The sequence below is a fragment of the Vibrio sp. AND4 genome (genome assembly GCF_000171815.1).
GTDB lineage: Bacteria > Pseudomonadota > Gammaproteobacteria > Enterobacterales > Vibrionaceae > Vibrio.
Genome location: NZ_ABGR01000004.1, coordinates 115,343 through 230,685, shown reverse-complemented (window position 1 = coordinate 230,685; position 115,343 = coordinate 115,343). Strand labels below are relative to the sequence as shown.

Sequence of the window (115,343 nt, the reverse complement as noted above, 5' to 3'; positions counted from 1 at the left end):
CCCTGGTCTGGGTGATCATGCTGGCCGTTTAGAGCCGCCGGCTATCGGCAGTGTAGTAGAGATTGGCTTTATGTTTGGCCAACCCGACAAGCCCTTTATTCGTTGCGTGCTGCCACTCGGTTTTAAACTACCAGGTATCAAAGAAGGCGAAAGCCGTTACCAACAGCGAAAAGGCGTGTATCAACTAATCGACCAGAAAGGCAACTTCGAACGAAAGACCGACCAAGCCGACAGGCTGGAATGCCTCACTCAACAAATCAAAGTGCTAGAAAATCGAATCGCTGAGATTGGTGGTAACCACACCGAAACGGTGAAAGGTAGTAGAACCATCAAAGCGAAAAACATTACCGAGGATGCCGATACCATTAAGTTCAATGGCGGCAAAGGCGTGTGTACCGGCGCGAGTATCTGCCCATTTATGGGGAAGCCCCATGTTGACGTATCAACCACTGTATTTGCAGGAAAAGACTGATGGCCATAAGCAAAGCATCACTGAAACAGAAATTGGAAACCGAACTGAAAGCTAAGGGCTTCGTGCTTGATGGTGATTTCGCCATGGCAGGCATGATGGCTGAAGCCATTGCGAATGCGGTAGTCGACGAGATCACGCAGAACGCTCAAGTGGAAGTCTCGGGTGGCAGTTCAGCGGGGAGCTACAAGGTTACCTAAGCTGAACAAGTACCATATTCCTACCAAGCGCCCACTACGGGCGCTTTTTTATATCAAAATCATCCCATTATTCGAGTGCTGGTAAAGATATATCCCATAACCTGACTAACTTATAATGCTTCCTGTCATTACTGACGGGTAATTATTGAGAAGAAGAATGCATTTCTACTTCTTTAGTTAATATAAAGCCTACATTAGTGAAATTGAAAACGTCGCTTTTTATATGATCAAGGTTTGTTTTATAAGACACGGATATCTTAATCATGAAGCTACGTTCGATTATTTCCGCCTGTGCGCTACTAAGTTGTAGCCAAGCCTTTGCTAGTGAACCAGAAACGGTGACTTGCGAATCAAATAAACCCGGAACCGTCATGGTTCAAGAAGACGAATTGTTTGTGGTCGTCAACGACGCACTCATTCGCAACTCAGACTATTGGCAAAACTTTCTGGATGGAAACATTCAACTCTGCACCACTCACGTAACAGACATGAGTGACCTGTTCGCTAAAGACCAATACTTCAATCATGACATCAGCCGTTGGGACACCTCTCGTGTAACCAACATGGACCGTATGTTCTCTGATGCCAAGCGCTTCGACCAAGACTTAACCTACTGGAACGTCAAGCGCGTCTCTCGTCATACCGATTTCGCTAAAGGCAGCAGCCTGTCTGAAGATAACCTTCCAACTTTTACGCAATAACGTCTATTCAACCCTAGGAAAATACAATGAAAAGAACCATAACTTCTCTTCTAGTAGGCGCCGCTGCGCTCGCTAGCCAAACCGCTTTTGCTATTGATATCTCGGTAAAGTGCCCTGACCAAGCCATTAACTCAGTAATGATTGAAAACGGGAAAATTTATCTCGTAGTGGATGACACTCTAATTAAAAATAAAACGTTATTAGATAACTTAGAACAAGGCTCAATTCGTTTTTGTACCACACAGGTAACGTCCATGGCCTCTGTATTTAGTGGACGTGAATCGTTTAATGCTGATATTAGTGATTGGGATACATCGAATGTTACGCGTATGAGTGGGATGTTTTTCGAAGCTAATGCTTTTAACCAAGATATCGGGCACTGGGACACATCGAATGTCAAAGGAATGCGCCAAATGTTTGATGGTGCTGAAGCTTTTAACCAAGATATAGGCCACTGGGATACATCGAAAGTAAAAGATATGACAGAGGTGTTTTATAACGCCAAAGCCTTTAACCAAAATATAGGCCATTGGGATACGTCGAATGTGACGGATATGGATAGAATGTTTTATGGAGCTCAGGCCTTTAACCAAGATATAGGTTATTGGAATACGTCGAATGTAACATCTATGTGGCGTATGTTTTGGCAAGCTGAAGCTTTTAACCAAGATATCGGACGCTGGGATACATCAAGAGTAAAAAATATGAGTGGCATGTTTAGACTTGCCAAAGCCTTTAACCAAGATATCGGGCATTGGGATACATCGAATGTGACGGATATGCTCCATATGTTTGTGGGTACAGAAGCCTTTAACCAAGATATAGGTAACTGGGATACATCGAATGTGACGGATATGGCTGGAATGTTTAATGAAGCCCAGGCCTTTAACCAAGATATAGGCAATTGGGATACATCGAATGTGACGGGTATGGCTTTTATGTTTACTAGTGCCAGAGCGTTCAATAAAGATATAGGCCGTTGGGATACATCGAATGTGACGGATATGGCTGGAATGTTTTGGGAAGCCCAAGCCTTTAACCAAGATATAGGTAATTGGGATACATCTAATGTCAAGGATATGGGTAGTATGTTTAGTAATGCCAAAACCTTTAACCAAGATATAGGTGATTGGGATACTTCGAATGTGACGGGGATGGGAGGGATGTTTGATACAGCCAAAGCCTTTAACCAAGATATAGGTCATTGGGATACATCGAATGTGACCAATATGAATGAGATGTTTGTAGGCGCTTCTTCGTTTAATCAAGATATTAGCCATTGGGATACGTCGAATGTAACATTTATGTGGCGTATGTTCTCTGGTGCTGCTGAAATGAGCCGTGATTTAACCAGCTGGAATGTAAGCAATGTAACTGAGCATACTGACTTTGCGAAAGATAGCGGTCTGTCTGAAGAACAACTGCCGTATTTTGTAGACTGATTATCTATCGGTCAAGCTAAACAAAAGCCAGTGTTGATGGATTCAACGCTGGCTTTTTTGTTGGGTGAGTCACTCCCAAAAAGTGGCGGCAAAAATGGCGGCATTCATTGTAAAACAGCGTTATTTATGGGGGTAAACTGTCTTTTTTAACTGTTTTTACGTACAGTCTCATGTTTTTAAGTGTATGATTTTGTGGGTTTTTGTCTTGTTTTTATTAAGTTCTACGGCATGTCATCACAGTCGGCGATGGAGAAGCACTCAGGTGGTGTTGCTAAGTACCGCGCAGCTGAAGGAAAAACCGTACTATTGCCATATCGTGGTAGCGTAGATCGCACGATTTCAGACATCCTTGGCGGAGTACGTTCAACGTGCACATACGTAGGCGCAGCAAAGCTTAAAGAGCTAACGAAGCGTACGACTTTTATCCGTGTACAAGAGCAAGAGAACAACGTATTCGGTAAAGAGAACTAATCAAATATTTCGGAAAAACCGAACTGTTAAGGGCCGCTTTTTGCGGCTCTTTTTTTGCCCAAAATTCGCTAAGTGGCGACAAAGTGGCGACAGCCGGGCAAAAATCTTTGTGGCGGCAGGTTACAGATTGGCAAGTGGGTTATAGGAAATGGCATCAGAGAGATGATCAGGTGCGAAGTGGGCATAGCGCATAGTCATGCTGATATCGGCGTGACCGAGAATATCCCTCAGTACCAAAATGTTGCCGCCATTCATCATAAAGTGGCTCGCAAACGTGTGGCGTAAAACATGAGAAGCTTGGCCAGAGGGCAGTGATCAGCACCAGCAGTTTTTAACTCGTGAGTAAGTTCATCAGTTTTTTGGGAGCCCAGCAGGGCTTAAGAATTATCGAGTTCTGTCTAAGGAAACGATCGCCGACAATGCTTATTTGAAACAGATGGGCGTGGCGTTAGATCTCTTGACCAAAGAGGTAGAGAAACTCAAATCAGACGACGAGGTGAGTTCTGAAGCCATGGGGTCGTGTGAGAATTTGGAAATTGAACCAGAACATTCGGCGTTTTTTGATGCTAAACGCTTCGCCGCAAAAGATGAAACATTAGAAGCTTTGTCTGGCCTGTCGATTGCTGAGTTAGCATCATAAGTTAAAGCAAGCTCAATTCTGATAACACCAAACAAGCGAAATTTGAAACCTACGATTTAGACGTTGAAACGGTTTACTGCGGGCCGAACATCAAGTTCCCGATGTTATTGACTCACGCCTTTATAGCGATCGCTTATTGGAAATATTTGAACTACTTATCAATGGTGATGAGCAATCAGTGAAGCAATTTATCGAAACATTATTGTAGGTTCACCACCAGTTTGGCCGTTGGGTTGTGAAATGGGTTGAGCGTGATGATGCGACAGAGGAGCAGCTGGTATTAATTCGTCAGTACCCAAGTGAATCAAAGGGCAAACGCTACATAAACCGCGACCCAAAAAATAAGCGAGCTAGTTTTATTACAGAGGGTTCGTAACTTTACTGGCGAGCGCATCGCTCAGTATTGGTTAACGCCGTTTACTTCAAGCTTTAGTAAGACTCTGAGGTGTTGGAGCTACTAAAAAATCGACAACAAAATGTCACAGTCTGTTGATACTCAAAAGAGGCCAGCTTTGTACTCGCTGAAGGCATAGAGCCAAACTGCCAGAGATGGCAATCTCAATCGACATATTTTGCAAAGTCGTTAGGGACGACTTTCGAGCACTACTGGTTTCATAAGCTTGAATATTTGATTCGGAAACAAATGAAGGCTTCAGAATCTTCGTTGTCTTCTGGGGAGTTGAATAAGTTCAAAAAGTACCGAATTAGGTCCAAAAACTCAGCAGAACATGTTCACCATCAAAATAATGAGTATAAGTGTGAGTTAGCATATGAAACTTTAAGCTAGTTTGGTAATTTAGTATTACTTAGTCTCTGTGATAACTCCTCTTATAGCAATCGAGACGTTGACAAAAAGCGTATTGATTTTGCTTGGAAGTCCCATTTTGATGCACTGAAATTAAGAGAGATATTTGGTGTGAAAGCTCAGGGACTATAGAGTAAAAAGGACATCGATGCCTATCTAGAAGACATGATGGCAGTATTTGGTCAGCACTATAAACGTCAATAAAAACTTCGAGTAATCAAACCAAAGAACGTGGTATTTATGGTTAGTAAAACAAATGAACAGGCGTTAGACGCCTTAATAGAAAAAGGTTTAGCAGGTATTTGTAAAGAGGAGCTAGCGCTGGGTGAAGCGCTTCTTAATTACAATAATGAGCTTTATCTCATTGGCTCTCCAAGTGACTTTGATAAACAGTACGCTCTAGATTCCCGTTTGTTTTGGCAGTTCCTCGAAGATACTCAAGCGAGTGAGTTAGAAAAACTTAAGCGCATCAGCCCCCACGATTGGCAGAGAAAAATCCTGAGCGTTTTGATCGTATGATCAAGTGTCATGGTGTTTTGCGTTTGTTGAAAAAGGGGCTTGATGCTGAGAGCACCCGAAATCCCCCAGACTTCGAAGCTAAATACCAAAACAACGCCGAGCCTCATACGTGAGAGCTAGCGTTTGAGAAGATGTTGAAAGAAATCATGCTTCAACATCGCAAAGACGAATTAGAACGCTATAAGTTTTTTACCCAAGATACTGCGTTTAAAGCATCTTGGAAGCAAAGCATGCAGCGTATGGTTGGGATGTAAAAGTCCCAACACTAAAGAACATTTTTATTAAACAACTAATCTTGGAAACAATTTGAATGACCAATAGCCTTAATCTCTCAAGTTTATGGCCAGACTTGAGCAGTCTAAATGTAATGCCACCTCAAACTCCTGAGCAATTGAGTGCTTTGTTTGTGGTTATTTTATGGGGGGTAGCTCTATTTTTCTTAATTTGCTCGGTGGTTGCATTTATTCGGGCAATACTACGAGTAGTTTGGCTTAACAAGTCCCTGGATTACGCGGAGAAGTCGACTCCGTCAGATGCTCGAAACGATTTGATTTCTAGAGCTGAAAAAAAGAAAAATTCCGTAGGGCATTTATGGCTAGAGTTTGACGAAACACTGCTCGAAGTAAAAGATGCTGATGACGTTGTTCGATTGCATAACACATTTGATGCCGACTATTTCTTTAACAGTTCTAGTTTAGCTGGTGGTAGTACTGAAAACCGAATGATTGCGGCGGTTCCTGGTTTTTTAACGGCTCTGGGTGTTATTGGCACCTTTGTCGGCTTACAGCTCGGACTTTCAGATCTAAATATTGCGGGCAACGTTGATGTCAATGAGATGAAAAACGGCGTTGCTGGAGTTATAAATGGCGCAAAAATCGCATTTATGACATCGGTTTGGGGTGTTTTACTCAGTGTTGCATTCAACTTCATTGAGAAAATTCTCGAGCAAGTAATTAGAAAGAAAATTAAGTCTTTGCAAAACCGTATTGACAGGATGTTCCCTCGATTAAGTGCGGAATATCAGCTGCAATCTATTGCAAATAACAGCCAGCAATCTCGAGAAAGCCTACAAGGGCTTGCTGAGAAAATTGGCGAGAAAATGCAGGAGTCATTAGTTCAAGCAACGCAGGGTATTCAACAAGGTCTCGAGAGTAGTCTTGAAAAAATCATGGCCCCGGCTATCAATAAGCTTGTTGATGAGACGTCAGACGGTAACCAAAAAGCGCTTGAAAGTGTTCTTCAATCTTTCATGGACGGTTTTGGTCAACAAGGCGAGCAACAACGTGTCGCGATGGACTCTGCGTCTCAAAACGTAAATAAGACTTTAGAATCAATGAGTACTTCGATGGCTGCTTTCGTCAATAAGTTAGAAGTTCAGCAAACCACATCTTCAGAAAGAGAAAAAGAACTGATCTCAACGATCTCAGTTCAAGTTTCTGAGCTAGTTACTCAGGGTAATGAGCAGAAGCGTGTTCTAACAGAGTTTGTAGAAAAACAAGTCTCTGAATTAGGTGAGCAGCTTACTAAAAGAGAATCAGCTGCTTCTGAACGTGAGCAGAAATTGGCTTCCTCAATGGAAAGAACGATTAAAGATTTAGTAGAAAATGTTTCAGCACAAAGCCAAGTGTTGACCGATTTTGTTCAGAATCAAGTTGGCCAACTAACCCAAACGTTCTCCGAACGTGATGGGATGGTAAGTCAGATGGAAAAAGAGCGTAATGATATATTTGTGAATCAAACGCAGGCGATGAAAGCTGGAACGGATGAGCTTCTAGCTCAAGTGAAAGCGGCGACTGAATCGCAGCAAACCACATCTAATAATATTATTGAGCAAGGTAAACAATTACAAAGCAGCATTGATTCATCTGTTTCGGCATCTGCTCGAGCCACTGAGAGTATGCAGCTTTCTGCGAATGAGTTACGAGCTGCGGCTGATAGTATGAATGTGTTTGGTTCAAATATTAAAGAAGCGGGCAACAAACTATCTGGAGCTGTTACTGAAGCAGTTAACAGTACGAAGGATTTAGCGGAACAAAACCAGTTAGGCGTTGTGAAAATTCATACGCTAAGAGAGCAATTACTGGAAGATACAAGTAAGTTTAGCGCAATTGCAGAGCAGATAAATAATATGTTGAATAGTGCAGAACAATCGTTTAGCACGCTTCGAACAAACCAAAATGAGTTCCTTGTGGAACAAAAAGATAATCTTAACGAGCTCACTTCAGAAATGAAGCGCAATGTAAAAGAGTTAACGGAACAAATGGCTCAACTGCTTGAAGAATATGCAGAACAGGCTAATGGACAAACTGCCGAGCACCTCAAAGTTTGGGCGAATAGTAGTACACAGTATGCAGAGAGCATGAATACAGCTGTTCGAGCTATTTCTAGTGTTGTCGATGAAATTCAAGATAAAGTGAGCCAACATGCGTAGAGGTATTCGTTCGCATACCCCAAACTCAGTAGATGAAGAAAATCCATACTGGGTTTCATTTTCTGATCTAATGTCTGCTTTGCTCGTTATTTTTATACTTGCAGCTGTTGCTCTGATAATTGAATTAACTCAAAAGACCAATGATGTCGAAGCTGGTATTGAAGAGCTTAAGCAAGCTGAGTTAGCAAGAAAGAATATAATTTATGATGTTCGAGACGAACTTGCTAAAAGAAACGTCATTGTTGAAATTGCTGATAATGATACGGTAATTCGGATCCCCGAAAGTACACTGACTTTTGCATCAGGTAAATCATCAATTCCGAACGATGCAACCATACAGCAAGCACTTAAAGACATAGGTGTTGTTCTTCATTCAGCAATTCAGAAGAAAGACCGATTTCAATATCTCGATACCGTATTTATTGAAGGTCATACTGATAGCGATGGTATCCATTACAGAGGAAAAGGGAACTGGGGCTTATCAACTGATCGAGCAATATCTGTCTGGAATGTCTGGCAAAATGAACTCAGTTTAACGCCTAAACTTGGTGATTTAGAAAACGCATATCATGCAAAGCTATTTTCGGTTAGTGGTTATGCGGCTACAAGACGAGCCAATTTACAAGAGTCTAATCAGCAAGAAAAGAGTCAGAATAGGCGTATTGATATTCGATTTACAGTTAAGAAACCATCGATTGCTGAGCTCGAGAGGATTGTTGGACAGTGAGTTTAAATATAAAAAAGCTCAAGGTTAGTTTGCCAGCTAATCCTTTTGGTCTAGCCATCAAGGATTTTGCACGTCTATCGAATCAACTAGAGGTGCTTTCTAAGAGTGCCGGTATTGAAAACAATAAGTTCCGAACTGCATATGGAGAAGTATGTAATGCGCTTGCCTCTAAGAAAAGAGTTGAGGACGTTATAGATAGCTCTGTACACGTTCGCGCCTTAGCTCTCTCGCTACATACGGATGCGAAGAAAAATGTCAGCATTACGCGTCGATTACTTAATAAGATTACAGAAATTGTAAAAAAACCAAGCTCTTTAGTCATAGAGTCGTTTTATCAGCATTTCTTATCTGAGTATGACCGACTGGCAGACTTGGAAGCTACAGCAGACTGGTTGTTGGAGGCTAAAAGGCTGCGAGGCAATGATGAGCAGTTTGATGAAAATATCTTGTCAACCAATGGCCCCCAGTGGCTTGCGGAAAGAGCTATTCAAAATAATATCGATTTTGATCATTTAATTGTGGAGATGAAGCTGGAACGTTATGCAAATGGCAGATATTTAACGGCGGCTAAAGGCATCTACTATATTAAGCAGTTAAACACCATACCATTAGGCCAAGATCATCCTCTCCTAAATGAGGTTCAAAAAACGGCGGTTTTTGATTCTCGATATGACTCTGAAAGTTTGTTAGGGCATCAAATTCTTAGAATTTTGATTGCCCGTTCGATAGGTGCTCACATCAGTGAGCCTTGGATGAATGTGATCTTAGCGATTGGCGGTGATCCACGAGTACCAAGTTCAAATCCAAGATACATTAAGTGGTGGAAGGGTTTAGAACCAAATCTGATTCAAGCTGTTCGCGGATGGTTATCAAAACTAGATTTGAAGTTGTTTTTGGAAGCGTTGGAGGATTATTCATACTCTTCAGCTAATTACGAGTTACAGAGAATGTACCCATCTAGGAAAAGTTTCTTAGAGGGGATGTTTGATGCAGGGATTATTTCAAATACTCGGCTTTATTTGAGTCAGGATGCTGCAAGGTATTTGAAGAGAAACTATGACCCTAAGCACTTACCCAATTTCTCGACTGTTAAAGATGGTGATAAATCTATAATTTATGTGCAAATGAATGGTGCGCACATGGTAGAGGGAAGCCACAGTTGTTACTTGTGGTTGTACAAGCATTTAGATTCGTCAGTATGCGTATTTAATTATGACATTGTTAGGCCAACGTATTCTCAGCTAACCAGTGGGATCAATAATCAGATGACACGATTATCATCGGGAGCTGTAGCAAAAATAACGCACTCGCCAATTGGCTACTCATGGCAGCGAAAAGCACTTACCGCACTTAAAGGGCTGGGAATTAAATTGACGCCTAAAGATGTGCTTTCAAATGAAGATTATATTGACTTTAAACAACGTTATGGGGTGCGAGAGTGGAGTTAACTTCTTTAATCAGTAAGTTCTTTTCTGGTCTAGATAAGACGTCTCAATTTGAGTTGGTCTGTGATGATAGTCTTGATTTCACTACCTCCAAGAAAACCTTAGAGAAAATTAAAGCTGGTAAAGCTGATGAGTGGATAACAGCACAATATGTTGCTCTTAAAATGCTTGAAGAGCAGGGGGATGTAAGCTCATTTCCAGATGGCTTTATTATGCCACCTGAAACAGCGGTAAGGCTCGACTCTGATTTGAGAATTTTGCTTGGTTTTCCTTCGGTTTGGCAAGGAGCTATTGATGCTGACATTCAAGGAAAAGCTAGTACACCTACCTTTAAAATTGACCTTTCGGTAACAACCAAACAGGGTCGAACAACGTTAAATTACACTGTGGATGGACCTTTCATTCGGTTTAGTCAAAGTGAGCAGTATCTGTTAACGCCCGAGCAGCTTATGGTTTTTAACGCACATAAAGCCCATGGAAAGTCCGCTCAGTCTGAATACGATAACTTACTTTACCTACACTCTTTACAAGAGGCTCAAAAGAGTGGTTGTAAGTTGAATCTAAAGCACTTTGAAAAGCTAAGAATACTAACACCAAATAAAATCACGGTAGAAGCAGAACTGAATTCTCAAGGTGAGCTGATATTGACTCCCAACATGGGGCAAAGTGCGAGCCATGAGGCGATTCAAAAGGTTCTGGGACAGTTGCAAAGCGACAACGCCGTTACGCTGAAAGTGGGTGATGAAATAGTCTTGTTTTCTGAAGAAAAGCTCATGGCTGTAAAAGAAGTTCTTAGCAATAGAGTCATACCTCAAAAACAAGTTAAAGCGTTCTTGGAGAACCCTACTGCATATATTGATGCGAGCTTAGTCGATCTTGATTTAGGCTTTTCTATCAGGGTTCATGGTGCGACAGTCTTTAAACACGCCTATTTTGGAGAAACGGACGAGTCAGGCATTGATTGGTTTGGAGCTTCCTTTTCATCTGACGTGATTAATCCAATATCTAAGCTGGCTGATAGAGTTTGCGATAAAACAACTCTTGAGGACGTAACTAAGAAGATTGAAGATGCCCAACAAACCGGAGCAACTGTTTTAGATTATGAAGGAAAATCATACGATATCAGTGAGCCTGTAGCTGTTGAGAAAGTTCTAAAAGAAATAGGTCACAAGATATCTAACCCTGAAACAGACCTTTCTAGTGAGGTGGAGGCAGAAGATACCGAGACTGAATCAGAAAGATCAGAAATACATGTTGTTGATATTGACCTAAATGATGAAGAGCTGTCTGAAAATTCTCCTAAAATTGAACAACTGATTTCTGATATTTCATGGGATGGTGAGTTAAATTGGGAAAACCACAAGCGTACACCTTTTCCACATCAGGATATTGGTGTTCGTTGGATTTTAGGCGTTGAACAAAAAAGCTCATCAGACTCGAAAATTAGTGGAGCCTTGCTAGCTGATGATATGGGGCTGGGTAAGACTTTTATGGCTCTCTCTGCAATCGAACATATTTATCAACGACAACAAATTAGTGGTGAAACGAAGAAACCTGTGCTGATAGTTGCTCCTTTAAGTTTATTGGAAAACTGGAAGGATGAGGTAGATAAAACCTTTAAACGCTCGCCATTCAACGATGTAGTTATTTTGCAATCAGCTGCTGAGCTAAATGACTATCGCGTGGGTGGTGTAGAGATTCGAAGCCAAAGTGCATCTGATGATAGTTTAGAACCCAAGTATTCTTTGAAAGTAGGGAAACACTTTGGTCCAGGCCGATTAGATCTACCAGAGCGATTGGTTATCACTACTTATCAAACCTTGCGCGATTACCAGTTCTCCATGTGTTTGATTGATTGGGGTATCGTAGTTTTCGATGAAGCCCAAAACATTAAAAACCCAAATGCACTTCAAACTCGTGCAGCTAAGGGGCTAAAAGCTGATTTCAAACTAGTGGCTACGGGTACGCCTGTAGAAAACAGCTTAGCCGATTTTTGGTGTTTGATGGATACAGCTTGCCCTAGCCATCTGGGTAGCTATCAAGAATTTCGTGCTCGGTATATTTCACCAATTCTTAAAGCTGCTGGTGATGAAGTTGAAGAAACAAGAGCTAGGCTTGGCAGAGAACTTCGTATAGCGGTCGGGGCATTGATGTTGAGACGCATTAAAGAGGACAACCTTAAAGGGTTACCTCTAAAACATATGTATGCTGGCGGAGAATTTGAAAACTGGAAATATTTAGAAGAACTTAAGTCGACAATGGTTGGCTACCAGAGAGATGTTTACGAAGGGACTATTAGTAACCAACTTGAGAATGAAGAGAGCCACGCACTTACCACGTTGATGAGGCTAAGAGATAGTTCGCTACATCCTCGCTTAAGTGATGGAGGTCGCCTTGATATTCCAAAAAATGCAAAATCAGCTAGGGTTTTATACGGAGAATCAGGAAAACTAGCTTCCTTGCTTGAGACTTTAGATCGAGTACGAAGTAAACATGAGAAGTGTATTATTTTTGCGGTTAACAAACGACTACAAAGTTTCTTAAGCGTGACTTTGGGACAGATCTATAACCTAGGTCCGCTCTCAGTGATTAATGGTGATGCTAAAGCCGTAGCAAAGCGTAAATCTGTCCCAACTCGAAAATCAATGATTGCAGACTTTGAAGCCAAAGAAGGTTTTAACTTAATTGTAATGTCGCCAGTTGCGGCTGGTGTCGGTTTAACTGTAGTCGGTGCGAATCATGTTGTTCATTTAGAGCGGCACTGGAACCCAGCTAAAGAAGCTCAAGCTACGGATAGGGTTTATCGTATCGGACAGGAAAAAGAGGTTCATATTTACATTCCGCTGTTACATCACCCTGAATTTGAATCATTTGATGTAAATCTACATAGGCTCCTTACTCTAAAAACTTTGCTGAAGGACGCTGTTGTCACACCGGAAGATGTTGTTCCACAACCAGCAGGTGTTGGAGGAGCGGTTTCTGGTGAATTGATTGATAAACGTATTACAGCGGCTGAACTTGATAAGTTAAGTTGGCAGCAGTTTGAAGCGTTATGTGTAGAATTGCTGGCAAAGATTACCGGTAGTCAAAGCACGTGGCTTACGAATAATGGAGCTGACCATGGTGCTGATGGTGTGTTACTCAGTCGTAGCGGTAACATTCTAGTGCAGGCTAAGTTTACGCAAAGACAATATGATGGCTATAAAGGGATACAGGAGATTCATTCTGCTAAACCTATTTATGAATCCGCGATGAGAAGTACTTTTGAGCGCTTGATCTTCGTCACCAACTCACCATCGTTAGCTAAAAGAACTCACGAAATAGCGACCACATGTGGTGTTGAAATTTTGGGGAGAGCGCAGCTGTTAAATTACCTTGAAGACTACGAGGTTACACTTAAAGAGGTACTCACTAGATTGGGTAAAGAGCGACTCAAAGCATAGAGGCTCTAATTGATTATTTGTGGGTGAAGGCTTGTCTAGCACCTTAAAGCAGCTATCCGCTCAATGGAACAACCAAAACTACGGGATCGGATAGCTTGCGTAAAGCATGTGAGATAGCAACATTACACATTTGATTGATCTTAAGCAAAATCTAAGTTGTGTGTATTGGTATGCTGTGTGGTAAAATTACTTTTGCAGTTATCCAAGTTCACTATGAGTATTTTAAGTGTCCTCTTTTATCCAAGCATACCGTAATACGGGCAACTCGATTCTTGCCTATCAACAAATCACCGATTGCACTTCTAAATCATTGAAAGATATTGTTAATGATTCATTTGCTTCACTAGAAAATGTGTTCGAAGAAGTTGATTTTTATGAATCAACTGATAGTAAGCGAGGGATTCTCCGAAATACCAGTAAAATCATAGGCGGTATTGTCTCGCTTGGTGGTTCATATATGCTAGAGATGCATAATAAACATTACACGGATATTTATAGTGCGGTATATGAGCCAGTCCGTAAAAAGATTGAATCAATCGAACGAGATACAAATGAAAGCTTATCCGCAATAGGCGAGCAACTAACAGGCCTTAATAAGCTACTGAAGCCTGTAAGTAGAATCTTGAAAGCAAAAAAGGTTACTAGTAAGTCAGAAATCCGATATTCGCTAAGTCAATTGGACAAGTTTTATTCCGGATTTAATACGAGTTTGAATACCGGGTTTGGTGGTTTAGTTGGAGGCTCCGCAGCGCTGGGCGCTTGGGGTCTCGTTACATTAGTCGGCTCAGCATCAACCGGAACAGCTATTTCTTCTCTATCCGGCGTTGCTGCCACTAACGCAACACTGGCTTGGTTTGGTGGAGGCTCTATTGCAACTGGTGGTGCAGGTATGGCTGGTGGCTTCTGGGTTCTTGGGGGGATTGTCGCTGCTCCAATTGTGTTTTTTTCAACTAAAAACGCTTACAAAAAAGTCGATACCCTAAAAGAAAAAAAACGTGAGTTAACGGAAGAGTGTGAAAAGCTAAATACATTATTGATTCAAGCGACATCTCAATTGTGTGAAGCTAGGAAACAGCAAGCTAACGTTGCCAGCCTGATGTCTGAGTATGTTCCTAAAATTCAAGCAGAGCTTGCGCTATTTAGAAAGCATAGATCTTTCTGGAATGACCTTTTTGGGGGGGCAATGAAAACTCAACAAAAGAAGCACCATGATGCTTTGGCTCAGCTAACAAGTGAATTGTTAATTCGTTTAGGAATCAGATAGTGAATGTATTCATATGTGCTTTAACGTTTAGGGTAGGACAGTAGTGGATGATAACAAGCTTCTTTATGATAAGAATTATGCTAAGCAACTCGATGACAACGACTTATACAAATGCCTATATGACGCTTGGAAGGTCCAAAATGAAACTATCCAAGTATGGGGAAGCTTAGAAGGTAATGCCGCTAGAACTTGGTTTTCTTTAAAGCAAGCAAAACTCATCGATACAGGTGAGCACATCGAATATCCACTACCGAACAACAATGATTTGCAGGCGGGAGTATTCCTCCACCCTGCAACAGCTCAAGCCTTATTGTGAATAGCCACCGACTAATATAAAATGCCCAAAATGTGAGTCTCCGGTTTAAGAAGTCGTCTTTTGAAAGATTAGCCAATATTTGAAAGTAGTTTTCTTTCAGACCTCATTCGACTAAATCTTAACTTTCACAAAAATATCAACTTATAGTTGTTTTTGGTGATATCAACATATGGTTGTTTTTAGGTAAATTATTGAAATTATGGGGAATGAAATTATCAATTTATGGTTGTTTCAACAGGAAAAATCGAACTGTTAAGAGCCGCTTTTTGCGGCTCTTTTTTTGCCCAAAATTTGGTAAGTGGCGACAAAGTGGCGACAGCCGAGCAAAAAATTTTTGTGGCGGCAGGTTACAGATTGGCAAGCGGGTTATAGGAAATGGCGTCAGAGAGATGATCTGGTGCGAAGTGGGCATAGCGCATTGTCATGCTGATATCGGAGTGACCGAGAATATCCCTCAGCACTAAAATGTTGTCGCCATTCATCATAAAGTGACTTGCGAATGAATGACGCAAAACATGGGAAGCTTGGCCAGAGGGCAGGGTGATGCCTAGTTTGTTCTTCAATATGTAGCAGAACGGTGTATAGCACTCTTCAAATAGCTTTTCTGAGGTTGGTTTGTATATCTCGTTGTAAAGCTCCTCAGAGATAGGTACAGAGCGGTTCTTTTTGGTCTTAGTATTGGTGAACGTCACTTTATATTTGCTTAGCTGAGAGCCTTTTAGCTGCGCGGCTTCATTCCAACGCGCCCCTGTAGACAAGCACAGTTTAACTATTTTTATCATATCAGTGCGTTGGTGTTTTTCGACTAGTTCAAGCAAAAGAGTGAGCTGCTCTTTTTGTAAGAAAGCCATGGTTCGCTCGTGGTCTTTAAATGGCTTTACTTCTTCTAGAGGGTTTGGCCCTTTCCACTCACCAAGCTCTTTTAACTTATTGAACATCGCCTTAAAGCGAGCGAGCTCAGAATTAAGCGTCGCAATGCTTGGTGGCCCCTTTTGCCAGCGCTCATCAACAAAGCTAATTCGGCCACTCATTCGGTTACTTCTGAACTCAGAATATGTTTTGGCCACAAAGGCGGTGGATACAGGATCACCCATAGCGTTAGCCATTCTCCGGAACTTACTATGGATAACATGGCCTTTGGCAAGGCTGACGCCGTATTGTGAGTACCAGAGCTCAATAAGGTGAGAAAGCCTGCGGTGGTCAGGTTTTTCCCCCATCCAAGGCTTTTCATCTACTTTTTGCATCGTGAAGCATTCAAAAGCGGCGGCTTCGCCTTTGGTTGTAAACTTCTTGCGAACACGCTTACCGGAGCGACCATTTGGGTAGCATTCGCAAAGCCAAGGTTTGGCAGAACCATCTTTTAAATTGCGGATAGACATAATAAAGACTCAATTTAACTGTATATAAAAACAGTATAATTTGGCGTAAAACGTAGGACAATGTTTTATCTCGCTTGAAGGGCACAAGGCTGGTTGCTTTTCATGCAGTTAATAGGCCTGAAGACTACAGGTAGTGCTGGGTGAATTAATGCCAATAAATGATTGATCACAAATATGCAATTCAATACATTGCAAAAGGTGGCTTGGTTGTTGAATTCAGTTACAATTCTTCGCTCACTCGTAGTCGCAAGGTGTATTAAATGGAGCTTTTCATTAATCTTGTAGGGTTAAGCATTGCCCTTTTCATAATTTGGCTCTTATTTGCTAAGCGTAGAATGAAAAAAACTCTAGAAGACAGAGCTGCTTTTGACGAGTTTGTGAAACTTCGAAAATTTAGCCTTGAAGAACAAAAAGAGCTCTGTTCTCGACTTAGTTTAAATCACCAGATAGGAACACGCTCATACGATTCAGTAGAAGATTGGAAGAGAGAACTTACAGTTTTATGGGTAGGTGAAGCTAAAGACATCGAATTCACATACCGTAAATATGATGAGAAAGAACGACGTAATATATCCCCCACTGAATTTGGGTTTGACGGCAATAAAAAAGCATATATTCGGGGTGTTTGTCACCAAAGCAACGAGGCTCGAACATTTAAAACGGCTAGGATAGAAACAAAAATTAAAGTTGGTTCAAAGCGATTTGACCTAATTGACTGGTTAGAAAACGAATTGGGTATTGATGCTAATGACTTGGTAGGAAATCTTGAGGTAAAGCTTTAAGTGAGACAACTTACTGATAAACAGAGACAACGTGATGTTATCCGCAGTTTGAAGCATAGAACTAAACAATGGATAGTCCCGACATCACCGTTCGTTCATATTGGGCGAGATGTTTACGGACCTGTAAACGAATTGATTGAACGTGAGATGCAAAATGGTTTAATACACCATTACGCACCACCAAAAAAAATGAAAGGACCGGCTCTTCGTAGCAAAAAGAAAAAGAAAAAAAAGTACAAAGGCATCATTATTTGTCTACCTGAACATATGGACTTTAGTGAGAATTACAATGTGACAATGCAGCATCTCACTGTCATCAGCAAACTTGTTGAACTAGTGAAAAAAAATAAAGGTCGCGCACTACCCAAAAGTTCTTTCAACTTAGTATCTGTAAATTTTGATAACCTAAAGTCGATTTCGACGCCAGCAGCGCTTGTACTTACCGCAGAAATATCAAGCTGGGATGATAGCTTGCGTAATGAGCTAACTCCGAAGATCGGACAATGGGACGACGATATTTACAGTCAATTCCATGATCTTGGTTTTTTTGACCTATTTACAAATAAACCAGAATACAAACCCTGTACTGATGGTCACCCGTGTTCTGACAAAAGGCTTGTTAGATTCAAAAAGGGGCAATGTGGAGTTAAAGGCAAACCAAGAGAACTCAAGAAAGACTTAAAACAAATTGTTGGTGATGAAATCGATAAATGGACTTTTCTCCATACAGGTTTAGGAGAAGCCATTACCAATGTAAGTCACCATGCCTACCCTGAGTCATTTGAGGCGAGAAGCCCCAAAAAGCAGTGGTTCCTGACAGGTTCTTACCATGAGCCCTCAAGAATCCTTAAGGTTGCTTTTTATGATCAGGGAATAGGGATTCCTCAAACTCTGCCGACATCAAAGTTTGGAGAAAAGGTAAAAAGCTTTTTCGCTCACTTGCCACTTGATAAATTTAAGCAACTTAAAGACGAGCATTTATTGAGAGCAGCGGTTGAAATTGATAGAACTAGCACAGACGAAAACGATAGAGGAAAGGGGTTGCAAGATCTACTAGAATTTATTAAGCAATTAAAAAATGGTAGATTATCAATCTTAAGTAGCTCAGGGCATTATAGCTACTCAATGGAAGGTGGGATTGAATCAACTGGTTCTTACGCTCTGCAGCGACCTCTGTTAGGCACACTAATAATCTGGAGCGTAGTATTATAATGAAGAGACTTATCATGAGTGTATTTAATATAGGGCAACAATTCAGCAACGATCCACAAGGAAGGTACTATAGTGATGGTAAAGGTAGCGGTGAAGAGTTCCGAGAAAAGCACTTAAAGGCTAAGCTATCAGAGCTAGCAAGCGGTGAGACGTTGACCATAATTTTGGATGATGATGTTGACGGTTATGGCTCTTCATTTTTAACTGAGGGCTTTGCAGGAATGGTCAAATATGGCTACATGAAAGCCGATGTTCTATTGAGTAAAATTCAGTTCAAATACTCAGATAGTGACTTCGCATTTTATGAAAAGAAAGTACGTCAGTACATTTCAGAAGCAAAGTTTGACTCGAAAAAATATGAACCAACCAAACCGTTCGGTGCTGCATGAGTTCTTCTGCTGTATCAAGAGATCAACCTGAGATTGCCTGTGATAATGTCACAGGCAATTTTTCACTAACCCCTCAAGAAAATCTAGATTTACAATACCCTGAACTAATTAATGTTCTAGAGAGTCTCAATAAGACTATTGCAGAGGGCTCGCAATGTAATAGCTTTGATTCTAAAAAAGCTATTGCCGAAGCAATCCACTCACTGAACCAGTCAGCCTCCTTCAACGCCAATAGTGAGAAGCTTCTCCAGGCGCTAAGGGAATTAAACAGCACTCTTTCTTCTACACCTTCAGGTTCGTTGGTTGAGCTTCTTGGTGGTGCTGTTTTCTCTGTAATTGCGGCATTTGTTTTCAACTTCCTTTATTGGAAGTCAAAAGAAAAGAGTGAACGACTACGTGCTGCTATAAACGAGGCCAGAGATGCTCTTCGAGATTTTGAGGAAAACGCAGTAGATTATTGGTCTAACGACTATAGCCCAAAGAACACAAAGACCAACGCTGTCCAGCAAGCCAAAATCAAAGCGAACCATACATTATTACTTTCAACTCATACTAATCGAATTTTACCGCTTCTTAACAAATCACAAAAAAGCATTGAGACAGTCAATCCCAAAAAGAATATCTTAATAGAGATTGAAAAATTGTTTGATATTGCAACTGGTGGTGAGTTCGAATCCAGCAGGCGAAAAGCTAATAAACGAAATGTATCTGACATTATCCGCCGTTGCACCAGAATACGAACTCGGTTAGCAAACTTGAGTTCATAGTGTCGGTTAGTTAACTGAACGACTGAATAAAAAGCCGAATCTACCGCTTAAAGGTTCGGCTTTTCCAACCTCCAAGATCAATTCTCGCTGTAGATATAAGCATACTACCCCAGCAGTATGAATTCGTACTTTTGGCACTTTGATGCACTCCTCTGTTCCTAACCTCTACCTTCCACTGCTGTTCTTGAGCTTATTTTTTATAACCATGTCTCAACGATTCGATGAAAACATAGCCAGACATGAATCAGGCACAAATTAAATATGTAATTAATTTATCTTGTCGAAACGAAAAAAAATTTAGTTGTTCATTTTATTTCTTTTACAGTATGTTGTGTTCTTGGTTGGGAAGTTTACATAAGAAGTACTCTGTGCTTTGCGATGGTAGTAGTTAATGATGGAATTTGAAGTAGATGATAAAAGGTTGGCCGAATTATTAGAACAACAAGAAATTCCTGTATTGTACCGGACAGGGAAAAAAGGGCTTCCATTATATGTAAAACTTCCATTTGATAACATGAATATGTTGTGGCTTAGAAATAATGCAGCTAGAAAGCCTAAATGGAATACGAAATATAAATGGTGGGAAACTCCAAACACTTGGTTCAATGACTTAGTTACCCGCAGTCTACATAAATATGAGAAAGTATATATTATACAACAATATAGGGAGCAACAAAAATGCGCTCCAGCATGTTGGAAGGCGGGAGGGCACAAGTGCCAGTGCTCGTGTATGGGTGTACATCATGGTTCAGATAATCCCGCAAATGGGTGGTATGTCGTATCAGACACTTTTGCAACTAAATGGGACGACACTTCGGTTGCGTGTCGACTAATGACGAAAAAATAAAATATATAATACAGCCCCAGAGTCTTTTTTAACGCGTGGCATTTTTGCTATTGGGTACTTTGAGTGATTAAGATGGTATGGGGTATCACAATTGTGTTGCTGAGAGCGTAAAAAAATGAGTTGAGAAAGCCTACGCTGATTTCTGCCCCTTTTCTGTTTAGAGTTGTTATTCATAACATTTCTGAGCACTCCCATTTAAAAGATATTGCTTAAGCCTGTGCAATGCAACTAACCCCATAGGGGATGGCCACGTACGGATTATGGGTAACAGAAAGACCACTGTATCAATTGACTCAGAAAACACTCCACACCCAAAGCTAAACTTAATGATTAAAGAGCTATCTAGTTTTGGGTAAATCATCATTAATTTTAAGTAAAAACAATGAGTAACGATAATTACTCTATTTTCTGTCTGGTGTGCTCGAAAACTAACAACGAGCTAATAGGAGGCACCTTCAGTGTGGGCTCTAACTATGTCATATTCAATAGGTAAGCTAATAAAATGGATAGCGCGAAACCAATTACACTCGTTTCTGAGGTCGTTGAGCGTAGTTTTACAAACGATTTTCACTGTTTAATCGCATTAATTCAGCATCTAGGTGCTCATGAAAAATGGAACAGCAGAACACCAAGAAACATAGCTGATAGCATTGGCTTGGATTTAGAAGATGTAGAGAATGTTCTTGATGGATACCCCGCCTTTTTTAGAAAATCCTCTAATCTAAGTGCCCAGAAAGAACCTTTGTACTCTCTGCATATCAGGTATGCGAGAAGAGTAAAGAAACATATTGAGGGAGAAAGCAGTCTCAAGGAAAGGTCAGCACCATTGTCCTCTGAAGAAATGCAGACACTCCTTAACCTAGTAACAAATATGATTGGGTTAGAAGCCGAGAATCGACGTCTTGAAGAAGACTCGAGGCACAACAATATGAAGGTTTGGGTTGCGCTGACAGGTGCTTTTGCCACGGCAATCGCGGCGATTTTAGCGCAGATTGTCAGTAGTAGTTCTTAAAAGGAATAATGATGAAACTTACTAAGTTCCGAGTTAGAAATTTTCGTTCAATCAATGATAGTGGTGAGATTACGACAAATGATTTAACAGCCATACTAGGTCGTAACGAAAGTGGCAAGTCTAACATTTTGCTTGCTCTTCAACACTTAAATCCTCCGGGTGGCATAACTGATATTGAAGCCATAAAGAACTTCCCGCGCGATCGCAGACTTGCTGAACAGGATGAAAACACACCATTCCTTAACACCGAATGGAGGCTGTCACAGAAAGATAGAGAATCCCTGTCTTCAATTTTTCCTAGAGCGTCTGAGGTTTCAACTGTCACTATTTCCCGCCGATACGGAAGCACTAGATATATTGGTTTATCCCGCTTAAAAAACCAGAGCTTAGATATAAAAGCAATAAACAGAAACATTGATAAAATAGTTACGCTACTAGATGTTTTAAAAACCGATGAAAATGCTGATAGCGTCGATACTGCTGTGCAGCAGGTAAGCATGCTGAAAGCAACTGTAACACAATCTGCCAATAGTTGGTTGAAAGCAGTTTTAGACCAATATGACCAAGTGTTTAGAGGTGCCGCGCAATACACGTTAGAAAAACAAGACGAATTCCTCGACCTGAAAGATGAGTTCGAGCAGATAGTTAAGGCTTTAGATGATGGCGAACAAGAGAAAAAAGCATTTAACTTTATAATTGAATGCCTCCCTGTTTTTGTATATATCGATGAATACCCACATTTGGATGGACATCAAAACCTCAGCATCCTTAGTCAGCATAGACAAAATCACCAGTTGACTGCGGAGGACGAGGGTTTCATTAAATTGTGTAAGGTTGCGGATATAGACCCATCTGAGCTCCAAGAGTTAGAATCAGATCCTGAGACACGAAACCAGCTCGTTAATAGAGCAGGGGCTGTTGTTACCCGTGAGATTAGACGCTTATGGACAGACCGCGAGTTGAAAGTCCGCTTCAATTTGGATGGCAACTTCTTTGATACTTACGTATCTGACCCAACGTCTACTTATGATGTTGAAGTTAACCTTAACGAAAGGAGCCGAGGTTTTAGGTGGTTCTTTTCATTCTATATTACGTTTTTTGCAGATACACACGGCGGGGATGCAGAAAATGCGATCATTCTTCTAGATGAGCCAGGACTTTATCTGCACGCAAAATCTCAAAGTGACTTGTTAAAACATCTTGATGACGACTTTAGCAATCAGATTATTTATACAACGCATTCACCTTTCTTGGTCCCAACAAAGCAACTTTCTACGGTTAAGACCGTGAATATATGCCAAGAAAAAGGAACAACAGTTACTAATGATCCCACTGGTGATTCAACTACGTTATTCCCTTTACAAGCGGCGCTCGGATATGAAGTTTCTCAGTCGCTATTTATCGGTTCAAACAATTTGGTTGTTGAAGGGGTTACGGATTTTTGGTACCTGTCCTCGATGTCTGAATACCTGAAATCGTTGGGTAGGACAGGTCTAATGGATAAAATAACTATAACTCCAGCCGGAGGGGCCCAAAAAATACCATACTTAGTGAGTTTGTTGTCGTCTCAACACCTCAATCTATTGGTGTTACTCGATCATGAGAAAGATGCAATTGCCACTAAGACCGATTTGATAGCTAATCACAAGCTATCTAAAAGAAACGTCATCTTAGTCTCTGAAGCAATAGATAGCGATGTCGATGAATTGGATATTGAAGACCTTTTTGGTTCAGATTACTTTCTTTCTCTCGCAGAGGAAGCCTACAGGGATGAAATAACTGGTGATCTCAAATACAACGATAATATTCCAAGGGTCTGTAAACGATTCGAAAAAGCGATGAAGGATTTCGGGTTAAAGAAGCAGTTTGTAAAAGCAAAACCAGCAAGAGTATTTATGGGTAAACTCTCCGAAGGAAAAGAAAACTATCTTCCAGAAGAAGTAATCGATAGCTTTGAGTCGCTATTCAAACTTATCAATAAACGAATGAAATAGGTTTATAGGGGGGGGATATGCAACCCCCGCTATCTCTACCCGACATTGGGCACGCATAGAGGATATCTCATCTCAAAGATTCAGGAACTTGGTTGAGGCAAATTTTAACTTGAGAACATCGGCGTTCTAGTGCCCAATACAAATCTTCTTTTACTAAATTCAACTCAGAGAACATGATGGAACTCATTGAAAAGTTAATAAAATACCTACAGGATAATCATGAGTGGTTATTTAGTGGTCTTGGAACGTACGTAATCTCTGGTATTGCCGCAGTTCTGTTGGCTGTGCTCACAATAAAGATACGGAACAAGCGCAGTTTGGCTAATCAAAAGATAAAGTCAGGCAAGAAATCCATAAATATCCAATCTGGCAGAGATACACGTTTCTAGGAGTAACAATGTTCAACAAGCAGAAGATAGACTCTGGTGATGAGTCTATTAACATTCAGGCAGGGAGAGATGTTCATATTAACCCTCAGTTTCAATTTTCTCTTGAGGAACTTAAGGCATTTTTGAACGAGTCACAGACCTCTCTTCCAGAACCGACTATCAAATATCTGGTATCACAGTCCTTTGATGATCTAATTGCTATAGCAAACAGGAACTTAGAAGTTATCCCTGTGATGAATCCGTTGCTTGTTGAAAACAATGTATTCACTTCCCTTCAAGAGCTAACAAGGGGTGATAGCGGAATATATCGAGATTTGGGTAAATATGGGAATAACTTTAATAGTGTTGAAGATTACTTAAAAGAATACCCTGAAGCTGAGGTTGTTGAAGGGAGACAAGGCAGGTTTCCTTACTTTGATACTATTAGATCACCTAAGTTTGAGGAGCTTGAAAAGCTCTCAGAAGATGACCCTCTGACAAGAGCAATGCTTGATCATAAGGTTCACGAGAAGTTTTCGATAGCACTCATCGGAACCTACGAGCATGGCTGTTGGGGGGTACCTTTGATCGAAGAGTATATATTAAGAGGTGTTTGGGGGGTATTCCTCACCATTACAAATAACTCTGATACCAACATTATTTTTGAGCAATTAGAAAGTGAAACACACCTGAGTCAAACCTTCGAGAGCACTTCTAAGGCTGCTCTCAAATCTCTAGCTTATACTTTACCTAGAGCACCTATAAAGCCGAATGAAACGGTTGTTATCCCTGTAAGCATATTGATTACTCCAATCGGAGGCATAACAACAAATGAAATCTCTAGAATCCCGAAATTTGCCGATGGAGAATGGTTTAGGGAACTAAGCCATCAATCAGGGTCGCCTGCCGACTTAGAAGAAATGTTGAGTTTTGGTACGGTCATTGCACCAAAATCTATTGGTTTTCAAAGCCAAAACAAAAATCACTCCGTAGGCATACATGACTTTGATATTACCAACATGTATACAATAAACAGAGCATGGCAATGTGGTTCCTGCCCACATTTGTTCTTCACTTCTGATCAGGAAGTATACATAAGAGAGTTGCTTCCAGATGGTCAAAACACTACCGTCTCAGATTCTTTTACTGTCCCTGAGAATGTAAAACAGTTCACAATTGCCGAGTTGGAAGACGAGACTACTTATATCGATAGCTTATACATCAATGATGTGCTTACTGCCAAAAGCCTAAAATTAGACACGGGTGACTCTGTTAGCTTTTTTGTTAGTTCAGGCGATACAGTCCGGTTACAAGGCCGATATCTCACTCATAGAGACTCAGCAAGTGATGCACCATTTGGTACTTACCGAAACTCGCTGATCAACGACTATCTAAATTCAAATCGTGACTCACGTATAAAATAGTACCTAATATTTCCTCATAAAACGTTAGCCTTGGCAGTTAGTTTATAAACTGGGGCTAACTCATGGAGCGCTATATTTGTGTTGATTCATCTTTCTCTAAATTAGTAAGAATGCTGATTCATTTATGTCCAAAAGTAGCTCAGCACTTCTTAGCGCAATAACAACAAAAAAAGGCTGCCAATCTGGCAGCCTTTGTGGTTTGCAAGCAAAGTTGTTATCGCCCTCTCCCCGTGGGCAGAGTGATAATAATCCAGTTGAATATTCGTTCTACCCTAAACTAGATCGGCTGCGAGTCAGCTCAAAGAACGAATTCACTTAGACCAGAGGCTGAAACTTTAGAATTTCACCAAAGGCCAAAAATCGACGATAAATCTATCCTAGAAATGGAGTGAGATAGGAGTGGTCCCGCACGGGACGCAATATAAGTTGCTGAAATACGGTTTTTGTATGCGTGCTCTCTCATCACATTCTGGGTAAATTATGCTCATATGACACCATGAATCTCCCTAAATGACGGGTCATGGTGCTAAATTATGGTGAGGATTTATACAGTTCTACAATTTTAGAGGCCGTCTTTTTGTCCTTCTGAATGGGCGTGCTTACCTAGATGAGCCACAGTTGGCGAGCTATGCAGAAAAATTCTGTATTTTGTTAAGTAATGAATCATACGCGATAGATAAGTTATTGAATATGTGGCATATTAATGTGTACACTGTCTTGCATAAGATAACTAGATAGATGAATGCTGTATTTAAATGCAGAATTTTTCTATCTAATAAAGCTGTTATGAATAATCTAAATCGGAGATTGTAAATTGAAGAAAGTATTGTTGTTATCATTGTCAATATTATTAACCGCTTGTGCTTCGGGTCCAACCCCAAAACAAATGTCAGAAGCAATAAAGGACTTTAAGCTAGAATCAGAATCTAGTGGCGATATTGTAGATATCTATATTTACTATTTACACGCTAAGGATAAGACTATCTTTGGTGATGTTGCCTATACGCTAGACGGTCAAAAAGAGTATATTGCTAAATTGTTCTACGGTGAGTATGTTCATTTTCAGGTATCGCCAGGTCAGCATACTATTTCCTGGCGAGGTAAGGGTAAGAAAACGGGTACAATGGCCGGTGATAGTCTTACCATGAACTTTGAAAAAGAGAAAACATACATCTTTAGGCAGGTTCACAAGACGATCTTCAATCAGTACGCTGATGATGGTTTAAGTACTATAAGTAGTCTAACTTTAGCAAAAGATATGATCTCTGGTAAGTACTATCTATCCAAAACTAAAAAGACGTCCGTTACAGAAAAATGTGTTAACGTGCGTGAAGTCTTACTTTTGCCGATGCTCTGTGGGTAGCTTCTTCATAACAAGCAATTTAAGAGGGATTCACAACGCTTGGCACTTTTGCTTCTACTTCAAATTTAGTGTTTATGGCACAATGTTTTAGTTTGGTTCTAGAATTCAAAGACTTATTAATGGCTTAGTATCAAGTTTTAAGTGCGACTACCTCCAATAGCCACCCTTCGGTGGCTTTTTTACGCCTGTCACATAACCCCACCGAAAGCACGACCAACCCACGGAAAACGCACTCCTCCTCCCCACCTGAAGCGTTTTCGATCTCATTTTTTCGCAACTTTTGTTCGGGGAAGATTAACTTATTGGTTTTATAAATGTATATTGCTTCGTCTTATCATATTGGAAAATCAATTACTTACTTATTTGAATTCAGAAGTGATTAATTGCAAAGGAGCTAAAATGAAAAAGTTATTAGTTATGATATTGAGTATAGGGCTGGCTTTTCCAGCTTTCAGTCGAATAGATTGTAAAGGAAAAATTACAAATCTCGCCTTGCACATTGATAGCTGAATTTTGTTTGTTGGGTTGGAAGGTGGCCCTACCGCAACTCAACTTTGTTCTGTTAGTTCACAGTACAATGGAGTCCCTCCCGAATCATGTAAGGCCCTGTATAGTAGTCTATTGTCAACAAAAGCAGCAGGTAAAAAATCTTTGATACGTTTTTACAATTTTGATACTTGTGCTGATTCTAATCTGAATTGGAAACCAGCAGGTATTCTTGGCTGGAGCCAACATATGCTCGATTAGTGAACATTGCTTGCTTCACTCCGCTTCCCAACAGCCACCGATTACGGTGGCTTTTTTGTGCCTGCTATACTGCGCCACCGAAAGCACGCCCAACCCACGGAAAACGTAATACTCGTCCCCACCTGAAGCGCTTTCGAACTCATCTCTTCGCAATTCATTTCAGCGAAATTCTGCTGGTGCTAAGAAGGGTTAACCAGCCGTTAGCGCAGTTTGTTGATTGGCAATGGCATTAACATTCTGTGTTTCGCATGGTCTATCATGACAAGCAGTCGTCTCCTGCATAAAAATAGATTTATAAAATGAATATTTTTTATAAAATGAGAGGTAAAATATATGCAATTGCTTGAAATAAAACTATACGTCCATATAGTGATAGCATTCATCGTTTAAGTGTCAGGAAACATATGTCAATTCAAAATCTAAATGCTGACGATACAGTTGTCAGTAACTTTGGTTTCTGTCTGCATTGGTCGTTAACCACACACTGCCTCTGAAGAGGTAGGGCCCTTGCTCAGTTCTGCAAACGAGAAATAGCGTCGTTCAAGCAAAGCGCTAGGATGCATTGTTCCAAGGTGAATATGCCTATCAAAGAGAAGTTACCTGTGACTGTCCGGTATTTGGACTACTTAAACTCGCCTTTTTAAATTGGAAAGCAGTATTGAAGTGAGCACGGGGTTAGTGGTTAAGGTGTTATTTCCAAGATTATGTATTGCAAGCCTCACACCTTAACAAGGAACCAAAAATACAAGGAAACTCAGTTTAACAATGGAATTTCTAGAAATACTTAAGTCAAAAGAAGTGGACATATACATCGCATTAGTTGTGATGATCTTAGGGCTCATTTTAGGCCTGATTGTGGATACCTTCAAAGATAACAAAGTGGTGGGAGCGAGTCATAAAGGTATGCATATCACCCCTGTGAGCGTGACCACTATTATAAAGCTACGAGATAATCAACCTAATGAGTATTCGGGTGATGAAGGAATAATGTTTGTCATTGGGTTTATTCTCTTCATTGCTGGGGCTGTATATGTATTCAATCGATTGGAGGTACTCAACTCTTTGTACTACCTGACCGTTTTTAACATTTCTCTTTGGTCAGGTGGCATGATTCATAACCTTTTAATAGGTAAGTTCGCCGGATGGCGTTGGTTTGCAAATTTAGCATTCTACTGTGTTTTTTTTGTAGCAATGTCGCATATTGTCAATAAAGCAATAACGCCTAATTATGCACCTACGAACTTCGTTTATAGTCAACGACTCGTAAATCAAAATGGCCTTTTGGGGTTAAGTGATTATTTCTCGTATTTAGACTTTAAATGGTTCATGTTCCACATTGCGGGTGTTTTATTACTCTTTTTCTCTATGATTTTGCTCATCTTATCAACAACTTACTTTGCGATTATGGGCAATTATGTAGTATCAGATAATTGCGAGGAGCCTTGGCTTGCAAAGCGAACAAGAAAATACGCACATTTTTGGAGCAATATCATTTCCATATCGATTTTATTGTGTGTCTCTTACTATTTTGTCGCTGGAAACTTCTTTATGTGGTTTGAATACGAGTTTCCTGAAGGAATGAAGTCCTTTATGAGTAGAGCTTTATATGGTGGGTGATGTCTCACTTATCTGGAGAATAAAGGCTTTAAAGCAGGATTCGGGCGGTTCGCGGGGTGTAACTTCGCTTTGCACTATATATACCAAGTAACCGCGGGGGGCCAAGTTCAGCGAGAAAAACTCGGCGATTAGGCTGGGTTATTTTCCTTACTTACGTTTGGTAGACAGGGAATCAATCACTGTGTCTTGAACCCTGCATCTTGAGGTCTTTGAGTATAGTGTTTAAACACGTACTTGTGCTGTTTTGAATTCAGGAGAGTGAACGAAGATAAACTTTCCGTAACAGGCAATTGTTATTGCACTAGATTAGGCACGAACGCTGTCTCGTTGTTGACGCTATTCTTTAATTTACCTTGGATCCATTGGTTGAATAAACTAAAGTCAGAATGCATGGGCCAGAAAAGAGAAGCAGTAACTCGCTTGCCAAACAAATCAGGGTGGTCATTAACCAATTTCAGTTTGAGGTTGTTTTCATTTTCGTTTTTTTCGACGAGAAACTCTGGCAAAAAGGCAATGCCCTTTTGAGCGTTACAAAGGTCTAGAATGGTGCTTAAATCGTCAAGGCGCCATAAGTTATAGGCGGCTAAATTAGACAAATTGAGTAACTCTTCGCTTCCATCCATTAAGAGAACCCGCTGCAAAAGAGTATTGTCGCTGTACGTTAAATTCTCATGGGCTACCCACCAACAGTTCACATAGAATAGTTCTTCAATGTTAAAGTCGTTTCGCGTTTTGTGGTAAGGGTTACCTAATGCTAGATCGATCTTGCCTTCGCTTATGTAGTTACCTAAAACAAAACTTGGTTTGGTTACAACAAGCAAATCTACATTCGGGAAAGCTTCTGAGAAATCTAATAGTGCTTGCTTCACTTCTTTATTAAATACGAGTGGGTCAATTCCTACACGATAAACAATTTGTTCTGATATATTCATCTGCTGCGCAGTGGTAACTAACTCTCGGTATTTTGATACCACAGGGGTAGATAAATGGAATAGTCGCTTCCCTTTTTCAGTCAACCGTACTTTAGAATATTCTCTATTAAATAAACTAAAGCCCAGGTCTGATTCTAGATTCTGAACGGCAGTACTCACGGTAGATTGTGATTTACCAAGCTTACGAGCCGCGGAGCTAAATGAACCTTCCTCAACTACAGCTACAAACGAAACGATATTTTCGAATTGTAGTTTCATGATTAGACCAACCTTTTTAGAGTCAAGTAGATTATAGTTTTAGCTTTGCTACTCGTGTAAATAGCGCGGTAGTTGTCTTATTTCAACAGTTTTTTAAGAGCATGGCAAATTAAATTTATCGAGACTAGTCGCCAACATATTCCCACATGGCATAATAGTTTATCATTGATATCAATTATTTAATGTTTAACTATTCGTTAATTCTTAGGGTAAGAACTTCATTAATGACATGCATTCCAAATTTTAGAAATATTAAATAGCCATAATCACTGTCATGATAGTGTAAGATATAAAGTAAGTTGTTGTATTTTGGTTGATTGCTTGCTTTTAAGCTTTCTTGGCAATTGTAATATTGGTTGTTATTTGCTCATCTTATCGATTTTATCAATAGGTGCTATTTTTTCTTGTGTAACAGTATTAATTAAACTTACGTCGCTTTTATAAATTACTACATAGGAACAATTATGATTACTAAACTATACGTAAAAACAAAACTTTTTCTGTCAGAGTTTAACAAAGATGAGCGCGGTGTAACAGCGATTGAATACGGGTTGATCGCGGTAGCAATGGCGGTTGTACTAGGACTTGCTTTAGGTACCGATGGATTTATTGGTCAGCTAGATGCTGCATTTGATGAAGTAGAATCAACCATCCAAGGCGTACTACCAACAACCTAATATCATTGATAGATGATAGCACCAGACCTTTGCAAGCATTGGTCTGGTTTTATCAATTCTTAATGTGTTATAAATATTAATGTTAGCTAATGTAAATTCAGGAAAGAGTCTAGACGTTTGAGTTATGAATCGTATTTTTTTCTATTGTTCATTGTGTGTTTATATGTATCTGTAGTCGATTTCTTACATCGAAAAATACATAATCTTACTTTGTTTATATTACTAGTGTTTCAGTGCTTCTTGTCACCAATAGATATTCAGATTGCTAGTTTTTTCCTGATACTTGGGATTGGGCTCATTTTATATTCTCAGAACTGGATTGGCGCAGGTGATATTAAATACGCTGCTGTTCTATCCCTAACTATCGTGCCTAACGACTTACTTTGGAGCTTCGTTATGACTGCTTATGCTGGTGGTTTCTTGGCTGTTATGTATTTGCTCGGTCAAAAGTTACCTATTAACGTGTCTAACACACAAGAGGGGATTCCATATGGGATAGCAATTAGTATTGGATTTTACTTAATCATTCTAACTCAAAATACACCACATATTTAAACCTCTAACAATAGGCACAATATGAGATCTCGACTAGTACTACTTGTTGCTATCGTCGCTTTGATAGTTGGCGCGTTAGGTGTCATAGACTTGTTCAAAAGTGAACCTCAAGCGATAACTACGGCTCCGGTAACTTCGAACAAAAAAGAAAAGTACGTTTCTGTTTGGATGACCACGGAAGTTTATGAAAAAGGGAATGCTATCAAGGCCCAAGGAGTGGTTAAACAGCAGCTTCCTCTGAGCAAAGCGCTTAAACTCGGCATTCGAGAAGATACCCAAATCAGCTTTTCCCCTTCTGCTTTATTAAATAGAGGCTTGGCACAAGGTGAAGTCGTGTTGCCTGAATACCAAGTTAATCCGGATCAACCTGGATACATTGACCTTTTGATAAAGGATGGGATGACATTATACCCACTTAAAGTGAGTACACAGAATTTAATCAAAGGTTACATTCGTCCAGGAACATTTATTGATATTCTTACGGTCAGTTCTCCCAACGCTAACCTCGCTACGGGTGCCGAAAAACCAAAGCGCTTTAAGGGCGTTAAAGCGTCAATGTTCCTTAAGCATGTAAAGGTGCTCAATATCGGCAATGATGAAAAAGATAAAAACCCAGTTTCCGCGCGCTCCCCAAGTAAGGAAGAAAGCTTAACGACCGTGATCATTGAAGTGAAACCGGATGATTTAGCAAGGCTCGCCTTGGCACAGCAAACTTTGCACATTGAAGTATATCGAAGCCAAACTTACAACCAACCAGAGTACGCTGAAGTGCGAAATATTATTGATAATTATACAGGCATTGATGAGTTACGCGGTAACGTAACGAGTCGAAGGGAGGAGTTATAATGGTGTTACCACTTCGGATTAGCCAGTCATTGACAAAAGTTGTCACGTCAGCTCTTTTAGTTTTTCTCTTTGTGACAAATACTTACGCAGCAGATCGCTCGATTACGCTCAATGATGGTAAGCATATTTCAGTTAAACAGCCCATCGGCAAAGTATTTATCAGCAACCCGGATATCGCAGACTACAAGGTGATTAACGATACCACATTAGTGGTTTTTGCTAAGGGCGTTGGCCACTCCCGCTTACTTGTCTATGGGGCTAATGAAGATGTTTTGCTTTCGGACCGAATTATCGTTGACCTAGATTTAACCCAAATTAGACGTCAGCTTAAATTTCATTTCCCTGACGCTAAGGTCACGGTTCAGTCCGTGGGTGAGCAAGTCGCTGTTAGCGGTGTTGTTGACTCAGAAGAGACCCGTGATGCTATCTACCGTTTAGTTGCCAACTTACTTGGCCGTGAAAAAACAGAGAAATGGGAATCTTCTAGTAAAAGGTCGTTCAAATCCGATCACGGTACCTTTGAAGAGCCTGAGAGCATGATTTTCGCACGTAATATGACCTGGGAAGGAATTATCGAGCAAATTCAGGTTGCAACGACACAGCAGGTGAACGTCAAGATTTCAGTTGCCCAGGTGACCGAATCCTTTGGGAAAACAGTCGGTGTCGACTGGAACTCTGTGGGCTCTAGTGTTGGTGGGTTTGTGTTCGATCAATTTGATGCGGCCAATCTAAGTACGTTAATCACTGCATTAGGCAATGATCAAGTTGCTGAAGTTTTGGCGGAACCAAATCTTACAGTGCTATCAGGTGAATCGGCCAGTTTTTTGGTTGGTGGGGAAGTGCCAGTTATCATTTCAGACGCCAATGGCACTAATATTTCCTTTAAAGAGTTCGGTATTAAGCTCGACCTAGCAGCGAAAGTTTTAAGCCAAGACAAGATTCGCATGCAACTCGCACCAGAAGTCAGTGAGGTTGAAAGTTACGTCGAAGCTGCTGGTATAAAAGTACCACAATTAGCGTCGCGACGAGCATTGACAACCGTTGAGTTGGCCGATGGTGACAGCTTTATTCTAGGTGGCTTGATGAGTAGCGCGGATCTAGAAAAAATGCAGAAAATTCCTTTCATTGGCGATATCCCTATATTAGGCGCTGCGTTCCGCAGAGCGACGACTGAAAGAAAGCGTACGGAACTGATTATTGTTGCAACGGTAAACCTAGTTGAGCCAATTAAGCCGAAAGACGTGCACTTACCTTACATCAAAAAAACGTCGACATTAGCTCGTTGGTTGAACATAGAGTCCAATAAAGATTCAGTTGCATCATCTGATGCGACGATTCGCCTGCTGTCAGAAGGAGGGTTTATCCAATGAAGAGGCTATTATTGGTTGCTTTATTGACATCATCTCTCCTCGGTTGTGCAAACGAACGGTATTTCGGGGGCAATGGTGCTGAAGCTGTGGTATACAAAGAAAACCACAGTTTCGAGTTTGCCATCAAAAAGCGCACTGAAACCGTTAAGCAAATTGAGCAACTTATTCGCAAAATTGAGTCAATAGATAAAGGCGCCACTTACATTGTTGAGTACAAATCAACACGTACGAAAACGATGTTAGAACCCATTTTTAAGCAGTATCCATCGCACATCATCGCACCGAAGAGAGTGGAATACCGCTCTAAGTCTTCTTTGCCGAGTGATCTCAACATACACGTTACGCTAACACGTTTGAAGACTCAGCAATGCCTTCCAACCAAGTTTAATACTCGGATTGGGCAACCAGATTGTTTTGTTGAATCGATGCGTTTAAAGCAAGTGTCTGACAAGTCTCGATTGATAGGTGAATAATTATGTTTGATCTGACTAAAGCATTATCGACGAAATCAAAACCTGCACCGTCAACAACGACAGGGATTGCGAACTGCACATTATTTTACCAATCGCAAGAATGTTTAGACCTTGTCGAGGAAGTATTTCGATTTGAGGGTTGGAATGAGCCTGAATGCGTCAAAGCCAAAGAAGACTCAACCAAACTGACGGAACAGCAAAGCAGCCATATTGTCATTCTTGAATTGAATGAATCAAAAAGCGTTATAGAGGATGCGAAGGCGTTTGCTAGCAAAGTACCCACTCATAAAGGGGTAGTCGTGATCGGCAAGGAAGATGCGATTTCGACGCTTCGTTCTCTTAAAGAGATGGGTTTTTATTACGTGTTTTGGCCAGTCAACAAACAAGAATTTGCTGACTTTTTGACCCATGTTAACAAAAACCTCAAGACATTTTCTGGTGTAAGCCAAAAGCGTAAAGCAAAACGAGTAGCGGTTCTTGGCTCAAAAGGTGGGGTGGGTGCTTCTTTCATTACTGCTGAACTGAGCTCATTACTTTCCACTCAAGGTAGCGATACGATTCTTGTTGACCATCAATATACCGATACTAATGTCGATGTTTTGCTTGGTTTAAAAGAGTTTTCCGCTCGTTCTATTGACGAGTTCACCACGCCATTGCACGAAATGGACGAAGATGGTGCATTAAGCTACTTGATTCACGCACGAAAAAACCTGCGAGTGTTGGCGATCGGTGGGGAGATAAATCAAAGCGATCTCCTTAACTATAATCAAACACTCTGCGACCTTCTGGCTCGAAATACCAACTTCATCATTGAGGATTTTTCTGGTGGTGTTGATTTTAAAGTTGAACCGCAACTCTTGGTTGATAACTTTGATGTGGTTGTACTGGTGCTTGATGCTTCTGTGTCTGCAACAAGAAATGCCAAGAGGCTGTTCGAAAAAATAGTAAACCTGCAGCTCACATTATCGTCTCGTACCCGTGTTATTACCGTAGTGAACTACCATCGCCCAGAAAACGCTTATGTTTTGCAAAAGCCCGATCTACCTAAGTATCTTGGCGCATCGATTGACCTAGAAATCGATTACTGTAAAGCTTTATCGCACATCATTATTGATGGAAAGCGAGCCCACAAACACGATCGCAATATTAGTCGTTCGATGGAACAACTGGTGAAGCTGATTAATGGTCAGCCCGTCACACAAAAAGGCATGGGATCTTGGTTAAAGAGAGTGGGTGTTAAATGAGTTCTAATAAAGATCTATACCTAACGTTTCGCGGGCAAATATTTGAAGCGCTAGACGCCGAAGCGGTTCAGAAAATGAGCCGTCGCGACCTTGAAACACAGATACAATCTGCGGTTGATCTGTTGGCAAACAGCTACCAGCGTCCGATCACCTCAATGATGAAGTCAGGCTTGGTAAAAAGTTTGATTGATGAGCTATTTGGATTGGGACCGCTCCAGCCACTGGTTGAAGATCAGTCAATCTCAGACATCATGGTTAACGGCCCAGACAATATCTTTTTTGAGCGGCACGGTAAGGTACAAAAGTCAGACATCACATTTGTAAATGAAGAACAATTACTGTCGATCGCGAAACGTATCGCGTCACGTATTGGTCGTCGCGTGGATGAATTGTCCCCGACCGTCGACGCAAGGCTTGAGGATGGCAGTCGTGTTAATATTGTTATTCCGCCGATTGCTTTGGATGGAACCTCTATTTCTATCCGTAAATTCAGAGAGCAAAACATTGGCTTCGAGGATTTGATTGGCTTTGGTGCTATGTCTCAAGATATGGCCAGAGTACTGATGATTGCGTCTCGTTGTCGAATGAACATCCTAATCTCTGGTGGTACAGGCTCTGGTAAAACAACGTTACTTAATGCGTTATCTCAATACATTGCTGAGGATGAGCGTATTCTCACGATTGAGGATGCCGCCGAATTGCGCTTACAAATACCAAACTTGGTCCGATTGGAAACCCGAGCTTCCAGTGTCGAACAAACCGGAGCAGTGAATCAGCGTGATTTGGTCATTAACGCGCTGCGTATGCGCCCAGACCGCATCATTCTGGGTGAGTGTCGTGGCTCTGAAGCATTTGAAATGTTACAAGCGATGAATACCGGGCACGATGGTTCGATGTCTACGCTGCACGCTAATACACCACGTGACGCAATTGCTCGTGTCGAATCTATGGTTATGATGGCGAATTTAGGCCAGCCCCTTGATGCGATTCGGAGAACGATCGTCAGTGCAGTGCACTTAATCGTTCAGGTTAACCGACTGCGCGACGGTTCCCGTAAGATCACCAGTATTTCCGAAATCGTAGGTATGGAAGGGGACAGTGTGGTGATGGAAGAGATCTACCGCTTCCGTTATGACGATGCTCACTTTGGGGAAACCGTTAAGGGCGACTTTGTCACTGACGGTATAATGCAACGATCTGAGCTTGTGAAAAAAGCCCAATTTTTCGGGCTTTATGATGAGTTGATGGCATCATTTAAGGGGGTATAGCATGCTTTGGCTCTCGCTGATCCTTTTTGCCTTGGTTTTGCTTTTGGTCCGAGATTCAAAGGTCAAAAACGTGGATGAGTTTTTCAATATTGAACAAGCTGAAGCGGAAAGTTTCAACGCTATCAACGTGAAATCTCTGGTGCACAAACAAAACTGGCAAAAGCTCAAAGAGGTGATTTCACCAACTCTGAAAGTCTTGGGGCCTCGTTCGTCTTTGTATATCGCTTTGTATATCACAGGTAGCTTCATTGCTTCTTGGTACATTGTTTTTAAGTTGCTGTTGTTCTCCAACATCTTCATTGTTGTCGCTCTGTCAGTGTTATTGACCGTACTTGGCTACCGTTATTTGGTGAAAAAAAGACGCACAAATTTTGAAAACACCTTTCCAGATGCTTTAAACATTCTGATGAGTGCGATAACGGCAGGTGACAGCTTAATGCAAGCTATCAGTTATGTCGGTGATGTGATGAATGATCCGATTGGTGTTGAATTTAAGTTAATGGGCGACCGACTTAAATTAGGCGAGACTCCGGAGGTGGTGCTGCAACGCTCGTGCAAGAACTACCCGTATCCAGAGTTTTTGTTTTTTGCTGTGACACTAAGAGCGAACATTGCCAGAGGTGGTCAACTAAAAGGTGTGTTAGCTCGTTTAATTCGTGTACTCGTCGATGCAAGAACGTTAGATAAAAAGAAAATGGCGATGACGTCGGAAGCGAGAATCTCAGCGAAAATCGTAGCGGCAATTCCCGTGATATTCATGATCATCCTTAATTACATAAACCCGGATAACCTGAACTTTGTTCTGCATGATCCATCAGGGCGAATTGTACTGTTTTATGTGCTTGGCAGCGAATTTCTCGGTTTGCTTATCGTTTGGTTATTGGTGCGAGGCGTGCGTGTATGATGTTATTGACTGCGTTTATTGTACTTTTCGTAGTATTACTTATTTTGTTATTCGATTCATTTCGTACAGAACAACGTCGCAAGAAAATTGCGTTGTATGTAGATGGAAACGTACACCGTGCACCTTCCAGTGTTAATCGATTTTTTGTACGTTTTGGCAAAGAACATCGCAAAGAGTTAGAACAGAAGCTGGTTCAGGCTGGCTATTACAACACTGAGTGGGCAAAGTTTTATTTTCCGGCCAAGTTATTGGTATTAGCGTTGGTGTTTGGGGGCGTATTCTTGTCTGATATGAAGCAGAGCAACCAACTAATCGCTATTATGGTTGGTCTTATCGTAGTCATTCTGGGCCCTGATTCGTTGCTGCAAATGCGGCGCAAAATGCTGATTAGAAAAACGTCTGCTCAATTACCGTATTTGCTGGATATGATGTCTGTTTGTGTCCAAACCGGCATGACGATTGAAGCCGCATTAGTGTATCTAGGTAAAGAACTCGCCGAATTTGATTCAGATCTTTGTTACCAAATTAAACGCACATCGGATTCCGCGAAAATACAAGGGTTAGAAAAGGCATTAACCGACCTAAGTGAGCGAATACCGACACCACCGGTACGGAGCTTTGTGCTGACGATTATTCAGAACCTACAACATGGTACTTCTGTGGCTCAAATTTTGAGTGATCTCGCGGAGGACATGCGGAAAATGCAAATTCTTACCGTGGAAGAAAAGGTCGGCAAACTCTCTGCGAAGATGAGCCTACCTTTGATTATATTCATCATGTTTCCAATTGTTATTCTGATTCTCGCGCCGGGCATCATGCAAATGAATTTCAATAAATAGAGGTATAGCCGGTGATTGGAAAACGTATTTCTATCGTCTTGTTTACGTTGGGTGTATTGGCGGGTTGTCAATCGACATCTTCGCAAAACCAGAAACAAGGCGAAGTCAATAACATGGAAAAAGTGGAAAATTATGATGGCTTAATCAGTCACTATAAGTCCATGCTAGAGCAAGGCTCTCAAGATCCAAAAGTAAAAGAAGAATTGGCATTGGCGTATTTTCACAAAGGAGATATCGAATCGGCCGATTTTTATGTTCAGCATTTACAAAAAGAAGGCGTTAAAACGCCAAGCTTGTATCAGTTAGCGGGGCAGGTTTTTGATGCAAAAGACAATACTTCTGACGCTATCTCTGCCTATTTGGCTTCCATTGAGTCTGGCAATGCATCTGGGCAAGTGCATGTTTTGCTCGCAGTGTCCTATACCAAGCTGGGTCAATATGACGACGCTTACCAAGAACTAAACGAAGCCCGTTTAAAAGGCTACGACGATCTTGTGATTAAAAACAACATCGCGATGATCCAAATGGCAAATGGTGAATTCGAGCAGGCGATAGTAACGCTCACCCCCATCTTAAAAGATCACCCATCTAATAAAGTGGTTAAAGCCAACTTAGCGATCGCCTTAATCAAGGCTCAAAAAGTGGACGCAGCCAGAAAACTACTTAAAGGCGATTTCTCGGACCAAGAGGTGGTCAGTATTGCCAATGAATTAACTCAAACCGGGAGTTATTGATGAGGAGCCTGTACAAACATAAAGGTGTGACGTCGATTGAATTTGTGATGGGCGCGATCGTTTTGTTTTTTGTTACTTTCGCTATTTTTGAGTCGTGTTACAAAATTTACGTTGTCAACATGACGGAATATGCACTTCGAGAAACGATCAGAAATACCAAAATTTATCAAGGCAATAGTGTCCACGAGAGGTATAAAGAGACGTTCCGCTCTTTGATCGAACAAGAAAATAACTTGTGGCATTTTTTAGTTGATCCCTCACGGTTCAATATTACAGGTCGCTATTTTCTAAGCTACAACGATTTTATTGTGGGTAACGGAGTCACTGAAGAGGATTTGGGCTCCAGCTATGACCTCGCGGAGATTACCGTGACTTATAGTTATTCTCCGATGTTTAGACTATCGGGCGCCGGAGATAGCGATATATCAAGAACTATGGTCCTGAACTTAGAGCATGAAGGGTGGCAAAATGATGCACCATAAACGATCAATGTTGTCAATAAAGAGTCAAAAAGGCTCATTTACGATTGAGCTAATCTTTGTAATTACTGCGTTGTGGGGGGTGTATTTGTTTGGTGCTGATTTGAGTCACCAGCTGCTTGTCCGTGCAAAGCTTGATCGAGCCAGCTTCTCTTTGGTAAATGTCCTGAAAGAACGCACTCGTTATTTTAATGCGGATGTTTTGGCAGGGGAAAATCTATCGGTCACCGAAAAAGATTTGTTGGATCTAAAGAAAGCTGCCAGCCGAATGCTTGATACGCCAGTAGACGATGTCGCGATTAAAATAGAGTCTCTCACCAATAAAGCTGACGTGGCCGTATTCTACAGCTCCAAATATAAGAACCTAAATTGTAATAGAGACTCCATTCGGCCTCACGCAAATTTGGCCCCAGTAGACGATGATGTTGTGTACCCATTATATCGAGTTAGCCTCTGTGAGGAGCAGATCTCTTGGTTCAAACCTTTCTTTAACGGTGGTAACAGTACAACAGTCACCATTAGTACCTCTTCAATCATGCCGGGGAGATAACGAAATGAGAACGCATTCTTACCAGAATCGAAGTTTACACAAACAGAAAGGGGTTGCTGCTATATGGATGGCCTTATTGCTGGTACCTATCATGGGCATTACTTTTTGGGCCGTTGAGGGGACACGTTATATTCAAGAAAGCAGTCGATTAAGAGATTCTGCTGAAGCGGCGGCCTTAGCTGTGACGATTGAAGACAAACCTGGAGCTGCTTCAGTAATGGCCGAGAATTACGTTAGAAGCTATGTCCGCGACATTAAATCCATCAACGTTCAAGCTGAGCGACGTGAACCGGGGAATTCTCGAAATGAGGAAGCGGCTGATTTTATTCAATACACAGTGAACGCGACCACGACGCATGATTCATGGTTCGCCAATAGTTTTATCCCTTCGTTTGATGAGACGCAGGATATCGCTGGCCGCTCTTTAGCCAGAAAGTATTTGAGCTCCGTAGGCGGGAAAAATATCGATATTGTTTTTGTGTCCGATTTTTCGGGCTCGATGAACTTCGATTGGATGGATCCTAATGGGAATAAGAAAATTGATGATTTGAAAACCGCGATTCGTGCAATATCGAATAAGTTTATTTGTCAAGATGTGCGAAATGAATTTGTTGAAGGGGAGTTGAAGCCAGTCTGCCATGATCAGGAAGATGGCTATACGGCAGACAAGCTTAAGAATCGAGTCGGGTTTGTACCGTTTAATTCTCGAACAAGAGAAAAGAGAGGCTCTAGCGTATATGCAACTAGCCAACTTAAATACAAAGATAATTATAAAACCGACATATCAAGTGTGTCATACAAAGGTGTTGACTGGGATTATTGGACTCGATTTAGATCGGAAGAGATCAAAAATTGTGCTACCAATTCAAATTTTTGTGAGGCCCCTCGTCAGGAGCGTCACCTAGAAGCTAAGCGTGCTATTGATGTACTTGAATATCATACATTACCATCTTATGGAATTGACTGGGGGTTCATGGATTCAGCTGAATATGTTGATGTTGACGAATCGGTGAACACAATGTTTATTGACAAGTCTAAGGAAAAATCAAACTATTATCGTGTAGCTCCTGATATTAAGCTATTCGGTGTACCTGAAGATTTCGACGAATTACAGTTTAATAATATTAGTTTAACTAATCGTTCTGAAGAGATAAAAGCTATTGATTTGATGTGGGCAAACGGCGCTACTGCAGCGTTCCAAGGCATATTAAGAGGCTCTCAGATTTTATATGATGGTAAACCTGATGGTTCTGATCAACAAGAACTGCAAGCCTATAATGATAAACTGAAAATTATGTTTATTTTGAGCGATGGAGAAGAAACTCCACACGACAACGGCATTCTTAAATCATTGGTTAAAGCAGGTATGTGCGACAAGGCGAGGGATAAGATTCCAGGTTTATATATAGGGTTTATTGGTATCGACTTTCATGCAACTCAGCAAGATGCTTTTAAACAATGCGTGCTTGACTCTGAACAAGACATCATTGATGTACATGACGTTGACGAATTGATCGAGAAGATTGAAGAGCTTATTGGTAAAGGCTCAAAATCAAGCGGAATAACTAAGTTGTACTAGAGGAAAATATGAAGAAGTTAGTCATTGGTGCCGTCGCTATTTCAACGCTGCCATTTAGCCTTTTTGTTAAGGCGGAGGATGGGGTAAGCGTCTATTGCGATAACACGTTCAGCGAGTATCAACATAGTGTGAGTGTAGATAACGTTGTCGGGATTGCTCAACATCGACAGAGTTTTCTACAGATCGAACAACAGTCTGATAGCGGAGAACTAAAACAAGCCTTGGCAGAGAAGTCGAAGCTTGGGCTGGATAAATCTGGGTGTATGACTTGGATCAGCAATCAAGATAAGCATCATACCGGAGAGGGTTTGGTTGCGCGCTTGCACTTTGGTTTTGATCACTCCAGCTTAACGCCGATGGGCAAAAAGGCACTTAAGCAACTTGCGAGTTCTTTAAATAAGCGTGACAGTGCAATTACTGTGGATGGACATACAGACAACAAAGGCTCAGACGGGTACAATCAGGACCTAGGCCTGCGAAGAGCATTGGCCGCATCAAATGGCCTGACCAATGCCGGTGTCGACAACAACAATATTGTTGTGCGCTCCTTTGGTGAGAGTGAGCCTATGGCGTCTAATGCAACGCCTGAGGGAAGAGCGCAAAACAGGCGTGTAGAAATATGGGTTGCTGACAAAGATGCGGTGAAGCCAGCAGATTAGTTTTCAATTATAGAGCTTCACCTTGCCCCATATGCAAGGTGAAGTGTTAAAAGGTGTATCGGTGGGGCAAACTGGAGTGACCGTGCGTAGATCACGAACAATAATAGCGATCATGGTGGGTATGGTATGGAGCGGCGGCGCTTCTGCCTCGGAGTTGATTAACTTTGATGAGCAAGATGAATTAAACCGTATTAATACTGCTTATGAGCAAGACTTCGGTGCTCTTGGTGTTGATGAAAATATTGCCCATTACAATAAACTGAATGCTGAAATTGAATCCACCAAGATCAAATTGATCAATAGTGTCGATAGGATCAAATCGGACTCAAGTCGTTTGAAAGACAAATTAGTGGATGGTGTTTACGACGAGTCGCTGATTCTTACTTTGCGAAATATGTCTGCGAAAGTGAACACCATGAAAAAGCAAATTGAAACGGCAGGCAAGGAACTTATCGAAACCAAACGTGCACTCTCTGATGATCAGCAAGCAGCAAGTCAGGTTGAACGAGCGAAAAATGATGCTCTTCTCGCGCTGTATGAAAATATTAAAGCCCGTCATTTGACTGAGTCAAAACGAGTTATAAATGATACCTTCGAGGGGAATTTGCAGTGTAACGTTGCAGAGAGTTTGTCGACTTGTGTGAACCGAAACCTTCCTTCCATTAAAAACGCGTTTGTGCTGAGCAAAGGTGGCTTGTCACGTACTCAACTTACGAGTTTTAGAGTGGTGGACGCGACCCAAAGATTGAATGGTGACCTCTCGTTTACTGCGGATGCAAGTTACAAACATGCGTACAATGCAAACACAGAGATAGAGCTTAGGCAGGCATTAAATCTTGATAAAGTACGTTTTGTTTTTCGTTCAAACTCGAAAAATACGGTGTTCTACATCAATGATCAAGAAGTCGGAAGTGGTGAAGTTGTTGATGTAACTGGGAATTATATTGGAATTTACAGCGTACGTGCTGTGAACAATGGTAAAATTCAGTCGCTCAAGCTAAACCTCAAAAATGGTGGTGATTACTTCTTTCCATTTTCAAAAAAGGCAAGTCCAAAGCAAGTGACACTCGCTAATCCAGTCGCAGAAGTAGCAATGGACAAAGACAGTACTAACACAACGTTTTCTGAGAGTTTATTGCCTTCCCCAGCAACGGTTAAAGTGAATTCAGCGAAAAAGCAAGTCGTTAAACGTTACGCTAACAAGGTTCTCTTCAAAGACGAAGTGTTCACTTATCTAATGCCTAGGTCCAAAAAAAACCGGAAGTATAGCGATGTTTTCTTGAGCCGCGAGGAGTCGACAGAATATTGTGAGAGTCTATCCTCAAGTTTGCCGAGTAAAGAGGCTTATGAGTATCTGGAACAGTATGCAGACCTTCCATCAGGAAACTATTGGACAGAGAAGGGTACAGTGTATTCATCGGTGAAAAACCAAGAGCAGGGTAAGACGCTTGAGCAGAATAAACTGATTTGTATGGTGAGCATGAGCTAGCCGTCTCCATCGAGCTACACCGAAGATTTGTTTTAGGGCCGCTGTTGCGGCTCTTTTTTATTCCGCCGTAGTAAAGACACACTTCGTAATCAAGGCTTTTTGCTTGCGAAAAGTTGCTGATGATGTCTTAGCAGGCAATTAAACACCCCATTTCTCAATTGGCAACTCTAAAAGTAAGATGCACTTAAATTATTTGCTCTCACCGTATTTATCTTTATGTTCCCTTTTGGAGATTACAGTACTCGCATGACTTAATGGTTCTATAACTTAATCTTTGTAGACCTTTCTTCTTGATTTTTAAAGATTAAGTTCTTTTTGGTTTGTTTTTTTAACATAGGTAAATTTTGTTTTCTCCGATAATTAATCAATAGTTTCGTTGAATCTATTTGGTTAAATCTATCACTCTTACTGGATAATTAGTTTGAGTTCGAATTAAATTTAAGGCATTTTATATTTAACTAATCATTCAATTAAAAATAACAAGGATGAAAAATGCCCAAGGTTGGGATGCCTGAAATCAGAAAACCTCAGCTGGTAAAAGCGACGATGTCGGTCATCGACAGAGTTGGTTTACACGCCGCGAGTATCTCGTTGATCAGCAAAGAAGCAGGGGTATCAACGGGGATCATTAACCACTATTTCGGTGGTAAGCATGGTCTGCTAGAAGATACAATGCGTGAGATCCTGCGCCAGCTTTCTGATACCGTCAAAGAGAACCTGAACAAGTTACCAGCGGATGCGTATTATCAGCGTATTAACGCCATCATCGATAGTAACTTTGTGGGTTTCCAAGCCGAGAACCAAGTGGCAAAAACTTGGCTAGCATTTTGGTCGTACTCCATGCATGACGCGCAGCTCAAACGTCTGCAACGAGTGAATGAACGACGTCTCCTTTCTCACCTAAAAAAAGAATTAAAAGCTTTGCTGGATAACGACCAAGCAGAGCTTGTAGCGCATGGTATTGCGTCACTGATCGATGGCATTTGGCTGCGCGGAACGCTCAACCCGCAAGGCATCGATGCTGAGAAAGCACGCGTCATCATCAACGACTATCTCGATAAACAGCTCACGTTCTACTCAAAACTAAAATAAAGAGTCAAACCTTCAAATGGATATGAAAGCACACTACATCGATGGTGCCATGCACCTAGGATGCTCAGAAGAACACTTCACTACATACAATCCCGCCAATGGTGAACCGCTTGCGAATGTGAAGCAGGCTAACCAGCAAGATATGCAAGCGGCAATTGAATCTGCCAAGCGCGGTTTTGCGATTTGGTCTGCCATGACGGCGACAGAACGCAGTCGCATTTTGCTTAAAGCGGTGGCGCTACTTCGTGAAAGAAACGATGAACTGGCGGCGCTAGAAGTTGTGGATACAGGCAAACCGATCCAAGAAGCGAATTGCGTAGACATTGTAACGGGCGCAGATGTGATCGAATACTACGCAGGTCTTGCGCCTAGCATGCATGGCGAACAGCAACCGCTGAATGAATCCCAGTTTTTCTACACTCGCCGCGAACCTCTGGGTATTTGTGCGGGCATTGGTGCGTGGAACTACCCAATTCAAATCGCGATGTGGAAGTCTGCTCCTGCACTTGCTGCGGGTAATGCGATGATCTTTAAACCATCAGAAGAAACTCCGTTGACCGCACTCAAACTAGCAGAAATCTACAGCGAAGCGGGATTGCCAGATGGCGTGTTCAACGTCATTCAGGGTGATTACCGAGTAGGACAGATGCTCACCGCACATCCAGACATCGCTAAAGTCTCTTTCACGGGTGAATCCGGTACGGGCAAAGTCGTGATGGGTGACAGTGCTACAACGCTAAAGCAAGTCACTATGGAGCTTGGCGGTAAGTCTCCAATGATCATTTTTGACGATGCCAAGCTAGACGATGCGGTTTCTGCTGCAATGGTGGCAAACTTCTACACCCAAGGTGAGGTTTGTACGCACGGTACTCGAGTGTTCGTTCATGAAGGTATTTATGATGAGTTTGTCGCTCAACTAAAAACTCGTACTGAGTTGCTGGTGGTTGGCGATCCGCTTGATGAGCAAACCCAAATTGGCGCGCTAATTTCCAAAGAGCACGAATCAAAAGTGCTTTCCGCAATTGAACAAGCGAAAGCAAGCAAAGCAACGTTGCTGGCTGGTGGCTATAAAGTCACAGAAAACGGTTTGGCGAGCGGTAACTTTGTTGTGCCAACGGTTTTCATTGATTGCGAAGACGACATGCCTCATGTGCAACAAGAGATCTTTGGTCCAGTGATGTCCGTGCTTAAGTTCAGTGAAGAGGACGAAGTGATTGCTCGTGCTAACAACACCGATTACGGACTTGCGGCAGGCGTATTCACACAAAATCTCTCTCGTGCACATCGCGTCATTCATCAAATCCAAGCAGGCATTTGTTGGATTAACACCTGGGGTGATTCCCCAGCTGAAATGCCAGTTGGCGGTTACAAACTCTCTGGCATTGGACGTGAAAACGGCGTTGAAACCCTCAAGCATTACACCCAAACCAAGAGCGTGTTAGTGCATTTGGGTGATTTCGATAGCCCTTACGCGTAATCAGACTGGAGGATTTGTAATGCAACGACACTACGATTACATCATCGTCGGTGCGGGCTCGGCAGGCTGTGTTCTGGCGGATCGTTTGAGCGAAAGCGGTCAGCACCAAGTTTTACTACTTGAAGCGGGTGGCTCAGACAAGAGCATCTTCATTCAAATGCCAACGGCGCTGTCATACCCTATGAACACCGAAAAGTACGCATGGCAGTTCGAAACGGTTGCGGAAGACGGGTTAGACGGACGTCAGTTACATTGCCCGCGTGGCAAAGTCTTGGGCGGTAGCTCGTCGATCAACGGCATGGTTTATGTTCGTGGTCATGCTTGCGACTTTGATGAATGGGAAGCCGAAGGCGCGAAAGGTTGGAACTACCAAGCGTGTCTGCCGTACTTCCGTAAAGCGGAAACGTGGACAGGCGGCGCAGACGAATACCGTGGCGACAGCGGTCCGGTAGGGACGTGTAACGGCAACGATATGAAGCTGAATCCACTTTACCAAGCGTTTATTGAAGCTGGCAAAGATGCAGGCTACCCAGAAACGCAAGATTACAACGGTTACCAGCAAGAGGGCTTTGGTCCAATGCACATGACGGTAGACAAAGGCGTGCGCGCTTCTACCTCTAATGCTTACTTAAGCCGTGCGAGAAAGCGCAGCAACTTTACCTTGGTGAAAGGCGTGACCGCTCATCGAATTTTGCTTGAAGGCAAGAAAGCGGTTGGTATCGAGTTCGAGCAATCTGGCAAAATCAAACAGTGCTTTGCCAACAAAGAAGTCGTGTCGAGTGCTGGTTCTATCGGTTCGGTACAACTGCTGCAACTCTCGGGTATCGGTCCCAAGGCTGTGCTTGATAAAGCGGGTATTGAAGTGAAACACGTACTCGAAGGGGTGGGTAAGAACTTGCAAGACCACCTTGAAGTGTATTTCCAGTATCACTGCAAACAACCAATCACGCTCAACAGCAAGTTAGGTTTGTTCAGCAAAGGTTTGATTGGCGCGGAATGGATTCTTACGCGCAAAGGGCTAGGGGCAACCAACCATTTTGAGTCGTGTGCGTTCATCCGCTCTCGTGAAGGATTGAAATCACCAAACATTCAATATCACTTCCTACCAGCGGCAATGCGTTATGACGGTCGTGCTGCGTTTGATGGTCACGGCTTCCAAGTGCATGTCGGTCCAAACAAGCCTGAGAGTCGCGGCAGTGTTGAAGTGGTTTCTACCAATCCAAATGACAAACCAAAAATCGAGTTCAATTACATCTCGACGGAACAAGATAAGCGGGATTGGCGAGACTGCATTCGTTTAACGCGTGAAATCCTCAATCAACCTGCAATGGATGCATTCCGCGGCGAGGACATTCAGCCCGGTCTTAACGTCACTAGCGATGAATCAATTGATGAGTGGGTGAAGCAAAATGTGGAAAGTGCTTACCACCCATCGTGCAGCTGCAAAATGGGCTCGGACGATGACCCAATGGCAGTTTTGAATGAAGCCTGCCAAGTGCGCGGTATTGAAGGTTTGCGTGTGGTGGATTCATCCATCTTCCCAACCATTCCGAATGGGAACTTAAACGCACCAACCATCATGGTTGCAGAGCGTGCTGCGGACATGATCTTGGGTAATACCCTTGAACAATCTAATAACACACCGGTTTGGATTGCTCCGAATTGGCAAGAGACGCAAAGAATGCGTCCGCCGAAAAGAGTCGTAAGCTCAACCTCTCAATAATGTAAATAAAGTCAGTAATCATTAAAAGGAATTTAAACATGTCTACGATGACAAAAATTTATTCATCTATCGCACTGAGTGTAGTGTCGACAGGTACTTATGCAAACCAATGTGAAACCGTTCGATTTGCCGATGTAGGTTGGACTGACATTACCGCAACCACTGCGGTCACCTCTGAACTGCTCAAAGGTTTGGGTTACAAAACCAAGACCGATCTGTTGTCTGTACCTGTGACGTATTCTTCAATGGCAAACGGCGACATTGATGTATTTTTAGGTAATTGGATGCCGACCATGGAAGGTGATATTGCCAAATATCGTGAAGCTGGCACAGTGGAAACCGTTCGTGCAAACCTTGAGGGCGCGAAATACACACTAGCGGTACCAAAGTACGTGTATGACGCTGGCGTGAAAAGCTTTGCCGATCTAGCGAAAAATGCCGACAAATTTAAAGACCGCATCTACGGTATTGAGCCGGGCAACGATGGCAACCGTTTGATCCAAGATATGATCGACAGCGATGCATTCGGTCTGAAAGACTTCAGTCTAGTGGAATCAAGTGAAGCGGGCATGGTTTCTCAGGTGTCTCGCGCGGCGCGCCGGAATCAATGGATTGTTTACTTGGGTTGGGCACCACACCCGATGAACAGCAACGTTGAGATGGAATACCTATCTGGCGGTGATGATTTCTTTGGTCCAAACTACGGCGGTGCGAATGTGTACACCAATGTGCGCCAAGATTACTTATCTGAATGTCAAAACGTCGGTCAACTACTTAAGAATCTCGAGTTTAATCTAGAGATGGAAAACCAGTTGATGGAAGCCATTCTGAATCAAAAACAGAAGCCAGCGAAAGCGGCACAAGAATGGTTGAATGCTAACCCACAACAATTTGAAGCCTGGCTAGAAGGCGTGAAAACGCTGGACGGTAAAGATGCCAAGCAAGCGATGGCTTCTTACCTAAAAACAAACGCTTAATCGTTCCTATCTTAAGCAGCAGGTGGGCAGTGACGCTCACCTTTTACACAAAGGGTTTATTGTGAATTTTATTACGGACAACAAACTTCCGTTGGGCGAATGGATGGAAATGGGCGTGGATTGGTTGACTATGAACGCGTCGGGTTTCTTTGATGCAATCTCTATTTTTCTCGAAACCATCATTCTATTCGTGGTGGATATTTTCAAATGGATGCCACCGGCTGCACCTATCATCATGACTGCAACGATTGCGTGGCTGTTACACCGCAGCATCCCTCTCGTCGTGTTTATTGTGTTGGCGTTGCTGACCATACTAAACTTGGGCTACTGGCAAGAAATGCTGGAAACCTTTGTTCTCGTCTTCGCTGCGACAACGATTTCCGTATTAATTGGCGTGCCGCTTGGTATCATGGCGGCGCATCGTCCGTGGTTGTATACCTTATTGCGCCCGATACTCGATTTGATGCAGACCGTTCCAACGTTTGTGTATCTGATCCCAACACTGGTTCTGTTTGGTTTAGGTATCGTTCCGGGGCTGATTTCCACCATTATTTTTGCTATTGCTGCGCCGATTCGTCTGACTTACCTTGGTATCACCAAAGTGCCAGAAGAACTGATTGAAGCGGGTAAAGCGTTTGGTGCCAGCCGTATGAAATTGCTATTCAAAGTTGAGCTTCCAGCGGCACTGCCAAGCATTATGGCGGGTGTGACTCAGTGCATTATGTTGTCACTTTCTATGGTGGTGATCGCCGCATTAGTGGGAGCAGATGGTTTAGGCAAACCTGTTGTAAGGGCATTGAATACAGTGAACATTTCTCAAGGTTTTGAAGCCGGTTTAGCGATTGTTTTGGTCGCGATTATTCTCGACCGCTTGTGCAAGGCGCCAAATCAAAAAGAGGCATAACATGGATGCAATTAAGATTGAAAACCTCGACGTTGTGTTTGGTCATCAGCAAGAGCAAGCATTGGCGCAACTTGACCAAGGTAAATCTCGCCAAGAGATCATTGATGAAACCGGACAAGTGGTCGGGGTGGATAACGTCTCGCTAAACATTAAGCAGGGTGAGATTTGCGTATTGATGGGGCTGTCGGGTTCGGGTAAATCCAGCTTACTTCGTGCCGTTAATGGTTTGAATGCGATCTCTCGCGGCTCCCTCAAAATCAAAGATGGCGACGACATGGTCGAGCTTGCCAACTGTGACGAACAGACTCTACGTAACCTGCGTACCCATCGCGTGTCGATGGTGTTCCAAAAGTTTGCGCTTATGCCGTGGTTAACCGTGTTGGATAACGTTGCCTTTGGGCTTGAGATGCAGGGCATCGGCAAAGCTGAGCGTCGTAAAAAAGCGCGTGAACAACTTGAAATGGTTGGGCTGAGCGAGTGGGAGAGTAAGTTCCCGCATGAGCTTTCAGGTGGTATGCAGCAAAGGGTTGGTTTAGCTCGTGCTTTTGCTATGGATACTGACATCTTGTTAATGGATGAACCGTTCTCTGCGCTCGATCCACTGATTCGCGCTCAGCTTCAAGATGAATTGATTCAATTGCAAGAGAAGCTCAACAAGACGATTTTGTTTGTTAGTCACGACCTAGATGAAGCGCTGAAAATCGGCAACAACATTGCGATCATGGAGTCGGGCAAACTGATTCAACACGGCAAGCCTGAGCAAATTATTCTTGCGCCAGAAAACGACTATGTAGCGGACTTCGTCGCTCATACTAATCCGCTTAATGTATTGAAAGGCCGTTCACTGATGCAAGCCAGCACAGAGCTTAAGCAGCTAAATGACCGCGTATTGGTGTGTGCAGATAAGCAGATTTGGGTTGAGCAAGAATCGAAAGGTTTAGCGCTTCTGGACTCTGATAAATCATTAGTGAATTGGGAGAGCGATTCAACCACGCTCGATGACATAGGCGAAAACACCGTTGTGCAAGCCAATCCAGACATTAGCATGCGTATGGCGGTTGAATTGAAGCAGCGCAGCAATCAACCCATTTTGCTTGTAGAAGAGAGCAAGTTGGTGGGGGTGCTGAGTGACAACGAGCTGTATGACGCGTTGCTCGGTAACTTTAAGTCCAATCAAGTCGTGTCGTGACCGATAGTACCTTCTATTGAAAACAAAACAGCCGCTGCTTTTAGGCTGAGAAGCAAAAAGCAGCGGCGAGTATTTTTTAACAATGGCTTAGGCAGAATACCAGCTCATTAAAGCGTGGTAATTACGTCGTCCATGTGTAAACGTGCTTTTGGTCGGCCGTAGTTGTAGTCTTCGCCGTCTTTGTGATAACCGATAGCCAGTGCAATTTCACATACGTGGCCGTCTAATTCTGCTTTAAATTCTTCGCCGATCAGTGTTGGGTCAACACCTTCCATTGGCGTAGAGTCGATACCCAAACGTGCCAGTGTGTGCATTAGGTTACCAAGAGCGATGTAAACTTGCGCTTTTGTCCAACCGTCGTTGTAGCCGTTTTCGTCTGTGTTTGCTTCAGCAAAAGCGTAAGCCCCCATAAAAGTGTCGTACATGTCTGCGGGTAGGTGACCGGAGGTGACTTCAACATCAACACGCTTAGCAAATTTCTCTTTGGTGAATTTTGGGTCATGCGCTAGCAGAATGGTGTGTGATGCTGCTTTAGCGTGCGGTTGATTGAATTGGTGCATGTTAGCGAATGTGTTGTGGAAACGCTGCTTCGCCTCATCACTTTCAATGACAATGAACTTCCAAGGTTGAGAGTTAATCGAAGACGCAGACAGGCGAATGGATTCCTTGATGATTGCCATCTCTTCTTGAGAGATGCGTTTCTCTGCGTCATATTTTTTCGCTGTGTAGCGGTTGTTTAGGTCTGTGATGATTTGATGAGACACGTTTATACCCTCTAATAGTATTTACAAATGAGGATGCGCTTAGCATCGGTAACCATGCGTACCTCGAAAGTGAGCTCATCATATCGATTTTTCTCGAAGTGAGAATACGCCTTTCATTTAAATCACTTTCTACTTTTTATTGAAAATGGAATCCCATGAGTTGAGAAGGACAAGAAAAAGGGTGAGTGTGACTCAGATTAATAGTTGAATAGTAATGTAAAAACTAAAGCAAAAATTAATGCGATAAGCTATCGTGACGCTCGTTACCAACTAATCAGGGCTTTCATCGATTGTGGTTAGTAAGAAAACCAGTAAACTACTAAGAATCAACGACAAGAAGATAAGTTGGAAATTATGATGTTAATTGCGATTCGATTGGTGAAGCTTGCTGTTATTTCTGCGGTGTTCTTTACTATCTACGATTTGATTGCTTTCGGTGAGGTGACTTGGATTCACCGTTTCTTCAATCTTTAAACCGAAGCGACATATACAACGAAACTGCATTTAAAACGAAACGACAGGGGGGAGTACCCTCTTTTGGGCAGTTTACTTCCCCCGTTCTCTATAGCTGTTTTTTACCGACACATGCATGCAGCGATCTTGGGCGAGTAAAAGAAATTTATCGTAATCACTTTGCGCTAGTTCCTCCCTCGTTACTAATTGCCTGACGATGTTATCGCATCGTTTGATCAAGATTTCGACTTCTAACGATGATTTGTTGCTTGGTAAGGCGCGCGTCAATACTTTTATGATGTTGATGCAAACCGTTCGCAATAATGGACAGCGTAAATGAAGCTCGACCAAGGCATCAATCAGAGCTTGATGGTCTTTTTCTGCTGCCCTGATTTTTTTGTATTGCGCCTGCATCCAAGCTTGGCGCTCTGCATTGTCAGCCTCAAGGTAGCGACCAAGGGTAATTTTACTTGAAAGAATCGTGTCGCTTGAATCGGTTTTTAAGTTTTCAAAACACCAGGTGATCGCGTGGGAAAACTCCGATTCGAAGTTCATCTCGTGCAGCAGCCAAGCAAAGTGGAATTGCGCATAAAAGTGAGTGAAGGGTTTACGTCGATATAAATCACTGAGAACTTTAAACGCTGCAAAGAACTGGTTTTCTGCAATAGCAAGGTGTGCGACGATCAGATCAAGCTCGTCCTTAATCGCCTTGTTTTCTGGTCCAACGGAGATCGACGTAAACAAATTCTTTGCTTTTATCAGCAGATCCTGCCGGCCTTCCAATTTATGTGCGCAGTAGAGTAAATGTCGAATCAAGTTTAGCTGTGCATAGATATCATTGCGGTAGGTGTCTTTGTTAATTTCCATATACGCTTGGTAGTGTTGCAGTGCAGAATAGTAGTCATGCACCGCCAAACACAAATTAACGATCACCAACTCACGCTCTGAATTACCCTCAACCAAGCGGTTCGCCAACTCTAAATGCTTAATTGCACTCGGTACTTGGTTATTAAGCATGTTGAAGTTAGCGACACATTCTCGTACTTCGACATTGTTTGGTGACTCTGCTAACAAAGTTTGTATTAAGTGTTGCGCTTCATCGTGCTCAGCCATTGAAAGTAAGGTGTTTGCTAAGCCGATTTTCGCCCAGTTAACGTCCTTACGCTCGATGACATGTTCGTAAACACTTTTGGCTTCGTGGTATAACTCCAAACGCCTAAAAAAGTCAGCGCGAAACTTTTCGATAATGAAAAAGTATTCGGGGTGAAACGGTGTTAGATCCTCACACGCAACTAAACCGGCTTGAGCATCGTTGCTGAGCTCTGCTTGATAGATGGCCTGTAATGTGTTTTTGCGTTTCACTGCTGCTGAAATACGTTCTCGTAGTGTGTTCGAATTAAAAGGCTTTAGCAGGTATTCGTCAGGCTTTAGCTCTATGATGGCGCGGACAATGGTTGCGGAGCTTTCTCCAGTAACAAGGATAAATATGGTGTCATGGTTAAGCAGTTTTAAGTGTTTAAGTTCTTCAAATAGTTGTTTTCCATTCATCCCTCGACCAAAGTTGTAGTCACAGATGATAAGGTCGATACGCTGTTGCTGAGCAATAGAAATTGCCCCTTTTGCTAAGCGAGCGGTGAAGATGCGTTTTTCAGTAAAACCAAGCTTGGTCAACATGTTACGTAGTGTAAGTACCACGATAGGCGCATCGTCGACGATTAATACATTGTACTGTGAGAAAGATGTGGTATTCATTTCAAAATGACTCATAAAATGAACTTTTCAGCTATGTCTAAAAGTCGCAGAGCTCGAATTAGATCAAAGCTTCCAGTTGCTCAAAGGGGATGGGACGAGAGCGAAAAAAACCTTGATAAAGATCCACACCAAGTTCGCTTAGGTAAGTCAAAGTCTCATGATCTTCCACACCTTCTGCCACCGATTTAAGCCCCAAGGATTTAGCGAGATGCAGACTCGATATGGTGATTTGCTGACTTTTGAAGTTGCCTAAGGCATCTTTTATAAATTGACGGTCAATTTTTAATTCAGTGTAAGGTAGCGTTGCTAGTTGGCTCAGTGAAGAGTAGCCAGTACCAAAGTCATCGATGGCTAGACCAACACCTTTTAAGCGTAAGTTAGCGAGGTTAGCAAGTGACGTGACGCAGCAGCCATACACCTCATCCTCAGTCAGTTCAAGGGTGAGGCGTTCAGGCGCAACTTGGTATTGTTCACATAGTGCAAATAGTCGCTCACTCATAGGCTGCTTGAGCGTTTTTTGGTTCATATTTACTGATAAGTTGATATTCATTCTTAGCTTGGATATGTCTTGCAGCGCGTTCTCCAGCACTATCCAGAATAGTTTATCTAACTCATTACGAGTTTGAATCTCAGCAATAAATTGCGCGGGTAAGAGCATCCCGTGTTGCGGATGTTGACAACGAACTAAGGCTTCGACCCCAACCAAGCGGTTATCCTCTGTTGAGTATTGAGGTTGATAGTAGTTGATAAACCAATTTCGAGTGAAAGCGGTATTGATGTCTTCGTTACTCATCAATTCTGGTAAAGCCCCCACTTGATCTTTCAATTTGTATTGTTTTAATTCATTGAAGATCTGGTTTAACTGTTGATGAGAAAACGGTTTAGTTAGCGCTCGAACGAAGGGGTAACCTGCAGACAGGCACATGTTGTAAGTAATCTCGACTACGTCCTGTGTCATTGCGCTTAAAATCACTACGCACTTTGGTCGATGGTTCTCTGCTAGGGTAGACAGTAGGTCGACTCCGTTGATGTCTGGCAAACCAATGTCGCAGAACATGACATCAATGGGCTGGGCTTTGCAAATGGCCTCGACTTCACAGCCTCGGTGGACGATGGTGATTATGCTCTCAAGTAGGCGATTAAGAACAATTTTTAGATTGATGGCTTGTAAGCGATCGTCTTCAACAATCAAAATGTTCATTTAGTTACTCTCACCCATATCCAGCCACTGCTGAGTGCTGTTGACGATAGTTTTCAGTTCATGAATAAGTGCAGTGCGAGCTTGAACCTCCTGCTCACTGCCTGCTAAAGACTCACATTGTATTGCCGCATACCCAAGTTGGGTCAAATTGAGTGCAGCGGCTGATCCTTTGATACGGTGTGCAATGGACTTAAGGTTTTCTTCTCCGTTATGTATCAGTGCGATATCATTGCTTAGTGCCTCACAAATCACCTGTGCCATTTCGACTTTCTCTTCGCCGTTATAGGCTTGGTGCCAGTTTTCTTCAAAGTCAGTGTTGAATTCTCTCAATAGATATTGTTCGCACAATGCTTGTAAGTCACTCAGGTTGTATGGTTTAAACAACACGGTTTCAATACCGTGATGCGCTGCTTTTTCAATGACATTCCGTGAGTTTTCTGCCGTGCAGGCTACAACGGGAATGGACGCAAAATTTGGGTTTTCTTTCAGTCGCTGAGTCAGCTGATATCCATCCATATCGGGCATGTGGCAGTCGGTAATAACAAGGCTAAAGGGGGCGTTAGCCTTGTTATTTTCCGATTGTGTTAATGCTTCAATCGCCTCTATACCTGTCGCTGCGAGTTGACAAGTGATTCCCATTTTTTCAAATTGACGCTTAAACAATAATCGGTTGATTGGATCATCATCGACAACTAAGACACGGCCGCTGCACTGGCATGTTTGATTTTGTTGAGGTTGATTTCGCGTTATTACATCGCCATCCAGTTTGCGCAAAATCAAATCTGGGTACACGTTGGCGGAATGTGGCTCTAACTCGAATTTGTGATGCTGGCTCTCAAATTCATCGAGCGGAACCTGCCAGGCGTTCAACCATTGTTGGACTTGCTTGTTGTCGGTGTAAACTGGAACCAAGGAAGTCAAATCGAGCGGCTGACTAACCATTGGCAGCGTTATCGTGATGGTGGTGCCTCGCGTTTTTTGGCTTTCAACCTCAATGGAACCATCCATAATGTCGACCAAGCTTTTCACAATAGACATGCCTAGCCCAGTTCCTCCGAAGCGGCGACTTATGCTTTTGTCGCCCTGTACGAAGGGTTGGAACAGGGTAGCCAGTTGTGCCGTGTTCATTCCACAACCTGTGTCTTGCACACCGAGTTCCAGCTGGTTTGGGCCTACGTGAACGTTGACAATAATCTTGCCTCGCTCGGTGAACTTTACCGCATTGCTTAATAAATTGTTGATGATCTGGTTGACTCTTAACCAATCTAGCTCCACCATCGCATGAGGTGTCGGAGTCCAACTGAGTTCAAAGCTTAGTGACTTTTGTTCGATGGCTTTCTCAAAGCTGCGCAGTGTGGAGCCTAACTCTTGATAGACATTTCCTTTCTGAACATCCAACTGAAGCTGATTGGCGTTTATTTTAGAGAAATCCAGAATGTCATTGACGTGCAACTGTAATCGCTCTGCTGATTGCATCGCGTTCTTTAACAGTTCTCGGCTTTTTATCTGCTCCAAGTCTTGCTCTAACAATTCCATCAAACCTAACATTGCTGCAATTGGCGTTCGGAGCTCGTGACTAACCACTGCCAAAAAGTGTTCACGAGCTTCGATAGCTTGCATGGCTTTCAAGTTTGATACTTTCAGTGCGGTTTCTTTCTGTTTAAGTTCACTCACGTCATCAAATACCGTCATGCAGTATTGAGTTTCTTCCTCTGGGTGATGCAGTGTTTGCTTGCGCACGCGGTAGTGTTTGTTGCCAAACGAAAACAAAGACGTCTCAGCGAACTCTGAACCTACGCTCGAACATTCTCGTGTTAGATTAAGTATTTTTTCTCTTTCCTCTTCCGTGATGCCGCTATCGGCATTGGAACGTGAAAGCATGTTGATAAAGGGCTTGTTGGCCAGAATCTGTTTGTTATTGCCGTCAGAGATTAGAATTTTATTCGGTAGCTGATCCAGTACGGAAGACAGCCACTTACTCTGCTTTTGTCGAATCTGAGTTTCGTACTCTTTGCGTTTGATTGTGCGAGTAAGTTGGCTCGTTCTGAGTGAATAAATAAGCAATGCAACCAACAAAATACAGACGCCAAACAATGCCCAAATAACGACGATTTCTCTTTCAATACCGTAGTATACGGTAACTTTGTTATGTCGCTCTTTAAGTTGTTGAAGCTCTTCTTTCGTGGTGATCTGAAGCACGGTATTGAGCACACGACGCAGAAAGTCTGAGTCTTTTCTCAGCTCCATACCCAAGGTGACTTCTAACTTTAAGTCATCGGGTGGCGTTACCGTTTTAAAGTAGCCTTCGTGAACATGATGATTGATCAAACTTTGATTGACGAAAGCATGGGAGACATCACCATTAACCAAGGCTTTTTTCAGGCTAGTAAAATCACGGTAAATGGTCGCGGATGCATATTCTGGATAATTGATAAAATGCCTATAGAAATTACCAGAGCGATCCAAAATACCTACCGTTTGCTGTGCATCCTTATTCAATGACTCGATATAGCCGTACTGGAGAGTGCCGAGAGAGCGGGTTTTAATAACCCGCTCTTTGTTTGTCAGTGCGATATTACGTGCTGGTAGGACGTCAACGATGTTTTCTTGCAGCATCCAATCGAGATCCCGACCATTAGGGGGGATGTATTCAAACCTAAGCATGCTTTTTTGTTCGATCAGCTTGAGTAAATCGTGTATGTACCCCTTAATTTCTTTGGTTTTGGGGTCGATATAAGAGAGCGGGTACACGTTATCCTTAATGGTGTAGCGCACTTTTTGATGCCCGTTTTTTTGTTGCAAAATCTCTAGCATGAACTCGTTGTGTAAAACGTTAATATTCTCTTCAATTTGGACAAGGTTGTGCTCAGATTTTTTAGTGTAGTCAATGTATTTGTTGATGATACTCATCAGCTGGCGGGATTTCTTTTCAGTAAAGATCGTAATAGCGCCGGGAGCGAGCGATTTTACATAAAGTACTTTTCCTTTGATCTTGCCTTGAGGATTCTTAAAACCATAAGTACTTAGGGTTGATAGGCCGACGATTGCTGCGTCTGCAACCCCTGTGTTTAACGATGTTGTCATCATGACACTGTTGCGCACGGTATGGACGTGCTCAAATCCGAGCGCTTCTATTTGTTCACAGGCACTTGAGTCTTTAACGCAAACCCACTTAAGTTCTTTTAGAGGTGTATTGCTCAAAGAGGCGTCACGTAACCAAACTAAGCGTAAGGTCTGAAACATAGGGTCCGAGAGCAAAAAGCGCTCTGCTCTTTTTTTGGTTGCAATAAAGCCAACAGTGAGATCTATCTCGCCGTTTTCTAGACTTTCAAAAAGGGTGTTAAGGTTAAAATAAGAAACATACTCAGCTTTAATGTTCAGTGCCTGCGTCATGTTTTCTGCATACTCGATGTTGATGCCTTCTTTTGACCCAAGACTTCCCCAATAAGGCAGCCAATCGCCAGCGAGCACGCCAATCTTTACCGTTTTGTGTTTGCTCAGAAACAATCGCTCCTCTGTCGTAAGAAAATCTTCTGCTACTGCGCTAAGAGAAAAAGTGATGAGCAATAGTGTGATTGAGGCAAACAGTTTCACGATTTTATTGTTCCAAGTGTGGCGCGAATCAAAAGGGAGCCGGATCGTATAGCTTTTCACCGATGGTCGCCAATCAAGGATGTTTGTCTTGTCGACAAGTTCCAATTGAGGTTTCGTAACGTGAAGCAAGACATTTCCTTTTTCATAATGGACAGCACTTGCGTTAAGCAGGGGTTGTGCAAGCTTTAGCGTTGCCGGAAGCAACACATAGCTCGAATAGGATTGATGGTTTTCACACTTCAGTCTGTTGGAAGCGGCTATCTGGGCCAATCTTGTGCAGTAGCGCAAGTTGTTTGATGTTGAGTTAATGTTAAAGTTGTGTGATGTGCCATTGATTGATAACGAGCATAGATGTGTAAATGCCTTTGAGCCCTTTTATCCAAACTAGCGGGTTACCTCAATTTGGTCACCTAGCCTCGATACCGGAGTCGCTGCAGTTGGATGCGTTTCGTTATCTCGATGAGATGGATCAACCTGTGTCTAGTTGGCGTAAGCGATTCGATTATAAGCAGTTCCAATTTGTCTCACTCACGACACAGGACTATATTATTGGTGTTGCAATAGCCGATATTCGCTATCTAGCGTCGGGATTTTGCTATGTGTTCGACATTGAAACCCATGAGCTGGTGGAACAGCAGTGGCTAAAGCTGCTTAATATGGACTATCAAACACAGCCTTCTAGTTGGAACAGCCACGCATACCTCGCGAACAATGCCATCCAGTTCAAAATTGAAAACGGAGAATGGCACATACGACTGTCTACGGATCTTATTCAAGCTGAATTGCGGTTAAAGCCGGAGCCGGAGAGCTTACCTTTGATGCTATGTACACCAACCGCATATTCGGGTTGGACATACACCCAAAAACATAATGCGCTTACTGCACAAGGAACGATGTATTTGAATGGGCGACCACTCAAGCTGACGAATGCAGTCGCTGGTTATGACTTCTCTGCTGGTTATATGCGAAGAGAAACGAGTTGGCGGTGGGCAAGTATTAACCACCACAGTGATGGCAAACGCATTGGGCTCAACTTTGCTGCTGGGGTGAATGAAACTGGCTATTGTGAAAATGTGATATGGATTGATGGTGAGCGTCATTTGATGCCGCCTGTACAATTTCAATTTTCCCGTTTACATCAAGAAGCCCCGTGGCGAATTACTTCACAAGACAGGAGTATCGATTTGGTATTCACGCCTAAAAATCAACGCTCAGAGAAAAAAAACTTTTGGTTGCTGAAGAGTAACTTTCGACAATTTGTCGGCTATTTTTCTGGCTATTTGATTGATAGTAATGGAATAAAGCATGAGCTCGACGAGGTGATGGGACTCACCGAAGATCATTATGCGAAATGGTAGGGAAGGGCAATGGAATGGTCAACAATGACGGAGCATCCTGATTTATTACTGATGTTGCTCGCGCCAATATTTTTTCTTTGTATTGCGGCTGAATATTGGTTTGGGCAACGCGGTGGTCGATTACCCGAGAGTGCTCGATACTATTTACCTGAGGTGGTGTGTAACTTCGTTTTAGCGGGGCTTCATCAAGCGGCGGACATTCTAACAGGGGTGCTGATCGCCAAGCTGTACTTGTGGTGGTTTGGCTGGCGTTTGTTTGATATCGAGATGACAGTTTCTACTTTCCTGCTGCTAATGGTCTTACAAGATTTCTTCTATTACTGGTTTCACCGAGCAAGTCATCGTATCCGCTGGATGTGGGCGGCACATGTGGTGCACCACAGTTCAGAGCGCATGAACTTCAGTACGGCATTTCGTCAAAGCTTAATGTATCCACTGGCGGGGATGTGGCTGTTCTGGTTGCCTCTCGTCATTATTGGTTTTGATCCCAAATGGGTAGTGTTTGTCGTGTTACTCAATCTGGGGCTGCAATTCTTTGTTCATACTCAGTCGGTTCGCTCACTTGGACCTTTAGAGTGGATCTTCAACACACCCTCTCACCATCGCGTCCATCATGGCGTGAATCGTCAATACATTGATAAAAATTACGCAGGGGTGCTGATTGTCTGGGATCGTATGTTTGGCACATTTGAGCCAGAGGTAGAAACTGTTCGCTATGGTATCTCAAAGCCCGTTAACAGCTTTAATCCAATAACTGTGACGTTTGCGGAATGGAAAGATATGTTCAAAGAGGTGACGCGCCCGAATTTGTCTTGGCGTCAGCGCTGGCGGTGCTTGGTTGCTCCACCGTCCGATACAATTGAGTAGTGGTTCTGTAATTTAACCAAACGAAACATTATTGGTTCTTTATCGTGCGAGATAATGTTGTTTTAATTTCTGTAGTGGTAGTGGTAGTGGTAGTGGTAGTGTCACTTGAAAGGAACGAGGTATCGAATTTTCTCAGCCGCACTAAGGTATTTGTGGATAAGTCACAAGTAACAAATAGGTGTTTAGGGAAAGGATATTTCGTAAGCATTTAGCTTGAAACTAGAATTGGAGCGGGCAGCGGGAATCGAACCCGCATCATCAGCTTGGAAGGCTGAGGTAATAGCCATTATACGATGCCCGCGCATCGATAGGACACGCTCAATATGCCAGATTGGTTGAAAAAGAAAAGCCTTTTTTGCTCAATAAGTTGCTGAGTGAGCAAATAAATATCATTTTGTTTAAAAAGCACACAAAAAAATGAAAGTTACCTGCCAAATGGCCATTGAATCACTTTCTCAGCTTGTTATTTACTTCGATTAGTATGAATACTGAAATGATTCACTATGTTCTTAGGTTCGTAGAATTTGAGAATGCAATTCGCTAAAGATTGGCACAAAGATAAAGGAGATAGGCTATGTGGAAAAGTTTATTGGGTGCGCTGTTCGTTATTTCTGTGACAGCGTGCACCACCGTTATAACGGACGTGGACAAGCAAGCAGATTTTTCAACCTACAAGACGTTTGACTTTGGTGATAAATCTGACATTCCCGCCAGTTTGGATGCCCGTCGAATCGAACAGGGGCTATCGTCTCTAATGGAATCAAACGGACTGGTACGCGTACAAACTGATGGTGACTTATATGTACACCACGACATCGTTAAAGAAACTGAACTTGTTTCTTCAGGGTCAAGCTTGAGTTTTGGTTACGGTTGGAACAGTTTCGGTGTCGTGACGTCTAGCCCAGAGCGCTATCAGGAAAAAAAGTACGGCAAACTGATTGTGGAACTGGTTGATACCAAAGCCAATCAAGTGGTGTGGAAGGGAATCTCTAGCCGCAGGTTGACCGAATCAATGAGCACGGAAAAACGGGAAGCCTTGATTGCTGAGGAGATAACGAAAATGTTTGAAAACTATCCTTACAGCAAGAAGTGACCTCACAGCAAGAAGTGATCCAAGGATTATATTACGGGTCTATGGCGCGAATCGCCATTGGTAAAAATCGCTTTGTAGTGTCGATTAAGGATCTGAATTGAAAAGCTTTGCGCATGGCGTTACAACTGCATGTCGTTGTGGTTTGGGGGCATTTTGTGCGTGCTTACTTAGTCTGTCTGGTGGGGCTTTTTTTTGCGCTTATGGCTCTTGGATTGAGTCAGGGTTCATCTTCTCCCAAAACCTCCTACGCCGTTATTCACACCTCGTTATTGAGTGATGGCAAGGCGCATTTAAAGAAGGTGCCGCTTCTTCCTGTACGTATGTTGACTGTCAGCTTATTCAGTCGAGGTGTACTCCGAGTTAATCATCCCACTCAGTCAACAGGATGGGATAACATTGCACTGCTACCAATACATTGGGCGGCTTACATTACGGATTTCAGCAAACTTTTCCTCTCCGATGTGGCGTTTCCTGTGCTTCATATTTTCTATTTCCACTCAAAGTATCGGTTGGCGGCAGGCAAAGAGGCCAACCTAATTTACCGCTTTATTCATGCGCGGTGATTCCTATTCATTTATTCGTTAGTTAGGTTTGATTATAATGTTTGGGAGTTGTTATGTTTGATTCAATTATGCAGGTGCTACTTGCGTTGTGGCACCAAGACTTTATGGCACTGATGGCACCAGGTAGTACAGGAATCATCTATTTTGTGGTCGGTGCACTTATTTTTCTTGAGAGTGGCTTTATCCCCGCTGCGCCTTTTCCTTGTGACAGTGTGGTGGTTCTTTCCGGTACTTTAGCTGCAGCGGGCGTCCTTGAACCGATAACGATCATCTTGGTTATTGCGGTGAGTGCGGCAATGGGAAGTTGGGCGGCGTATTTGCAAGGGAAAGGGCTAAACCGGTTACCACAGGTGCAGAGGTGGGTAAGTGCGGTTCCAGTGAGACGTTTGCAACAAGTTGACACACTGCTTGGTAAACATGGCTTGATTGCCTTGTTCTGTGCGCGTTTTATTCCGGTTGTACGTTCTTTGTTGCCATTGATGATGGGCATGCGAGTAAATCGCGTGAGTAAGTTCCATTACTTTGCTTGGCTAAGTGCGATTCTGTGGACCTTACTTTTGTGTGGTTTCGGTTTATTGTTGCCTTTACTACCAGAAAAACTCAACAAAATTATTACCATGGGGCTCATGGCCGCACCAGTCATTACGTTAACCATTGCTATTGTGAGTTTTGTTGTGGTCAAGGCACGAAAAGCTTGGAGTAAGTGGAAAACACCACCCCAATTGCCGTCGTCGTTTTAGCGAGAAGCTCGAAAAGTAAAAGGGCGCTATGAAAGCGCCCTTTTGGAAGGTCAAACAAGAAATCTTAAGCGCTTGCGTAGATAACACTGCCGCCCTTAATGGTATCAATGATTTCTCGGGATAGCTTTTGTGGCAGAGCAGGGCAACCCCAGCTGCGCCCAAGATAACCATTCTTCTTGATGAAAGAAGGGTTCGCATAGTCTGCACCATGGACCACTATGTAACGCTCACGCGCTTTGTCGTTAACACCAGATGTGAGTCCCTCCAAGCGCAGTGAATAACCGTTTGAACCATAGTATGTTGTGTCGGTTAAGAATGTCCCCAAAGATGTCTTGCGTGAATTGACAACATTGGAAAACTTGGTTGCTGTTTTCTTGCCGCTGTTTACACCGTGAGAGACATAGGTGTTAAAGATAAGCTTCTTCTTGTCTAAGTCGACTACATAAAAACGTTTTTCAGTAGAGGGCTTACTGTAATCGATGATAGTCAAAACTGGCTTCCTACGCTCAGGTGCTTTCTTGTACGCTAAGAACGCTTCATTGAACAAGCTGAAGTCAATAACACCTTGCAAGTTGGCTTCTTTGTATGTCTTTTCAACAATTTGTTTGGTGGCCGTAGTCTCTGCAGATTTGCTTGAGTGATGTGCAAATGCAATAGGAGAAACTGCCAGCGAAGTCCATATCAATAATAAAAATAGCTTTTTCATTTGTACTAAATAAAACTCTTGGTTTGACAAATTTAACGACTGCGTCGTGCAGTCGTTAATACAGCATGTACATCAATTTAACTCTATTCTCAATGTTGCCTATTATGCGCAATAATACCTACTAGGTGACAATACATGGTATTTGGCATAGGTAATTGATAATTCAAGTAACTCACTGACTTACAATAAACATTGATAGATTAATCGATGACTTTAAAAAACCTTCAAAACGAATACTAGCTGATTTAGATTATTAATAAAACTGTGTTTACTGATGTTTACTCAAGTGAGGCATACAATAAAACACCGTTTAATTGTTTTGTAAATTACAATATCTTTTGAATTCAATGATCTTCTTCCAAACTGAGCACTCGCAAAAATTTTTTAGACTGTGATCCTAGTCGTAACAAAATATGACGTAACACAATGAGAGCGTATTGAACGCTACTATGGGCTACTGAGCTTGTTCAACCAAATCTCTGGCAGAGGGTATCGATAATGGAGGTTATGATGGTATCTCGTTCCACAAGTGAAGAGTGAACGTATGTAATGAGATTCAGGTTTGAAAGGCTGGGGATTTTGCAAGGTATGATTGTGCTACCCGGTGAGCAAGTGATACTAGACGAATACTTCTATTAATTATTATTATTTAGTTATTAATTGGATGGGAGGCATATGGAGCTAAGATTCAGAATTGTGAATAAGCTTTCGATAATAATCACTTGCTGTTGTTAAATATAATAGAATCATGCAAATATCAAAGATAGAGGTTCGTTCTAGAAATAGGGAATAAGCACTAGATGCTAACAATTGATGATTATTGAAAAAGATAATGATTTTATTGATCATTTAATGGTTGAAATATTATTAATATTTTTTGTTTATACAATTGGACTTATCTATTCAACCCACCAAAAATACAGCCCTCACAGCGCGGTTGTTGACTTAAATACTAAGGTTGCAGCGATGTGAAATCCCCCAACTCATAACAGGTTTTTGGCACCAGCAGTTTTTAACAAGATACATGAGTCCAACGATATGTTGCTGGAGAACGAGTTGCCTCGACTTAAAACCAATTGTGCTTGCTGAACTCAGCAACTCAGGAGTGCTTTTGATATCGTTTAATTGATGACTTTAGGTGCTCGCTGATTCGCTAACGAAACGTTTCGATTGTAAAATGTGACTTCAACATCTTTTTCTTACTCGCTTATTAGTCAATTGAAGATCATTCTCACACCTTATTAATCTGCAGCTGGTCAATTCTTTTTGACGTTCTATTATGGCATCGAAACGTTTCGATGAGTATTTTGTCAATATATTTTAACCCAACATAAATGCTCGCTGTTGTATGAACGTGTAACCGAAAGGTCGATGAGATGAAAAAAAGTACTCTAATTAACTCGGAAATTTCTTACTTGGTGGCGACACTGGGTCATACCGACGAAATTACCATTTGTGACGCGGGCTTGCCAATTCCTGACCATGTGCAACGTATTGATTTGGCGTTGACCCATGGCGTTCCGGGTTTCCTTGATACTGTTCGTGTGATCCTGTCTGAATCCCAAATTGAGGCTGTCATCATTGCTGAAGAGTTCGCAAAAGTTAGCCCAGTTCACCATGACGCCTTGATCTCTGAACTAGCAAAAGAAAGCGAGCTGATAGACAAGCAAATTGCGATTAACTACGTATCGCACGAAGCTTTTAAAGCTCGTACAGAACGCAGTCGCGCTGTCGTTAGAACAGGTGAGTGTACACCATACGCGAACGTTATTTTCCAAGCTGGCGTGGTGTTTTAAGTCGAAATATTTGAGGATAAGTTATGACTCAAGCCATTCTACAGCTGAGCGATATCGAGAAAGCTTTCCCCGGCGTAAAGGCACTAGATAAAGCTAGCCTTAATGTTTATCCAGGTCGTGTCATGGCCTTGATGGGCGAGAACGGGGCAGGGAAATCTACCTTAATGAAAGTGCTGACGGGCATCTATCAGATGGATGAAGGAAGCATCAAATATCGGGGTCAGACAGCGGCGTTTAAAGGTCCACGTGACTCTCAAGAAGCGGGCATCAGCATCATTCACCAAGAACTGAACCTGATTCCTGAACTGACGATTGCTGAGAACATCTACCTAGGTCGTGAATTTACCGGCGCAATGGGCCGTATTCAGTGGGGTAGAATGTTTGAAGAGGCGGATAAGCTTCTCAAGCGTCTAAACGTAAAATACCCATCAAAAACATTGCTTGGTGACTTGAGTCTTGGCGAGCAACAGATGGTTGAGATTGCCAAAGCGCTGTCCTTTGAATCCAAAGTTATCATCATGGATGAACCAACCGATGCGTTGACTGACAAAGAAACAGAATCACTATTTAAGGTAATTAACGAGCTTCGCGCTCAAGGTTGCGGCATTGTTTATATCTCGCACCGCCTGAAAGAAATCTTCGAAATCTGTGATGATATTACCGTGCTACGTGATGGAAAGTTCATCGGTGAGTGTGAAGTTAAAGATACCAACGAAGACGGACTTATCGAGATGATGGTAGGCCGTAAGTTGGAAGAGCAGTACCCGCGTCTTGATGTGACGCACGGCGATATTTGCCTTGAAGTGATTGGTTTAACTGGGTCAGGTGTGTACGACATCAATTTCACACTTCAACGTGGTGAGATTCTTGGCGTATCTGGCTTGATGGGCGCTGGTCGTACTGAGCTGATGAAGGTGATTTACGGTGCGTTACCAAGCGAACGCGGCGTTATCAACCTAGACAATAAAACCATCAACCCAGTCAGCCCACAAGATGGTTTGGCGAATGGTATTGCTTATATCTCGGAAGACCGTAAAGGTGATGGCTTGGTATTGGGCTTGTCAGTAAAAGAGAATATGTCTTTGTGTGCGCTAGATCAGCTCACGAAAGGTTGCCAAATTCAACACGGCGAAGAGGCCGTAGCGGTTGAAGACTTCATCAAACTGTTCAACATCAAAACGCCAACTCGTGACCAAATCATTGGCAACCTTTCTGGCGGTAACCAACAAAAAGTGGCGATCGCTAAAGGCTTAATGACCAAACCCAAAGTTTTGATTTTGGATGAGCCAACTCGCGGTGTTGACGTTGGCGCGAAGAAAGAAATCTACCAGTTAATCAATAAGTTTAAAGCCGATGGTATGAGCATCATTTTGGTTTCATCTGAGATGCCAGAAGTGCTCGGCATGAGTGACCGCATCATGGTAATGCATGAAGGTCGAATCACAGGCGAATTCGATGTGGAAGACGCCGACCAAGAAACACTACTCGCTTGTGCCGTAGGCAAGCGGACGAATGAGGAAGCAGCATGAGTACTAATACCATGAGCAAACCCAATGAAACCACTAGCAAGAAGCTGTTCACAAAAGAGTGGCTGATTGAACAAAAATCACTGATTGCACTGTTGTTTTTGATTGTTGTTGTGTCTTTTTTGAACCCAAACTTCTTTACGGTAGACAACATTCTTAACATTCTGCGTCAAACCTCAGTTAACGCGATCATCGCCGTGGGTATGACACTGGTTATTCTGACAGCGGGCATCGACTTGAGCGTAGGCTCTGTACTTGCGCTATGTGGTGCCTTCGCGGCAAGTATGATTGCGCTAGAGGTGCCCGTACTTATCGCGGTACCGACTGCACTGTTTGCTGGTGCGGCACTGGGAGCAATAAGCGGTATCATCATTGCCAAAGGTAAGGTTCAAGCCTTCATAGCAACACTGGTTACCATGACGTTATTACGTGGTGTAACCATGGTTTACACCGATGGTCGTCCTATCTCTGCGGGTTTTACTGACACTGCTGATGCATTCGCATGGTTCGGTACAGGTTACGCACTTGGTATCCCAGTACCAGTTTGGATGATGGTCGTTGTTTTTGCTGCGGTTTGGTACCTACTGAACCACACTCGTTTTGGTCGCTACGTGTATGCACTTGGAGGCAACGAATCAGCTACGCGTCTTTCTGGTATCAATGTTGATCGTGTGAAGATCGGTGTTTACGCCATCTGCGGTATGTTGTCAGCGCTTGCAGGCATTATCGTTACGTCTCGTTTGTCTTCAGCGCAGCCAACAGCGGGGATGGGCTACGAGCTTGATGCTATCGCAGCGGTAGTTCTTGGCGGTACCAGCTTGATGGGTGGTAAAGGCCGCATCATGGGTACCTTGATTGGTGCTCTGATCATCGGCTTCTTAAATAACGCGCTGAACCTGCTTGATGTTTCTTCTTACTTCCAAATGATTGCGAAAGCAGTGGTTATTTTGCTGGCGGTTCTGATAGACAACAAAAACAAGTAATTGATATTCAAAAATCTCTATTAAATCCTGAATAAGAACCGAGCCAGAGGATGCTTACTGGCTCACCCTACACAAAGGACTATAACGATGAAAAAACTTGCAACTCTTATCTCTGCTGCCCTTCTTTCTTCAACCGTATCGGTAGCGGCGCACGCCCAAGATACCATGGCGATTGTGGTTTCTACGCTGAATAATCCGTTCTTCGTGACGATGAAAGACGGCGCAGAGGCCAAAGCGAAAGAATTGGGATACGATTTGATTGTACTGGACTCGCAAAATGACCCGAGTAAAGAACTGTCAAACATTGAAGACCTAACTATTCGTGGTGTAAAAGCAATTCTGATCAATCCAACAGATTCAGATGCAGTATCGAATGCGATTCGTATGGCAAACCGTTCTAAGATCCCTGTTTTGACGCTAGATCGCGGAGCGAGCCGCGGCGAAGTAGTGAGCCACATTGCGTCTGACAATGCAGTCGGCGGCGAAATGGCGGGCCACTACATTATGGAAAAAGTGGGTGAGAAAGCAAAAGTCATTCAACTAGAGGGTATTGCCGGTACGTCTGCAGCGCGTGAACGTGGTGAAGGTTTCATGACGGCAGTGAAAGGAAGCAACATGGACTTACTGGCAAGTCAACCAGCGGATTTCGACCGTACTAAAGGTCTGAACGTAATGGAAAACTTGCTTGCTGCAAACCCTGATGTTCAAGCGGTATTCGCTCAGAACGATGAGATGGCATTAGGCGCACTTCGTGCAGTGCAAGCATCAGGCAAAGAGGTGCTTATCGTTGGCTTCGATGGTACTGACGACGGTATCGCGGCGGTAAACCGAGGTAAACTCTCAGCAACTATTGCGCAGCAGCCAGATCTTATCGGTGCTTTGGGGGTAGAAACGGCGGATAAAGTATTGAAAGGCGAAAAGGTAGAGAAGTACATTCCTGTGCCACTAAAAGTCGTGACTAAGTAGGTTTAGCGCCCGACTTACTGATTCTTCTTTGTTGAAGAGAGCGGAATGACCCAATGAGGGTATTGGGTCATTCTAAACAACGAAAGCAGAACGTTAGAAAATTAAATCTTCTTCCATCGTAATACGTTTACGTTTTTTCTAAGAGCGTAAACTTATTACTCCTATTCAAATATAAAGGGTTCATTCAGAACCGAGGATAACCGTATGAATAAGTTAGTGGTGTTAGGTAGTGTAAACGCTGACCATGTTCTTCAAGTGCCTTCTTTCCCTCGCCCTGGTGAGACGCTACATGGTCGCAACTATCAAGTTATCCCGGGTGGCAAGGGTGCCAACCAAGCTGTTGCAGCAGCTCGATTAAACGCAGACATCTGTTTTATTGCATGTGTGGGTGATGATCCGTTCGGCATCAACATTCGTGAGAACTTCAAACTGGATGGCATCGACATCACGGGTGTCAAGATGCAGCCAAACTGCCCAACAGGCATTGCCATGATTCAGGTGGCAGACAGTGGTGAGAACAGTATTTGTATCTCCGCAGAAGCGAACGCAAAACTTACCGCAGAAGCGATTGAGCCCGATCTAGAACGCATTCGTCAGGCTGATTACTTGTTGATGCAACTAGAAACACCAATGTGCGGCATTGAAAAAGCAGCGCGAATCGCAAAAGATGCGAAAACCAATGTCATCCTGAACCCAGCGCCAGCGCGTGAATTGTCTGATGAATTACTGTCTTGTATTGATGTCATTACACCAAACGAAACTGAAGCCGAAGTGCTGACAGGCGTAAAGGTAACGGACAATGACAGCGCTCGAGAAGCTGCGAACCTTCTTCATTCGAAAGGCATTGAAATCGTCATGATTACGCTCGGTGCGAAAGGGGTCTGGTTGAGCCAAAACCGTCACGGTCAAATCATTGCTGGTTTTCGTGTGGAAGCAATAGATACGACGGCGGCTGGCGACACATTTAATGGGGCACTAGTGACTGGTTTATTGGAAGGTTTACCTTTAGAATCAGCCATTAAGCTAGCTCATGCGGCCGCTGCGATCTCAGTAACTCGTTTTGGCGCGCAAACCTCCATTCCAACCCGTAAAGAGGTTGAGGAGTTTCTGGCTCAATACCAATAATTAAGGAGTAATAACATGGCAACGATGAAAGATATCGCAAAACTGGCAGGAGTTTCCACTTCAACGGTGAGCCATGTTATTAACAACAATCGTTTTGTCAGCGAAGAGATCTCTGAACGAGTCAACACTGCTGCCAAGGAACTCAATTACCACGCACCCTCTGTATTGGCGCGAAGCCTAAAAATGAACCGAACTAAAACGATTGGTATGTTGGTGACGACATCAACCAACCCATTCTTTGGTGAAGTCGTTAAAGGTGTCGAGCGTAGTTGTTACCAAAAAGGTTACAGCCTGATTTTATGTAATACTGAAGGTGATAACGAACGCATGCGTGATTCCATCAATACGTTGCTACAGAAGCGTGTTGATGGCCTGATACTGATGTGCTCCTCGCTAGAGGGAGAGCGAATTGATGTGTTTGAGCGTTACCCTGACATTCCTGTTGTTGTGATGGACTGGGGGCCTATGCTTTTTACTAGCGATAAGATTCAAGATAACTCATTGCTTGGAGGTTACCTGGCTGCGAAATATCTTATCGATTGTGGCCACCAAGAAGTTGGTTGTATTACAGGTCCATTGAGTAAACACCAAGCACATATGCGTTATGAAGGCTACAAGCGCGCCATGATTGAAGCAAACTTAGCGTTTAATCCCAACTGGATTATCGAGTCAGATTTCGAATGTGAAGGTGGTTATCGAGCGCTCAAAAAAATGATGGCACGTGGCCGATTACCAAGCTCTATTTTCGTTTCTAATGACATGATGTCGATGGGCGTAATCAACGCGGCCAATGAACTTGGCATTCAAATTCCAGAGAAGCTCTCTATTATCGGCTATGACGATATTCATATCGCCAAGTTTATGTCGCCTTCGCTCACCACTATTCATCAGCCCAAATACCGCCTTGGGCAAGCTGCTGTAGAGACATTATTGCGTAAGTTGGACAATAAATCTGATGAAGCGCAGGTTGTACAGTTAGAGCCAACATTAGTTGAGCGAAAAAGTGTGAAGCATCTCCGTTAGTTTAAAATTTATTTATTATCATAAATTTATAGAACTACACTTTACTGAAAGTGATTTATGAAAGCACTAATAATGCAATACCGTGCCTTTTGATAAAAAACTCAACAAAGTGTGACTTTTTGCACGTAACTTAAAAGACTTTAAGTGAAAAGACCGCAAAAAGTTTAATATTAGATTTAGCTATAGATGGGTTTATAAGTTATTTTTATTAATGGAAAAGTTTATGTTCGTTAAGAGATACGCGAGACATTCAGTCGATAGGCCATGGGCTCACCGAATTACTATCCTCATTGTCTTATTCGTGTTTTCTGTGAGCGTGTACGAGCTGCTTGAGAATGAAGAGTTCATTTATCTTTGGGGGATTGCTTTCACGTTTATAGCTACTGGTCTGTTCGGATTATCATCATCGTTCAAAAAACGCTACCTGGGTCATGAGTCTTGAATAATTAGGCGAAAAAAGCATCTTAAAGCAAATGTTTATCTGATTTATGATCAGTGACATCAAAGGGAGGACAAATGTCCTCCTTTTTGATTGCTACGAAATTATAGGATGAGCATCTTAGAGCATAATAATACAGGATATCTTCATGGACTTAGTTGCCTTGTTAGACATCAATAACACCCTTGTAAACATTCCTATTGGCGAAGGCTACGCAATGAGCTGGATCGAAGCTTTTGGCACCATTTTCGGTCTACTGTGTATTTGGTTTGCTAGCCAAGAAAAAACCATCAATTATTTATTCGGTCTTCTGAACGTAACTCTTTTTGCGGTTATCTTTTTCCAGATTCAGCTGTATGGGTTACTTTTGCTCCAGCTGTTTTTTTTCTGCGCCAATATTTATGGCTGGTACGCTTGGACCAGTACAAATGCGCAAGGCGAGAGTCTGGAAGTTCGTTGGTTAAGTCAACGAAAGCTTATCGCTACCGGGTCAATCAGTGTTGTCGCGATTGCGATGCTCACTATTTATATTGATCCATTCTTCTTTGCATTGGCTCACATTGCGGTTGATACGTTGAATGTGCTTGGTGCTAGCTTGTCCGAACCAGTATTAGAGCCTGATGCCTTCCCTTTCTGGGATGCAAGTATGACAGTACTGTCTATCGTGGCGCAAATTTTGATGACACGTAAATATGTTGAGAATTGGTTGCTGTGGGTCGTAATTAACATCATTAGTGTTGGGGCTTATGCAACACAAGGTGTTTACGCAATGTCAGTTCAATACGCGATTCTGATGTTTATGGCTGCAAACGGTGCGAGAGAGTGGGCTCATAGCGCAAAATGCAATGTTGGGCTTACCTCCCCCCAATACAGTTCAGGGGTAAGACAATGATGAAGCGACCTTATATTGGTGTAGACAACACTCAAATTGCCCCGCGAGTGATTATTTGTGGTGAGCCAGATCGAGCAGACCGCATTGCTTGCTTGTTTGATAACGCGGAATTGGTCTCTGAAAACCGTGAATACAGAGTATTCACTGGTACTTACCGAGGTCAACGTGTGTCTGTGTGCAGTACAGGCATTGGTGCACCTTCTACGATCATTGCGGTGGAAGAACTAAAACAATGTGGCGTGACAGATGTGATTCGTGTGGGATCGGCAGGTGCGCTGCAAACGGGTATTCAGTTGGGGGAGCTGATTGTTGCTGAAGCCGCGGTTAGGGACGAAGGTGGCTCTAAAGGTTACGTCCGCTCTTCTTATCCCGCTTACGCAAGCTTTTCATTATTAAAAGGTCTAGATGATTTTTTAGCTGAAAAAGAGGCCTGTTATTATCTAGGTATCGTTCGATCCCATGATAGTTTTTATACCGACGATGAGGAGTCTATTTGTGAGTATTGGCGCCATAAAGGTATTCTCGGTTCAGATATGGAAACGTCGGCATTATTTACTGTAGGTCGTCTGCGTGGCCTTAATGTGGCCTCTATTTTGAATAACGTAGTGCCATATCAGCAAGATGTTAGGGAAAATGTCGGAAGGTACTTAGATGAATCGCAAATAATAACGGATGGAGAGTGTTTGGCATCATACGCAGCTCTCGAAACTTTGATTGTGCAAAGCTAACAGAACAGGAATTAGTTAAGGTCTAAAGCGGCACTTCGGTGTCGCTTTTTTATTGGCTGTGAACAGATGAGTCGAACAAGTACAATCTATTGGAAGTTGTTATTATTAAAGAGAAACTTACGTGAAAATTAGCTCTAACCATACTGGACGTTTCAAAGACTTTCTTGACCAGAAAAGCTTCGAGTTTCGTGATCTTATCTATCAATGCCAAATCGGCAGTCGCTATTTTAATGCTGGAGATGCGATCCTTAACCAAGGTGAGCAGCTTCAATATTTGTACGTTGTGCCTATCGGTCGAGTCTCTATGAATGTCGTTGCGACTAACGGACGCCGTTTTCAGCTGGGTGAAGTTAATAGTGATTATCATATCTATGGTGAAATGGAGTTCTTTACTCAGACGCCTTGCCAATGGAGTGTGATTGCAGATGAACACTTGCAAGTGGATATCATTTGTATTCAAAAATTGGCGGAGGTTCTCCACAAAAAGCCCGGTATGATGTTTTTCTTTGCTTCTGCGTTAGCAGAGGATTACCAAGATTCGATGGAAATCTACACCAATCGGCTGTTACACCCCATTGTATACAATATTGCCTATGATTTACTGATACAAAAGCAAGCCAACAACTTTTTAGGAGGTTTTGAAAAAGTAAACCAAGAGGCTGAGAGGTTTGGTACGACAGGGCGCGTTTATCGGCGTGCAGTGAAAGATTTAGTGGATAAAGGTTTGATCAGAAAAGGCGAGCAGGGGCTTGACATTGTTGATGAATCAGCACTAAGAACGTTTCTTAATGCTTACGAATAAGTTCCGAAAGTTCTGTTTATGGACCTTTGCTAAGGTAATAAATGTTAGAATGAAAACCTTGTTTATACCGCTTTAGCTTTAATTTAATTAAGGTTTAATTTGTTGATTTAATATACTAATTTAGATTTTTGGCACATGTGAAAGAGTTTAATAATTGGTTGAATCCCCGTGTAAGTAAGGATATATTGCGAATGCTTATGATAATGGGTCTCATTCTGGCTCTAAGTGATAAAAAGTCGTCACTGCGCTATCATTTTTCTACTCTAATCACTTGTGCCTTTACACTGGTATTAAGATTGATCGCTACATGGGAAAGACAGAGGCAAACAATCCCTAAAACGTGCCATTGTTAGCATCATTAGCTCACTGAGACCCTGGATGGTTTTGGTATCGACCCTCTCATGGCACTTACTTCTGGTATTTACTGTTAAAAAACGAAGTCATATATAGATGATTATTATAGATAAACTAACCAAAGCATTTGGTCCCAATAAAGTAGTTGATGAGGCTGATACTCAATTTAAAAAAGGAAAAGTGACTTCAATCATTGGTCCTAACGGCGCGGGTAAGAGCACCTTACTTTCGATGGCATCGCGCTTGACTGAGCGAGATGGTGGCAGTGTCATAATTGACTGTAAAGAGTTGGCAGAATGGGATACTAAAGAGCTCGCGAAAAAGCTGGCAGTATTGCGTCAGGCAAATACGGTTACAATGCGTTTCACGGTAAGGGAGCTTGTTTCATTTGGGCGATTTCCTTATTCGAATGGTAATCTTTCCAAAGACGATCATGTGATCATAGAGCAAGCTATTGACTATTTAGCTCTGAAAGACATCCAAGATAAGTTCTTAGATGAATTGAGTGGTGGTCAACGACAGTTAGCGTTTATTGCAATGGTTATTGCCCAAGACACAGATTATGTTTTTCTCGATGAACCTCTAAATAATCTTGATATTAAGCATTCGCTACAGATCATGAGAGTTGTTCAAAGCCTTGCACACGACATGAATAAAGCCGTAGTGTTGGTGATTCATGATATTAACTTTGCAGCTTGTTATTCCGATGAGATCCTAGCCTTGAAGAGAGGAAAGGTGGTGGCTAGTGGCAAGGTGGAAGAGGTGATTCGAGCCTCTACGTTAGAGGACATCTACGAAACGCCTTTCAATATTATTGAGCTTAATGGCAAGCGCATGTGTACTTACCACTAGGGGGACTTTTTTAATGTAGGCCTAAACTACTTAGTGAGCTCGTCTATTATTGGGCAACGGCTCTTCGCATCGCCAGGGCATGAGGAAACCCAACTCTCCAACTGCTTCTTCATCTCCACCAAGTGTGCAATTTTTTGCTCAACTTCATGAAGCTTATCCATGGTTCGGGCTTTGACTTCGCTACTCTTTCGGGTTGGGTTATGTGCTAGTTGCACAAACTCTTTACATTCTTGAAGTGAGAAACCTGCATTCTTTGCCCGGAACACAAGGTTTAATTCTTGGACGTGTTTGCTGGAATATTCGCGATAGCCTGAATCACTACGAGCAGGTGCGGAGATGATGCCTTTGTCTTCGTACATACGAATCGATTTAGCAGACAGCCCAGTGAGTTTCGCAACCATACCAATGTTCATGATGACCTCTAAATTTCTCGGAAAGCCTTCTCGAAATTATAACGTCAAGTACCTGTCTTCAAAATGGGTTTAGCGCGGTTTTCAAGTTGTCGAGCAAGGGCTTTTTAGCGTTTATCAAACAAAAAAGCCCGTAAGCATTGGGCATACGGGCAATTCAACGTTGTTCTTACTAAGCTTTTTCAGGTGCTAGTCTTTTTTTTTCCTGCTGCATTTTCGCTAGGAAGTACACGTTAACACATGCAATAAACCCGTTCGTTAGTACCACAGGCCAGGAATCAATCATAAGGCCGTAAGCCGTGAACAGCGCACAGCCTATGAAGTTAAGGATACGAAGCTTAACGATATCTTTCATAGTTAAAGAGATTGCAACCATGATCGAAGCCGCGTAGCCAAGAATCTCAACCATATTCATTTCCATTATTTGATCCTCTTAAATCTGCCGAATTTTCTGGTACCACTTATTCTCATCTTAGGATTAATGAGGAAGCTTCATGCCTCTAATGGTTTCTTCGTTCTAATGGGGAACTATAGCAATGGAAAAACCGTGATGAAAGCCTCATATAGAGGTTAAGAGAAGGTTAGCGATTACGCAAACGTTTAGGAAGTGAAATTATTGATAGTTTTACTAATTATCTTTATTGGTGTGAATGAAATGAGACTAATAGATAAAACAAAGTTGAAGGAGGGTAAGCAATAACATAGAATTGAAAATGATAATTATTACTATTTGAGTGTTGTGTATGCCTATTGCTGCCAGTTTTATTTTTTCATTTGCCCTTGTAATGCGTACAAAACCGAATTCACTGGGCATTGGGGTTCACACCCTAACACACGTACTTATGTTGATTTTTGTCCCCTCTTCCTACGTTGTCCAGTATCTTATTGTTATGTTCTTTACTTCCCCTGTACTTATTCGACTGGCCAAATATTCATCTGTTTATGATGTTTTGTTTGCATTTTTACCATTGCTGATTGGTACTGGCGGTTTGCTTGTCACCTATTCGGGTATCTAACTAACTTCTCCTTTCACCAAACTACAACTAAACTTAAACGATAAGTGGTTTGTTTCATAATATTAACAGACAAACGTTAATCTTAGGTGTTGTGCACCTGGTATTTGTTGGTATTTATGTTTCATGAGTTTGATTAATGGTAAAAAATGATTGTTTATTGGCTTAATTGTTAGTTAAATATTTTTAGTGTGAACGTGTGAGTCACGTTTCGATAAATGCAAACAATTGACAATGGCCGTAACGGAATACGTTAGCCATCAGCGGGGGTCAGATGAGTACACAAACTGTACCGCAGGAAGTAACAGTAGATGCTGTTAAAGGGAATGTTTACTTACTGAATATTCAAGGGAAGGTCAGTGAGATAAACATTGGAGATGTGTTAGTCCCTGGTGATGTTATTATCACAGAAAATGGCGCGTCTATTGAAGTGGTCGCGAATGGGTCACTTTACCTCGTCGACGAGAATTGTGTGGCCTGTATACCAGCGGCATCATTAGAGCAACAAACGAATGCCGTCGTTAAAGCGCCGATTGATGGACAGATAAATGTCGATCCAACAGTGGCGGAAGGCGCTGAATTCGGAGCAGAAGACGTAGCGGCGATTCAGCAGGCTATTTTGGAAGGCGCTGACCCCACAGCTATATTAGAAGCGACGGCAGCTGGTCCAGCTGGTGGCGGTGGTTCTGGCTCTGCTAATGCGGGCTTTGTTACTATTGAGTATAATAACCCCGAACTGTTAGCTTCGACGTTCTTTGAAACCTCAGCACCTACAGCTAACACCGTCACTGAAGAGGATTCTGAAGACTTCAATTCCACGCTTTTTACCGCTGGTGGGCAATCCTTCTCTTCGCTGGTGGTTGAAGGCTCAATTTCACTCTCAAGCTACCCACAAACAATCTCTTCTAGTCTGCTCGTCGAAGCTGGTGATTTGGCTCTTCAGGCTGACTCTTTTGTCCCTGAATCTTCTTCATTAGCGTCTCTGCTAATTGAACTCAACAGCGACATCACTTCTGGCGGTAAACCTGTTGTTTTCTCATATGATGAAACGCAAAACGCAATCATCGGCTCTCAAGCTGGCAATGAAGTGCTTCGCATCGAGATCGAAGCGAAAGCTTTAGGCCGCGATATCGAACTTGAGGTGATTACAACAATTAGCCAAGGCATTGACCACGTTGCCTCTGTTTCTTCTGGTCAAGTTTCTATCCTTGGTGATCAAATCAATATCGCCTTTGATATAGCGGGTTCAGACACTGGTGGTAACAGCATTGAAGCGCCTATCAATTTTACGACAACCGTAGTTGACGGCGACGACCCATCACCTAAAGTTGCTACTTTCGAAAACGTTGAGTCTTCGTCTGCAGCTATCATCGGCACCTTCGTGGACATTGGCAGTGATCAATTGGCAAACGTCACTTTCAAACCAGAGGGACTGAGTCAATTTAACGGCCTACTCAGTGATAATCAAGCGACGAAAGCGTTCCTTTCTGACGATGGAAGCACCATCACGTTATCAATTGCAGGGTCCAACGAAACCGTCTTAACCATTAGTCTTAATGTTGATGGCACTTACCAATTTGAGCAATTTAAGCCATTAGAGCAAACAAATAGCCAAGATAAGGTTGAGTTATCCTTACCAACGACCATTGTTGATTACGACCAAGATACGACAAGCAATATCTTTAATATAGCCATAGTCGATGGCGGTAATCCTGTCATTGAAAATGTGACAGAGTTATTTATCGATGAAGCAGGGGTTGAGCAAGGTTCGCAAGAAGGTTTAGTGATAACAACTGGGACAGGATCGATCACGACATCAGTCGGCAGTGACATACTTGACCATTACGAACTGGAGCCTGCTGAGTTTAACCTTGGCGGTGAACTTCGTTCTCAAGGGCAGGTTGTCCAGTTAGAGTTTGCATCTGAGACCAACGGTATTCGAACGTACGAGGGGTTTATCGAGCTTGAAGGTGTGCGTATTACCGTATTTGATGTATCGATCGATGTCCCCGTATTGGGTGAATACCAATTCAGCTTGTATGAACAGCTTGATCATACTGGTGTGAATGAAGCTTCTCTTTCATTTTCTTTGCCAGTTTACGCCGTTGATGCCGATGGTGATCGTTCATCACTGACTGATGGCTCGAATATACCAGAAGCTGCACAAATTATTATTCAAGTTCAAGATGATGTTCCTACTATTGATGGCGTGGGAGCGTTAGTCGTCGATGAAGATGATGTATTAAATATTGGCTCGGAGCAAAACGATGATGCTTTTGTGTCGGGTTCCTTTACGACAACAGAAGGCTCTGATGGCGTTGTTAAATACCAGGTCGATATTACGGCGGATCCAGTCGCAGGGATAACTTCTCAAGGTGCACCAGTCGTGCTTAATGAAATGGCAAATAGTGACGGTAGCTTCACTTACGCCGCAACGGCAGACGGTAAAGCGGTTTTCGAGTTGGTGATGAGGGTTGATGGTACCTACACGTTCACTTTGCAGGGGCCACTAGACCATGCAGTTGATAGTGATAGTCTACAGATCGATTTTCCAATAATCGCAACAGATTTCGATGGTGATAAAGCATTCGCCACGCTACCGGTCACTATCATTGATGATAAGCCGACAATCACTGAAGCGACTGCTATCCGTGTCGATGAGGATGATTTGGCAACCATTGGCTCGGATCAAAGAGGTCCAATATCAATGGATGGCAACTTTACTGCCATTCAGGGCTCTGATCGAATAGTGAGTTATCAGTTAGACGCTTCTGCAACGCCTGTGGATGGCTTGAGATCGCAAGGTGTGGCGGTTACGTTAAATGAAACAGCAAACACTGACGGCAGCTTCACTTACAAAGCAACCGCTGGTACTGAAACCGTCTTTACGTTAACGGTAAAAACAGACGGCAGTTATAACTTCACGCTAGAAGGCCCTGTTGACCATGCTGTTGATAGTGATGAGCTCACGCTGAATTTCCCAATCATTGCCACGGATTTTGATGGTGACACCACCACAGGCATGATTCCTGTGGTAATCGTTGATGATAAACCAATAATTATTAACGCCGATGAGATTACTGTTGATGAAGATGATTTGGCGACGATTGGTTCCGACCAAACTGGCTCAATATCAATGGATGGTAACTTCACTACCACTCAAGGGGCTGACCGAGTCGTAAGCTATCAGTTAGATACTTCTGCAACTCCGGTGAACGGTCTGACATCCCATGGTGTGCGCGTTGACCTGAGTGAAACAGTAAACCCCGACGGCACCTTTACCTACAAAGCAACGGCTGGCACTGAAGCGGTCTTTACGTTAACGGTGAAAAAAGACGGTAGTTATAACTTCAAACTAGAAGGCCCTGTCGATCATGCTGTTGATAGCGATGAGCTCATACTGAACTTCCCAATTATCGCGACAGATTTTGATGGTGATACCACTCGCTCCATGATTCCAGTGAAGATCGTGGATGATAAGCCAGAGGTTACCGACGTTGATGCTATTAATGTTGATGAAGATGATTTAGTCTTGATTGGTTCAGATCAAAGAGATCCCATTACTGCCAGCGGCAATATTAGCACGACACCAGGCTCTGATGGAGTCGTCAGTTATCAGTTGGATACATCTGCCACACCAGTTGACGGTTTGAAATCTCAAGGAGAAGCTGTAACTCTGGTTGAGACGGCAAATGGCGATGGTAGCTTTACTTACAAAGCAACCGCGAATGGTAATCCAGTATTCACGTTCACTGTGGGTATCGATGGCGCTTATAATTTCACCCTCGAGGGCCCAATCGATCACGCCATCGATAGCGATGAACTTACGCTTAACTTCCCAATTACAGTGACGGACTTTGATGGTGATACTGTGACCGCAATTATTCCGGTCACTATTGCTGATGATGTACCGACGATCACGGCAGTTGATGGGTTAAGTGTTGATGAGGATGGTCTTGGAGGAACAGGCTCAGGTGGCGTCTTATTTGATGAAGGTGCTTTTACCATAACACAAGGGTCTGACCGCGTGGTCAGTTATCAGCTTGATCAAACTTCCACTCCTGTTGCGGGTCTGACTTCTCAGGGTAAGGAGATTACCCTGAACGAAATCGCCAATGGTGATGGCAGTTTTACTTACGTGGCGACAGCAGACGGTGATTCTGTCTTTACCCTAAATGTAGCGACAGATGGTACCTACAACTTTACCCTGCAAGGTCCGCTTGATCATGCGGCCAACAGCGATAGCCTGACCATTAATTTCCCAATTATTGCGACTGACTTTGATGGTGATACCACAAGGGCAAGCATTCCAGTAACGATCACGGATGATGTACCAATCATTGATGTTGTCGAACCTTTGGCTGTGGATGAAGATGATTTGTCAGTCATTGGTTCAGACCAAAGTGATGCTGTTTTTGTTGAAGGTGCATTCACTACATCTCCAGGATCAGATCGTGTGGTGAGCTATCAACTTGATTCCGCCCCTGATCCTGTCGCAAGTTTAAGGTCCCAAGGTGAGCTGGTCACTATGGCAGAGACCGCAAATGTTGATGGTAGCTTTACTTACATTGCTACCGCTAATGGCAATCCTGTCTTCACGATGAATTTGAATGCTGATGGCACGTATAATTTCCTTTTGGAAGGGCCTGTTGACCATGCACTAAACAGCGATGAATTGGTACTCAGCTTCCCAATTGTCGCGACTGACTTTGATGGTGATATGACAACAGCGATCATCCCAGTCACGATTACCGATGATGAGCCGACCATAGCGACTGTTGTCCCGCTCAGGGTGGAGGAAGATGATCTAGCGACGATTGGCTCCGACCAAACTGGCTCTACATCAATAGATGGCAACTTTACGACCACTCAAGGGGCTGACCGAGTCGTAAGCTACCAGCTAGACGCTTCTGCGACACCGGTGATCGGTCTGAAATCTCATGGTGTAGATGTTGACCTGAATGAAACAGCAAACCCTGACGGCAGCTTTACCTACAAAGCAACAGCTGGAACTGAAGCGGTCTTTACGTTAACGGTGAAAAAAGACGGCAGCTATAACTTTATGCTAGAAGGCCCTATCGATCATGCTGTTGATAGTGATGAGTTCATACTGAATTTCCCAATCATTGCCACGGATTTTGATGGTGACACCGCCACAGGCATTATCCCTGTGACAATCGTTGATGATAAGCCGATAATTATGAACGCCGATTCGATTACCGTTGATGAAGATGATTTAGCGGCGATTGGTTCCGACCAAATTGGCTCAATATCAATGGATGGTAACTTCACTACCACTCAAGGGGCTGACCGAGTCGTAAGCTACCAGTTAGATAGTTCTGCAACTCCAGTGAACGGCCTGAAATCTCATGGTGTGAGCGTTGATCTGAATGAAACAGTAAACCCCGACGGTAGCTTTACCTACAAAGCAACAGCTGGGACTGAAGCTGTCTTCACGTTAACGGTAAGAAAAGATGGCAGCTATAACTTCAAACTAGAGGGCCCAGTTGATCATGCCTTAAATAGCGATGAGCTCACACTGAACTTTCCAATCATTGCAACGGACTTTGATGGTGACACCGCTACAGAAACGCTCCAAGTCAAAATTGTTGATGATAAGCCAGAGATTATTAGCGTCGATGATATCATCGTTGATGAAGATGACTTAGCAGTTATTGGCTCTGATCAAATTGGTTCGATATCAATTGATGGCAATGTCACTACTATCCAAGGTGCTGACCGAGTAGTGAGTTATCAGTTAGGCAGTACAGCAACACCAGTGGATGGCCTGAAATCTCAAGGCCTCGATGTTACGTTAAACGAAACAGCAAACCCTGACGGTAGCTTTACCTATAAAGCAACCGCGGGCACTGAAGCGGTCTTCACGTTAACGTTGAAAAAAGACGGCAGTTATAATTTCACGCTAGAGGGCCCTGTCGATCATGCCCTTGATAGCGACGAGCTCACACTGCTATTCCCAATTATTGCGACCGATTTTGATGGAGACACCGCTTCTGAGACGATTGCGGTCAAAATTGTTGATGACAAACCGACGCTCGATGGTATTGAAGCGGCTAGTGCACAGACGGTTGATGAAGATGATATTCCGACTATCGGCTCCGATGGCTCGCAATCGAACAGCATTGCAGGGAACTTCATCGCAACAGATGGCTCTGACGGCATTGTGGAGTACGGCCTTGTGGATCTTTCAACACCAGTACAAGGTCTGACCTCTGGGGGAGTATCACTGGTGATGGTTGAAGTGTCGAATACGGGGGGTGTTTCAGTTTATGAGGCGCGTATCGATGGTACCAGTACAGCGGTTTTCCGATTGACACTCGATGCATCTGATGACAGTTATACGTTTGATTTGCTTGGTCCGTTAGATCACCTTGATGGTAATGGACAGAACGAACTTGTGATCAACTTATCGATCAACGCCATCGATTTTGACGGAGATGTCTCAAATAACCTCACTTTGCCAATTACGGTTGTTGATGATGTTCCAACCATTAATGGTGTGGAAGCGGGAAGCGAACAAACGGTAGATGAAGATGATCTTCCAGTTGGTACTGACTCTGCAAGTCTTGAAGACACCGTTATTTCAGGTTCCTTTGACATCACAGAAGGGGCCGATCAAGTTGCCTCCATTCAGCTCAGTGATCTAATCACTCCTGTTGCTTCATTGACGTCTGATGGTGAAACGATCACCTTAGTATTGTCGTCGAGTACAAATGGTGTGAATGTATACCAAGCTGTGGCGGGGAATCCTGCTGAAGTGGTCTTTGAAGTGACCTTAGATGCATTGAACAACTCATATGAATTCGATTTGCAAAAGCCACTTGATCACCCAGACGGTAATCAACAAAACGAGATTGTGATTAACCTTGCTGTGACGGCGACCGATAATGATGGTGACACTTCGCCAGCCTTTACGCTACCAATCACGGTTGTGGATGATGTTCCTGTCGTCACCAACATTGACAGCCTACAAGTCGCAGAAGATGACTTACCGCTTGGTTCTGATGACAGTAAGGAATCGCTAACCGTTTCCGGAGAATTTGAGGTAACTAGCGCGGATGGTATTGATTTGTTCGAATTGGATCTAAGTTCGAATCCTATCCCTAACCTCAAATCAGCGGGGGAAGACGTTACGCTTTCACAAGATGCTAGCGCTTCAACTGCGAACGCACTTGTCTATATCGGGCAAACCACAGGTGGCGTTACCGTCTTTACTTTGACGTTATATCAAGATGGCAAGTATGACTTTGAGCTTTCCGGCCAGTTAGATCATGCCGTTAACTCTGATGAAATTTTGCTCAATCTCCCAGTGAAGGTGACGGATGGTGATAAAGATGTCATCACTGCGACGCTGCCAGTGACCATTATCGATGACAAGCCAAGCATCGATAATATTCGTCCGGGCAGTACTTTGTCGGTGGATGAGGATGACATTCCAAGCCTAGGATCGGACGATACGCCAGAATCTAATGTTATTAGTGGTAACTTTGATGTTACTGATGGTGCAGACTCTATTGTAAGCCTCCAATTGGATAGTTTAACTTCACCCGTCTCGGGGCTTACTTCTGGTGGTATTGATCTCGATTTGGTTGAGTTCTCTAATAACAATGGTGTGATTGAGTACCGCGCTTATGTTCAAGGCACGACGGATACCATCTTTAAATTGACGTTGAATAGCTCAGCAGACAGCTATGAATTCGAATTATTGGGGGCACTTGATCATCCAGCAGGCAATGACGAAAACTCGTTAGTTATCAACTTCCCGGTCAATGCGACCGACTTTGATAATGATGTGTCAAACAACATAACGCTACCGATCACTGTTATAGATGATGTCCCTACGATTGTGAAAGTGACAGATACTAGCCAACAAACGGTTGATGAAGATGATCTTGCTGGAGGTTCAGACTCGGCAAGTAGCGATTCAACCCTACTGATAGGCGGTTTTGAGGTCGTTGATGGTGCGGATGGTGTTGCTAGCTATCAGGTATCAGACCTTGATGCTGTTGTATCGGGGCTAAAATCTAACGGCCAAGACATTGAGTTTAATTTGCTGAGTTCGGTCGGTGGTGTCACCAGTTACGAAGCGGTGGTCTCGAGCACTTCAAGCCAAATCTTCACTTTAGTGTTGGATGCTAACAATGACAGTTACCAATTTGAGTTATTAGGACCGGTTGACCATGATCTTGCTCAGGGTGAAAACAACCTTGTCATTGATATACCAATCACGGTAACAGACTTCGATGGTGATACTTCTCCAGCATTAACGCTACCAATCACAATCGTGGACGACATACCGGAGATAACATCAGCAGATTCGCTCGCGCTAGACGAGGATGACCTGGCTGATGGCTCCCAGTTTGTTAACAAAGACAGCCTAGAAGCGTCAGGTAACTTTAATACTGTTGAGGGGGCAGATACCGTTGTTTCTTACCAACTTGATCTGACCTCAAATCCTATTTCAGGGGTCACTTCCGCAGGTTCAGTGGTTACGATTGTGCAAATCGCGGTCAGCAGTAATAACTATACCTACCAAGGCCAGACTCCAGATGGAAATGCAGTATTTACCTTGGAGCTTAACGCTGACGGTTCATATAAATTTACCCTGGAAGAAGTGTTAGACCACCCTGTACAAGGGGAAGATGACTTAGTTCTAAACCTTCCTGTATTTGCCACTGACGTTGATGGCGATACCGCTGGGATCAACTTACCTGTTTCTATTACTGATGATGTTCCAACCATTTACGATGCATCAATCTCACGCGTGGAAGGGCTAGGTAGTCAAACAGTACGATTATTTACGGACCCAGTTGAAGGGGATCGAAACTATGGTGCTGATGGCGCAGAGATCACCTCATTCACTGCAGATAATTCTGGCATTTACTTCAAACAGAACGGGGTGGATTACGGAACGATCGACATGAATGGCAATAATCAAGTCGTCTTTGTACGTAAAGTGCTAGATGGGGTTGATACTGAGATTGGTCGCTTAATCGTTCGTACTGATGGCCGAGTGAATTTCCGACCGAACGATGACCTTGACCATACTGAAGCGGAGCCTATCGAATTCACTATTAACTTCGTCGCGACCGATGGTGACGGCGATACCAGCGATGCAGATGTCGATATCTCAATCTCGGACCGAAATGCTCAGATTGTTACCTCAACAGTTTTGGCTTTTGAAGATCAAGGTCGAGGAGGTGTGATTGCGGGTATTGATTCTGCAAATGCCCAAGATAATCTCTCAACATTGGACGTTACTCCTGCGAAAGTTGATTTGGTGATTAATTTGCATGATATCGATCGTGCAGAGAGTTTGGGCGATATTACTATCCGAGACGCGAGCAGCCATGACGGTACGTTCTACTACAAAGATGGCAGCGGTAATTATGTTGAGTTAACGTCAGTTGGAACTTCGGTTGTTCTTGATGCTTCAAATGTAGAACAGTCGTTTAGTGGTGAGTTTGTCACACTGGAGAACTTGTACTTTGTGCCGGACCGTCATTCGTCAACGGACGCTTCTGGTATTGATCCACGTATCCGTGTAGAGATCCTAAATAATGGTACGCCTGACCACACGATCAATGGCCGTTTAGATATTGAAGTGGATGCCGTCGCAGATATCGCGACGTGGAACGTGACAAGCGTGTTCGATTACGCCATTGATGAAGACAGCGACAACGTCCAACTGGATATTGAAGCGAATACGCAAGATGTCAGTAACCCAGAAGCTATCACTTACGAGTTTGTATTTACTGAGGGTGGTGCTAACGCGACGCTTGTTTACTCTGACGGCTCACTTATTCCCGAGGTGGGAGGAAAGTACCTAGTAGACGCGAGCAGAATTAATGAGGTTCAGGTCGACCCATCGGAGAATTTCTCCGGTAGGATTAAGCTGGACGTAACAGCGATCACTGCTGAAAACACAAACCCGCTTACTAGTAAAGAAACCGCCCGTTCTATCACTGAAGAAATTGTTATCGACGTTAACCCTGTTGCTGACCAAGGCAATTTCTCGGTGAGTCGCATCAAAATTTTTGAGGATAACGCTCGAACTCAAGACACGATAGACCCGGTCACCGATCATGACCCATTTCAACTTAGCGAAGTAATCACAATGACGCCATCTGCTGATGGTGATGGTTCAGAAGAGTTATTTGTCCGTATTTCAAACTTTTCTGAAAATGGCGTGACCTTGGTGTGGTTAGACAGTGTGAACCCAAGCCAAATCAACACAGTAATGGATGGCAGTGGCAACGTATTGTATTACGAAATCCCACAAGCCAATCTAGCCGATGTAGAGGTGCAACCACCTCTGCACAGTAATAAAGATTTTACCTTTGATGTTGAAGGGATCGTAAAAGACAACGCGTCATTGTCTTCTGGTGCTGCTCAAGATGTTCTCTCGCTGGGTACTCGAACCGTGAATGTCGCAGTAAAAGGCGTGGCTGATATTCCTGATCTTGTATTAATCAACCAGAACAATGTTTGGTCCGTTTTTGATGATGGCACGACAAAAGGTATTGAAACGACAATTCGTGAAGATGGTTTTGTACTACTAAATTTCTCCGTTGTGTCAGGCGAATTGAGAGAGAAACCTCTCGATAGGTCTGAATCCCTCACGGTATTGCTTTCAAATATCCCAGAGGGCGTTCGTCTTGTTGATTCAGATGGCAGTAGTGTTGACTTAGTCTTTGTTGGTGTTGACGGTGATGGTAAACCAGTCTACCAAGCAAACATCACTGGTTTGAATTTCAACTCAGGGATAGAAATCATCCCTGAAAGTTCATCAACTGAAAATATTCATATTACAGGTACCATTGTAGTGACGGAAGATGATGGTCATACCCGTAATGTTGAGCGAGAAATTCGTGTGAAGGTTAAACCTGTCATCGATGCTCAAGATAACTATATTGTGAGCTCCGAGGGTGATGAAGATACCCGTATCAACATCGATTGGGAGCCAACGCTGACTCAAAGTCCTGATGCCGACGAGTTCTATGCCGAACTGACCATCAGTGGCTTTCCAACTGGGAGTACCGTCTACGTTGGTGGTGTTGCTCAAACGGTCACTGGCAATAGCATCACCTTAACCCCAGCACCTGGCGAGTCAGAACAAGATTTTTCTGCACGAGTAACTCAAAATGGTTATATCCAAGTTCAATTAGAGCAGGATTCGAGTACTGATTTTAGCCTTAGTACTCAGGTGATTGTCAGAGAAATCGATGCTGAGTACGTGGATGCGAGCGACCCAGGTGAGGGGATAGTTTCAGCCGTTATTAATGGCACAGTGAACGTGACTGTAAACCCAATTGTTGAAGCGGAGGATTTAACTGGACCGATTGCCAATCAAACTCGCCTCCTAGTTGAAGAGCCGGGGGGCACAACGACCGATGTCGTTCGCTCCGATGCGCAAGGTCATATTGATTTTACCATTAACACTTCCGCTGGCGGGAAAGCGGGTGCTCATATCATTAAATATCAAGAGTTTGATGCCTCTTCAGATGAAGTTGTAACACAGTTGGTGGTGCAGTTCAGCAATACAGCACAGGACATTCTTGACCAGTTAATTATTTTTGGCGCATCCTATGAAGGCAATGGTCGATGGGTTATTGTGGATGAAGAAAACTTTTCCATCAGTGCTCCTGCGGGGTTAGATCTAACGCCAAACGATGATTCTGACGATGGAGATAATAGCGGTATCTCATCGATTGGTTTGAAAATTTACGCTGAAGTTAATGATTTAGGTGAAGATACGGTAGAGAAAGATGATATCGAACAACGTCGAACAGATATCACGCTGGAATTCCCAACTGATATTGCCCCAGAAGATAGTGTGGCGGCCGAGATTGAAGTAGACAGTGATGTCTTAATTAATGCAAATGAAGATAACACAATTGATTTGGGTTTTCAGCTCTCGTCAAAACTCAGCACTATCAATGGAGATAATGTTGAAGATGTTCTGTCAATCGTGATAAACCCTAATGCTATCGGCCTTCCTCCAGGCTTAAAGGTTAATGGTGCAGTCACTGACTTTGTCGATGGGGAATTTGTTTTTGAGACAGTTATTGATAGTAGTGGGAATATTGTGGGCTTGGATAGCCTGAGTTTAACCGTTGACCAAGATTGGGCTGGTGACTTTATTCTGCCTGTTAAATTTGTTATTACCGATAGCGTGTCAGGTGATGAAAACGAATCTATTGAACCTATCCCTATACAAATACTGCCTATTGCAGATGTTCCTAGCTCTTTTGGCGATCAACCACTTGATAACAACGTGACGCCAGATATTACATTAGATATCACGGGCACACTTGGCCTAGATGCGGATAAGCAGCCAGTTAATGACCTGAATATTGACGTTCCAACTAATGATGGTGTCGGCTACGAGGATGGGTTGATTCAACTTAATCTAGGTATCGATTTCGCAGACGATCTCAATAGTATAACGGAAGGGCGAGAAACACTCACCAATGTGAAATTGACGTTGGATGATACCACACTGGGCGAGTTTGTTGATTCTAGTGGCAACTCATTAGGTATAAGTGTTGAGTTTAGTGCTGCTGAAATCAACGCGGGCGCTTTGGATGAAGTGTTATTTAAACCGAAGGAAAACTACCCAGTCGGTGGTGGACAAAACACGGTTCAGATTAATGTAGAAGGTGAGATTACAGATACTGCGACGATAGACCAAACGGTGCCTGTGAATCCTGGTGATGATATTGATGTACGTACTTTTACCGATAACGTATCGTTTGAAATTACACCAGTGGTTGATGAGATAACGATCAGTGGCGCCGATCCCATGCAGCCAATTGAAATTATTGGTGATGAAGACACGCGCATTTCACTCAACCAAGCAGGCACAGGCCTGACCGTCAGTCTGAATGATAATGATGGCTCTGAGGTATTTGTCTCATTAAAGTTAACAGGCGTTCCGGACGACTTCCTTGTTTATTCAAACTCGCCCGATTTCTCGGTCAACAATAAAGGTAATGGTGAGTGGACCATTCAGTTATCTAACCCAAATCAGGCGTCTATTGACTTGAGTGGTATTGAAATTCAACCACCGAAGAACTTCAGCGGTGAGGTGGATTTGGGTATCACCGTATTTACTCAAGAGGAGCTATTAAATTTACCAACAGAGCACACTGGTACTTTCAATGTTACCATTAATCCCATCGGTGATGATGTTGATGTGAATCCGGATAGCCTAGTTTCAGGGAACGAAGGAGAAGATATTGATATCAATATAAATGCTCGCGTTCTCGATAACATTGAGTCGATTGTTAGTGGCGCAAACTATCAAGAAAATGACCCTGAAACACTGCGGGTTGAAATTACAAATGTACCTGACGGCGCGAGCATTGAACTTGCGGATGGCACAGCGTTTGTTGATCAAGGTGGCGGCATATTCCTCCTTGAAATCGACGCTCAGGATCTTGATAAAGTGGTGTTTAATTCGGGCGACCGCAACAATAATACTTGGAACGGTACGCTAGGGTTTAAAGTTCAGGCAGTGGATACGGGTTTAGATGGAAGCCAAAGTTTAGGTACGCCGCAAGAGTTCGATGTTAACGTTGAAGTGGAAGCGGTTAATGACCGTCCGGAGCTCATAAACACGGTCGACTTGGAAACACCAGAAGATACCCCGCTGCTTCTTGATGGCTTCAGAATTGATGACATTGATGCTGCACTGGACGATCCGAACGCTGAATACGCATTAAATGTCACTGTCGATAGTGGTATCTTGGTGCTCAATCCAGCGGTCGTCGCCAGCAATAACATAACAGTGAGTGGTAATGGCACGGGTTCGGTTGAGTTAAAAGGCACCGTTGGTGATTTAAATGCTGCTATCGCAAACGGACTGATCGAATTTAACCCAGATCTCAATTTCTTTGGTGACGTTCAAGTTGATGTCACCGTTGACGACCAAGGTAATGAGGGCATCGTAATTAGTGGTGTTGATGACACCCTCAACACCAACAGTGGTAGCTTTAATATTGAAGTCACAGAAGTTAACGATACGCCAGAAACGACGCCAGTCACTTTGCCGGATATTGAAGAAGACAGTGGTATTTTCTCTATTTCTGAAAGTGACCTTATTACAAATGCCACAGACGTAGAAAATGATAATTTAACGATAAGCAATGTTCAGCTTACGGATCCGAATGCGGGTAGTATTTCCTTTAATAGTGGCACTGGCGAGTGGGAGTTTACCCCAGCGCCAGATTACAACGGCCCTGTCGAAATTACTTACACCATTACTGACGACGGCACGACAGATGGTGCCCCTGATCCTAAATCAGTAAGTGGTAGTGCTGTGTTCAATGTAACTGAAGTCAATGATGCCCCAACCACATCGCAAGTAACATTGGCCGATATTGCGGAAGGCAGCGCCGCGGTGGAGCTAACGCAGGCAGACTTGTTGGCAAATACTACAGACATTGAAAACGACAATTTATCAGTGAGTAATGTTCAACTGGTTGATACCAATAGCGGTGTGATAACTTTTGATAATGTGTCTGACACATGGTCATTTACACCTGCGCCGGGTTACAACGGTACGGTTGATCTAACCTATGATATTACTGATGACGGTACGACGAATGGTGCAGCCGATCCTCAAACGATACCGGGTAGTGCAACCTTTGAAGTCACGGAAGTTAACGATTCACCAGTCACATCTGAGGTAACCTTAACCAGTGTGGAAGAAGAAGGTGGGGCTGTGACAATTACCGCTTCTGAGCTACTCAGTAACGCCACAGATCCTGAATCGGATAACTTGACCGTTGACAATGTCGCGTTAGTGAATTCCAACGCTGGTGTGCTCACTCAAGTAAATGCAACGGAGTGGACGTTTGAGCCAGCCACCGATTTTTCTGGAGACGTCAACTTTACTTATGAGATCACTGATGACGGAACCACCAACGGTTCCCCTGACCCAATTACGATAGCGGGTACGGCAGTATTGAGTGTCGAAGCAATCAACGATGCACCAGAGATTACCGTGGCATCGGTGACGGACACGATCAACGAAGCCGATAGTCAGAAAATAACGGGTATTAGTGTGAGTGATGTCGACTTTACCGGCGCGCAGGCAAACGAGTCAATGACTGTTACTTTGAGTGTAACTGAGGGTGATGTACGTGTTGAGCCTCCTGTAGGCAGCAGCGTTACGATTGGAGCGGGCATTGCTGGTGAAGTCATTCTGATGGGGACGCCTGACAACATTAACGCAGTTCTTGGTGCGACAGACGCTTCTGAAGGCATATTTGTCGATGCGGGAGATGTTAATGCAACTTCTATTACTTTGTCAGTGAAAGCTGAGGATAATGGGGTGTACTTTGAAAACGCGACTGGTACTGCATTAGAAGCAAATCAAGACTTCGCTATTAGTGTCGTTCCTGTCGCAGATACGCCGACATTAGACATAAACCCTCAGTTTAACTACATTCGACAAATTGCGGTCAGTCAAACCGCAAGCAGTCAAGGTTTAGCCATAGTTGGAATCATGGCTGCTCTGACCGATCTTGATGAAGTGCTTTCTTTGGAGCTCACTGACATACCTGCGAGCGCACAAGTAACCAGTGGTGTGTCTCCATCAAACATCAGCTTTGATGGAACAACTTGGACGGTACCAAGTGATGAAATAGATACGCTGCAAATCATTGCTGCGGATACTAATAGCGGAATTGATGCAGGCTCTTACACGATTTCTATCACGGCGGTATCAACGGAATCTAATGGCGATACAGCGCAGTCCGTACCTGTACAGATTAGCTTGGATGTTAGTGCTGACAATGACGATATTGACCTGTCGGCCTCAACTGATGATAGCTATGTTGTTGGTGGTGATACCGGTATCAATTTGAGCGGCAGTGAGGGGAACGACGTTATCGTCGGCGGAGACAGTAATGATGTGCTCATCGGTGGCTTGGGATCGGATATCTTAACTGGTGGAAATGGCAGTGATGTCTTTAAGTGGACCGTTGATTCGGTGGATGAAGGGGCAGTGGATACAATTACTGACTTTACTGTCAACGATGACGCGATAGACTTGCGTGAAGTTATTTCTGATTTAAGCAGCCCGATGATCGATATGAATGATCTACTTGGGCACATCACAGCGAATTATGACGCGTCGACAGAAGCCGTGTCGTTAAACATCACCACGGATGCTAACGTAAATCAGACTATTGTTGTCGAACATTTGGGCGATTCAATTGACTTTACTGGGTTAACTTCTAATGAAATTATTGAGTCGTTATTGAACAATAACGTTTTAAGTAATGGCTAACGAGAGTCAAAAGAGTCGAGACTAACTTGTCTGGAGAAAAAGCGTGGTGGCTCATTGAGCCGCCACGCTTTGTGCTGTACGGTTGCCTTTGGTATCAGATAATGGATAGGTTGACGACAGAAAGCATCAGAACCGTCTCGTTATCGCAATAAATGAACACAAGAAAATGAAGAGATGACTTGAGAAGATAAAATGTCTATGAAAGGGCTGTTAGTGGCTGTGGATAAAACAAAGTTTTGAATATTGAGTGAGTAGACTAAGCGTGGATATCGAGCATACTACCAATCACCTCATTATTTTTGTCGACGACAGACGCGCCGATACGGTTATAGCCCGCGGCTTGAGTTAAGCTGACTAGAGGTTTGATTGGATTGGAAGGTAGTTGAGTGGTTACTTTGTTAAACGCGAGTTCGTTATCTTTAGATGGCCCAACGTTATTAAACGTTAGATCTTTTCCTTTCGAAAAATCTTGTTGGATTTCATGCGCAGCCCCTTCAACCATCTTCTGTGATTGTTGAATCATGATATGTCCCGACTGAATTCCCGATACTGGCATGTTACCCCTCAATTCTTTATGCTTTACGTAGCATAGTAAGTATCGTTATTTTACGCAAGTGGTTTTATACTCAATGTTTTATCAAGCAAACAGCTTCGACAGTAATTCGTACTCTTCGCTCGACAGTAAAGGAGAGGCTTTTTTATGGAGAGAGTGGTTAATGTCACCTTGTAGTGATTTCAGCTGAGCGGCGGTCAACTCATTAATCTTCTCGCGCAGCTCATTAAATTGTTGAGTTGTCATACTGATCTCCTCACATTGCTTGGTTTTTTCATTCATAACCACTTCTCGCTTATCTTTGCGGATCTAATAAAGCGTATTCTAATATGATCAGGATAGGTTTTTCATGCTTGTTTTTTGTCCGAGAAATGTCAGCTTGAACCTAGTGGTGTGTAAGAAAATTCTTATAAATTAAGCTAGGGATTATAAATGACTAGAACCGACGTCTACTTCGTCAATATACCCAAGTAACCTCGGGATACATGGTTAGGGAGAATTTCTGCATTCCGAAATCACAGAGCCTGCGCAGTTATCCGATAAGTTTGTTCAGTGTACGCGAACGGCAAACTTTGACGCGAGCGAATGTAACTCAGGCAGCATTCGATAAATAAGGTGTAATTGTTGGAGTACCATTCGGGCTGAGTGATCATCCTCGTCGCGCCATTCATTCAAGCGTTGCTCCAAGTTGGTATCATTAATTGTGGTTAAATCGCATTCTTCACAATGGTGATGCAACTGTTGCTGAAGTACATCTAAATGCTGGTGAATACAACGATGTGCATCAAGTACCAATTGATGAATGGTCTCATCTTCGATTCTTGTGCGGTGTGCGCCAAGTGCTGAGATATAGCTGAGCATGGCGTGGTTGAGTGTTAAAAAGCGGAAACTCTCATCTACAGCGGTTCGGTACTTTCCAGGTTCTGCCAGCATCGTACTGATTGCCGATGAGAGGTTTGCATCGTTGTTGTGTGCCTGTCGGCGCGCAACTCGATAACTTAAATTATCTTTCTTGCCAATTCGGTACTGGCCAATGATCTGACCAAGATATTGTTTGTTTGCTTCTATGGCGTCAGACATAACCTTGTGTAGGCGTTTGGACTGCCAATCAGGCAAGATTATCATGACTGCTGCCACTGCTAGTACACAACCAATCAGAGTATCTGCAAGGCGAGGGAGTACTACCGCATAACCTTCGCCGAGTTGGTTGAATAAAAACAGCACTAACAAAGTGATAAAGCCGGTCGCATACCCGTAGTTGTTGATTCGAAAAGCAAAAAACATCACACCAGAAACCACAACAAACACTAGTTGGCTTTCTTGTGAAGGAAAGAAGGTGAGAAGAAGTACTCCAATCAGTAAGCCTGCCAATGTACCTATGACACGCGCAGTGAGTTTTTGTCGTGTTGCGCTGTAGTTTGGTTGACAAACAAATAACGTGGTAAGCAGAATCCAGTAACCACGGTCAATGTCGAAGGCTTGAATGATCCCGTAACCTGCTGTCAGTGTCATCGACATACGCAATGCATGACGGAACAACATAGAATCCTTGTGCAAATTGGCTGAAATACGTTGCCACATGGCTTTGAGCGTGTGTGGGGTGGTGTCATCGAGCACACCTTCTTCTAAGCGATCTGCATCTGGATTGTTAATATTACAGAGTTGTTTTTCTACTGTCGCAAGGTTATTGAATAGGTAGTTCAGTTGGCTCAGGAGTCGTTTCCAGTGGGGTTGCTCTTGCTCTCCTAAATAGCCTAATGAGTTTTGGAGTTCTGCCAATGCCATAATCGATTGGTTGGTGTGAGTGTATTCGTTGCCTAATCGGATGGCATGGGCAATCTCGCGACAGGCTTGAGCTTGAGATTCAAGTAAGTACTTAAATCGGAAAAGAATGTCTGAGCGTTCAAATTCGGTGGCCAAGTCTTGGTAACGATAATGGCTTGAGCTAACACGCTCGTGAATATCCTGAGCAATAAAGTAAATATTCAAAAATCGGTCACTTGGGCCATCAATATGACCACGTTTAGAACGGCTTAATAGTGTCGTTTTACAAGCGTTGAGCGCATTCACTGTTGCAGCATTTAACCTTGCTGCCTCAATACGCATCGGCTGAGGGGTTAGGTTTGTGACCGGGTGAAATAGCTTGGCTTTTGCGTCGAGATAATTCGCGATTTGGAGGAATACCGCAGCAAGGCTTTGCTGAACAGGCTGAAGTGGCCAGAACATCTGCCAGATCATAGACATAAAATAGTACCATGCCGCACCGGTGAGAAGCAGTAGTGGTTGAAACCAAATATTGATGCTTTGATGGGCGCCGAGCATGGTGTAGATAGCGATCAGTAAAGAACCAAACGCGATGCTGGCGTATTTCGGGCCGATAGCACCGAGCATAATAAAGCAGAAGGTTGAGACAAATAGACCGACGGCAAAAGGCCAAGGAGTAGCAAAGAGGATCTCAATCGAGAAAGCGGCGGTGGCAAAACAGATAAAGGTGAGAATCAATGCTTTGATCCTTCCTGTGAAACTATCATCGCTTTCTGCTGATGCTGCTGCGATAACACCCAAAATAAGAGGTGTTATCAATGAGGTTTGTTGAAAGTACCACGCAGGAATCACCACACCCAGTAAAGTGATAAGGATCAAGATACTGTAGTTGATGGTTTTGTTTGCCCAAAAGAGGCGAAATTTTAAAGCAGCTTGCACAATGCGCCTTTCGTTGCCGATGGAAAACGAGAGAATTTTAATGAACTCACTATAGCGCGTTTATGATAATACGTTTATGACTTAATTTAATAAAAATTGTCATTTGCTCAGGAAATCAACAGAGCTGCCATTGACTTAATCTGTCGCAAGCGAATGAGCGGAAAATCGTTGTTCACAATTTCAACAGTAATGTGATTTTTAATTAAGAATCCCGACAGAAGGCGATATATACCGCATCGATTGCTACAATTTAGCCGTCTAAAATGATATAAAACGAGAACTTCTATACCAAAAGGCGCACCTTTCATGCAGCTTACTGCCTCTAATAAAGCACAGTTTTTTATTCAAAAAGAGTATTATCAAGTCGAAATAAAAGAAAATAGTGTTTTATTAAGCTCAGTCGGAAGTGAAGAACACATTCCATTTACCGTATGGAATGGCAAAGTGAGTGTTAAGCGCGGTCTTCTTTGGAGTTCAATGCAATTTTTTGCCCATGAGCAAGACGGAAAGCAACAAAGTTGGCTTGTCCAGGGGTTACCTTGGCCGCATTGTCGTAAGTTTGCTTTTGAAGCGGTTCGACAATATCAAGACTGGCACAACACCCAGTGTCGCAGACTCGCAGAATATCTCCCTAAGTGGGAGGAAGAGTTGTATCAACTTAAACATTACCCAGCTTATCTCTCGCATTCAAAAGTTCAAACTTGGGTGGACCAAGTCAATGATGAATTGGTTGACATTAAAACCAGTTTGGAGGAAGCGAAGGTGCGCATGCCTAAACGTATGGCGGAGATCGAATCATGGCTTTCCGATACATCTCAAACGTTGAGTGAGCGAAATCATGCGTGGCTTGAAAATGAACGTCCAAATTGGGAAGTACTATTTAGCCGAATTGAGTCTTCGCCATTGAATCTTTCCCAGCAGCATGCCGTGCTTATTAATGACGATCATAACCTTGTTTTAGCAGGCGCAGGCTCAGGTAAAACGAGTGTATTGACCGCGCGTGTGGCGTATTTGCTACAAAGTCACCAAGCACAAGCTGAAGAGCTCTTGATGCTTGCCTTTGGTCGTGATGCTGCGAAAGAAATGAAGGAACGCTTGATTGACAAAGTGGGGTTGGCGGCAGAAGACGTACGTGTGAATACTTTCCACCAACTTGGTCTGCGTATTCTAAACCAAGTGGAACCTCAGCCAGTCGAAATCAGCCCACTTGCCCTCGATGATAACCAACGCACAGCATGGTGCATCGATTGGCTTAAAAAGCATTGGATGACACCAACCAACTTTAAGCGTTGGCAAAAGCATTTAGACAAGTGGCCAATAGCCTACCTAAAAGGTGATGATGAATTAGGCAGTCACTCGGAAAATCCCAAATTAATTGCCTGGTTAGACAATCAACTCTCGCAACTGGCTGCTGTCGGTTTAACTAAGAAGCAAGTGCAGGAGAAGCTAGTCAGTCATCAAGACTACACGCGTTTAAACAGTGAACTCGCGCTATGCTGGCCTTGTTTCAGTGCATGGCAAAAAATGCTTAAGGAGACCAATCAGGTTGATTTCCCTACCATGATCACTCGAGCGACGGATTACGTTAAGAAAGGTAAATATATCTCCCCTTGGCGTTTTATTATGGTGGATGAATATCAAGACATTTCTCCAGATCGATTAGCCCTGATTGAAGCACTGTGTGAATCAACAGAGAAACAAGCGGGAGCGACTTTGTTCGCGGTTGGTGATGATTGGCAGGCTATTTATCAGTTTGCAGGCGCGGAGGTTGATCTCACCACGGGCTTTCAAGACCGATTTATACATTCAACTGTGCATCATTTGGACACAACATATCGTTTCAACAACCAAATAGGTGACGTGGCGAATGCTTTTGTTCAAGAGAACCCATCTCAGTTGCCCAAGGTGCTCAACAGCCATAAACAACGTAAGCAAAAGAGTGTGCATACCGCTCCGAGCAATCAGGTTGAGAAGATCCTTGATCAACTGAACCAACAGGCGAAGAAAACCAAATCAGTATTGTTGTTGGGTCGTAACCATTACCACAAGCCTGATCTCTATGATGACTGGCTGGAGCGATTCCCTAAACTTGAGATTCGTTTTATGACCTGCCATGCGAGTAAGGGTAGGGAAGCGGATTTTGTGATTGTACTGTCTGTGGATGAAGGGCAATTTCCGGCTAAGAAAAAGCAAGCGCACATCGATGGCGCATTGAGCGAGTCGAAAGACAACTATCCGTATGCAGAAGAACGACGCTTGTTTTATGTCGCATTGACGCGTGCAAAAGAGAAAGTGTGGATCACCCACACTGGAGCGGGTTCGGCGTTTGTACAAGAGTTAGTCAATGGCGATTACCCAATCGTGACAGCAAGATAAAAATACATACAGGTACAACGAAGGCGATACTCAGTATCGCCTTTGTTGTATTTACTGTTTACTGCTTTTTATTCGGAACTTGCTTTTTGTTCGCAGCTTGCTGTTTGCAGTAACCCTAACGGCCATCAAGTGCGTTCCGCTAGGTATGCATCGTAGTCTGGAACTTCAATATCCACTTCTTGAGCGAGCAGCGGAGAGCTGAATAGAAATTGCGCGGTTGCGCGGTTTGTTGCCACAGGGATGTTCCAAACACTCGCAATACGAAGTAGTGCTTTCACATCTGGGTCATGAGGAACGGCGTTAAGTGGATCCCAGAAGAAAACAAGTACATCAATATTACCTTCAGAAATGAGAGCGCCAAGTTGTTGGTCACCCCCCATTGGACCGCTGATCAAGCTCTTGATCGCTAACCCTGTCTCTTTGCTGAGCATATGACCTGTTGTGCCAGTTGCGTATAAGAAGTGGTTTTGCAACTTTGCTTTATTTTCTTTTACCCAACGAAGTAATTCTGGCTTGCAGTTGTCGTGGGCAACCAATGCAACGTGCTTGTGTGCGGCCATAGTGCGAGTTGTTTTTTGCATCAAATTATTTCCATTTCGAATGACTTCACTACCATCAAATAAAGCACATTTTTTGCCAATCAATCGACGGACCCAACCCTAAAAGTCGGCCTATATTTTGATGGTGATAACGATTCTTCAATCGTATCATCATGAAGTGTCTCTGGTGTCAAAGACTTGATCATGGGTGACATTTTTTTTTCGTAAGCTTCATTACGCAAATAATGGGTTGCTTGCGCTACAGAAAGGCGTCCTTGTTCCACCATTTTGTCGGTTGGGGCGAATAATACTTTATTGCGAAGTAAGCCACGGTAAACACCGTGGCTGAGATACACAGAAAGCAAGCCAATATCTTTGGCCTTATCGGCACTGCGCAGTTCGCTGATCGCAGCCTCTATTGCAACTGCACTACCAACGATATAGTCAATATTATCCAGATCAATGACGCGTTGAACAAGGTTACGTTGCAGTTCCTTATCGTTGTCTGCCCAGTAAGAGCCAACAATATGAATGTCACTGTCTTTAATTGACTCATAAAAACCGGTGGCAACGGGCTCTGTACCGCCGCGCGTTTTTGGACCAAGTAACAGTGCCACGTTCGTCTTTCCTGAGCCTTTGGGGTGCTTCTGCGCAAGGTATTTGCCTGTTTCGTAGCCCATCCAGTACCAATCGACACCGACGACGCCTTTAAGTAACTTGGTTTGTTCTTCATCAAGGTTAAGTCGGTTAACGGTGGCAAAAACGGGCGTATTGCCAACCCAGTTCTTTAGATTGTGTTTGTAAGCTTGTGGATCGACAGTCCCTAAAATGATGGCACTTGCTCCCCATTGGGTGCACAAAGCAAGCTGTTGCTCTTGACGGGACTTATTTGTATAACCACCAGCTTCCAGAACACGAAGATCCACCCCAAGTTTTTCTGCTTCGGATACCATCCCGTAGTTTACGGATAGCCAGTATGAATCCTTTAAATGAGGGTAAATGGCACATATTTTTTCTGCAGCAAAATTTGGCATTGAAGTAAAAATTAACAATGCGAGTGCAGAGTGTGCGAGAATTGTGCGAAATGGACGCTGATTTTTAACCATTAAGTGAAGTTCGTTGGCATAGAGTAAGTAAACATTGCAAAATATAACGTAATATGTCGCTGAACACGAATATTAAGGTCAGGAAACTATGTTGCTAGCTACCGCAAGCATCGGTCGGAAACTGCTGTTGTCCTTCATTGCTATGGCAATGTTGGTGATGTTATCAGCGTTAATCGGTGTATCAGGGTTTTCTCTGGTGGCAAAAACTGAAAGGAATGTCGTGGACTCTGCCATACCGGCAATGATTGAGGCACGGCAAGTATCAGAGCTCAGTACCCGTATCATATCATCGGTTCAAACGCTTTCGAGCGCTCAAAACGAGCAAGAGCGCAAGCAAGCGGGGCGTATTCTATTTGATCAACTTGAATCATTGCTGTCGCACATTAAAGAGTTAGGCAGCGAGTCTTTTGATTCTCAGCTCCTTGAAGCTCTGGAAAATAATGTTCAAAATGTGATTAATAACTTAGCGGAGCTTGGCGTCACGGTAGAACGCAAGTTGTGGCTGACCAAAGAGATCAATACGCGTGTTGAAGAAATGCGTTTATTAAGCGAAGAGCTAGAACAGTTAACGCGTACTCAGGTGCAAAACACCAGTACGATTGCGGTTGCCAACATTACTCATATTTATGGCTTATTGGAATCTAACAAGAAAGACCAAGTCTATCAGGCTCTTGATGCCTTAGTTGAAGTCGATCTTGATCTAAACGAACGATTGCATGAACTGCACTTGCTCGCCTTTCAAATGCTTAACCAGATTGAAGAAGCCCGCACACTCACTAATGCTGATCGGATTCAACAAATCCAAACGGAGTTTGAAACTAACCTGAAAATTATGAAGCGCCGTGTACTCGCTGTAGAAGATCCAACCCGCTCAGAGCAAATGAGTCAGTTGCTGACGGATCTCGGCAAGCGTCAAGTGGTGTTCACTATTTTGTTGCAACAATATGAGAATGACGAGCAGTCACAAGCGTTAATGCAAAAGACACTTGAGTTATTCTCTGAACTGAATGGCACCGTGAACAAGTTGGTGGATGATTCCAACCAGACGACGCGAGTTGCGGTTGATCAGTTGACCAGCACTCTGAAATTCGCGCAGTGGTCGCTAACAGTAATCTCCATCATTGGTTTGATCATTTTAGTGATAATTCTGTGGCGCGTTGTTTATTTGTCGGTAGTAAAGCGGTTAGCGGAATATTCAGCTGCATTGCTATCCGTTGCTCAAGGTAACCTTGCCGTTGAGTTAGAGGTAAGAGGCAAAGATGAGCTGGCACATATGGGCCAAGCTATCATCACAGCACGTAACACCGCACAAGCACTAAAAGTCGTGGCAGAGGGTGAAGCGCAAGCGAAACGTGAATTGGAAGAACATAAAGAACAATTAGAAGAGCTGGTTGGACAACGCACATCCCAATTGAAGCAAGCGAACCGTCGTTTGAACGAAGAGGCGTTAAACCACGCTAAGGCACGCCAACAAGCGGAACAAGCCAGCCGAGCGAAGTCTGCTTTCCTTGCTACTATGAGCCATGAGATCCGCACACCAATGAATGGGGTATTGGGGACCGCTCGTTTACTGATTGATTCGGGTCTGAACCCAATCCAAAAGCGCTATGCAGAGATCATCAATCGCAGTGGTAAAACCTTATTGGCGATTCTGAATGACGTATTAGATTACTCGAAAATCGAAGCCGGGCACTTAGAGATCCGTTGTCTGGGTTTCGACTTACACCAGATGGTAGAAGACACATTCCAATTAATGAACGGTAAAGCACAAGAGAAGAAGTTACTGTTCTCATATCATATAGAAAGCGATGTAGGCCGTTATTGGAAAGGTGATGTCACACGCATCAACCAAGTTTTAAGTAATTTGGTTGGTAACGCGATTAAGTTCACTGAAGAAGGTGAGGTTGATATCTATGTGAGCCTGAACCCGGAAGATGAATCACAGGTTTTGTTTGAAGTGACAGACACTGGTATCGGTATTGCCAAAAAAGACCAAAAAACCTTATTTGATGCTTTTACTCAAGCGGAAAGTGGTATGCATCAAACTGGTGGTACAGGCTTAGGTTTGGCCATAAGTCGTCGCATTGTTCAAGCGATGGGTGGGGAGTTAAATGTGGATTCTGATGAAGGTCAGGGTAGTCGCTTATGGTTTTCTATTCCTTTAGAGGAAAGCGAGCCAGTCGAAACAGTATCGATCGCAAACGCTCGTTGTGAGGTCCGTGCAAAAGTTCTGCTAGTCGAGGATAACCCAGTTAACCGCGTGGTGGCGGAAGGCTTCTTAGAGAGCATGAACCATGTCGTTATCACGGCAGAAAATGGCCAAGAAGCGGAACAGATCATCGGTAACCATGACTTTGACATTGCATTGGTTGATATTAACTTACCAGATTGCAACGGTGCTGATTTAATCCAGCGGCTTAAGCGCATAGAGCGCAACAAATCAGCCGATAGCGCATTGGATCCAACACCAATGGTTGCTGTTTCTGCTCATGTATTTGCTGAAGAAGTTGAAAGTTACTTAGCAGCAGGCTTTGATGGTTACTTACCTAAGCCAATGGAAAAAGAGGCCCTTTCTGCAATCATCCAGGATATGTTAGATGGCAAACATCTACTGTTACCTCAAGAGTGCGCATCTAAAGACGAGACAATGACAGACAACAATGATAGCTTAGTGATTGATAGGTCAGCAGCAGGGGTGCCAGAGATGGTTATCATCAATCCTGAAGTGATTAAGTCAGACATGAAGTTTTTGGGTAGGGAAAAGATGTTGCATATCATCGATTTGTTCCGTAAAACTAGCGCTGAAATACTGGTCCAAATGGACACTGCGGCTGAGCATGGTGAGAGCCGAGCCTTAAAAGATCTTGCGCACAAGTTAAAAGGCAGTGCAGGTAGTTTGGGACTGACGGTTTTGATGAATACTTGTCGGAATATCGAGGTCGCGAAGGACACACAAGAGGCTTTCTCTGAACACCGTATTGAGCTACAAAAGCACGTGAGCGAGTCGGTTGATGCTTTGGAAAATTTGATGTCACAACTGGTGCATTAGTTGTTCAAAAAAACCTCCGGGTTGCGCCGGAGGTTCTTTCTATTTAGTCTTTTTATTTTCCCACTCAAACCGAGTGCCTAGGGCATAGTGATCATCTTCAAATGGATGCTCAACTCTGCCACGCAAGTATTCGAGTTGGTGCTCTAGCATAGTGACCGTCTCGTAATCCCCCTCGGAGCATGCAACATAAATCTGTTGCTCGAGAGCGGCAATATTGTCTCGGATACTCATGAGAACCCCCTTTAATCATTAACGATTCTCAAATCGATTATAGTCAAGTAAAACAGATTCATTAGGCATTTTTATACGCAACCAATCGTTGACACGATCGCTAGGTGGGCTGAACTTTTCAAAGCCTCGACGAATCGTAAAACTATCCAGTAACTTAACGTACTCAGTTCCTGACCTTAGGGGCTAAATCGGACGATAAATTTTTTACTTGGCCTTCTTTATTCGCCAAATGTGGGGAACGCATAGCCTTGCGATAATCGTTGAACCATTGCATAGATTCGAGCGATCGCGCAACTTCGAGTGGGCGAGAAACTTTGAGCCCCTTAAAACGCGAAGCGGCACCATATTGGTGCCGCTTCGCGTTTTAGAGCTGCCACTGGGTATCAGCTGTGCGTCGCAAGATAAAGCACGATGAATGGTGTGACTAGACCGAGTGATGCAGCCATGCTGAAGTAGATTAAAAATGCTCTTTTCATAGCGAGTTCCTTAGATAGCGAGATTTCTTTCGTGCCGACCAACGATATAAGCGATATATCCGACTTTGAATATACCTGCAAAGACGATTGTTCCGATGTGTGCGATGGCCTGTTGAATGATCGAGAAGTGATTTGCGTAGGGAAAACTGATCAATATTGTTGTGCTCATGATTGCCAACGAAATGACCATTACGATTCCACCAAGTGCTGATACAGTTTTGAATTCCATAAGAAATACCTCTTAACATGTATTTAATTTACATGTTATATATGAAGTCGAAAATGTCAATAAAAAGATTAAGTTCCAGAGAAACGGGTGGTTGTTTTTTAACCGTCAAACACAGTCAGCGCTTTGTACTCTTGGTCTTGCTGAGAGATGGAGTGTAGGCAGATAATGACATCAAACAAGCAGTAGAGATGACTGATGGACATTGACAGAGAGAGCGGGAGTGGACATTGAATTATGAAGTGAGAGGTGCGTTTGTCGCCTGTTTCGCTCAATTCCTTTACAGAGTTGGAGTTAACTCCAACTTCTGTCTAGTAATAATTTTAAGGCTTGTTGCCCGCTCGACTCCTATTTTCTTATGAGGGATCGTAAATATTTAGGAGAGTTTGTGTCGGTTACAGTATTTGAATGTTTAAGCCTTGCTATAAATCAATAGGTTCGGCATGGGAAAATTCAAGCTGTTGCTTGATCTCCTCTCGCAAACGTTGGTGAGCTGGATTGTATTCGTCACGCTTGTGATAAACGAACTTATAAGGAATGCGATCAATCTTAATAGGGCACTCAAGAACCTGTAATTTGAGAGCCTTACTCCATTTCATCGCAAATGATCGAGAGACGACGCCTAGGCAATCTCGCTGCGCGACGTACATTGCCATTCCTGCCAATGAGGAGGTGACGATTTCAACATTTCTCTCCTTGATGGGCTCTTTTGCTAATTGTTCGAAACCAGAAGTATTATTCCACTTGCCTGAAAATATACAGTGACTCTCTCGATAGAAATCTTCTCTGCTCAAAGCCCCTTGGATCCTTGGGTGGCTTTGACGGCAGATGATCATTGCGGGTTCATCATAGGCGTTTTCAATCACGAAAGCGGCATCTTTTGTGATGATTGTGTCGATCGCCAAGTCAATTTTTTGTTGGCGGATCTGCTCAAACAACAAGTACTTTTCAGTTGGAGATTCATGAAAAACCACGTTCTCAATCGGATTTAAGCTATTGAGTAGGGTCTCTGAGCAGCAGACTTGGAAAATGGTTCTTTCTGAAATAGCGTTGTCTACTATGCTTACTGCTTGACGAAATTGTGGTATGAGTTGATATGCGGTCGAAGTGGGTGCGATTCCTCGTCCTTGTTTGACAAAAAGCTGTTTTCCTACCACCTGTTCAAGCCGTTTGATAGCAGCGCTCACAGCCGGTTGCGTTAAGCCTAAATGGTCGGCCGCTTTGGTGTATGACTGATACTCAGCAACGACCAAGAAAGTTTGAATTAAGTTTAAGTTCATATTGTTACCCATAAACTATATTTATATATCAACCTATTATAACCCTATTTATCAGTTAATTAATAAGCTTTATGTTAATAAAATCTCGGTATCTACTTTTACCAAGATTTGCAGTAACGGATTTATGGAGCCCTGTTTATGGCAGACTACAGTAAAAAACGCGGCAAGAAGCTGGTCTTAAACGCTTGCACGCTTGCAATAGGAGCGGCGTCAGCGACCGCTTATTCAGCAGAACAACCTAACATTCTCGTTATCTTTGGTGACGATGTTGGTTACTGGAACTTGAGTGCATACAACGGCGGCATGCTGGCTTACAGCACACCAAATATTGATAGCATTGCAAGAGACGGCGCAAAGTTCACCAACTTCTACGCTCAGCAAAGCTCAACTGCAGGGCGTTCTGCGTTCATCACAGGACAAATGCCAAAGCGTACAGGTTTGTCTAAAGTGGGTTTGCCTGGAGCAAAAGAAGGGATATCTGAGAAAGATCCAACGATTGCAACTTTATTACGTGATCTAGGTTACGCAACGGGTCAATTTGGTAAAAACCACTTGGGTGACCGCGATGAGCACTTGCCAACCAACCACGGTTTTGATGAATTCTTTGGTAACCTTTACCACTTAAACGCGGAAGAAGAGCCTGAGAACGTTGACTACCCACAAGATCCTGAATTTAAGAAGAAGTTCGGTCCTCGTGGTGTGATCCACTCTTACGCAGATGGCAAGATTGAAGATACTGGCCCACTGACACGCAAACGCATGGAAACTGCAGATGAAGAGTTCTTAGATGAAGCAGAGAAGTTCATTGAGAAACAAGTAAAAGCAGACAAGCCATTCTTTACGTGGTTTAACACCACGCGCATGCACAACTTCACTCACGTCCCAGATGAGTACAAAGGTAAAACAGGTGCAGGTTTCTACGCTGATGGAGTGAAGCAACACGACGATCAGATTGGGCACTTGCTCAAAAAGATTAAAGAACTTGGTGTCGATGACAACACCATCATCGTATACACCACGGATAACGGCCCAATGATCAACTTGTGGCCAGATGCGGGCATGACACCATTCCGTAGTGAGAAAAATACGGGTTGGGAAGGTGCTTTCCGAGTGCCAGCGATGATCAAATGGCCTGGTCATATTCAAGAAGGAACAACGCTAAATGGCATTGTGTCTCTTGAAGATTTCTTACCAACACTTGTAGCCGCGGCGGGTAACAGCAACGTCAAAGAAGAGCTACTCAAGGGTAAGGAAGTGGGCAATATGAACTACAACGTTCACTTGGATGGTTACAACCAATTGCCATACTTGACGGGTAAATCAGACAAATCTGCGCGTAACGAGTTTGTTTACTGGAGTGATGACGGTGATCTGTTGGCGCTACGCTACGGCAATTACAAATACCATTTCATGATCCAAGAAAACGAAACTGGCTTGGATATCTGGAAGAAACCATTTACTAAGCTTCGTGTTCCGCAATTCTATGACTTGAGCATTGACCCGTTCGAACGCGGTGATACAGGCATGGGTTACGATCGTTGGATGTACGAGCGTACCTTCTTGGTGATGCCTGCTATCGAAAAAGTAAAAGAAGTCATGGATACCTTCAAAGACTATCCGCCACGTATGACTCCTGGCTCGTTTGTACCGAAATAACGTTTTGTTGTTATCGCAATAGACTTGAGTCCTTTTCAATTAATACAGCGCCTAATTTAGGCGCTGACTTTCTTTTATTTTCGAGATCGCTTTTTATGAAAAAACAAGCTCACATTCATTCCACTCAAATGGAGCTAACACCGCTCAAAACGGCGTTTGCATCCAACATTGATAACGTGGAGCGACGTTTCCACGTGATGGCGAAACCAGGTGGGGCCAAATGCAACATAGATTGTCAGTACTGTTTCTATCTGCATAAAGATGAATTGCTCAATCAAGGTACGCAGCCAAAAATGGATGATGAAACACTTGAGGCGTTCATAAAGAGTTATATCGAAAGTCAAGACGGTGAAGAGATTGTTTTTTCTTGGCAGGGCGGCGAACCGACATTATTAGGTTTGGATTACTTCAAGAAGATTGTCGAACTGCAGAACAAACACGCCAAACCCGGTGTTCGAATCGAAAACGACCTTCAAACAAACGGCTTATTATTAAACGACGCTTGGTGTCAATTTTTGCATGATCAAGGTTTTCTGGTCGGTTTATCGATAGATGGCCCTGAATTCATTCACGACAAATACCGTAAAACTCGAAGTGGTAAACCGACGTTTCACCTAGTCATGCAAGCCGTTGAGTTGATGAGGCGTCATAATGTTTCGTTTAATGCCTTAGTGACGGTGAATCGCTATAACGCTAAATATCCTCTTGAAGTGTATCGCTTTCTTACCCGAGAGCTTGGTGTCACTTATATTCAATTTACGCCTTGTGTTGAACCTCGTTCTTTTACGCATACCGCCCCACATTTCTGGAAAGAAAATCAGTCGCCAAAGGTTGGAAGCGAGCTAGCGAAGCCAGGACATTTGATGTCGGTGGTCACCGATTGGTCTGTGGATGCGGAAGACTGGGGTCAGTTCCTGATCGCGGTATTTGATGAATGGGTGAATAACGATCTGGGCAGGGTATTAGTTAACCTATTTGAAACCGCAGTCGCTCAAGTCATGGGAATGCCCTCGCAATTATGCGTTAGCGCGGAATTCTGCGGCAAAGGGCTTGCGATTGAGCACAATGGCGATGTGTTTAGCTGTGACCATTATGTCTATCCGGAATATAAGTTGGCAAACATTCGCGACCGCTCTTTGAACGAAATTGCAATCTCGACTCGTCAGTTCAGCTTTGGTATGGCCAAAAAAGACTCTTTACCTCAATACTGCCTTGAGTGCCCATATTTGAAGTATTGCTGGGGAGAATGCCCAAAAAACCGGCTACTTACCACGCCGAATGGCGAAACTGGTCTTAACTATCTGTGCCCAGGGATAAAAATGTTCTTTGACCATTCGCTGTTAATCTTAATCGGCATATCAAAGTTAATTGAGTCTTAAACCTAGGTAAATGCAACCAATCTTAGTGATTACTCTCAGTTTTACACTCAATTTTTAACGCTCAGCTCCTTGTAAACGTAATAGGCAGACTATGAACCAGGCACAACAGGCCATTAAAGAATTAATCAAACAAACTGAAAAAAGCGTCATTGGACAGAGCCACGTGGTTCGGGCTTTGGTGATAGGCTTGCTGACCAATGGTCATGTATTGTTAGAAGGCTTACCGGGCACGGCAAAAACGCGCTCGGTGAAATCGCTAGCAAATCGACTTAATGCCAGTTTTGGTCGTATTCAGTTTACGCCTGATCTATTGCCATCAGACGTAACGGGGACCGAAGTGTACCAAGAGTTGGATGGTAAACCACAGCTGCATTTTCAACCGGGTCCGATCTTCAACAGTATCGTATTGGCGGATGAGGTGAACCGTGCGCCAGCGAAGGTACAAGCAGCACTGCTAGAGGCGATGGCTGAAGGTACCATCACGGTGGGGGATAAGACGCATGTCTTGCCTGATTTATTCATGGTACTTGCTACCCAAAACCCAGTAGAGCAAGAGGGGACGTACCCTTTACCGGAAGCGCAGATGGATCGCTTTGTTATGAAAGTGACCGTCGACTATCCAGAGGATGAGGCAGAGCGTGACATCATCCGTTTGGTGCGCAGCGAGGAGTTGGGGCCTACAAGCAGCAAAGAGGCAGTGACGTCAACGCACATTGCGCCTGATTTGGTGATGGAGGCGCGCCGTCAATTGTCTTTGATTACCGTATCTGACTTAGTTGAAAGCTACATTGTGGCACTGGTTATGGCGACACGTAAACCAGAGCGCTACGCCGACTCCCAGCTCCGAAAATGGATCGAAATCGGATCAAGCCCACGTGCTTCTATTGCTTTAGACAAATGCGCTCGCGCTTATGCATGGCTACAAGAACGTGATCATGTCATTCCTGATGACGTGCGAGCTATGGTGCCGTGGGTACTTGGGCACCGTTTCTCACTTTCTTACGATGCGCTTGCGGAAGGCGTCGATCACCAACGTGTCGTGCAAGAACTGCTTGATTGTGTAGAAATTGGATAAGTTGGAGGCACCATGGCAAAGCCAACACTGGCTCCTCGAACCCAAGGGCTCGACCCTCGTATATATTGTGATTACTCACGTTTAGTCGAGTTACAAGGGCAGGCTGATTCGTTCAGTTTGCTTCCTCGTTTTAAAGCTGGTAGCGCACTTTCTGGGCGCCATAACTCTTTATTCCGTGGTCGTGGTTTGAACTTTGAAGAACTGCGTCACTATCAGTTGGGTGACGACATTCGAAACCTAGATTGGAAAGTCACCATGCGCACGGGTAAACCCCATGTACGCAGCTATAGCGAAGAAAAAGATCGCAATGTCATTGTCTGTGTCGATCAACGTAGTGCAATGTTCTTTGCCTCGACCGAGGTCATGAAGTCTGTAGTCGCCGCAGAGATTGCGGCTATTTGCGGTTGGCGAATATTGAAAGATGGCGACCGAGTCGGCTTTGTCATTGCCTCTAACCACTCCCTAGTTCACAGTAAAGCTCAACGTTCACAAACCGATTTACTTGCGCAGTTAAAGCGGCTCTCTCAAGCAAATCAGCGATTGAGTGTGGATTCATTCGACAGTGATAACGTTACTTTTGGTCACTGGATGGCGCTCATCAAACGGATGAAGCCCTCGCAATCGACGCTGATTTTTATTAGTGATTGGCATGATTGTGACGCGCATCATATTGACCATCTAAAACAACTTCAACGACATAATGATGTGCTTGCAGTCATGGTGAGTGACCCATTGGAGCAATCGCTTTCTCAAGATATAACGAGAACGAAATGGGTGATTGGAGATGGTCGTTACCAGCTTAGCTTAGACAGCAAGGCTAAAGTTGATGCAGCCAGTGCCAATTTGTCGGAAAAAACACAGTTACAACGCCAATCATTGGCTCATTTAATGGCCATCAAAAAACTGCCCTATATCGAAATAGACACAAAAGGTGACCACATTATTCGATTCCAAAAGTTCGTAGGAGGTCGATAAATGACCGATACACATAAGCCTCCTAGCAGCTACATCCTGCGTGAGTTACATGATGTCGCGGTTCCAGAAAGTGTCAGTTGGGTACCGCAAACCATAGGCTGGAAAATTCTTGCAATCGTCGCCGCAATCTTACTCGTTTATCTTGGTTACCAAGTTGTGCTTCATTGGTGGGATAACCGCTACCGCAAAGAGGCAATTAAGGCCGTTTCTGGTTTGAATCCAGGGGATTCGAGCATGCCTAATGCCTTGTTCTCCATATTAAAAGTTGTCTTAACTTATCTTGATAGTAACAATGCGCGCCTGTTTGGTCCCCCATTTTTGCGCAAGTTAGATCAGCTTAATCCCAAGCAGAAAAGATTTGATGACCAAGCTGCAAAGCGTTGGTTGCAAAGTCTCGTTGACCCAAGTAGTGAATTGGCACACTCAGAACGTTTACAGTTGCTTCAGCGCGCTAATGAGTGGTTGAAAGACCATGATGGAAACGCTCCAGACGTTGAAGAACCCACGCTTAACGGCAAAGCGCGAGTAATCAAAGGAGGTCGCCATGGGTGATTTTTTTGCCTCATTGCTTGGCGTAAACGGTCTTGAGTTTGATCATCCATTCTGGTTCATCGTTTTACCACTGCCTTTGATGGTGTATTTCCTTGCCCCTACTTACCGAACCAAACAGATGGCCATCAAAGTACCTTTCTTTCGTCAGCTTGTGGATGCCATTAATGAAACACCATCAGAAGGGGCAAGCCAACTTACGCCAAGTTGGTGGCAGCGTGCGACGCTGATCATTTCTTGGTTGTTGGTTGTGACCGCAATGGCAAAGCCGATGGTACTTGGCGAGCCACAGCTGCGAGAGAGTTTGGGGCGTGATGTCATGGTTGTGGTTGACTTGTCAGGCTCGATGGCAGAACAAGACTTTACCTCCAAAGCGGGCGAAAATATTTCGCGTCTCAATGCGGCTAAAGAAGTACTGAGTGACTTTGTCAAAACACGTAAAGGTGACCGTTTAGGGCTGATCTTATTCGGTGATGCTGCGTTTGTTCAGACGCCGTTTACGCCAGACCAGAAAGTGTGGCTAGAGCTCCTTAATCAAACGGATGTAGCAATGGCTGGACAGAGCACACATTTAGGCGATGCGATGGGGTTAGCCATCAAGGTCTTTGAGCAAAGTAAGTCGCGTATCGGCGTTGAAGAGAACAAAGAGAAAGTCGCAATCGTTCTTACGGATGGTAATGATACCGGAAGTTTTGTTGAGCCGATTGAGGCGGCCAAAGTCGCCAAAGCGAAAGGCGTCCGCATCCATGTTATTGCTATGGGCGATCCACAAACCCTAGGCGAAGCCGCATTAGATATGAAGACCATTCGGCGTATTGCAAAAGAATCTGGAGGTAAGGCGTTTGAAGCGATGAACCGCGATGAACTTGCTAAAGCGTATGATGATATCGGCCGATTGGAGCCTCAACTTTATGAGAGCACGACTTATCGCCCGAAACAGAGCTTGCATCATGGTTTAATGGCATTCGTTATGATTATGTACTTAATCGCATTCTCGGTGGCGAGCTTTAAACGGCGACGCCTTTGTTTGAATCGAGTCGAACGGGCTCAATCAGAAAGCACTCAATCAGAAAGTACGAAGGGAGAGAGCCATGTTTGATTCTCTTTTTTCTAGCACGGGTATTGAACAACTCTTCACTCATTTTCATTTTATCCGCCCTATGTGGCTATTGGTCTCGATTCCAATGTTTTTTTTGCTGTGGGTAAGATGGCGGGAAGAAGCCAAACAGGATTGGCAAGAGGTTCTTCCCCAGCACTTACGAAAAGCGCTCACGATTGGTGACGAGGGTTGGCGAAAGCAATTGCCGCTTAAGTTACTTATGATGATTATGGCGACGGTCATCATCATCTGTGCAGGGCCATCTTGGCAGCGCCAAGTTTCACCATTTGGAGAAGACAAAGCGTCCATGCTGGTGGTGCTGGATAACAATGATTCGATGTTGCAAAAAGACCTGCCGCCAAGCCGCTTGGAGCGCTCAAAGCAAAAGCTCCGCGACCTATTGGCGATAAGAAAAGGTGGAAGCACAGGGCTTGTTGTGTATGCAGGTTCTGCTCATGTGGCGATGCCAGTGACGCAAGACAGTGAAGTTTTTGAGCCCTTTCTTGCGGCGATAACACCTGAGATTATGCCGCTAGCAGGGAAACTTGCAGAAACGGCTTTGCCTTTGATTGATCAACAATTACGAGGACAAGCCGGTTCTACGGTCATGCTTGTGACGGATGGCGCGAGTCCTGCGACGATTGCGGCCTATAAAAATTACTTTGAGGATAAACCTTATCAATTATTGATTCTTGCGGCTGGCAACTCGAATATTGTTTCTAGTAACCCCCTCGATTTGGATTCGTTGAATAAACTAGCCAAGGTAACCGGTGGTCGTGTTATTAAAATGACCGTTGATAACCGTGATATCGAAAAGCTGAACCATTTTGTTGAACGCAATATGCAGCTTAATGGTGAATCCTCAATGCCTTGGAAAGACATGGGATATAACCTGTTATTTCCAGTTGCGTTTATCATGTTACTTTGGTTCCGCAGAGGTTGGTTAGTGCAATGGTGTGTTGTTGCCATGGTGTCGATGTCTTTATTAACGACACCAAACGCAATGGCGGAGACCGTCTTGATCAAAGTGGATACGCCTGAAGTGGTACAAGAGGTGACGGCTTGGGATAAAGCATCCCAATGGTGGTGGGGGTTATGGTTAACCCCTAACCAATATGGGCAATACCTGTTCAATGAAAACCAATACTTAGAGGCAGCAAAACACTTCACGGATCCACTGCGAAAAGGGACCGCTTATTATTACGCGGGAGAATATAAGCTGGCGCATAGCGCTTTCTTGGCGATGCAGAACAATGATTCAGAGACAGTGAAAGATTATGGTTTGTACAACGCAGCGAGTGCACTGGCTCGGCAGCGGGAATATGTGGCTGCGCGTGATTTATTGCAAACATTGGTAGACAAAGGGTCGCTGAGTAAGCAACTGCGACCAGACGTCGAGCATAATCTCAAAATCATCGGTGGTATTGTCGAAGAGATTGATCGCACTAGTGCAAGCCAAGTGGGAACAACGGATACACCAGAAGAGTCACTTGAACTGGGCGATAATCCGCAAACGTCTGACGGAGCCGAGGAAAAAACCAATGCTGAATTCATGTTGAAAGAAACACTCAACGCAAACGAAATACTTGGTAGTCAAGAATTAGCGGATAAGTGGCTAAAACGTGTAGAGGCGGACCCCAAGTTCTTTTTACGCACTAAATTTCAAGTTCAACTGCGTGAGTCTGTTCAAGCCGATCCAAAGCGACAAAGAGAGGAACAAGATAAATGGTAAATGCATTGATACTTGGTGCCGATTTTGTTGCAGCGCGTCTGAGCACTTGTTTAATGTTGTTCGTCTTAATTTTTACGGGTGTGGCAAATGCCAATAATATGCAAGCCTTGCAGGCATTGAATGAACCGAAAGAAAGTAATGTTGAGTTGTCAGCATGGGTTGGTCAACAAAGGCAAGATGACGATAGTAAAGTAGCACCTAAATTTAGTGTGAATGAGCAGGTGATCTTGTACATAGAAGTGGCAACACCTCGCTGGTTTACAGGCGGAACACACATTAGCAATGTAGAAATTCCTGATGTAATTGCAAAGCAGCGTAACCAGTTCGCGACGAACTATACTGAGCGTAAAGGGGGACAAACTTGGTCTCGCCAGCGTTGGGAAATCACCTTGTATCCGCAAAGATCAGGACAATTTGTCATCCCACCGGTTGCAGTGGACGTGCAAGTTTCTGCGTTAGACGGCTCCAAAACCTCAAGTACACTTTTTACACCGCCAATCACATTCGAAACATCAGTTCCTTCAGGTTTGCTCAGTGATAAGTCTGCTTGGTTTACGGCGACCAAAGTGGATGTGGAACAAAAATGGACGACCTCAAGCGATGAGTTGAAAGTGGGCGATGCGATCACACGTACTATTGCAATTAACGCACAGGACAGTTTATCTGTATTACTCCCAGACCTGTTATCCGACGAATCCACCACCAGCTATCAAGCGTACACTCAGCCAAGTCGTCTAGACGACAAACAAACACGTGGCGATTACCAATCGAGTCGGATTGAAGAGAGCGTATATGTGATCCAACAAGGCGGCGAGCTCACCTTGCCTGAGTACAAATTCCAGTGGTGGAATAGTGAGAGCAAAGAGTTGGAAACCGTGGTTATTGAGGGCATGACCTTCAAAGCCAAGCATACATTCAAATCCTTCGTTAGCGCTTATTCCAACTGGTTGGTTGGCAGCACAGTGACGCTCTTTGTTCTTGTTATCACCGCGTTGAGTGTCTACCGTTATTATTGTTCTCGTCCTA

At 43.3% G+C, this 115,343-nt stretch carries 87 protein-coding genes, 1 tRNA gene and 4 pseudogenes (2 of these 92 running past the window's edge); 72 read left to right on the top strand and 20 right to left on the bottom strand.

Annotation, left to right across the window (positions count from 1 at the left end; genetic code table 11):
• The 5 genes and pseudogenes from AND4_RS07720 to AND4_RS07700 all read left to right on the top strand — a co-directional run.
• Positions 1-472, top strand: partial view of a hypothetical protein gene (locus AND4_RS07720; protein ID WP_009842390.1) — the 3' portion only. 227 nt of this gene lie to the left of the window's left edge; the window shows 472 of its 699 coding nt (coding positions 228-699); its start codon lies off the left edge, out of view; the stop codon is at positions 470-472.
• Positions 472-669, top strand: a complete 198-nt coding sequence (locus AND4_RS07715; RefSeq protein WP_009842389.1) for a hypothetical protein — start codon at positions 472-474, stop codon at positions 667-669. The genes AND4_RS07720 and AND4_RS07715 overlap by 1 nt, the downstream gene beginning before the upstream one ends.
• Before the next feature lie 263 nt (positions 670-932).
• Positions 933-1,370, top strand: coding sequence for a BspA family leucine-rich repeat surface protein (locus AND4_RS07710; RefSeq protein WP_009842388.1), 438 nt, complete (start codon positions 933-935; stop codon positions 1,368-1,370).
• 26 nt (positions 1,371-1,396) lie between these two features.
• Entirely contained in the window at positions 1,397-2,812 is a 1,416-nt protein-coding gene (locus tag AND4_RS07705; protein WP_009842387.1) for a BspA family leucine-rich repeat surface protein, read from the top strand.
• A gap of 210 nt (positions 2,813-3,022) precedes the next feature.
• Positions 3,023-3,283, top strand: a pseudogene (locus tag AND4_RS07700) (IMP dehydrogenase); the annotation flags it as partial.
• 120 nt (positions 3,284-3,403) lie between these two features.
• Here the strand turns inward: AND4_RS07700 and AND4_RS19470 are convergent.
• Positions 3,404-3,598, bottom strand: a pseudogene (locus AND4_RS19470) (tyrosine-type recombinase/integrase); the annotation flags it as partial.
• Between AND4_RS19470 and AND4_RS07695 the strand changes: the two are divergent.
• The 9 genes and pseudogenes from AND4_RS07695 to AND4_RS07660 all read left to right on the top strand — a co-directional run.
• A pseudogene (locus tag AND4_RS07695) lies at positions 3,588-4,932 on the top strand (HNH endonuclease family protein); the annotation flags it as partial. The pseudogenes AND4_RS19470 and AND4_RS07695 overlap by 11 nt on opposite strands.
• Before the next feature lie 36 nt (positions 4,933-4,968).
• Positions 4,969-5,291, top strand: a pseudogene (locus tag AND4_RS07690) (type I restriction endonuclease subunit R); the annotation flags it as partial.
• Positions 5,292-5,378: 87 nt separating this feature from the next.
• Complete coding sequence (locus AND4_RS20525) at positions 5,379-5,501, top strand: hypothetical protein (RefSeq protein WP_009842382.1); 123 nt, start codon at positions 5,379-5,381, stop codon at positions 5,499-5,501.
• 56 nt (positions 5,502-5,557) lie between these two features.
• Positions 5,558-7,678, top strand: coding sequence for an anti-phage ZorAB system protein ZorA (gene zorA / locus AND4_RS07685; RefSeq protein ID WP_009842381.1), 2,121 nt, complete (start codon positions 5,558-5,560; stop codon positions 7,676-7,678).
• Positions 7,671-8,405 carry a flagellar motor protein MotB gene (locus AND4_RS07680; protein ID WP_009842380.1) on the top strand — a complete coding sequence of 245 codons (735 nt, stop codon included), beginning with the start codon at positions 7,671-7,673 and terminating at the stop codon, positions 8,403-8,405. Before zorA ends, AND4_RS07680 begins: the two co-directional genes overlap by 8 nt.
• The gene (locus AND4_RS07675; RefSeq protein ID WP_009842379.1) at positions 8,402-9,853 is read left to right on the top strand and encodes an EH signature domain-containing protein; all 1,452 of its coding nucleotides are present in this window, start codon (positions 8,402-8,404) and stop codon (positions 9,851-9,853) included. The genes AND4_RS07680 and AND4_RS07675 overlap by 4 nt, the downstream gene beginning before the upstream one ends.
• Positions 9,844-13,293 (top strand): SNF2-related protein, encoded by a 3,450-nt coding sequence (locus tag AND4_RS07670; RefSeq protein ID WP_009842378.1) that lies wholly within the window; start codon positions 9,844-9,846, stop codon positions 13,291-13,293. The genes AND4_RS07675 and AND4_RS07670 overlap by 10 nt, the downstream gene beginning before the upstream one ends.
• Positions 13,294-13,519: 226 nt before the next feature.
• Positions 13,520-14,557: a hypothetical protein gene (locus tag AND4_RS07665; RefSeq protein WP_009842377.1), complete on the top strand. Its 1,038-nt coding sequence runs from the start codon at positions 13,520-13,522 to the stop codon at positions 14,555-14,557.
• A 43-nt stretch (positions 14,558-14,600) separates the two neighbouring features.
• Positions 14,601-14,873, top strand: coding sequence for a hypothetical protein (locus AND4_RS07660; protein WP_009842376.1), 273 nt, complete (start codon positions 14,601-14,603; stop codon positions 14,871-14,873).
• Positions 14,874-15,220: 347 nt separating this feature from the next.
• Here the strand turns inward: AND4_RS07660 and AND4_RS07655 are convergent, their stop codons facing one another.
• A complete protein-coding gene (locus tag AND4_RS07655; protein ID WP_009842375.1) occupies positions 15,221-16,252 on the bottom strand; it encodes a tyrosine-type recombinase/integrase in 1,032 nt (343 codons plus the stop codon).
• Between the two features lie 260 nt (positions 16,253-16,512).
• On the opposite strand from AND4_RS07655, the gene AND4_RS07650 reads away from it, so the two are divergent.
• The 10 genes from AND4_RS07650 to AND4_RS07600 all read left to right on the top strand — a co-directional run bounded on the left by AND4_RS07650 (position 16,513) and on the right by AND4_RS07600 (position 28,774).
• Positions 16,513-17,034 carry a WYL domain-containing protein gene (locus tag AND4_RS07650; RefSeq protein WP_009842373.1) on the top strand — a complete coding sequence of 174 codons (522 nt, stop codon included), beginning with the start codon at positions 16,513-16,515 and terminating at the stop codon, positions 17,032-17,034.
• Positions 17,035-18,246 carry a hypothetical protein gene (locus AND4_RS07645; RefSeq protein WP_009842372.1) on the top strand — a complete coding sequence of 404 codons (1,212 nt, stop codon included), beginning with the start codon at positions 17,035-17,037 and terminating at the stop codon, positions 18,244-18,246.
• Positions 18,247-18,260: 14 nt separating this feature from the next.
• On the top strand, positions 18,261-18,635 hold the full coding sequence (locus tag AND4_RS07640; protein ID WP_009842371.1) for a DUF4325 domain-containing protein: 375 nt from the start codon (positions 18,261-18,263) through the stop codon (positions 18,633-18,635).
• Entirely contained in the window at positions 18,632-19,402 is a 771-nt protein-coding gene (locus tag AND4_RS07635) for a hypothetical protein (RefSeq protein ID WP_009842370.1), read from the top strand. Before AND4_RS07640 ends, AND4_RS07635 begins: the two co-directional genes overlap by 4 nt.
• Positions 19,403-19,793: 391 nt before the next feature.
• Positions 19,794-20,249 (top strand): hypothetical protein, encoded by a 456-nt coding sequence (locus AND4_RS07630; protein ID WP_009842369.1) that lies wholly within the window; start codon positions 19,794-19,796, stop codon positions 20,247-20,249.
• A gap of 502 nt (positions 20,250-20,751) precedes the next feature.
• Positions 20,752-21,261, top strand: a complete 510-nt coding sequence (locus AND4_RS07625; RefSeq protein WP_009842368.1) for a hypothetical protein — start codon at positions 20,752-20,754, stop codon at positions 21,259-21,261.
• Positions 21,262-21,269: 8 nt separating this feature from the next.
• Positions 21,270-23,255: an AAA family ATPase gene (locus AND4_RS07620; RefSeq protein WP_241210249.1), complete on the top strand. Its 1,986-nt coding sequence runs from the start codon at positions 21,270-21,272 to the stop codon at positions 23,253-23,255.
• 397 nt (positions 23,256-23,652) lie between these two features.
• Entirely contained in the window at positions 23,653-25,047 is a 1,395-nt protein-coding gene (locus AND4_RS07610) for a hypothetical protein (protein ID WP_009842365.1), read from the top strand.
• Between the two features lie 814 nt (positions 25,048-25,861).
• Positions 25,862-26,410, top strand: coding sequence for a hypothetical protein (locus AND4_RS07605; RefSeq protein WP_009842364.1), 549 nt, complete (start codon positions 25,862-25,864; stop codon positions 26,408-26,410).
• A gap of 1,512 nt (positions 26,411-27,922) precedes the next feature.
• Entirely contained in the window at positions 27,923-28,774 is an 852-nt protein-coding gene (locus tag AND4_RS07600; RefSeq protein ID WP_009842363.1) for a hypothetical protein, read from the top strand.
• Between the two features lie 293 nt (positions 28,775-29,067).
• On the opposite strand, the gene AND4_RS07595 is transcribed toward AND4_RS07600, so the two are convergent.
• Complete coding sequence (locus AND4_RS07595) at positions 29,068-29,964, bottom strand: LysR family transcriptional regulator (RefSeq protein ID WP_009842362.1); 897 nt, start codon at positions 29,962-29,964, stop codon at positions 29,068-29,070.
• A 464-nt stretch (positions 29,965-30,428) separates the two neighbouring features.
• On the opposite strand from AND4_RS07595, the gene AND4_RS07590 reads away from it, so the two are divergent.
• The 21 genes from AND4_RS07590 (at position 30,429) to choV (ending at position 50,992) form a co-directional block, all read left to right on the top strand.
• Positions 30,429-30,641: a Flp family type IVb pilin gene (locus tag AND4_RS07590; RefSeq protein ID WP_009842361.1), complete on the top strand. Its 213-nt coding sequence runs from the start codon at positions 30,429-30,431 to the stop codon at positions 30,639-30,641.
• 117 nt (positions 30,642-30,758) lie between these two features.
• Positions 30,759-31,196 carry a prepilin peptidase gene (locus AND4_RS07585; protein WP_009842360.1) on the top strand — a complete coding sequence of 146 codons (438 nt, stop codon included), beginning with the start codon at positions 30,759-30,761 and terminating at the stop codon, positions 31,194-31,196.
• 21 nt (positions 31,197-31,217) lie between these two features.
• Complete coding sequence (cpaB, locus tag AND4_RS07580) at positions 31,218-32,042, top strand: Flp pilus assembly protein CpaB (protein ID WP_009842359.1); 825 nt, start codon at positions 31,218-31,220, stop codon at positions 32,040-32,042.
• Positions 32,042-33,412, top strand: coding sequence for a pilus assembly protein N-terminal domain-containing protein (locus AND4_RS07575; protein WP_009842358.1), 1,371 nt, complete (start codon positions 32,042-32,044; stop codon positions 33,410-33,412). The genes cpaB and AND4_RS07575 overlap by 1 nt, the downstream gene beginning before the upstream one ends.
• On the top strand, positions 33,409-33,885 hold the full coding sequence (locus AND4_RS07570) for a hypothetical protein (RefSeq protein WP_009842357.1): 477 nt from the start codon (positions 33,409-33,411) through the stop codon (positions 33,883-33,885). Before AND4_RS07575 ends, AND4_RS07570 begins: the two co-directional genes overlap by 4 nt.
• A 2-nt stretch (positions 33,886-33,887) precedes the next feature.
• On the top strand, positions 33,888-35,129 hold the full coding sequence (locus AND4_RS07565) for a hypothetical protein (protein ID WP_009842356.1): 1,242 nt from the start codon (positions 33,888-33,890) through the stop codon (positions 35,127-35,129).
• A complete protein-coding gene (locus tag AND4_RS07560; RefSeq protein WP_009842355.1) occupies positions 35,126-36,397 on the top strand; it encodes a CpaF family protein in 1,272 nt (423 codons plus the stop codon). Before AND4_RS07565 ends, AND4_RS07560 begins: the two co-directional genes overlap by 4 nt.
• Before the next feature lies 1 nt (position 36,398).
• The gene (locus AND4_RS07555; protein WP_009842354.1) at positions 36,399-37,301 is read left to right on the top strand and encodes a type II secretion system F family protein; all 903 of its coding nucleotides are present in this window, start codon (positions 36,399-36,401) and stop codon (positions 37,299-37,301) included.
• Complete coding sequence (locus AND4_RS07550; RefSeq protein WP_009842353.1) at positions 37,298-38,140, top strand: type II secretion system F family protein; 843 nt, start codon at positions 37,298-37,300, stop codon at positions 38,138-38,140. Before AND4_RS07555 ends, AND4_RS07550 begins: the two co-directional genes overlap by 4 nt.
• Positions 38,141-38,151: 11 nt before the next feature.
• Positions 38,152-38,874: a tetratricopeptide repeat protein gene (locus AND4_RS07545; RefSeq protein WP_009842352.1), complete on the top strand. Its 723-nt coding sequence runs from the start codon at positions 38,152-38,154 to the stop codon at positions 38,872-38,874.
• Positions 38,874-39,356 (top strand): TadE family protein, encoded by a 483-nt coding sequence (locus AND4_RS07540; RefSeq protein WP_009842351.1) that lies wholly within the window; start codon positions 38,874-38,876, stop codon positions 39,354-39,356. The genes AND4_RS07545 and AND4_RS07540 overlap by 1 nt, the downstream gene beginning before the upstream one ends.
• Entirely contained in the window at positions 39,346-39,903 is a 558-nt protein-coding gene (gene tadF / locus AND4_RS07535) for a tight adherence pilus pseudopilin TadF (protein ID WP_009842350.1), read from the top strand. Before AND4_RS07540 ends, tadF begins: the two co-directional genes overlap by 11 nt.
• 4 nt (positions 39,904-39,907) lie before the next feature.
• Positions 39,908-41,482 (top strand): TadE/TadG family type IV pilus assembly protein, encoded by a 1,575-nt coding sequence (locus AND4_RS07530; protein ID WP_009842349.1) that lies wholly within the window; start codon positions 39,908-39,910, stop codon positions 41,480-41,482.
• 8 nt (positions 41,483-41,490) lie between these two features.
• The gene (locus AND4_RS07525) at positions 41,491-42,141 is read left to right on the top strand and encodes an OmpA family protein (protein ID WP_009842348.1); all 651 of its coding nucleotides are present in this window, start codon (positions 41,491-41,493) and stop codon (positions 42,139-42,141) included.
• Between the two features lie 112 nt (positions 42,142-42,253).
• Positions 42,254-43,630 carry a hypothetical protein gene (locus tag AND4_RS07520; protein WP_241210254.1) on the top strand — a complete coding sequence of 459 codons (1,377 nt, stop codon included), beginning with the start codon at positions 42,254-42,256 and terminating at the stop codon, positions 43,628-43,630.
• Between the two features lie 492 nt (positions 43,631-44,122).
• Entirely contained in the window at positions 44,123-44,722 is a 600-nt protein-coding gene (betI, locus tag AND4_RS07515; RefSeq protein WP_009842346.1) for a transcriptional regulator BetI, read from the top strand.
• 16 nt (positions 44,723-44,738) lie between these two features.
• Entirely contained in the window at positions 44,739-46,199 is a 1,461-nt protein-coding gene (gene betB, locus AND4_RS07510) for a betaine-aldehyde dehydrogenase (protein ID WP_009842345.1), read from the top strand.
• Positions 46,200-46,218: 19 nt separating this feature from the next.
• On the top strand, positions 46,219-47,922 hold the full coding sequence (betA, locus tag AND4_RS07505) for a choline dehydrogenase (RefSeq protein WP_009842344.1): 1,704 nt from the start codon (positions 46,219-46,221) through the stop codon (positions 47,920-47,922).
• 38 nt (positions 47,923-47,960) lie between these two features.
• Positions 47,961-48,899 (top strand): choline ABC transporter substrate-binding protein, encoded by a 939-nt coding sequence (locus AND4_RS07500; protein ID WP_009842343.1) that lies wholly within the window; start codon positions 47,961-47,963, stop codon positions 48,897-48,899.
• Positions 48,900-48,960: 61 nt separating this feature from the next.
• Positions 48,961-49,803: a choline ABC transporter permease subunit gene (choW, locus tag AND4_RS07495; protein ID WP_043991556.1), complete on the top strand. Its 843-nt coding sequence runs from the start codon at positions 48,961-48,963 to the stop codon at positions 49,801-49,803.
• A 1-nt stretch (position 49,804) separates the two neighbouring features.
• The gene (gene choV, locus AND4_RS07490) at positions 49,805-50,992 is read left to right on the top strand and encodes a choline ABC transporter ATP-binding protein (protein ID WP_009842340.1); all 1,188 of its coding nucleotides are present in this window, start codon (positions 49,805-49,807) and stop codon (positions 50,990-50,992) included.
• A gap of 107 nt (positions 50,993-51,099) precedes the next feature.
• On the opposite strand, the gene AND4_RS07485 is transcribed toward choV, so the two are convergent.
• The 4 genes from AND4_RS07485 to AND4_RS07465 form a co-directional block, all read right to left on the bottom strand.
• Complete coding sequence (locus AND4_RS07485) at positions 51,100-51,756, bottom strand: NAD(P)H-dependent oxidoreductase (protein ID WP_009842339.1); 657 nt, start codon at positions 51,754-51,756, stop codon at positions 51,100-51,102.
• A 546-nt stretch (positions 51,757-52,302) separates the two neighbouring features.
• A complete protein-coding gene (locus AND4_RS07475; protein ID WP_043991537.1) occupies positions 52,303-53,976 on the bottom strand; it encodes a response regulator in 1,674 nt (557 codons plus the stop codon).
• 43 nt (positions 53,977-54,019) lie between these two features.
• Positions 54,020-55,162 (bottom strand): EAL domain-containing protein, encoded by a 1,143-nt coding sequence (locus AND4_RS07470; RefSeq protein WP_009842336.1) that lies wholly within the window; start codon positions 55,160-55,162, stop codon positions 54,020-54,022.
• Positions 55,163-58,756 carry a transporter substrate-binding domain-containing protein gene (locus tag AND4_RS07465; RefSeq protein WP_043991554.1) on the bottom strand — a complete coding sequence of 1,198 codons (3,594 nt, stop codon included), beginning with the start codon at positions 58,754-58,756 and terminating at the stop codon, positions 55,163-55,165. It lies immediately after the preceding gene.
• A gap of 359 nt (positions 58,757-59,115) precedes the next feature.
• On the opposite strand from AND4_RS07465, the gene AND4_RS07460 reads away from it, so the two are divergent.
• Positions 59,116-60,114: a DUF2804 domain-containing protein gene (locus AND4_RS07460; protein WP_009842334.1), complete on the top strand. Its 999-nt coding sequence runs from the start codon at positions 59,116-59,118 to the stop codon at positions 60,112-60,114.
• 9 nt (positions 60,115-60,123) lie between these two features.
• Complete coding sequence (locus tag AND4_RS07455; protein ID WP_009842333.1) at positions 60,124-60,981, top strand: sterol desaturase family protein; 858 nt, start codon at positions 60,124-60,126, stop codon at positions 60,979-60,981.
• A 226-nt stretch (positions 60,982-61,207) separates the two neighbouring features.
• Here AND4_RS07455 and AND4_RS07450 read toward each other — a convergent pair.
• A tRNA-Gly gene (locus tag AND4_RS07450) sits at positions 61,208-61,282 on the bottom strand.
• A gap of 273 nt (positions 61,283-61,555) precedes the next feature.
• Here AND4_RS07450 and AND4_RS07445 point away from each other — a divergent pair.
• The 3 genes from AND4_RS07445 to AND4_RS07435 all read left to right on the top strand — a co-directional run bounded on the left by AND4_RS07445 (position 61,556) and on the right by AND4_RS07435 (position 63,377).
• Positions 61,556-62,074, top strand: coding sequence for a DUF4136 domain-containing protein (locus tag AND4_RS07445; RefSeq protein ID WP_009842332.1), 519 nt, complete (start codon positions 61,556-61,558; stop codon positions 62,072-62,074).
• Between the two features lie 113 nt (positions 62,075-62,187).
• Entirely contained in the window at positions 62,188-62,637 is a 450-nt protein-coding gene (locus AND4_RS07440) for a hypothetical protein (RefSeq protein WP_009842331.1), read from the top strand.
• A 53-nt stretch (positions 62,638-62,690) separates the two neighbouring features.
• Positions 62,691-63,377 (top strand): DedA family protein, encoded by a 687-nt coding sequence (locus AND4_RS07435; protein ID WP_009842330.1) that lies wholly within the window; start codon positions 62,691-62,693, stop codon positions 63,375-63,377.
• Between the two features lie 64 nt (positions 63,378-63,441).
• Here the strand turns inward: AND4_RS07435 and AND4_RS07430 are convergent, their stop codons facing one another.
• Positions 63,442-64,083 (bottom strand): murein L,D-transpeptidase catalytic domain family protein, encoded by a 642-nt coding sequence (locus AND4_RS07430; RefSeq protein WP_009842329.1) that lies wholly within the window; start codon positions 64,081-64,083, stop codon positions 63,442-63,444.
• Positions 64,084-65,459: 1,376 nt separating this feature from the next.
• Here AND4_RS07430 and rbsD point away from each other — a divergent pair.
• The 10 genes from rbsD (at position 65,460) to vctC (ending at position 75,569) form a co-directional block, all read left to right on the top strand.
• The gene (gene rbsD / locus AND4_RS07425) at positions 65,460-65,879 is read left to right on the top strand and encodes a D-ribose pyranase (RefSeq protein ID WP_009842327.1); all 420 of its coding nucleotides are present in this window, start codon (positions 65,460-65,462) and stop codon (positions 65,877-65,879) included.
• Between the two features lie 23 nt (positions 65,880-65,902).
• The gene (gene rbsA, locus AND4_RS07420; protein WP_009842326.1) at positions 65,903-67,408 is read left to right on the top strand and encodes a ribose ABC transporter ATP-binding protein RbsA; all 1,506 of its coding nucleotides are present in this window, start codon (positions 65,903-65,905) and stop codon (positions 67,406-67,408) included.
• Positions 67,405-68,388 (top strand): ribose ABC transporter permease, encoded by a 984-nt coding sequence (rbsC, locus tag AND4_RS07415; protein WP_009842325.1) that lies wholly within the window; start codon positions 67,405-67,407, stop codon positions 68,386-68,388. The genes rbsA and rbsC overlap by 4 nt, the downstream gene beginning before the upstream one ends.
• An 87-nt stretch (positions 68,389-68,475) precedes the next feature.
• On the top strand, positions 68,476-69,354 hold the full coding sequence (gene rbsB / locus AND4_RS07410; protein WP_009842324.1) for a ribose ABC transporter substrate-binding protein RbsB: 879 nt from the start codon (positions 68,476-68,478) through the stop codon (positions 69,352-69,354).
• Between the two features lie 204 nt (positions 69,355-69,558).
• The gene (gene rbsK, locus AND4_RS07405) at positions 69,559-70,479 is read left to right on the top strand and encodes a ribokinase (protein ID WP_009842323.1); all 921 of its coding nucleotides are present in this window, start codon (positions 69,559-69,561) and stop codon (positions 70,477-70,479) included.
• A 15-nt stretch (positions 70,480-70,494) separates the two neighbouring features.
• A complete protein-coding gene (locus AND4_RS07400; protein ID WP_009842322.1) occupies positions 70,495-71,502 on the top strand; it encodes a substrate-binding domain-containing protein in 1,008 nt (335 codons plus the stop codon).
• Between the two features lie 587 nt (positions 71,503-72,089).
• The gene (pnuC, locus tag AND4_RS07390; RefSeq protein WP_009842320.1) at positions 72,090-72,833 is read left to right on the top strand and encodes a nicotinamide riboside transporter PnuC; all 744 of its coding nucleotides are present in this window, start codon (positions 72,090-72,092) and stop codon (positions 72,831-72,833) included.
• Positions 72,830-73,561, top strand: a complete 732-nt coding sequence (locus tag AND4_RS07385) for a nucleoside phosphorylase (protein WP_009842319.1) — start codon at positions 72,830-72,832, stop codon at positions 73,559-73,561. The genes pnuC and AND4_RS07385 overlap by 4 nt, the downstream gene beginning before the upstream one ends.
• A 121-nt stretch (positions 73,562-73,682) precedes the next feature.
• The gene (locus AND4_RS07380) at positions 73,683-74,363 is read left to right on the top strand and encodes a Crp/Fnr family transcriptional regulator (RefSeq protein WP_009842318.1); all 681 of its coding nucleotides are present in this window, start codon (positions 73,683-73,685) and stop codon (positions 74,361-74,363) included.
• Between the two features lie 450 nt (positions 74,364-74,813).
• The gene (vctC, locus tag AND4_RS07375; protein ID WP_009842317.1) at positions 74,814-75,569 is read left to right on the top strand and encodes an iron chelate ABC transporter ATP-binding protein VctC; all 756 of its coding nucleotides are present in this window, start codon (positions 74,814-74,816) and stop codon (positions 75,567-75,569) included.
• Between the two features lie 26 nt (positions 75,570-75,595).
• On the opposite strand, the gene cueR is transcribed toward vctC, so the two are convergent.
• Both cueR and AND4_RS07365 read right to left on the bottom strand, forming a co-directional pair.
• Entirely contained in the window at positions 75,596-75,982 is a 387-nt protein-coding gene (cueR, locus tag AND4_RS07370) for a Cu(I)-responsive transcriptional regulator (RefSeq protein WP_009842316.1), read from the bottom strand.
• A gap of 169 nt (positions 75,983-76,151) precedes the next feature.
• Positions 76,152-76,400, bottom strand: coding sequence for a YgjV family protein (locus tag AND4_RS07365; protein WP_009842315.1), 249 nt, complete (start codon positions 76,398-76,400; stop codon positions 76,152-76,154).
• Positions 76,401-76,722: 322 nt separating this feature from the next.
• Here AND4_RS07365 and AND4_RS07360 point away from each other — a divergent pair, with 322 nt between their 5' ends.
• Positions 76,723-76,995 (top strand): hypothetical protein, encoded by a 273-nt coding sequence (locus AND4_RS07360; RefSeq protein ID WP_043991536.1) that lies wholly within the window; start codon positions 76,723-76,725, stop codon positions 76,993-76,995.
• Between the two features lie 271 nt (positions 76,996-77,266).
• Positions 77,267-93,313 (top strand): retention module-containing protein, encoded by a 16,047-nt coding sequence (locus AND4_RS07355; protein WP_009842314.1) that lies wholly within the window; start codon positions 77,267-77,269, stop codon positions 93,311-93,313.
• 256 nt (positions 93,314-93,569) lie between these two features.
• Here the strand turns inward: AND4_RS07355 and AND4_RS07350 are convergent, their stop codons facing one another.
• From AND4_RS07350 to yccS, 3 genes are all read right to left on the bottom strand, one after another.
• Positions 93,570-93,836, bottom strand: a complete 267-nt coding sequence (locus AND4_RS07350) for a hypothetical protein (RefSeq protein WP_009842313.1) — start codon at positions 93,834-93,836, stop codon at positions 93,570-93,572.
• Positions 93,837-93,950: 114 nt separating this feature from the next.
• Positions 93,951-94,112, bottom strand: coding sequence for a hypothetical protein (locus AND4_RS20245; protein ID WP_009842312.1), 162 nt, complete (start codon positions 94,110-94,112; stop codon positions 93,951-93,953).
• Positions 94,113-94,415: 303 nt separating this feature from the next.
• Positions 94,416-96,569: a YccS family putative transporter gene (yccS, locus tag AND4_RS07340; RefSeq protein WP_009842311.1), complete on the bottom strand. Its 2,154-nt coding sequence runs from the start codon at positions 96,567-96,569 to the stop codon at positions 94,416-94,418.
• Positions 96,570-96,875: 306 nt separating this feature from the next.
• On the opposite strand from yccS, the gene helD reads away from it, so the two are divergent.
• Positions 96,876-98,945, top strand: a complete 2,070-nt coding sequence (gene helD / locus AND4_RS07335) for a DNA helicase IV (RefSeq protein ID WP_009842310.1) — start codon at positions 96,876-96,878, stop codon at positions 98,943-98,945.
• Positions 98,946-99,070: 125 nt separating this feature from the next.
• Here helD and AND4_RS07330 read toward each other — a convergent pair whose 3' ends face one another.
• Together AND4_RS07330 and torT are read right to left on the bottom strand one after the other, a co-directional pair.
• Entirely contained in the window at positions 99,071-99,526 is a 456-nt protein-coding gene (locus AND4_RS07330) for a methylglyoxal synthase (RefSeq protein ID WP_009842309.1), read from the bottom strand.
• A gap of 59 nt (positions 99,527-99,585) precedes the next feature.
• Entirely contained in the window at positions 99,586-100,590 is a 1,005-nt protein-coding gene (gene torT, locus AND4_RS07325) for a TMAO reductase system periplasmic protein TorT (RefSeq protein WP_009842308.1), read from the bottom strand.
• Positions 100,591-100,678: 88 nt separating this feature from the next.
• On the opposite strand from torT, the gene torS reads away from it, so the two are divergent.
• A complete protein-coding gene (gene torS / locus AND4_RS07320; RefSeq protein ID WP_009842307.1) occupies positions 100,679-103,639 on the top strand; it encodes a TMAO reductase system sensor histidine kinase/response regulator TorS in 2,961 nt (986 codons plus the stop codon).
• 39 nt (positions 103,640-103,678) lie between these two features.
• Here torS and AND4_RS07315 read toward each other — a convergent pair whose 3' ends face one another.
• From AND4_RS07315 to AND4_RS07305, 4 genes are all read right to left on the bottom strand, one after another.
• Positions 103,679-103,870: a hypothetical protein gene (locus AND4_RS07315; protein WP_009842306.1), complete on the bottom strand. Its 192-nt coding sequence runs from the start codon at positions 103,868-103,870 to the stop codon at positions 103,679-103,681.
• Between the two features lie 18 nt (positions 103,871-103,888).
• A complete protein-coding gene (locus AND4_RS20060) occupies positions 103,889-104,005 on the bottom strand; it encodes a hypothetical protein (RefSeq protein ID WP_241210253.1) in 117 nt (38 codons plus the stop codon).
• Between the two features lie 351 nt (positions 104,006-104,356).
• Complete coding sequence (locus AND4_RS07310) at positions 104,357-104,575, bottom strand: hypothetical protein (protein ID WP_009842305.1); 219 nt, start codon at positions 104,573-104,575, stop codon at positions 104,357-104,359.
• 419 nt (positions 104,576-104,994) lie between these two features.
• Complete coding sequence (locus AND4_RS07305; RefSeq protein ID WP_009842304.1) at positions 104,995-105,864, bottom strand: LysR family transcriptional regulator; 870 nt, start codon at positions 105,862-105,864, stop codon at positions 104,995-104,997.
• 126 nt (positions 105,865-105,990) lie between these two features.
• On the opposite strand from AND4_RS07305, the gene AND4_RS07300 reads away from it, so the two are divergent.
• The 8 genes from AND4_RS07300 to AND4_RS07265 form a co-directional block, all read left to right on the top strand.
• Entirely contained in the window at positions 105,991-107,508 is a 1,518-nt protein-coding gene (locus AND4_RS07300) for an arylsulfatase (protein ID WP_009842303.1), read from the top strand.
• Positions 107,509-107,603: 95 nt separating this feature from the next.
• Complete coding sequence (locus tag AND4_RS07295) at positions 107,604-108,887, top strand: anaerobic sulfatase maturase (protein WP_009842302.1); 1,284 nt, start codon at positions 107,604-107,606, stop codon at positions 108,885-108,887.
• Between the two features lie 91 nt (positions 108,888-108,978).
• Positions 108,979-109,962 (top strand): MoxR family ATPase, encoded by a 984-nt coding sequence (locus tag AND4_RS07290; protein ID WP_009842301.1) that lies wholly within the window; start codon positions 108,979-108,981, stop codon positions 109,960-109,962.
• Between the two features lie 12 nt (positions 109,963-109,974).
• Positions 109,975-110,937, top strand: coding sequence for a DUF58 domain-containing protein (locus AND4_RS07285; RefSeq protein ID WP_009842300.1), 963 nt, complete (start codon positions 109,975-109,977; stop codon positions 110,935-110,937).
• Positions 110,938-111,489: a DUF4381 domain-containing protein gene (locus tag AND4_RS07280; protein WP_009842299.1), complete on the top strand. Its 552-nt coding sequence runs from the start codon at positions 110,938-110,940 to the stop codon at positions 111,487-111,489.
• The gene (locus tag AND4_RS07275; protein ID WP_009842298.1) at positions 111,482-112,585 is read left to right on the top strand and encodes a VWA domain-containing protein; all 1,104 of its coding nucleotides are present in this window, start codon (positions 111,482-111,484) and stop codon (positions 112,583-112,585) included. The genes AND4_RS07280 and AND4_RS07275 overlap by 8 nt, the downstream gene beginning before the upstream one ends.
• The gene (locus AND4_RS07270) at positions 112,578-114,317 is read left to right on the top strand and encodes a VWA domain-containing protein (protein ID WP_009842297.1); all 1,740 of its coding nucleotides are present in this window, start codon (positions 112,578-112,580) and stop codon (positions 114,315-114,317) included. Before AND4_RS07275 ends, AND4_RS07270 begins: the two co-directional genes overlap by 8 nt.
• Positions 114,311-115,343: the 5' portion of a BatD family protein gene (locus AND4_RS07265; protein WP_009842296.1), read on the top strand. 290 nt of this gene lie beyond the right edge of the window; 1,033 of the gene's 1,323 nt are visible here — the first part of the coding sequence; the start codon lies at positions 114,311-114,313; its stop codon lies off the right edge, out of view. Before AND4_RS07270 ends, AND4_RS07265 begins: the two co-directional genes overlap by 7 nt.

Bases quoted from the DNA above. Each gene is read 5' to 3' on its own strand.
- AND4_RS07350 (WP_009842313.1), bottom strand. From the start codon at position 93,836: ATGATTCAACAATCACAGAAGATGGTTGAAGGGGCTGCGCATGAAATC.
- AND4_RS07500 (WP_009842343.1), top strand. From the start codon at position 47,961: ATGTCTACGATGACAAAAATTTATTCATCTATCGCACTGAGTGTAGTG.
- betA (WP_009842344.1), top strand. From the start codon at position 46,219: ATGCAACGACACTACGATTACATCATCGTCGGTGCGGGCTCGGCAGGC.
- AND4_RS07435 (WP_009842330.1), top strand. From the start codon at position 62,691: ATGTTTGATTCAATTATGCAGGTGCTACTTGCGTTGTGGCACCAAGAC.
- AND4_RS07315 (WP_009842306.1), bottom strand. From the start codon at position 103,870: ATGAGTATCCGAGACAATATTGCCGCTCTCGAGCAACAGATTTATGTT.
- vctC (WP_009842317.1), top strand. From the start codon at position 74,814: ATGATTATTATAGATAAACTAACCAAAGCATTTGGTCCCAATAAAGTA.
- AND4_RS07430 (WP_009842329.1), bottom strand. From the start codon at position 64,083: ATGAAAAAGCTATTTTTATTATTGATATGGACTTCGCTGGCAGTTTCT.
- rbsK (WP_009842323.1), top strand. From the start codon at position 69,559: ATGAATAAGTTAGTGGTGTTAGGTAGTGTAAACGCTGACCATGTTCTT.
- AND4_RS07650 (WP_009842373.1), top strand. From the start codon at position 16,513: ATGGAGCTTTTCATTAATCTTGTAGGGTTAAGCATTGCCCTTTTCATA.
- AND4_RS07440 (WP_009842331.1), top strand. From the start codon at position 62,188: ATGGCGTTACAACTGCATGTCGTTGTGGTTTGGGGGCATTTTGTGCGT.
- AND4_RS07630 (WP_009842369.1), top strand. From the start codon at position 19,794: ATGATGGAATTTGAAGTAGATGATAAAAGGTTGGCCGAATTATTAGAA.
- AND4_RS07710 (WP_009842388.1), top strand. From the start codon at position 933: ATGAAGCTACGTTCGATTATTTCCGCCTGTGCGCTACTAAGTTGTAGC.
- AND4_RS07330 (WP_009842309.1), bottom strand. From the start codon at position 99,526: ATGCAAAAAACAACTCGCACTATGGCCGCACACAAGCACGTTGCATTG.
- betI (WP_009842346.1), top strand. From the start codon at position 44,123: ATGCCCAAGGTTGGGATGCCTGAAATCAGAAAACCTCAGCTGGTAAAA.
- zorA (WP_009842381.1), top strand. From the start codon at position 5,558: ATGACCAATAGCCTTAATCTCTCAAGTTTATGGCCAGACTTGAGCAGT.
- AND4_RS07460 (WP_009842334.1), top strand. From the start codon at position 59,116: ATGCCTTTGAGCCCTTTTATCCAAACTAGCGGGTTACCTCAATTTGGT.
- rbsB (WP_009842324.1), top strand. From the start codon at position 68,476: ATGAAAAAACTTGCAACTCTTATCTCTGCTGCCCTTCTTTCTTCAACC.
- AND4_RS07525 (WP_009842348.1), top strand. From the start codon at position 41,491: ATGAAGAAGTTAGTCATTGGTGCCGTCGCTATTTCAACGCTGCCATTT.
- AND4_RS07620 (WP_241210249.1), top strand. From the start codon at position 21,270: ATGATGAAACTTACTAAGTTCCGAGTTAGAAATTTTCGTTCAATCAAT.
- AND4_RS07385 (WP_009842319.1), top strand. From the start codon at position 72,830: ATGATGAAGCGACCTTATATTGGTGTAGACAACACTCAAATTGCCCCG.
- AND4_RS07355 (WP_009842314.1), top strand. From the start codon at position 77,267: ATGAGTACACAAACTGTACCGCAGGAAGTAACAGTAGATGCTGTTAAA.
- AND4_RS20525 (WP_009842382.1), top strand. From the start codon at position 5,379: ATGTTGAAAGAAATCATGCTTCAACATCGCAAAGACGAATTAGAACGC.
- AND4_RS07550 (WP_009842353.1), top strand. From the start codon at position 37,298: ATGATGTTATTGACTGCGTTTATTGTACTTTTCGTAGTATTACTTATT.
- AND4_RS07300 (WP_009842303.1), top strand. From the start codon at position 105,991: ATGGCAGACTACAGTAAAAAACGCGGCAAGAAGCTGGTCTTAAACGCT.
- AND4_RS07455 (WP_009842333.1), top strand. From the start codon at position 60,124: ATGGAATGGTCAACAATGACGGAGCATCCTGATTTATTACTGATGTTG.
- AND4_RS07275 (WP_009842298.1), top strand. From the start codon at position 111,482: ATGGGTGATTTTTTTGCCTCATTGCTTGGCGTAAACGGTCTTGAGTTT.
- AND4_RS07520 (WP_241210254.1), top strand. From the start codon at position 42,254: ATGGTGGGTATGGTATGGAGCGGCGGCGCTTCTGCCTCGGAGTTGATT.
- AND4_RS07560 (WP_009842355.1), top strand. From the start codon at position 35,126: ATGAGTTCTAATAAAGATCTATACCTAACGTTTCGCGGGCAAATATTT.
- AND4_RS07595 (WP_009842362.1), bottom strand. From the start codon at position 29,964: ATGAAACTACAATTCGAAAATATCGTTTCGTTTGTAGCTGTAGTTGAG.
- AND4_RS07280 (WP_009842299.1), top strand. From the start codon at position 110,938: ATGACCGATACACATAAGCCTCCTAGCAGCTACATCCTGCGTGAGTTA.
- AND4_RS07475 (WP_043991537.1), bottom strand. From the start codon at position 53,976: ATGAGTCATTTTGAAATGAATACCACATCTTTCTCACAGTACAATGTA.
- torT (WP_009842308.1), bottom strand. From the start codon at position 100,590: ATGGTTAAAAATCAGCGTCCATTTCGCACAATTCTCGCACACTCTGCA.
- AND4_RS07470 (WP_009842336.1), bottom strand. From the start codon at position 55,162: ATGAACATTTTGATTGTTGAAGACGATCGCTTACAAGCCATCAATCTA.
- AND4_RS07590 (WP_009842361.1), top strand. From the start codon at position 30,429: ATGATTACTAAACTATACGTAAAAACAAAACTTTTTCTGTCAGAGTTT.
- AND4_RS07445 (WP_009842332.1), top strand. From the start codon at position 61,556: ATGTGGAAAAGTTTATTGGGTGCGCTGTTCGTTATTTCTGTGACAGCG.
- AND4_RS07285 (WP_009842300.1), top strand. From the start codon at position 109,975: ATGGCAAAGCCAACACTGGCTCCTCGAACCCAAGGGCTCGACCCTCGT.
- AND4_RS07270 (WP_009842297.1), top strand. From the start codon at position 112,578: ATGTTTGATTCTCTTTTTTCTAGCACGGGTATTGAACAACTCTTCACT.
- AND4_RS07610 (WP_009842365.1), top strand. From the start codon at position 23,653: ATGTTCAACAAGCAGAAGATAGACTCTGGTGATGAGTCTATTAACATT.
- AND4_RS07635 (WP_009842370.1), top strand. From the start codon at position 18,632: ATGAGTTCTTCTGCTGTATCAAGAGATCAACCTGAGATTGCCTGTGAT.
- helD (WP_009842310.1), top strand. From the start codon at position 96,876: ATGCAGCTTACTGCCTCTAATAAAGCACAGTTTTTTATTCAAAAAGAG.
- AND4_RS07705 (WP_009842387.1), top strand. From the start codon at position 1,397: ATGAAAAGAACCATAACTTCTCTTCTAGTAGGCGCCGCTGCGCTCGCT.
- cueR (WP_009842316.1), bottom strand. From the start codon at position 75,982: ATGAACATTGGTATGGTTGCGAAACTCACTGGGCTGTCTGCTAAATCG.
- AND4_RS07555 (WP_009842354.1), top strand. From the start codon at position 36,399: ATGCTTTGGCTCTCGCTGATCCTTTTTGCCTTGGTTTTGCTTTTGGTC.
- AND4_RS07625 (WP_009842368.1), top strand. From the start codon at position 20,752: ATGGATAGCGCGAAACCAATTACACTCGTTTCTGAGGTCGTTGAGCGT.
- AND4_RS07530 (WP_009842349.1), top strand. From the start codon at position 39,908: ATGAGAACGCATTCTTACCAGAATCGAAGTTTACACAAACAGAAAGGG.
- AND4_RS20245 (WP_009842312.1), bottom strand. From the start codon at position 94,112: ATGACAACTCAACAATTTAATGAGCTGCGCGAGAAGATTAATGAGTTG.
- AND4_RS07570 (WP_009842357.1), top strand. From the start codon at position 33,409: ATGAAGAGGCTATTATTGGTTGCTTTATTGACATCATCTCTCCTCGGT.
- AND4_RS07655 (WP_009842375.1), bottom strand. From the start codon at position 16,252: ATGTCTATCCGCAATTTAAAAGATGGTTCTGCCAAACCTTGGCTTTGC.
- AND4_RS07305 (WP_009842304.1), bottom strand. From the start codon at position 105,864: ATGGGTAACAATATGAACTTAAACTTAATTCAAACTTTCTTGGTCGTT.
- AND4_RS07310 (WP_009842305.1), bottom strand. From the start codon at position 104,575: ATGGAATTCAAAACTGTATCAGCACTTGGTGGAATCGTAATGGTCATT.
- cpaB (WP_009842359.1), top strand. From the start codon at position 31,218: ATGAGATCTCGACTAGTACTACTTGTTGCTATCGTCGCTTTGATAGTT.
- AND4_RS07295 (WP_009842302.1), top strand. From the start codon at position 107,604: ATGAAAAAACAAGCTCACATTCATTCCACTCAAATGGAGCTAACACCG.
- AND4_RS07400 (WP_009842322.1), top strand. From the start codon at position 70,495: ATGGCAACGATGAAAGATATCGCAAAACTGGCAGGAGTTTCCACTTCA.
- AND4_RS07600 (WP_009842363.1), top strand. From the start codon at position 27,923: ATGGAATTTCTAGAAATACTTAAGTCAAAAGAAGTGGACATATACATC.
- tadF (WP_009842350.1), top strand. From the start codon at position 39,346: ATGCACCATAAACGATCAATGTTGTCAATAAAGAGTCAAAAAGGCTCA.
- betB (WP_009842345.1), top strand. From the start codon at position 44,739: ATGGATATGAAAGCACACTACATCGATGGTGCCATGCACCTAGGATGC.
- AND4_RS07540 (WP_009842351.1), top strand. From the start codon at position 38,874: ATGAGGAGCCTGTACAAACATAAAGGTGTGACGTCGATTGAATTTGTG.
- AND4_RS07290 (WP_009842301.1), top strand. From the start codon at position 108,979: ATGAACCAGGCACAACAGGCCATTAAAGAATTAATCAAACAAACTGAA.
- torS (WP_009842307.1), top strand. From the start codon at position 100,679: ATGTTGCTAGCTACCGCAAGCATCGGTCGGAAACTGCTGTTGTCCTTC.
- rbsC (WP_009842325.1), top strand. From the start codon at position 67,405: ATGAGTACTAATACCATGAGCAAACCCAATGAAACCACTAGCAAGAAG.
- AND4_RS07715 (WP_009842389.1), top strand. From the start codon at position 472: ATGGCCATAAGCAAAGCATCACTGAAACAGAAATTGGAAACCGAACTG.
- AND4_RS07575 (WP_009842358.1), top strand. From the start codon at position 32,042: ATGGTGTTACCACTTCGGATTAGCCAGTCATTGACAAAAGTTGTCACG.
- AND4_RS07680 (WP_009842380.1), top strand. From the start codon at position 7,671: ATGCGTAGAGGTATTCGTTCGCATACCCCAAACTCAGTAGATGAAGAA.
- rbsD (WP_009842327.1), top strand. From the start codon at position 65,460: ATGAAAAAAAGTACTCTAATTAACTCGGAAATTTCTTACTTGGTGGCG.
- AND4_RS07565 (WP_009842356.1), top strand. From the start codon at position 33,888: ATGTTTGATCTGACTAAAGCATTATCGACGAAATCAAAACCTGCACCG.
- AND4_RS07365 (WP_009842315.1), bottom strand. From the start codon at position 76,400: ATGGAAATGAATATGGTTGAGATTCTTGGCTACGCGGCTTCGATCATG.
- choV (WP_009842340.1), top strand. From the start codon at position 49,805: ATGGATGCAATTAAGATTGAAAACCTCGACGTTGTGTTTGGTCATCAG.
- AND4_RS07360 (WP_043991536.1), top strand. From the start codon at position 76,723: ATGCCTATTGCTGCCAGTTTTATTTTTTCATTTGCCCTTGTAATGCGT.
- pnuC (WP_009842320.1), top strand. From the start codon at position 72,090: ATGGACTTAGTTGCCTTGTTAGACATCAATAACACCCTTGTAAACATT.
- rbsA (WP_009842326.1), top strand. From the start codon at position 65,903: ATGACTCAAGCCATTCTACAGCTGAGCGATATCGAGAAAGCTTTCCCC.
- AND4_RS07640 (WP_009842371.1), top strand. From the start codon at position 18,261: ATGAGTGTATTTAATATAGGGCAACAATTCAGCAACGATCCACAAGGA.